Source organism: Blautia hansenii, from assembly GCF_013304445.1.
Lineage (GTDB): Bacteria > Bacillota > Clostridia > Lachnospirales > Lachnospiraceae > Blautia.
Genome location: NZ_JAAITA010000011.1, coordinates 1 through 101218, shown reverse-complemented (window position 1 = coordinate 101218; position 101218 = coordinate 1). Strand labels below are relative to the sequence as shown.

The 101218-nt window shown below is 44.2% G+C and carries 91 protein-coding genes, 1 tRNA gene, 1 riboswitch and 1 other annotated feature; of the genes, 23 read left to right on the top strand and 69 right to left on the bottom strand.

Annotated features, from left to right (window positions below; genetic code table 11):
- Positions 1 to 140: 140 nt before the first annotated feature.
- Positions 141 to 1778, top strand: coding sequence for a hydroxylamine reductase (gene hcp / locus G5A70_RS09720; RefSeq protein ID WP_173749451.1), 1638 nt, complete (start codon positions 141 to 143; stop codon positions 1776 to 1778).
- Positions 1779 to 2312: 534 nt separating this feature from the next.
- Positions 2313 to 3335, top strand: coding sequence for a virulence RhuM family protein (locus G5A70_RS09715; protein ID WP_173749450.1), 1023 nt, complete (start codon positions 2313 to 2315; stop codon positions 3333 to 3335).
- Positions 3336 to 3618: 283 nt separating this feature from the next.
- On the opposite strand, the gene G5A70_RS09710 is transcribed toward G5A70_RS09715, so the two are convergent.
- Positions 3619 to 4953 (bottom strand): MATE family efflux transporter, encoded by a 1335-nt coding sequence (locus tag G5A70_RS09710; protein WP_173749449.1) that lies wholly within the window; start codon positions 4951 to 4953, stop codon positions 3619 to 3621.
- An 86-nt stretch (positions 4954 to 5039) separates the two neighbouring features.
- Positions 5040 to 5112, bottom strand: a tRNA-Lys gene (locus G5A70_RS09705).
- 209 nt (positions 5113 to 5321) lie between these two features.
- On the opposite strand from G5A70_RS09705, the gene G5A70_RS09700 reads away from it, so the two are divergent.
- Together G5A70_RS09700 and G5A70_RS09695 are read left to right on the top strand one after the other, a co-directional pair.
- Positions 5322 to 5681: a BlaI/MecI/CopY family transcriptional regulator gene (locus G5A70_RS09700; protein ID WP_173749448.1), complete on the top strand. Its 360-nt coding sequence runs from the start codon at positions 5322 to 5324 to the stop codon at positions 5679 to 5681.
- Between the two features lie 10 nt (positions 5682 to 5691).
- On the top strand, positions 5692 to 6900 hold the full coding sequence (locus G5A70_RS09695) for a M56 family metallopeptidase (protein WP_173749447.1): 1209 nt from the start codon (positions 5692 to 5694) through the stop codon (positions 6898 to 6900).
- Between the two features lie 66 nt (positions 6901 to 6966).
- Here G5A70_RS09695 and G5A70_RS09690 read toward each other — a convergent pair whose 3' ends face one another.
- On the bottom strand, positions 6967 to 8211 hold the full coding sequence (locus tag G5A70_RS09690; RefSeq protein ID WP_173749446.1) for a galactokinase: 1245 nt from the start codon (positions 8209 to 8211) through the stop codon (positions 6967 to 6969).
- 183 nt (positions 8212 to 8394) lie between these two features.
- Here G5A70_RS09690 and G5A70_RS09685 point away from each other — a divergent pair, with 183 nt between their 5' ends.
- Positions 8395 to 9285, top strand: coding sequence for an AraC family transcriptional regulator (locus tag G5A70_RS09685; protein ID WP_173749445.1), 891 nt, complete (start codon positions 8395 to 8397; stop codon positions 9283 to 9285).
- 69 nt (positions 9286 to 9354) lie between these two features.
- On the opposite strand, the gene G5A70_RS09680 is transcribed toward G5A70_RS09685, so the two are convergent.
- Positions 9355 to 9504 carry a hypothetical protein gene (locus G5A70_RS09680; RefSeq protein ID WP_173749444.1) on the bottom strand — a complete coding sequence of 50 codons (150 nt, stop codon included), beginning with the start codon at positions 9502 to 9504 and terminating at the stop codon, positions 9355 to 9357.
- 61 nt (positions 9505 to 9565) lie between these two features.
- Complete coding sequence (trmB, locus tag G5A70_RS09675; RefSeq protein WP_173749443.1) at positions 9566 to 10219, bottom strand: tRNA (guanosine(46)-N7)-methyltransferase TrmB; 654 nt, start codon at positions 10217 to 10219, stop codon at positions 9566 to 9568.
- A 350-nt stretch (positions 10220 to 10569) separates the two neighbouring features.
- On the opposite strand from trmB, the gene G5A70_RS09670 reads away from it, so the two are divergent.
- From G5A70_RS09670 to G5A70_RS09630, 9 genes are read left to right on the top strand one after another with little or no spacing between them, the layout of a single operon-like run.
- The gene (locus G5A70_RS09670; RefSeq protein WP_173749442.1) at positions 10570 to 10881 is read left to right on the top strand and encodes a hypothetical protein; all 312 of its coding nucleotides are present in this window, start codon (positions 10570 to 10572) and stop codon (positions 10879 to 10881) included.
- Between the two features lie 4 nt (positions 10882 to 10885).
- Positions 10886 to 11926, top strand: a complete 1041-nt coding sequence (locus tag G5A70_RS09665; RefSeq protein ID WP_173749441.1) for a V0D/AC39 family V-type ATPase subunit — start codon at positions 10886 to 10888, stop codon at positions 11924 to 11926.
- Positions 11927 to 11944: 18 nt separating this feature from the next.
- Positions 11945 to 13900, top strand: coding sequence for a V-type ATP synthase subunit I (locus G5A70_RS09660; protein ID WP_173749440.1), 1956 nt, complete (start codon positions 11945 to 11947; stop codon positions 13898 to 13900).
- Positions 13901 to 13938: 38 nt separating this feature from the next.
- Entirely contained in the window at positions 13939 to 14370 is a 432-nt protein-coding gene (locus tag G5A70_RS09655) for an ATP synthase subunit C (protein ID WP_173749439.1), read from the top strand.
- Positions 14371 to 14383: 13 nt separating this feature from the next.
- Positions 14384 to 14692: a V-type ATP synthase subunit F gene (locus G5A70_RS09650; protein WP_173749438.1), complete on the top strand. Its 309-nt coding sequence runs from the start codon at positions 14384 to 14386 to the stop codon at positions 14690 to 14692.
- A gap of 16 nt (positions 14693 to 14708) precedes the next feature.
- The gene (locus G5A70_RS09645) at positions 14709 to 15296 is read left to right on the top strand and encodes a V-type ATP synthase subunit E (RefSeq protein ID WP_173749437.1); all 588 of its coding nucleotides are present in this window, start codon (positions 14709 to 14711) and stop codon (positions 15294 to 15296) included.
- On the top strand, positions 15289 to 17055 hold the full coding sequence (locus tag G5A70_RS09640) for a V-type ATP synthase subunit A (protein ID WP_173749436.1): 1767 nt from the start codon (positions 15289 to 15291) through the stop codon (positions 17053 to 17055). Before G5A70_RS09645 ends, G5A70_RS09640 begins: the two co-directional genes overlap by 8 nt.
- Before the next feature lie 14 nt (positions 17056 to 17069).
- A complete protein-coding gene (locus tag G5A70_RS09635; protein WP_173749435.1) occupies positions 17070 to 18458 on the top strand; it encodes a V-type ATP synthase subunit B in 1389 nt (462 codons plus the stop codon).
- Positions 18459 to 18462: 4 nt separating this feature from the next.
- The gene (locus tag G5A70_RS09630) at positions 18463 to 19080 is read left to right on the top strand and encodes a V-type ATP synthase subunit D (RefSeq protein ID WP_173749434.1); all 618 of its coding nucleotides are present in this window, start codon (positions 18463 to 18465) and stop codon (positions 19078 to 19080) included.
- A 52-nt stretch (positions 19081 to 19132) separates the two neighbouring features.
- Here G5A70_RS09630 and G5A70_RS09625 read toward each other — a convergent pair whose 3' ends face one another.
- The 7 genes from G5A70_RS09625 to G5A70_RS09595 are packed head-to-tail and all read right to left on the bottom strand — an operon-like array spanning position 19133 to position 25576.
- Positions 19133 to 20788 carry a sensor histidine kinase gene (locus tag G5A70_RS09625; RefSeq protein ID WP_173749433.1) on the bottom strand — a complete coding sequence of 552 codons (1656 nt, stop codon included), beginning with the start codon at positions 20786 to 20788 and terminating at the stop codon, positions 19133 to 19135.
- A complete protein-coding gene (locus tag G5A70_RS09620) occupies positions 20785 to 21462 on the bottom strand; it encodes a response regulator transcription factor (RefSeq protein ID WP_173749432.1) in 678 nt (225 codons plus the stop codon). The genes G5A70_RS09625 and G5A70_RS09620 overlap by 4 nt, the downstream gene beginning before the upstream one ends.
- Before the next feature lie 5 nt (positions 21463 to 21467).
- Complete coding sequence (phoU, locus tag G5A70_RS09615; protein WP_173749431.1) at positions 21468 to 22121, bottom strand: phosphate signaling complex protein PhoU; 654 nt, start codon at positions 22119 to 22121, stop codon at positions 21468 to 21470.
- On the bottom strand, positions 22121 to 22876 hold the full coding sequence (gene pstB, locus G5A70_RS09610; protein ID WP_111920569.1) for a phosphate ABC transporter ATP-binding protein PstB: 756 nt from the start codon (positions 22874 to 22876) through the stop codon (positions 22121 to 22123). Before pstB ends, phoU begins: the two co-directional genes overlap by 1 nt.
- Positions 22877 to 22885: 9 nt before the next feature.
- Positions 22886 to 23764, bottom strand: a complete 879-nt coding sequence (gene pstA / locus G5A70_RS09605) for a phosphate ABC transporter permease PstA (RefSeq protein ID WP_173749430.1) — start codon at positions 23762 to 23764, stop codon at positions 22886 to 22888.
- Positions 23757 to 24629 (bottom strand): phosphate ABC transporter permease subunit PstC, encoded by an 873-nt coding sequence (pstC, locus tag G5A70_RS09600; protein ID WP_173749429.1) that lies wholly within the window; start codon positions 24627 to 24629, stop codon positions 23757 to 23759. The genes pstA and pstC overlap by 8 nt, the downstream gene beginning before the upstream one ends.
- A gap of 26 nt (positions 24630 to 24655) precedes the next feature.
- The gene (locus G5A70_RS09595) at positions 24656 to 25576 is read right to left on the bottom strand and encodes a substrate-binding domain-containing protein (protein WP_173749428.1); all 921 of its coding nucleotides are present in this window, start codon (positions 25574 to 25576) and stop codon (positions 24656 to 24658) included.
- Positions 25577 to 26361: 785 nt separating this feature from the next.
- Here G5A70_RS09595 and G5A70_RS09590 point away from each other — a divergent pair.
- Both G5A70_RS09590 and G5A70_RS09585 read left to right on the top strand, forming a co-directional pair.
- A complete protein-coding gene (locus G5A70_RS09590) occupies positions 26362 to 28908 on the top strand; it encodes a YhgE/Pip domain-containing protein (RefSeq protein WP_173749427.1) in 2547 nt (848 codons plus the stop codon).
- Positions 28908 to 31085 carry a YhgE/Pip domain-containing protein gene (locus G5A70_RS09585; protein WP_173749426.1) on the top strand — a complete coding sequence of 726 codons (2178 nt, stop codon included), beginning with the start codon at positions 28908 to 28910 and terminating at the stop codon, positions 31083 to 31085. Before G5A70_RS09590 ends, G5A70_RS09585 begins: the two co-directional genes overlap by 1 nt.
- A 72-nt stretch (positions 31086 to 31157) precedes the next feature.
- Here the strand turns inward: G5A70_RS09585 and G5A70_RS09580 are convergent, their stop codons facing one another.
- On the bottom strand, positions 31158 to 32438 hold the full coding sequence (locus tag G5A70_RS09580; protein WP_173749425.1) for a galactokinase: 1281 nt from the start codon (positions 32436 to 32438) through the stop codon (positions 31158 to 31160).
- A gap of 88 nt (positions 32439 to 32526) precedes the next feature.
- A complete protein-coding gene (locus G5A70_RS09575; protein WP_173749424.1) occupies positions 32527 to 33765 on the bottom strand; it encodes a hypothetical protein in 1239 nt (412 codons plus the stop codon).
- Between the two features lie 158 nt (positions 33766 to 33923).
- On the opposite strand from G5A70_RS09575, the gene G5A70_RS09570 reads away from it, so the two are divergent.
- Positions 33924 to 35699, top strand: coding sequence for a DUF885 domain-containing protein (locus tag G5A70_RS09570; protein ID WP_226853607.1), 1776 nt, complete (start codon positions 33924 to 33926; stop codon positions 35697 to 35699).
- A gap of 49 nt (positions 35700 to 35748) precedes the next feature.
- Here the strand turns inward: G5A70_RS09570 and G5A70_RS09565 are convergent, their stop codons facing one another.
- The 21 genes from G5A70_RS09565 to kduI all read right to left on the bottom strand — a co-directional run bounded on the left by G5A70_RS09565 (position 35749) and on the right by kduI (position 52304).
- On the bottom strand, positions 35749 to 36198 hold the full coding sequence (locus tag G5A70_RS09565) for a MarR family winged helix-turn-helix transcriptional regulator (RefSeq protein WP_173749457.1): 450 nt from the start codon (positions 36196 to 36198) through the stop codon (positions 35749 to 35751).
- Between the two features lie 100 nt (positions 36199 to 36298).
- A complete protein-coding gene (locus tag G5A70_RS09560) occupies positions 36299 to 36871 on the bottom strand; it encodes a PduL/EutD family phosphate acyltransferase (protein ID WP_173749422.1) in 573 nt (190 codons plus the stop codon).
- Between the two features lie 63 nt (positions 36872 to 36934).
- Entirely contained in the window at positions 36935 to 37555 is a 621-nt protein-coding gene (locus G5A70_RS09555; RefSeq protein ID WP_173749421.1) for a hypothetical protein, read from the bottom strand.
- Positions 37556 to 37669: 114 nt separating this feature from the next.
- Positions 37670 to 37996 carry a phosphoribosyl-ATP diphosphatase gene (gene hisE / locus G5A70_RS09550; protein WP_173749420.1) on the bottom strand — a complete coding sequence of 109 codons (327 nt, stop codon included), beginning with the start codon at positions 37994 to 37996 and terminating at the stop codon, positions 37670 to 37672.
- Positions 37993 to 38325, bottom strand: coding sequence for a phosphoribosyl-AMP cyclohydrolase (hisI, locus tag G5A70_RS09545; protein ID WP_173749419.1), 333 nt, complete (start codon positions 38323 to 38325; stop codon positions 37993 to 37995). Before hisI ends, hisE begins: the two co-directional genes overlap by 4 nt.
- A complete protein-coding gene (hisF, locus tag G5A70_RS09540; RefSeq protein ID WP_173749418.1) occupies positions 38322 to 39092 on the bottom strand; it encodes an imidazole glycerol phosphate synthase subunit HisF in 771 nt (256 codons plus the stop codon). Before hisF ends, hisI begins: the two co-directional genes overlap by 4 nt.
- Positions 39092 to 39811: a 1-(5-phosphoribosyl)-5-[(5-phosphoribosylamino)methylideneamino]imidazole-4-carboxamide isomerase gene (gene hisA, locus G5A70_RS09535; protein WP_173749417.1), complete on the bottom strand. Its 720-nt coding sequence runs from the start codon at positions 39809 to 39811 to the stop codon at positions 39092 to 39094. Before hisA ends, hisF begins: the two co-directional genes overlap by 1 nt.
- Positions 39808 to 40413, bottom strand: coding sequence for an imidazole glycerol phosphate synthase subunit HisH (gene hisH, locus G5A70_RS09530; RefSeq protein ID WP_173749416.1), 606 nt, complete (start codon positions 40411 to 40413; stop codon positions 39808 to 39810). Before hisH ends, hisA begins: the two co-directional genes overlap by 4 nt.
- Positions 40413 to 40991: an imidazoleglycerol-phosphate dehydratase HisB gene (gene hisB / locus G5A70_RS09525; RefSeq protein WP_173749415.1), complete on the bottom strand. Its 579-nt coding sequence runs from the start codon at positions 40989 to 40991 to the stop codon at positions 40413 to 40415. Before hisB ends, hisH begins: the two co-directional genes overlap by 1 nt.
- Positions 40992 to 41024: 33 nt before the next feature.
- The gene (gene hisC, locus G5A70_RS09520; RefSeq protein ID WP_173749414.1) at positions 41025 to 42074 is read right to left on the bottom strand and encodes a histidinol-phosphate transaminase; all 1050 of its coding nucleotides are present in this window, start codon (positions 42072 to 42074) and stop codon (positions 41025 to 41027) included.
- A 12-nt stretch (positions 42075 to 42086) separates the two neighbouring features.
- Positions 42087 to 42725, bottom strand: a complete 639-nt coding sequence (gene hisG, locus G5A70_RS09515; RefSeq protein WP_173749413.1) for an ATP phosphoribosyltransferase — start codon at positions 42723 to 42725, stop codon at positions 42087 to 42089.
- Entirely contained in the window at positions 42712 to 43929 is a 1218-nt protein-coding gene (gene hisZ / locus G5A70_RS09510; protein WP_173749412.1) for an ATP phosphoribosyltransferase regulatory subunit, read from the bottom strand. Before hisZ ends, hisG begins: the two co-directional genes overlap by 14 nt.
- Before the next feature lie 70 nt (positions 43930 to 43999).
- On the bottom strand, positions 44000 to 44524 hold the full coding sequence (locus G5A70_RS09505; protein WP_173749411.1) for a spore maturation protein: 525 nt from the start codon (positions 44522 to 44524) through the stop codon (positions 44000 to 44002).
- A gap of 111 nt (positions 44525 to 44635) precedes the next feature.
- On the bottom strand, positions 44636 to 46483 hold the full coding sequence (gene recQ, locus G5A70_RS09500) for a DNA helicase RecQ (protein WP_173749410.1): 1848 nt from the start codon (positions 46481 to 46483) through the stop codon (positions 44636 to 44638).
- Between the two features lie 46 nt (positions 46484 to 46529).
- A complete protein-coding gene (locus tag G5A70_RS09495; RefSeq protein WP_173749409.1) occupies positions 46530 to 46961 on the bottom strand; it encodes a DUF2383 domain-containing protein in 432 nt (143 codons plus the stop codon).
- A gap of 38 nt (positions 46962 to 46999) precedes the next feature.
- A complete protein-coding gene (locus G5A70_RS09490) occupies positions 47000 to 47905 on the bottom strand; it encodes a CorA family divalent cation transporter (RefSeq protein WP_226853605.1) in 906 nt (301 codons plus the stop codon).
- A 1-nt stretch (position 47906) separates the two neighbouring features.
- A complete protein-coding gene (locus G5A70_RS09485; RefSeq protein WP_173749408.1) occupies positions 47907 to 49001 on the bottom strand; it encodes a DUF3878 family protein in 1095 nt (364 codons plus the stop codon).
- 129 nt (positions 49002 to 49130) lie between these two features.
- Complete coding sequence (locus G5A70_RS09480; RefSeq protein ID WP_173749407.1) at positions 49131 to 49913, bottom strand: DUF7402 domain-containing protein; 783 nt, start codon at positions 49911 to 49913, stop codon at positions 49131 to 49133.
- A gap of 11 nt (positions 49914 to 49924) precedes the next feature.
- A complete protein-coding gene (locus tag G5A70_RS09475) occupies positions 49925 to 50566 on the bottom strand; it encodes an RpiB/LacA/LacB family sugar-phosphate isomerase (protein WP_173749406.1) in 642 nt (213 codons plus the stop codon).
- A 40-nt stretch (positions 50567 to 50606) separates the two neighbouring features.
- Positions 50607 to 51410: a gluconate 5-dehydrogenase gene (locus tag G5A70_RS09470; RefSeq protein ID WP_173749405.1), complete on the bottom strand. Its 804-nt coding sequence runs from the start codon at positions 51408 to 51410 to the stop codon at positions 50607 to 50609.
- 30 nt (positions 51411 to 51440) lie between these two features.
- On the bottom strand, positions 51441 to 52304 hold the full coding sequence (kduI, locus tag G5A70_RS09465) for a 5-dehydro-4-deoxy-D-glucuronate isomerase (RefSeq protein ID WP_173749404.1): 864 nt from the start codon (positions 52302 to 52304) through the stop codon (positions 51441 to 51443).
- A gap of 222 nt (positions 52305 to 52526) precedes the next feature.
- On the opposite strand from kduI, the gene G5A70_RS09460 reads away from it, so the two are divergent.
- Positions 52527 to 53384, top strand: a complete 858-nt coding sequence (locus G5A70_RS09460) for a helix-turn-helix transcriptional regulator (protein WP_173749403.1) — start codon at positions 52527 to 52529, stop codon at positions 53382 to 53384.
- 14 nt (positions 53385 to 53398) lie between these two features.
- Here the strand turns inward: G5A70_RS09460 and G5A70_RS09455 are convergent, their stop codons facing one another.
- The 4 genes from G5A70_RS09455 to spoIIID form a co-directional block, all read right to left on the bottom strand.
- Positions 53399 to 54370: an alpha/beta hydrolase gene (locus G5A70_RS09455; RefSeq protein ID WP_173749402.1), complete on the bottom strand. Its 972-nt coding sequence runs from the start codon at positions 54368 to 54370 to the stop codon at positions 53399 to 53401.
- Positions 54367 to 55728, bottom strand: coding sequence for an MFS transporter (locus G5A70_RS09450; protein WP_173749401.1), 1362 nt, complete (start codon positions 55726 to 55728; stop codon positions 54367 to 54369). Before G5A70_RS09450 ends, G5A70_RS09455 begins: the two co-directional genes overlap by 4 nt.
- Positions 55725 to 56372, bottom strand: coding sequence for a TetR/AcrR family transcriptional regulator (locus tag G5A70_RS09445; protein ID WP_173749400.1), 648 nt, complete (start codon positions 56370 to 56372; stop codon positions 55725 to 55727). The genes G5A70_RS09450 and G5A70_RS09445 overlap by 4 nt, the downstream gene beginning before the upstream one ends.
- 209 nt (positions 56373 to 56581) lie before the next feature.
- Complete coding sequence (gene spoIIID / locus G5A70_RS09440) at positions 56582 to 56848, bottom strand: sporulation transcriptional regulator SpoIIID (RefSeq protein ID WP_173749399.1); 267 nt, start codon at positions 56846 to 56848, stop codon at positions 56582 to 56584.
- A 348-nt stretch (positions 56849 to 57196) separates the two neighbouring features.
- Here spoIIID and G5A70_RS09435 point away from each other — a divergent pair, with 348 nt between their 5' ends.
- Positions 57197 to 58171: a reverse transcriptase family protein gene (locus tag G5A70_RS09435; RefSeq protein WP_173749398.1), complete on the top strand. Its 975-nt coding sequence runs from the start codon at positions 57197 to 57199 to the stop codon at positions 58169 to 58171.
- A gap of 75 nt (positions 58172 to 58246) precedes the next feature.
- Here the strand turns inward: G5A70_RS09435 and G5A70_RS09430 are convergent, their stop codons facing one another.
- The 5 genes from G5A70_RS09430 to G5A70_RS09410 all read right to left on the bottom strand — a co-directional run bounded on the left by G5A70_RS09430 (position 58247) and on the right by G5A70_RS09410 (position 63942).
- Entirely contained in the window at positions 58247 to 59044 is a 798-nt protein-coding gene (locus tag G5A70_RS09430; RefSeq protein ID WP_226853603.1) for a hypothetical protein, read from the bottom strand.
- Between the two features lie 345 nt (positions 59045 to 59389).
- On the bottom strand, positions 59390 to 60793 hold the full coding sequence (locus tag G5A70_RS09425) for an alpha-glucosidase/alpha-galactosidase (RefSeq protein ID WP_173749397.1): 1404 nt from the start codon (positions 60791 to 60793) through the stop codon (positions 59390 to 59392).
- 42 nt (positions 60794 to 60835) lie between these two features.
- A complete protein-coding gene (locus G5A70_RS09420; protein ID WP_173749396.1) occupies positions 60836 to 61681 on the bottom strand; it encodes a carbohydrate ABC transporter permease in 846 nt (281 codons plus the stop codon).
- Between the two features lie 5 nt (positions 61682 to 61686).
- Entirely contained in the window at positions 61687 to 62598 is a 912-nt protein-coding gene (locus G5A70_RS09415) for a carbohydrate ABC transporter permease (protein WP_173749395.1), read from the bottom strand.
- A 21-nt stretch (positions 62599 to 62619) separates the two neighbouring features.
- Entirely contained in the window at positions 62620 to 63942 is a 1323-nt protein-coding gene (locus G5A70_RS09410) for an ABC transporter substrate-binding protein (RefSeq protein WP_173749394.1), read from the bottom strand.
- Positions 63943 to 64146: 204 nt separating this feature from the next.
- On the opposite strand from G5A70_RS09410, the gene G5A70_RS09405 reads away from it, so the two are divergent.
- Positions 64147 to 65940 (top strand): sensor histidine kinase, encoded by a 1794-nt coding sequence (locus G5A70_RS09405; protein WP_173749393.1) that lies wholly within the window; start codon positions 64147 to 64149, stop codon positions 65938 to 65940.
- The gene (locus G5A70_RS09400; protein ID WP_173749392.1) at positions 65918 to 67462 is read left to right on the top strand and encodes a response regulator; all 1545 of its coding nucleotides are present in this window, start codon (positions 65918 to 65920) and stop codon (positions 67460 to 67462) included. Before G5A70_RS09405 ends, G5A70_RS09400 begins: the two co-directional genes overlap by 23 nt.
- Before the next feature lie 128 nt (positions 67463 to 67590).
- Here the strand turns inward: G5A70_RS09400 and G5A70_RS09395 are convergent, their stop codons facing one another.
- Positions 67591 to 69900, bottom strand: a complete 2310-nt coding sequence (locus tag G5A70_RS09395) for a glycoside hydrolase family 3 protein (protein WP_173749391.1) — start codon at positions 69898 to 69900, stop codon at positions 67591 to 67593.
- 4 nt (positions 69901 to 69904) lie between these two features.
- On the bottom strand, positions 69905 to 71311 hold the full coding sequence (locus G5A70_RS09390) for an MFS transporter (protein ID WP_173749390.1): 1407 nt from the start codon (positions 71309 to 71311) through the stop codon (positions 69905 to 69907).
- Between the two features lie 180 nt (positions 71312 to 71491).
- Here G5A70_RS09390 and G5A70_RS09385 point away from each other — a divergent pair, with 180 nt between their 5' ends.
- A complete protein-coding gene (locus G5A70_RS09385; protein WP_173749389.1) occupies positions 71492 to 72628 on the top strand; it encodes an AraC family transcriptional regulator in 1137 nt (378 codons plus the stop codon).
- A gap of 106 nt (positions 72629 to 72734) precedes the next feature.
- Positions 72735 to 74999, top strand: coding sequence for a glycoside hydrolase family 2 protein (locus tag G5A70_RS09380; RefSeq protein ID WP_173749388.1), 2265 nt, complete (start codon positions 72735 to 72737; stop codon positions 74997 to 74999).
- A 51-nt stretch (positions 75000 to 75050) separates the two neighbouring features.
- Here G5A70_RS09380 and G5A70_RS09375 read toward each other — a convergent pair whose 3' ends face one another.
- The 23 genes from G5A70_RS09375 to G5A70_RS09265 form a co-directional block, all read right to left on the bottom strand.
- Positions 75051 to 75818 (bottom strand): TatD family hydrolase, encoded by a 768-nt coding sequence (locus tag G5A70_RS09375; RefSeq protein ID WP_173749387.1) that lies wholly within the window; start codon positions 75816 to 75818, stop codon positions 75051 to 75053.
- The gene (locus tag G5A70_RS09370; protein ID WP_173749386.1) at positions 75808 to 76941 is read right to left on the bottom strand and encodes an AI-2E family transporter; all 1134 of its coding nucleotides are present in this window, start codon (positions 76939 to 76941) and stop codon (positions 75808 to 75810) included. The genes G5A70_RS09375 and G5A70_RS09370 overlap by 11 nt, the downstream gene beginning before the upstream one ends.
- A 20-nt stretch (positions 76942 to 76961) precedes the next feature.
- Positions 76962 to 79571 (bottom strand): cation-translocating P-type ATPase, encoded by a 2610-nt coding sequence (locus G5A70_RS09365; protein ID WP_173749385.1) that lies wholly within the window; start codon positions 79569 to 79571, stop codon positions 76962 to 76964.
- A gap of 292 nt (positions 79572 to 79863) precedes the next feature.
- Positions 79864 to 80430, bottom strand: a complete 567-nt coding sequence (locus G5A70_RS09360; RefSeq protein WP_226853601.1) for a TIM-barrel domain-containing protein — start codon at positions 80428 to 80430, stop codon at positions 79864 to 79866.
- A gap of 126 nt (positions 80431 to 80556) precedes the next feature.
- Positions 80557 to 82524, bottom strand: coding sequence for a methionine--tRNA ligase (metG, locus tag G5A70_RS09355; protein ID WP_173749384.1), 1968 nt, complete (start codon positions 82522 to 82524; stop codon positions 80557 to 80559).
- Positions 82525 to 82616: 92 nt separating this feature from the next.
- Positions 82617 to 82866: a binding site (T-box leader), on the bottom strand.
- A gap of 61 nt (positions 82867 to 82927) precedes the next feature.
- Positions 82928 to 83155, bottom strand: coding sequence for an HPr family phosphocarrier protein (locus tag G5A70_RS09350; protein ID WP_173749383.1), 228 nt, complete (start codon positions 83153 to 83155; stop codon positions 82928 to 82930).
- 116 nt (positions 83156 to 83271) lie between these two features.
- Positions 83272 to 84615, bottom strand: coding sequence for an alanine/glycine:cation symporter family protein (locus G5A70_RS09345; protein ID WP_173749382.1), 1344 nt, complete (start codon positions 84613 to 84615; stop codon positions 83272 to 83274).
- Positions 84616 to 84802: 187 nt separating this feature from the next.
- Positions 84803 to 84900, bottom strand: a riboswitch (glycine riboswitch).
- Between the two features lie 133 nt (positions 84901 to 85033).
- A complete protein-coding gene (locus G5A70_RS09340; protein WP_173749381.1) occupies positions 85034 to 86344 on the bottom strand; it encodes an MATE family efflux transporter in 1311 nt (436 codons plus the stop codon).
- Positions 86345 to 86411: 67 nt separating this feature from the next.
- Positions 86412 to 87206, bottom strand: coding sequence for an ABC transporter ATP-binding protein (locus G5A70_RS09335; protein WP_173749453.1), 795 nt, complete (start codon positions 87204 to 87206; stop codon positions 86412 to 86414).
- Positions 87207 to 87214: 8 nt separating this feature from the next.
- Positions 87215 to 88156, bottom strand: a complete 942-nt coding sequence (locus G5A70_RS09330) for an ABC transporter permease (protein WP_173749380.1) — start codon at positions 88154 to 88156, stop codon at positions 87215 to 87217.
- Positions 88157 to 88178: 22 nt separating this feature from the next.
- Positions 88179 to 89165, bottom strand: coding sequence for an ABC transporter substrate-binding protein (locus tag G5A70_RS09325; protein ID WP_173749379.1), 987 nt, complete (start codon positions 89163 to 89165; stop codon positions 88179 to 88181).
- Between the two features lie 103 nt (positions 89166 to 89268).
- Positions 89269 to 89883 carry a nucleoside recognition domain-containing protein gene (locus tag G5A70_RS09320; protein WP_173749378.1) on the bottom strand — a complete coding sequence of 205 codons (615 nt, stop codon included), beginning with the start codon at positions 89881 to 89883 and terminating at the stop codon, positions 89269 to 89271.
- 50 nt (positions 89884 to 89933) lie between these two features.
- On the bottom strand, positions 89934 to 91166 hold the full coding sequence (locus tag G5A70_RS09315; RefSeq protein WP_173749377.1) for a CapA family protein: 1233 nt from the start codon (positions 91164 to 91166) through the stop codon (positions 89934 to 89936).
- Between the two features lie 28 nt (positions 91167 to 91194).
- A complete protein-coding gene (gene rsmI, locus G5A70_RS09310; protein WP_173749376.1) occupies positions 91195 to 92037 on the bottom strand; it encodes a 16S rRNA (cytidine(1402)-2'-O)-methyltransferase in 843 nt (280 codons plus the stop codon).
- Positions 92034 to 92786, bottom strand: coding sequence for a tRNA1(Val) (adenine(37)-N6)-methyltransferase (locus G5A70_RS09305; RefSeq protein ID WP_173749375.1), 753 nt, complete (start codon positions 92784 to 92786; stop codon positions 92034 to 92036). Before G5A70_RS09305 ends, rsmI begins: the two co-directional genes overlap by 4 nt.
- Positions 92787 to 92816: 30 nt before the next feature.
- A complete protein-coding gene (locus G5A70_RS09300) occupies positions 92817 to 93701 on the bottom strand; it encodes a PSP1 domain-containing protein (RefSeq protein ID WP_173749374.1) in 885 nt (294 codons plus the stop codon).
- Positions 93702 to 93703: 2 nt separating this feature from the next.
- The gene (gene holB / locus G5A70_RS09295) at positions 93704 to 94693 is read right to left on the bottom strand and encodes a DNA polymerase III subunit delta' (RefSeq protein WP_173749373.1); all 990 of its coding nucleotides are present in this window, start codon (positions 94691 to 94693) and stop codon (positions 93704 to 93706) included.
- Between the two features lie 78 nt (positions 94694 to 94771).
- Positions 94772 to 95359: a guanylate kinase gene (locus G5A70_RS09290; RefSeq protein ID WP_173749372.1), complete on the bottom strand. Its 588-nt coding sequence runs from the start codon at positions 95357 to 95359 to the stop codon at positions 94772 to 94774.
- Complete coding sequence (locus G5A70_RS09285) at positions 95352 to 96800, bottom strand: aminotransferase class I/II-fold pyridoxal phosphate-dependent enzyme (RefSeq protein ID WP_173749371.1); 1449 nt, start codon at positions 96798 to 96800, stop codon at positions 95352 to 95354. Before G5A70_RS09285 ends, G5A70_RS09290 begins: the two co-directional genes overlap by 8 nt.
- A 464-nt stretch (positions 96801 to 97264) precedes the next feature.
- The gene (locus tag G5A70_RS09280) at positions 97265 to 98644 is read right to left on the bottom strand and encodes a sulfatase (RefSeq protein WP_226853599.1); all 1380 of its coding nucleotides are present in this window, start codon (positions 98642 to 98644) and stop codon (positions 97265 to 97267) included.
- Positions 98645 to 98655: 11 nt separating this feature from the next.
- Positions 98656 to 99834 carry a glycoside hydrolase family 88 protein gene (locus G5A70_RS09275; protein ID WP_004220931.1) on the bottom strand — a complete coding sequence of 393 codons (1179 nt, stop codon included), beginning with the start codon at positions 99832 to 99834 and terminating at the stop codon, positions 98656 to 98658.
- A gap of 14 nt (positions 99835 to 99848) precedes the next feature.
- Positions 99849 to 100610: a carbohydrate ABC transporter permease gene (locus G5A70_RS09270; RefSeq protein ID WP_173749452.1), complete on the bottom strand. Its 762-nt coding sequence runs from the start codon at positions 100608 to 100610 to the stop codon at positions 99849 to 99851.
- 202 nt (positions 100611 to 100812) lie between these two features.
- Positions 100813 to 101218 (bottom strand): transposase (locus G5A70_RS09265; protein WP_173749369.1); only part of this gene is annotated, 406 nt, incomplete at its 5' end.

Below are 101218 nucleotides of genomic sequence, written 5' to 3'. Positions count from 1 at the left end.
CCGTTTCCACTTACACTATTCGCCCCAGCATAGCTGGGGGATTAGACTTTTCATTTATGTGGTTATAACAACATATTTTCTTCTTTTTGTATCCTATAATCAACCTCATGAAACGAAAACAACCCACAGGAGGATGAAAAATGGAACAGAATATGTTTTGCTATCAATGTCAGGAAACTGCCGGATGTTCAGGCTGCACCAGAATGGGTGTCTGTGGAAAGACGCCCCAGGTCGCTGCCATACAGGATTTACTCATCTGGGTAACCAAGGGCCTGTCCGCCGTTACCACACAGCTTCGCAAAGAAGGGCAGGATGTTGACCGAAAAATCAATCATCTGATTACCCGCAATCTTTTCACAACCATTACCAATGTGAATTTTGATAACGAATCCATTACCGCACAAATGGAAGAAACACTCCGGGTAAAAGACGGACTGCTCTCCCGGATAAAAGACCGTGAATTACTCCCAGAAGCGGCGCTCTGGACGGGAACAGCTTCTGACTTTTCTGTAAAAGCAGCTTCTGTCGGTGTTTTGTCCACAGAAAACGAAGATATCCGCTCTCTGCGTGAACTGATTACTTATGGTTTAAAGGGATTATCCGCTTACACGAAACACGCCAATGCTCTGCTGCAGGAAGATGAAGAAACAGACACTTTCCTTCAGCGGGCTCTGGCCGCCACACTGGACGATACCATGACTGCAGATGACCTGGTAAATCTCACTCTGGAAACCGGCAAATACGGAGTACAGGGCATGGCGCTTCTGGACAAAGCCAATACGCAGGCCTACGGAAATCCGGAAATTACAAAGGTCAAGATTGGCGTGGACAAAAATCCGGGAATTCTGATTTCCGGCCATGATTTGAGGGATTTGGAAATGCTGCTGGAACAGACACAGGGCACCGGCGTAGATGTGTACACTCACTCTGAAATGCTTCCTGCCCACTATTACCCTGCCTTTAAAAAATATGACAACTTCAAAGGCAATTACGGAAACGCGTGGTGGAAACAGAAAGAAGAATTTGAGGCCTTCCACGGCCCGATTCTCATGACAACGAACTGCATTGTGCCGCCTAAAGACAGCTACAAAGACCGTCTGTATACCACCGGAGCGGCAGGCTTCCCTGGCTGCAAACACATTGACGGCGAAATCGGCGAGACTAAGGATTTCTCCCCGCTGATTGCGCAGGCCAAAAACTGTCCGCCTCCTACAGAACTGGAACAGGGTGAAATCATCGGCGGCTTTGCCCACGCACAGGTACTGGCTCTGGCTGACAAGATTGTGGAAGCAGTACAATCCGGATCCATCAAAAAATTTGTCGTTATGGCAGGCTGTGACGGACGCGCCAAAAGCCGCAATTACTACACTGATTTTGCAAAAGCACTTCCAAAAGACGCTGTGATTCTCACGGCTGGCTGTGCAAAATATAAATATAACAAACTGAATCTTGGTGATATTGGAGGAATTCCCCGCGTACTGGACGCAGGTCAGTGCAACGACTCCTACTCCCTGGCTGTGATTGCGCTGAAACTGAAGGAAGTCTTTGGACTGGATGACATCAACGAACTTCCTATCGTGTACAACATTGCCTGGTATGAGCAGAAAGCCGTTATTGTCCTGCTGGCGCTGCTGCACCTGGGCGTGAAGAATATTCACCTCGGACCTACGCTTCCGGCATTTTTAAGCCCGAATGTGGCAAAGGTGCTGGTGGATAACTTTGGTATTGCGGGGATTGATACGGTGGAAAAAGATATGAAAGAATTTGGGCTTCTGTAAAAGAAAAAAAGACTGCCATATCCATGTACGTTCGGATATGGCAGTCTTCTATATCATATAATCTAAGGAGTTTTATAGTTTATCCCTTCACGCCTCCATTGGTAATGCCGCCGATAATCATCTTGGACAGCAGAATAAGCACTACCTTTGACCCGGAAGCAGTCTCAGCTGGATAATTTCTGATTGACTTTCACCGTCGCTTCAGTTATATTATTGTTAGCGATTAGATTGCAGATATTTGTAAATCCTGCAATCGGGGAGGGTGTCGAGGACCCTCTCCTTTTTCTTTATGTTAAAAGACTATTTGTGGAGAAGCACATATGAGTAAACCATTTATTACATACACCGTGCAGATTAAAGAACTTAAGAATGAAAAAATCTTATAAAATAGCTTGCCTAATATACTCACCGCTGTTGAGCCATCGCAGGCTCAACGATGGTCAAATACTGTAATAAGTTGCAGTATTTATTTAACCTATGGAAACATTTTATTAAAAATAATTCTGATGATTAAGGATTGGATGATGATATACAATGGCTGAAAATAATAAATTGCAAATCCGAAATAGCACCGTAGATTTCCTTGTTTTTACAAGAGATGCGCACGAAGATGGTATCGAAGTTCGTGTGCAGGATTCCGATGTTTGGCTGACACAAAAAGCGATTGGGCAGCTTTTTAATGTAGACAGAAGTGTCGTCACAAAACACCTTAAAAATATTTATGAAAGCAAGGAATTATCTGAGGATTCAACTTGTGCAAATTTTGCACAAGTTGCGGATAATGGCAAAACCTATCAATACAAGTTTTATTCCCTATCTGCTATTATTGCAGTTGGTTATCGCATCAACTCTGGCAGAGCAACTCAATTCCGGCAATGGGCAACAAAAGTGCTAGATACCTTTACCAAGCAGGGATATGTTTTGGATAAGAGTAGATTAATCAACGGCCAAATCTTTGACGAGGATTATTTTGATCATCTGATTTCTGAGATACAGGAAATTCGAGCCAGCGAGCGCCGTTTTTATCAGAAAATCACGGACATCTATTCCACTGCCGCTGACTATTCCCTTGATAGTCAAATTACCAAAGATTTCTTTGCAACAGTACAAAATAAGATGCACTATGCCGTTCATGGTAATACCGCAGCAGAGGTCATTGTAGCAAGAGCGGATCACACCAAAGAACATATGGGATTAACATCTTGGCATAATGCTCCCCACGGAAAAATTGTAAAGGCAGACGTTTCAATCGCAAAGAATTACCTATCCGCTGCTGAAATAAAAGAACTGAATGAAATCGTTACGATGTATCTTGACTATGCTACAAGACAAGCCAGACGGCATATCCCTATGACGATGGCAGATTGGGCCTCCAAACTGGATGCATTCTTGCAATTCAACGATGCGGAAGTCCTGCAAAACAAAGGAAAGGTCACTGCCGCAATCGCCAAAGCATTTGCAGAAAGTGAATTTGAGCAGTATCGTGTTATCCAAGATTGTTTGTATCAGAGCGATTTTGACCGCCTTGTAGCCAGAACTGAAGAAAACAAAGAATAGAGGGCGATTGTCTGTCAGTAATATCCCATCCGACAACCCCCGCGCCCGTCAGGACAAGGTTCGGAATGAGATAATCACTTTCTTGAGATAAAATATCTGAAAATATTAACACTGTATCGGAATATCTATGCCCTCCATGAACGACTGTTTTCATATCGAACTTATATGGATATTCCAGATACACTATCACATAAGAAATCAGCTATTTCAAAAAATGGTTCAAAATACAGATATAGAAAGAATGATTTCTTTAACGTTGTTATCGCATTTCGTTGTTTGCTTCCTATATCATACTTCTCTTCCAACTTCCCTTTTTATAAAATCCCACAGAAAGCAGGGTTCCAAGCGTCCAGCCCACAGGCCAGGAAAGCCAGATTCCCACAGCGCCCCAGAACTTTGCAAAAACAAATGCCAGCACTACTCGCAGCAGCAAATCTGCAAAAGTGCTGACCATGAACGCTTTCATGGCTCCGCTGCCTCTTAACACCCCGTCTGAGGTCAGCTTCAGGCAAATCAGGAAGTAAAAAGGCGTTACAATTCTACAGAATTGAATTCCCGTATTACGGGCAAGTTCCGTACTGCCCTCGTTCATAAACATATCCAGACACGGCCCGGCAAAACCGAACAGGAGGATAAAAGCCACCGCTGCAACCCCAAGAGCCAGAAGAACTCCTGTCTTAAATCCTTCTTTTACCCGCTGGGTCTTGCCTGCCCCCATATTCTGGGCCGTAAAACTGGATACACTGTTTCCAATGGTTGTGAAACAGGTAATACTAAACGTATTCAGCTTAATAGCCGCCGAGTATCCTGCAATAACCGAGGAACCATAGCTGTTAATCAGCCCCTGGATAAACATGTTTCCCACGGAAACAAAGCTCTGCTGCAAAATACTGGGAACCGCTACCACCGCAATCTTCTTCAATTCCGAAACACTAAACTTCGGATATGGTGCCTCTGTCCGGATTTCCCCTATCCGCTTTTTCAAAACAGCCAAAGACAGAAGACATGCCACACCCTGAGCCAGAAAGGTCGCCCAGGCCACACCTGCCACACCCATATGAAAATCTGCTACAAACAGCCAGTCCAGAAAAACATTGCCCAGAGAGGATGCAATAAGAAAATACAGGGGTGTCCTGCTGTCCCCCAGGCTGTTAAAAATTCCTGTTGCTACATTATAAAGAAATAAAAACACAAAACCGCCAATGTAAATCTGCAGATACAGCTTACCGTCTGCAAAAATATTTTCCGGTGTATTGACCAGCCTCATCATACCGCCGGAAGCGAAAATCCCCAATACCATCAGCAGCGCAGACAGCACAAAGCCGCTGATAATAGCTGTGGAAACTGCGGATTTCAGGTTTTCGTACCGCTTTGCCCCAAAAAGCTGGCTGACAATAATGGTACAGCCTATTTGACAGCCAATGGCAACTGCCATAAAAATCATGGTAATGGGATAGCTGGCTCCTACTGCCGCCAGAGCATCTTCCCCTGCAAATTTTCCGGCAATGACACTGTCGGCAATATTATACACCTGCTGAAAAATCACCCCGATAAACATAGGAAGCGAAAATCGCCATAGTACGGAACCGGGACGTCCTGTTGTTAAATCTTTTATCATATCGTATTCCTTTCCTGCAACACACTTCTGCCAAACAAAAAACACCGTCCCCGCAGCTCTACGTCTGCAAAAACAGTGCCTTTCAGTGCGCCTTCAGGGACTCGAACCCTGGACAAATAGATTAAGAGTCTACTGCTCTACCAACTGAGCTAAAGGCGCTTGTTTATTTATTTGTATTGCTTAATGCAAGAAGTATTATAACCGATTGATTTACAAAATGCAAGATTATTTTTAACATTTTTATGTTTTTATTTTGAAACATTTTATAATTCCTTTACAAATAATTTGTTTTGTGGGATTGACAGATTCGGACTATCGTGATAGTCTAACAGTATACTATTGCAATAGTCTAAGAGAGGTAACTAATTATGAACATCAAAATGTATGAATCTGAATTACATGTCATGGAAGTTTTATGGGAAAGAGGTGATTTGCCGGCAAAAGAAATTGCCGGAGTTCTCAATGAGAAAATCGGTTGGAACAAAAATACCACTTACACAGTGATTAAAAAGTGTATCAGCAAAGGCGCTGTCCAGCGTTACGGAACAAATTTTATGTGCAGACCGCTGATTACCCGGAAACAGGTGCAGGTTTTTGAAACCAATGAATTAATCGGCAAAGTCTTCCACGGCTCCCGGTTGGAATTTTTCAATACTTTTCTAAAAGAAGAAACCTTTACACCGGAAGAACTGGATGACCTGAAAAAGCTGATTCAGAAAATAGAATGAGGGAATTTCTATGGTTTATTTTGAAATTGGTCTATATATGCTTTTGCAGCTGCCTTTTTTGTATCTTATCCAAAAAACGGCGCTGAAAAACTGTTCCGGAAATAAGAAACTGCGGCTCTGGAAGCTTTTTATAATCCGTGCCTTTGTGCCCTGCTCGATTCCGTTTACCATTGGAATCACACACACACTTCCTCTTTCGGGCAGTACAAACACAACTTACACAGGTACAAAAGAAGGCCTTTACAATGCCGCAAAACACCGTTGGGATTTTACATCTGTCTTATTGGGTATCTGGATAGCGGTTGCTCTGACACTGCTTTTCCTCTATCTGCTGCTATATGCCAAAAGCAAACAGATTTTACTGCAGTCCGTACCTATGACAGAAGAAGAAATACAAGCGTTTCTGCCCGTATGGGCTGACTGGAAAGTCCCCCTTTCTTACTCTGACCAGTGTACTTCTCCAGTAGTCTGCGGTATCCGAAAGCCCGGAATTGTGTTTTCCCGTAATGCGAAGGGTTTATCCGTATCAGATAAACGACTTATCCTTCTTCACGAATACATGCATATCAAGGGGCATGATAATTTGTGGAAATTCCTTTCCGGTCTGGTTGTTTGTCTCTACTGGTTCAACCCTCTGGTGTGGCTGTTCTATTTCAAATTCAGTCAGGAACTGGAGTTATGCTGTGATGAACGGGTTCTGCACTTTCTGCATACTGCAGACGCACGGAAAGCCTATGCCAACAGTATTCTGCACTTTGCTGTTTTAAGAAACGGATTCCCTCTATTTGAAAGTGGATTCGCAAAGAACGAAACAAAAGAAAGGATTGTAGCCATTATGACTTATAAAAAACATAAAAAATTTTTATTCTCCGCTTCTGCGGCTCTGATATTGTGCGGTATCACTTTGTTTACTGCACCGCATATAAAAGCTCAGGAAAGCAACGATGTCAACACACCCATGACCGTGCAGAATAACGACGAGACAAGTATGCAGGCCGAACTGCCGGAGGAGGAACTATCGGAAGAATATCCGTCGGACGCTGCCGATGCCTTTGAAACAGCTGACTTGAATATCGCAGATGCAAATCTGGATGGACTTGTAGAATTGGCTGCAAATGGCTCTCTTTCAGAAGAAAAGACAACGGCTGTCATAAACGCTTTTCATGAAAGAAATCGTAGAATTTGTGCGGAGTATGAAAAAGCCCATACAACGAAATAATTGATAAAAGGCTGTTGTATCCATATAAAACAGAATACAACAGCCTCTAAATTTAATTTCATTCCTTTATTTTTCCAAATGCACAGCCCCATATTTCCGAATACGCAGCGGATAAATATTCTCCTTATTCATAAACTTGGAGAGATACTGTACATATGCCTCTACATCTTTTTCCGCAACAATACTCATAATCACTCCCGCAAATCCGCCGCCATGAACTCTGCAGCATCCGTCTTTGACTTTTTTCAGGAAAAATTCAGTCAAAGCCAGATACAGCGTAATTTTCTGCTCTTTATAGTTGGACAGAGAGCAGCAATTCTGCAGAAGTTCCCAGGAAGACCTGCCGGATTCTTCCAGAATCTTTAACAGTTTTTCACCGTCTCCTTTGGCAATGGCTTCTGTCGCCTGATTTACTCTGTCGTTTTCTGTAAAGAAATGAAAAGCTCTCAGAATTCCTCTGTCGTTTTCGCAGTCTTCCAGAATTTCCGGCAGTTTTTCCATAAGGGTTTCCATGTCGCTTTCCGCCAGTCTGGATACCCCCAGACGCTTGGCAATTTCCTTCATCTCTACCGGAACGTCACTGTACTCCTGACTTAAATCTGCATGTCCTTTCCCTGTATTTACAATCACCAGTCGGTATCCGAAATCTTCAAAGCCAAAATTCAGCTTTTCATAAGACACATCTTCAGAAAAATCCAGCAAAATCGGGCCGCCAACAGCACAGGCCATCTGGTCCATAAGTCCGGAAGCCTTGTCCCAGTAGTGGTTTTCTGCATACTGACCGATTTTCGCATAACTGGTGTAATCCAATTTTCCATCATTGAAAAAATAATTTATCATAGAACACAATAACATTTCAAAAGATGCGGAAGAGCTGACACCGGCAGAACTGATAACTTCTGTGGAAATATAAGCCCGGAAACCGGAAATCTGGAATCCAAATTCCTGCACTGCTTTTATCATTCCCGCAACCAGGGAAACCGTTCCATGGTTTTTGGGCACTTTATCCACTTGTGTCACATCAATCACTACGCGCTTTTCATAGCCTTCGCTGACAATTTCCACAATCTTGCTGTCATTGGGAAACGCGGCGCCGATGGTATCCATATTGATGCTGGCTGCTATGACTTTTCCTCCGTTATGGTCTGTATGGTTTCCCACAATCTCTGTTCTTCCCGGCGCAGAGAAAAATTCCATCTGGCTGCTCTGAAAACACTTTTCATAATTTTCCGCCAGTTTTTCAAAACGCTGGCTGCTCTTTTCCGTTTCCCCGTACACTTCTTTTAATAACATCTCATTTGGTATCTGCATATCCCATTCTCCTTCATTTTTATTGCCTGACGCTTTCTACTTCCCATTATATCCGTCCCACCAATCGCCGCCATAAAAATACTGCACAAAACCAGTAATATATTGCGAAAATATTTTAATTATAGTAACATAGAAAGAAAAAACAGAATTATATTGAGATATTCTGTCTTATGGGAGATTGTCATGCAGATTGTTACCAACCAATTTCAGAAAGAATTAAAAGAACATGGAAATTATGCTTTTCCCCTTCTGGTCAGTCAGGAAAGCCTCTCTAAATATGAATCCGGTTCCTTCCTCTGGCACTGGCATCCGGAAATTGAACTGACTTACATTACCAGGGGAGAAATGACTTACAAAGTCAACCACAACACCTATCATCTGCACCCAAAGGACGCGCTGTTCGGCAACACCGGAACCCTGCACATGGGCTGCCGGTATGAAAATCAGGACTGCGAATATACCTCCATTACCTTTGACCCCAAATTAATCTACGGATATGACAACAGCATTGTTTACCAAAAATACGTAAAACCTGTGCTGCAAAATTTCTCACTGCCTGCCATACACTTAAATGGAGCAGAGTCCTGGCACGCGGAGGCCTTGCATTGTATTGAGGAAATGATTCGGATAAATACGGAACAGTCCCGCACTTTTGAAATAGAAATGATAGTGAAATTAGAACAGTTCTGGCAGCTTTTGTTTCTGCATGCTGTCTCTGCTTCAGAAGAAATGCCTTTTGACAAGCGCAATTATGAAAGAATACGGGATATTTTATCTTACATTGAAAACAACTATGCTTCGCTTCTGACTCTGGATGATATTGCTGAGCACATACACCTGTGTAAAAGCGAGTGTTCCCGCATGTTCAAAAAATATATGAAAATGTCTCTGTTTGAATTTATTTTGCAGTATCGCATTGAAAAGAGTGTGGAATATCTTGGGAACACCAGTTATACCATAACGGAAATTGCCCAGCGGGTGGGTTTTCATGATTCCAATTATTTTACTAAGGTGTTTCGGGCGCAAAAGGGATGTACCCCGTCGAAATTTCGGAAGAATATGCAGGACTTCTGAATACCATACACAAAAAGGGCGCAATTGCAAGTATTCCAACGCTTTGCAATCGTGCCCTTTTCTTTCTTTTCACTTCTTCTTAATCCGCACCGTTCCCAGTGTCTTCTCTACTTCTTCTATGGATTTCAGCACCTCTGCCGACTTCTTCCCGGTTCTGCGGCTCTCATAAGCCCACTGGAAAAGCGCACCCTGCATGCCGCTGCCTTTTTTCCTTGCCATACGCACCTGCACAAAGTTTCTTTTCTATATCTTATGTCTTACACATTCCCTGGTGCAGGTTCTATCTGGCCGCAATCAGCTTGTGAATGGGATTTCCCATAGAGGAAAATTTCTCCTCATACTCGGTCATCACATTTCCCTCATTGAGCGCCGGGTCATGGTGCAAATCAAAGGTATGGGCCACCAAGTGCCACTTACTCTCCTGAATTTCCTCCAGAGAAAACTCAAACAACTCGCGGTTATCCGTCTTAAATTCTATCACGCCTTCTTTTGCCAGAATCCGGTCATATCTTTCCAGAAACTGCCTGGAAGTCAGTCTGCGCTTGGCATGGCGCTCTTTTGGCCAGGGATCGGAAAAATTCAGATAAATCTTTTCCACCTCTCCCTCATCAAAAACAAGGGGAAGCTCTCTTGCATCCATGCGTATAAAAAACAGATTCTTTGGCCGAGTTCCCTGCTCTTCCCTCTCTTCCATTTTCTGTAAAGCCCGCAGCAGCACACTGTCGTACATCTCGATTCCCACAAAATTCACAAGGGGATTTCTCTTGGCCATATCCATAATAAACCGGCCTTTTCCCATGCCTACCTCGATGGAGATGGGATTGTCATTGCCGAAAACTTCCCGCCATTTCCCCTTTTTCTCCTGTACGTTGTGAACAACATAGTTACTCTCTTCAATGGCGTCCTTTGCACCCGGTATATTTCTAAGCCTCATTGGGTTTTCCTGCCTTTCATGGTCATTTTCACTTTAAGAGTATAGCTGATATATACGATAATTTTCAAGAGATTTTTGAAAAATACAGATTGCATGAACGTTCCATAAACCACGAAAATCCGTATCATTCTGTGGCATAAATATTTTTCTCCTCATTTCGTCGTTTTTCTCTCTATCGTCTTTCTCTTTCTGCATTTTTTTTGCATTTAAAATAGATTCCCTCTGTTTTTCATATACTTTCTATTCATTCTACCTGAATTTTCCAAAATCGAAATACAATTTCATATGACTTTTTCTCTAAAATGGTGTATGATAAACAGTGCAGAATATATTATGAAGGAGGAGAGCCTATGGAAGACATTATCAGCAAGCTTGCAGAAATAGAAGCTGCCGCCTCCCATATTATGGACGATGTCGCAGAGCAGAAAAAACAACTCGCCCGGGAATATGAGGAATCCATTCAGAACTTTGATGATACCATAGACAGGGAAGTTCAGGAAAAGTCTGAGACTATCCGCAGAGAACTGGAAGTCCGAATGAAAGACGAACTGGCAAAGCAAAGGTCTGAAACGGAAACTGTTTTAAGCCAGATGGAAAGTTACTACGAAACTCACCACTCCCAGCTGGCAAAGCAAATCTATGATAAAATATTAAGGATGTGATACTATGGGAAGTCTGCTTTCATACAGCGGTCTGTCCACGAAAATCCGTGCCATGCAGAGTAAACTCATCCGGGAAAGCCAGTATCAGGAGATTTCCCAGATGGACTCTGTTACCCAGGTGGTTGCCTATCTGAAAAAGCAGCCGGGATTTTCGGATTTGTGGGCCGACCTTGACGAAAACAGCCTGCACAGAGGCGATATAGAAAAGCTTCTGGTTCATACCATACATCAGAATTTTGCCAAACTGTACCGCTTTGCCAACCCGCAGCAGAGAACTTTCATGGCCCTGTATTTTAAACGCTATGAACTCTCTGTCATGAAGGACTGCCTGCGGAAAGTCTTTGACAAGGGTCACGCAGATTTGGATTTGTCGCTGTTCAAAGAATTTTTCGACCGACATTCCAGACTGGACATTGAAAAGCTGGCTGCCTCGTCTACAGTTGCAGAATTTATCAGCAATCTGCAGGGTTCTGAGTATTATGCCCCGCTCATAAAACTGGGCGGCGACTCCACACCCAGTATTTTTGATTATGGTATGGCGTTGGACCAGTATTACTTTGCCAACATCTGGTCTGTAAAAGAAAAACTGTTTAAAAAACGGGATTTGCAGGAAATCACCAAAGCCTATGGCAATAAATTCGACATGCTGAATCTGCAATGGATTTACCGTTCCAAAAAATATTACCATATGGCGCCGGTGGACATCTATGCACTTCTGATTCCCGTTCATTACCGCCTCACCAAAAAAGAGATTTCTTCGCTGGTGGAGGCCGCGGATGAAGAGGAATTTCGGAGAGTTCTGGATACCACTTACTATAAGAAACGTTTCCCCGCCCTTGCCCCGGAGAAACTGGAAGATTTCTACAATCTGAATCTGAAAACGATTCTGGAAACAGAGGCAAGAAAATATCCACACTCAGTAATTATGATTTACTCATACCTCTATCACAAGGAGCATGAGGTTGACAGGCTGACAACAGCGGTCGAATGTGTCCGCTATGGACTTTCACCTGCTGAGACCATGGATTATATTGCAAAAACTTAATAACTCGGAGGTGATTACATGATTGAGAAAATGAAATTCTTAAGCATTACCGGTCCGAAATCTGACATTGATCGAGTGGTAAACCAATACCTCTCCAAATACGAGATTCATCTGGAAAATGCCATGGCCCAGCTAAGCCAGATACAGCATTTATCCCCTTATATCCAGATAAATCCATATAAAGATTTGCTCTCCAGGGTCAATGAATTCGCCGGACTGCTGAAGAATCCCAAAGATGTTCCCGTGGGGGATATTTCTCTTGAGGAAATTCAGGCTCTTGTAGACTCTCTTGGCAGCCGAATTTCCAAAATCAATGGAACATGCGAAAAACTCGCCGAGGAACGCGCTTCTCTGACAGAGGATTTGAAGTGGATGACTCCGTTTCTCACTCTGCCGGAAGATATCGACAAGCTGATTCATTACCGCTTTGTCCAGGTGCGTTTCGGAAGAATCCCGGTAGAATATTACGGCAAATTTAAAGAATACGTTTATGACAACCTGGATACCATGTTCTTCCCCTGCCATCAGGACGATTATGTATGGGGACTTTACTTCGTGCTCTGGACGAAAATGGAACAGGTGGACGCCGTGTTCTCTTCCATGCATTTTGAACGTATTTATCTGAAAAAGGACCATTATTTTGGTACACCGGAAAAAATTCATGCAGAACTGGAAGCGCGGCTGGAAAATGTAAACCGGGAATATACCCGCTGCCAGGAAGAAATGCAGGCGCTTTTAGAAGGAGATGCCAAATCCATTCTCTCCGCCCAGGCTGCTTTAAACGCGCTTTCCACCAACTTTGATGTGCGCAAAGTGGCCGCCTGTGTCAAAGAACATCAGGAAACATTCTATATATTATGCGGGTGGATGAGCGAAGGGGACTGCAAGTCCTTTATGGCAGAAATTGAACATGACCCCAACCTGTTCTGTGTGGTGGAGGACGACCAGAACCAGGTTCGCTGCAAGCCCCCTACCAAGCTGAAAAACCCGAAAATTTTCAAACCTTTTGAAATGTATATCAAGATGTACGGTCTGCCGGATTACCATGAAATCGACCCCACCATCTTCGTGGCGCTGACGTATTCCTTTATCTTCGGCATCATGTTCGGAGATGTGGGACAGGGACTTCTCCTGGCAGTCGGCGGTTTCCTGCTCTATAAGCTGAAAAAAATGGATTTAGCCGCTATTATCGGAACTGCGGGTATCTTCTCTACTTTCTTCGGTTTTATGTTCGGAAGTATTTTCGGATTTGAAGATATCATCGACGCCGTATGGCTGCGGCCTTCGGAAGCCATGACTTTAGTTCCGGGACTTGGAAATATGAATACCGTGTTTGTGGCTGCTATTGTATTTGGTATGTTTTTGATTCTCATTACCATGATTTTCCACATTATCAATGCCGTAAAGGTCAAAAATGTGGAGGGTATCTGGTTTGACCAAAACTCGGTCTGCGGTCTGGTGTTCTATGGAGCCCTTACCCTCTGTGCACTCCTGTATCTTACGGGAAATGCCCTTCCGGCAACCATTGTTCTGGCTGTGATGTTCCTTGTACCGCTGGTTATCATTATGTTAAAGGAACCCATTACCCGGCTGGCAGAAAAGAAAACACCTGCCATTGAGGGCAGCAAGCCCATGTTCTTTGTACAGAGCTTTTTTGAATTATTTGAAATTATGCTGAGTTTCCTGTCCAATACCCTTTCCTTTGTGCGTATCGGTGCATTCGCTGTCAGTCATGCCGCTATGATGGGCGTGGTTCTGATGCTGGCCGGTGCGGAAAGCGGAGGCAATATCAACTGGCTGATTATCGTGCTGGGCAATGCCTTTGTATGCGCCATGGAGGGCCTGATTGTAGGTATCCAGGTGCTTCGTCTGGAATACTACGAAATGTTCAGCCGTTTCTACAAGGGCAGCGGCAAGGAATTCCGTCCTTTCTTAAAGCATATAAACAGCAGACGGACTTCCGAAGAGGCATAAACCATACAAATTCATTTGATTTATAGGAGGATATTATTATGACAACCATGATTCAGATTCTTACAGCAGCAGCTTTGATTTTAAGCATTATCGTACCTTTCGGCGCTTTCTTTTTAGGAGAGAAAAATAAAAAACGCTATAAAAAATCCCTGGCCTGCAACTGTTTCTTCTTCTTCGGCAGTCTTTTCGTGGGAACGATTGTGATGCTCAGCGGCACTATGACTGCACATGCAGCCGCAGGCGGAGCTGATTTGGCCACCGGTATGGGTTACATCGGCGCGGCGCTGGTTACCGGACTTTCCGGCATTGGTTCCGGTATTGCGGTTGCAAGCTCTGCCAGCGCTGCTTTGGGAGCTATCAGCGAAGACGGTTCTCTTTTTGGTAAATCCATGATTTTCGTAGCTATGGCCGAAGGTATTGCTTTATACGGTCTGATTATTTCTTTCATGATTCTTGGTAGACTGGGATAACAGGTGATGTCTTATGAAAATGTTTTTAATCAGTGACAACATTGACACCTATACAGGTATGCGTCTGGCAGGTGTAGAGGGGGTTGTGGTGCATGAGCGGGAGGAACTCCGGCAGGCTTTAGAGAGCGCCATTTCAAACAAAGAAAACGGTATCATTCTTCTGACCGAAAAATTCGGCAAAGAGTTTCCCGATATTATTGACGACGTGCGTTTAAACCACCGTCTCCCCCTGCTGATTGAAATTCCTGACCGGCACGGTACAGGACGCGCCCCGGACTTTATTACTTCTTATGTAAACGAAGCTATTGGACTAAAATTATGACAAGAAGGTGATAGATATGACAACAGAGGAAAAACTGCAGCATTTCTATGATGTTTCCATGAACAGTGCACAGGAAGAGGCTCAAAAGGCCATTTCCGAATACCGCGCTTCTCTGGAGCAGGAAATGGAACAGCACAAACGGGAAAAACAGGCTGCTTCTGACAATCGGTTTAAAATAGAATCTGAAAATGCTGCCAGAGAAATCAACAAGGCACTGTCCGCAGAACACCTGCATATTAAGAGAAAACTCTCTAAAAAACAGCAGGCTTTAAAGGAAAAACTCTTTGCAGAAGTAGAAGATTTGCTGAAAACCTTTTGCCGCCAGCCGGAATATACAGACTGGATGGAAGAGAAAATCCGCGCCGCTCTTGCAGTTGCGGGAAACGACGAGGTGAAGATTTATGTAAACTCTTCCGACGCAGCGCTTTTAGAAGAACTGGAAAAACGCACAGGAATGACTCCTCTTCTGTCTGACACAGACTTTATGGGAGGTATCCGGGCGGTAATTCCCGATAAAAATATTCTGATTGACAACACATTCCTCACATGCTTTGAGAATGAAAAGGAAAGCTTTAACTTTGACGGAGGGATAAGACATGAGTAAAACCGGTATCATTTACGGCATTAACGGCCCTGTCATTTACCTGAAGGGGAATACAGGCTTTAAGATGTCTGAAATGGTTTATGTAGGACAGGAAAACCTGGTGGGCGAGGTCATTTCCCTGAAAAAAGACGCCACTACTGTACAGGTTTTCGAGGAAACCAGTGGACTGAAACCGGGGGAAACGGTAACCGCCAGCGGTGACGCTATTTCCGTCACTCTGGGTCCCGGTATTCTGGACAATATTTTTGACGGTATCCAAAGACCGCTTTCCGTCATTGCAGAGCAGTCCGGAAAATACATTTCCAGAGGTATGCAGGTATCTTCTCTGGACACAGAAAAACTCTGGGACGTGCACATGACCATTACAGAGGGCATGGAAGTATACGGAGGCACCATCATCGCAGAAGTGCCGGAAACAGCTTCTATTGTACACAAATCCATGGTGCCTCCCAACCTCCACGGTACGATAAAGTCCGTAGTATCTGACGGAAAGTACAACATTACCCAGACACTTGCTGTCCTGACTTTAGAAGACGGTACGGAATATCCGCTGAAACTGGCACAGAAATGGCCTATCCGTATTCCCCGTCCCACCAGCAAGCGTTACCCGGCTTCTAAGCCTCTGGTGACGGGACAGCGTATTCTGGATACTTTGTTCCCCATTGCAAAAGGCGGTACAGCAGCCGTTCCAGGCGGATTTGGTACGGGCAAAACCATGACCCAGCACCAGATTGCCAAGTGGTCTGACGCGGACATCATTATCTACATCGGCTGCGGCGAGCGTGGAAATGAAATGACCCAGGTTCTGGAAGATTTCTCCAAGCTTCATGACCCCAAGACAGGAAATGCTCTGATGGCTCGTACTTCCCTGATTGCCAACACTTCCAACATGCCTGTGGCTGCCCGTGAGGCTTCTATTTACACAGGTATTACCATGGCGGAATATTACCGTGACATGGGCTATGATGTAGCAATTATGGCGGACTCCACTTCCCGCTGGGCAGAAGCCCTGCGAGAACTTTCCGGACGTCTGGAGGAAATGCCTGCTGAGGAAGGTTTTCCGGCTTATCTGGCTTCCCGCCTGTCTTCCTTTTACGAAAGAGCCGGCATGATGCAGAATTTAAACGGCACAGAAGGTTCCGTGTCCATTATCGGCGCGGTTTCCCCACAGGGCGGTGACTTCTCCGAGCCCGTTACCCAGAACACCAAGCGTTTCGTCCGCTGCTTCTGGGGACTGGACAAATCCCTGGCCTATGCCAGACATTTCCCTGCCATTCACTGGCTTACCAGCTACAGCGAATATCTGGGAGATTTGTCCTACTGGTACAGCCAGCATGTGTCTCCGAAATTTGTGGATTACCGAAACCGCATCATGGCAATCTTAAACTCAGAAAGCAGTCTCATGGAGATTGTAAAACTTATCGGAAGCGACGTGCTGCCTGATGACCAGAAGCTGACTCTGGAAATCGCCCGCGTAGTACGCCTGGGCTTTTTGCAGCAGAATGCCTTCCACCCGGACGACACCTGCGTGTCTTTGGAAAAGCAGTTTAAAATGATGGAAATTATCCTGTATCTGTACAAGAAATGCAGAGCCCTAATCAATATGGGCATGCCGGTATCTGTGCTGAAACAGGAGAACATCTTTGAAAAAATTATTTCAATTAAATACGACGTGCCAAATGACCGCCTGGACATGATGGCGGATTACAAAGAGGCCGTGGACGATTTCTATAACACCGTAATGGAAAAGAACGCATAAGGAGGGACTGATTTATGGCAATAGAATATCTTGGTTTAAGTGAAATCAATGGCCCTCTGGTGGTTCTGGAGGGTGTCAAAGACGCAGCTTTCGATGAAATCGTGGAGTTCCGCGTTGAGGACGGCAGCCGCAAGCTGGGGCGTATTGTGGAAATCTATGAAGACAAGGCTGTGATTCAGGTATTTGAGGGAACGGAAAATATGTCCCTTTTGAACACACACACACGCCTCAGCGGGCATCCCATGGAAGTCGAACTTTCCCCGGACATTCTGGGACGTACCTTTAACGGTATCGGAAAGCCCATTGACCGCTTAGGGCCTGTGATTCCGGAAATGAAACTGAACATCAACGGTCTGCCCTTAAATCCGGTCACACGGGAATATCCTCGAAACTTTATTCAGACAGGTATCTCTGCGATTGACGGTCTGACCACCCTGATTCGGGGACAGAAACTGCCGATTTTCTCCGGAAACGGTCTTCCCCATGACCAGCTTGCCGCACAGATTGTGCAGCAGGCATCTTTAGGAAGCAACAGCGATGAGAAATTTGCCATTGTCTTTGCCGCAATGGGTGTGAAATACGATGTAGCGGAATTTTTCCGCCGTACCTTTGAGGAAAGCGGCGTATCCGACCATGTGGTTATGTACCTGAACCTGGCAAATGACCCGGTAGTGGAACGTCTGATTACTCCGAAGGTGGCATTGACGGCTGCAGAATATCTGGCCTTTGAAAAGGGCATGCACATTCTGGTTATCCTCACAGATATTACTTCCTTCTGTGAGGCCATGCGTGAAGTTTCCTCCTCCAAGGGGGAAATTCCTTCCAGAAAGGGTTATCCGGGCTATCTTTACAGTGAACTGGCCACGCTTTATGAACGGGCGGGCATTGTCCGGGGCGGTACGGGTTCTGTTACACAGATTCCCATTCTTACCATGCCAAACGACGACATTACTCACCCTATCCCCGACCTGACGGGCTATATTACCGAGGGACAGATTGTTCTGGACAGACAGCTGCACGGACAGTCCATTTACCCGCCGATTAACGTACTGCCTTCCCTGTCCCGTCTGATGAAGGACGGCATTGGTGAAGGATTTACAAGGGAAGACCACCAGGACGTAGCCAACCAGCTTTTCTCCTGCTACGCCAAAGTAGGAGATGCCAGAGCCCTGGCTTCCGTTATCGGTGAGGATGAGCTCTCTCCTCTGGATAAGAAATATCTGAAGTTTGGTACGGCCTTTGAAGAGGAATTTGTAGGACAGCGGGCCGACGAAAACCGAACCATTCAGGAAACACTGGATAAGGGCTGGGAACTTCTGGGCATGATTCCGAGAGAGGAACTGGACCGTATTGATACCAAGATTTTGGACAAATATTATCACCCAATAGAAGAAGAGAGGTGATTGCATGGACCCGAATACCTTTCCCACCAAGGGAAATCTCATACTGGCCAAAAATTCCCTGGTACTTTCCAGGCAGGGATTTGACTTGATGGATAAAAAGCGAAATATCCTTATCCGGGAACTGATGGACTTAATCGACCAGGCCAAGGATATTCAGTCTCAGATTGACGTGACTTTCCGCACGGCCTATGCGGCTTTGCAGAAAGCGAATATGGAAATCGGCATCAGCAATGTGCAGGAAATTTCCAGAACTGTGCCTGTAGAAAACTCCATTTCCATAAAGACCCGCAGTGTCATGGGAACGGAAATCCCTCTGGTGCGTTCCGAGCCTTCCTCAGACGCTCCCACCTACGCTTACTATGGCACCAAGGCGTCTCTGGACGAGGCAAGGGCTGCTTTTGAAAAGGTGAAAGAACTGACCATTCGCCTGTCCATGGTGGAAAATTCCGCTTATCGGCTGGCTGTGAATATTAAGAAAACCCAGAAGCGGGCCAATGCGCTGAAAAATATCACCATTCCCAAGTTTGAGGCATTGACAAAGAGCATTTCAAACGCTTTGGAAGAGAAAGAAAGGGAAGAATTCACCAGGCTGAAGGTGATTAAGAGAATGCAAAGCAAGTAAGAGAAAGACAAGGAGCTATCGGGAAATAGATAGCCCCTTGTCTTTCTCATTTTCACTCCGGTATCGTCAATATAAATCTGCTGCCTTCTCCCAGTGTGCTCTCCACCTTCACATCCGCACCTAAAAACATGCTTCCGTGCTTCACAATGGAAAGCCCCAGCCCGGTTCCGCCGATGGCTTTGGAATGGCTCTTATCCACACGGTAAAATCTTTCGAAGATGCGCATTTTATCTTCTTCTGATATACCGATTCCTGTATCCTCCACCACAATCTGCGCATTCCCTTCCACCTCGGAAATGTTCACCGTCAAACTGCCGCTCTGCTTGTTATATTTCAAACCGTTATCACAGAGATTATACAGCACCTCTTCCAGAATTACCTTCACGGTGTTCACCTTTACATGAGGGCCATAGAGATACAGATGAATATTTTTCTCTGCTGCACGCTCTTCCAGCCGTTTCAGAATTTCCCTTGCCGCTTCATACAAATCCACGTCTTCTTTTTCACAGAAAAACTTGCCTTCGTCCAGTTGGGAAATCTTAATAACATCATTTACCAGCGTAATCAGTCTTTGCGCTTCTTTAAAAATTCTGCCTGCAAATTTCTTCGTATCCTCCGGCTTCACAAATCCGTCATTGATGATTTCCGCAAATCCTGAAATGGAAGTCAGGGGTGTTTTCAGTTCATGAGACACATTTGCCGTAAATTCCCGGCGCATTTGTTCACCCTTCATGCGCTCTGTCACGTCCAGAATTACAATCACCGCACCGGTTACTTTCTTTTCCTTCCAAACCGGGTTTGCTGCTACCTGGCAGCTTCTTCCCTGAAATTCCAGATTCGTAACCATGTGTTTTCCTTCCAGCACACGCTCTATCAGATTCTGGAAGCCCTCGCTCCGATTCAGAGTCAGCACACTTCTGCGTCCGGTCTGGGCTTCTGCGCCCAACAGTCTTAAAGCACTGGAATTATAAGAAAGCACCTCTGTATGGGCATCGATGACCAGAAAACCTTCTTCCATATTTTCCGTAATAATGGAAAATTCCTCCTGCTGCCTTTTGGCCTCTGCAATTTCATGCTTCAAGGACTTCTGCTGACGGTTGATTTTTGTCAGAAGCGGCGCAATCTCATCATAAATCTGATTTTCTTCCGGATGTTCCAAATCCAGAGCGTTCACCGGATCCACAATATGGCGTGATACCCTTGAAGCAATCCATGCAGCCAGAGCCGTTACAGCCACCAGCATAATCAGCAGCGGCTGAATCATTCCCCGCAAAAGCGCCGGAAGATTGTACTGCACACTGGAAACTCTGAGAACGGTTCCATCTTTTAGTTTCATGGCATAGTACAGAGTCTTCCTGGAAAGTGTATCCGAATTCCGCACAGCCGTGCCGGAGCCCGTTTTCTGCGCTTCTTCGATTTCTTCTCTTTGGGCATGGTTCTCCATGGATTCCGAGTCTGCCACATTGTCAAAAAGCACTGTTCCGTCTTCATCAATATACGTCACACGCTCCGCCTGTGCCGGAAGGGCTTCCAACGCATCAATCCCGTCTCGCTCCACAGCAATGGCAAGGTAAGCTGCTTCTGTTTTCAATTCCTTTTGCAGCTGATTCCCGAAATAATGGTATAGAATCCCCAGCGTCACTCCCGTACATGTTGCCAGTACAATGAGAGAAACCGCAAAAATGGATTTAAAAATTCGTTTTGTCATGATGACCCTCCTATTTTATATCCCATACCACGGACAGTCTCAATATAATGCCCGGCATCTTTCAGTTTCTGACGCAGCGTCCGGATATGCACGTCCACAGTTCTGCTCTCACCGTCAAACTGATAGCCCCAGATTTTATCCAGAAGCTGTGCTCTGGTAAATACAATCCCCGGATTGGAGAGCAGAAGCAAAAGAATTTCAAACTCCTTTAACGTCAGGGTAATCTCCTCTCCATCTACCTTCACCTGATGTTTTTTCTGTGAAACATACAAATTTCCCAGGGTGTATTCCGTATCCGTACCTTCACTTTTTCCGCTCCTTCTAAGCAGGGCTTTCACTCTGGATACCAGTTCCATCATGCGGAAAGGCTTTGGAATATAGTCGTCTGCGCCGCTGTCCAGTCCTTTGACCGTATCGTATTCACTGCCTTTTGCAGTCAGCATGGCAATAGGAACCTGTTTTGTATCGCTGCGCTTTCTCAGCTTTTGCAGTATGCTCAGTCCGTCTTCTTCCGGCAGCATAATGTCCAGAAGAATCAAATCCGGCACCCTTTTCTCCAGGGTTTCCCAGAAGTCCGAAGGCATGGAAAAGCCTTCTGCTTCTATCCCCTGACTGTTCAGGGTATACACTACCAGTTCCCGGATACTTTCATCATCTTCAACTAAATAAACCATTCTCACTACTCCTGTCTGAGTTCTTGATGCGAGCCTGTAATGGAATATTCCACCCACTGGGCAATATTCTCGGCATGGTCTCCGATGCGCTCAAAATATTTGGCAATCATAATCAGGTCAATATAATACTCAGCATTTTTAGAATCCTTTTCCATCATGGCCGGCAGCTCTGTTTTTATTTTTAAGAATAAATCATCTACTACATCATCATATTTTACTACAGCTGCGGCTGCTTTTAAATCCTTTTTTACAAAGGAATTAATGCTTTCTGTTACCATTTTAATAGTGGCTTCCGCCATTTCCCCGATATGGATTTTGTGGGCAATTTCCTTTACCTGCATAAATCTGGCCATATCCGCAATATCCTGCGCCTGGTCTCCGATTCTTTCCATATCGGAAATCATTTTCAGCGCAGAAGAAATTTCACGCAAATCCTTTGCCACCGGCTGCTGCTGCAAAAGCAGCTTCATGCAAAGGGTCTCTATCTCACGTTCCTTGTGATTGACTTCCTCTTCAATCCGGTCTACATCGCTGACTCTGGTGTCCTCTGGATTTTGCAGCAGCTCTACGGCTCTTCGGATGGCTCTTTCACACAGCGACCCCATCTTAATCAATTCCACATTCAATTCTTCAAGCTGCTGGTCGAATCTCTTTCTCATTATCCAAACCTCCCCGTAATGTAATCTTCCGTTTTCTTATTCTTCGGCATGGAGAATATCTGCTCCGTCTCTCCGTATTCCACAACCTCACCCAGAAGGAAAAACGCCGTCTTGTCCGAAATACGGGCTGCCTGCTGCATATTATGGGTTACCATAATAATGGTGTAATTTTTCTTCAATTCCACAGCCAGTTCTTCAATCTTAGACGTAGAAATAGGGTCAAGGGCAGAAGTTGGCTCGTCCATGAGAAGCACCTCCGGTTCTACAGCCAGAGCTCTGGCAATACAGAGACGCTGCTGCTGACCGCCGGACATTCCCAGGGCGCTTAATTTCAAACGGTCTTTGACCTCATCCCAGATAGCCGCATTTCTAAGAGAACGCTCTACAATATCATCCAGCTTTACCTTAGAACGGATTCCGTGAGTTCTGGGACCATAGGCAATGTTATCGTAAATGCTCATAGGAAAGGGATTTGGTTTCTGAAACACCATACCCACTCTTTTTCTCAATAGATTGATATTCATGTTTCCGTAAATATCTTCCCCGTCCAGCAGCACTTTTCCTGTAATTTTACATCCCTCCACCAGGTCATTCATACGGTTTAAGGATTTCAGCAGTGTGGATTTTCCACAACCGGAAGGCCCGATAAAAGCGGTAATTTCCTTCTCCTGCAGTTCCAGATTAATGTTTTTCAGCGCATGAAACGCACCGTTATCATAATATAAATCCAAATTGGAAATCGAAAACTTACTCATAGTTTCTGTTTATCCTTTCTTAATCTTTCGCGCAATTCTTCCTGATATCCAGTTAATAATCAATACAATGAGCAGAAGCACTACGGCTGTAGCGTATGCCTGGTCCACATATAAACCTTCACTTGCCAGGGAATACATATGCACAGACAGGGTTCTTGTAGAAGACATCACACTCTTTGGAAGTTCTGCCACGGTTCCCGCCGTGTACATCAAAGCCGCCGTCTCTCCCACAATACGTCCGATAGACAAAATCACACCGGAAAAGATACCCGGAACTGCAGAAGGAAGAATGACAACGAAAATGGTTCTCAAGCGTCCTGCTCCCAGACCAAAGCTGGCCTCACGAAACGTATCCGGTACGGAAAGAAGGGCTTCTTCCGTGGTTCTCATAATCACCGGCAGTACCATAATAGCCAGTGTAAAAGCGCCTGCCAGCATAGAATAGCCCCAATGCAGGGTCGTTACGAAAAACAGCATACCGAAAAGTCCGTATACAATTGAAGGAATTCCGGTCAGGGTTTCTGCAGTCACACGAACCAGAGAAACCAGTTTATTGCCTTTTTTGGCGTACTCTACCAGATAAACAGCCGCCAGGATTCCCAACGGCCCTGCAATCAGCAGAGACAGCACAGTCATACAAATGGTATTGATAATGGCCGGAAACATGGAAACATTTTCAGAATTGTATTCCAACTGAAATAATTCCGGAGTCAGATTGGGAATTCCCTTAATGAGAATATATCCCACAATAAACACTAAAGTAAGCACAGTAAGCAGTGCGGCAAGTCCCACAAGTCCTGCCAGAATCAGAGAACCTGGATTGTGGGAATATGATTTTATTTTCTGTTTTGCGCTTTGTACATTAATTGGCTGAATTGCCTCATCCATTTGTTCCTCTCCTCTTTACCAATGAAAATAACAGATTAATCAGCAGAATAAACACGAACAGAACTACGGCTGTTGCGATTAGTGCATCTCTGTGCAGGTCTGTCGCATATCCCATTTCAATAACAATATTAGAAGTCAGAGTACGGACTCCTTTAAAGAGTCCCTTTGGCATACGGGGCTGATTTCCCGCAATCATAATCACCGCCATGGTTTCTCCAATGGCCCTTCCCACGCCCAGGATAATGCCTGCCATAATACCGGATTTGGCTGCCGGGACTACCGTAAAGAACACACTTCTTTCATGGGTAGCGCCCAGAGCCAGAGCGCCTTCATAGTAGCTGTTGGGCACAGCACGGATGGAAGACTCCCCTACGCTGATAATGGTCGGCAGAATCATAATCCCCAGCATGACCGATGCCGTAAACATGCTGGCGCCGCTTCCGCCAAATCCCAGTGTCCTTCCGAAAAAATCACGGACAAAAGGAACCAGAACCACCAAACCAAAGAAGCCGTATACAACAGAAGGAATTCCTGCCAAAAGGTCTACGGCTGGCTTCATAAACCGATACAGCTTTGGCGGACAAAATCTTGCCATAAAGATAGCGGTCAGGATTCCCACCGGCACACCAATCACAATGGCTCCAGCGGTTACATAAATACTTCCCAGAATAAACGGAAGAATCCCGTAAATATCGTTGCCCGGCTTCCATTTTTCTCCCAGCAGAAAGTCAAAAATTCCTATTTTGCCAATGGCTGGAACACCATTGGCAAACAGGAACAGACAAATCAAAACAACTGCCAGAATGGAAGCGCATGCACACAGGAGAAACACATATTTCATAACTGTTTCTTTGATGTCTTTCATCGCACTTTGCTCCTATTCCTCTGTGATTACTGTAAATCTTCCCAGTCGGTTACTTCACCTGTATAGATTTCTTTTACCTGGTCAGATGTAATATCTGTCATAGCGTTTTCGTTATTGACAATCACCGCAATACCGTCAAGGGCAATTTCCTGTCCCTTCAAACCAGCTTCTGTTTCAGAATCTTTTAACTCTCTGGAAGCCATTCCGATATCACATACACCGCTGATAGCAGATTCCATACCTGTTGTGGAATCGCTCTGCTGAATTTCGATTTCTGCATCCGGATTTACAGCTTCATATCCCTCTTTTAATTTTTCCATAACAGGCGTTACAGAAGAAGAACCTGCCACTACAATTTTTCCGGAGGGTTTGCTTCCCGCATAAGCGGCTGCGTCTGCAGCTGCTGCAATGTAACCGTTGTCTTCTACAATTTTCTGTCCTTCTGCACTTAAAATGTAATCAATGAAATCCTGTGCCGCTTCACTTACTTTATCTGTAGTAGCAATGTTGAAAGGACGGGAAATTTTATAAGTATCGTTCTTTACATTCTCTGCTGTTGCTTCTGCGCCATCTACTTTCAATGCCTTTACAGACTTATCCAGGGAACCTAAAGAGATATAGCCGATAGCCTGCGGGTCTCCTGCCACGCTGGTCATCATAACAGAAGTATTGTTGGTAACCTGCGCGTCTTCCGTTGTATTGTCAATTTTTTCTCCTGAATCATCTTTTTCTTCAATACCGAAAAGTTCAATAAATGCACCTCTTGTGCCGGAACCATCTTCTCTGGAAATTACCGAAATTTCTCCTGTAGGCGCCTCTGCGCTTGCTTCCTTATCAGAACCGGAGTCGCTGCCCGCATCAGAAGTGCTTTCTCCATTGCTTCCGCATGCTGCCATACCAAATACCATAACACCTGTGAGTACTGCTGTTAATACTTTCTTCTTCATTACCAGAATCTCCTTTTCACTGTAAATTTCGTTTTTTATTTATCCTTTAAATTTGTTTTGCTTTCCTGTTGACAACATCAACTATAAAAAAGTTTTGTAAAATCACCAATCGTAAAAAGGTTAAATATTTGTAAAATCCAAATTTTACAAAAGCAGACCCCCATTTTACATTTCACCTGTTTTTACAATATATAGTAGATACACAAACGTTCCTCACCTAAATATCTTCTACCCTTTTATAAATTATGGTAAACTGATATTATCAGACAATTATTTTAATTTTTTCGTTATTTCACCAAATTGTATTTCTTCCTGTTAAAAATTTGACTATAGAAAAATCAACTCTTTTTCTCCTTTTTTCCACAAAAAAACCCTTTTTATAACAAGTACACAAAACCTTTGTTCTTTATTTCTTTATGTAAATCACATTCATCCACACACATTTTTGTGGACAATGTGGATAACTTGGTGTATAACTGGACTTTTCCCCTGTCTTGAGAAATTTTTAATGTGTATAACTTTGAGGATAAGATGTGGGAAACTTTCCACAGTTCGACATTCTTTGTATATTTTTTACAAACGTGAATATTCTGACAATAATTGATAAAAACAGAAGTGTTTCCGCTCTTTTCTACATTCGACGGGAAGACTGTTATTTCGGTATTCTTATGTAACCCAAAATCCAACCATTTTCGGTTAAAACTTCTTTTAAATATTACCGTTGCATTTTTCCTTTTTTTGTACGATAATATTTCCGTTATAATTATAGAAAGGAAGTGTATGTTTTGAAAAAATCGTTTCAGATTTTTTTCCGCGACCTGCGGCGGCTGGCGGGGAATCCCGTGGCTCTGATTGTTCTTATCGGCATTACGATTCTCCCCTCTTTATACGCATGGGTGAATATCGCCGCCAATATGGACCCCTATGGAAATACTTCCGGCGTAAAGGTCGCTGTTGCAAACAATGACAAAGAAGCGGTGAAAAAAGACCTCTCCATCAACGCCGGCAAGGAAATTATAGATAATTTGAAGAAAAACGACCAGTTGGGCTGGGAATTTGTTTCCGAAGAAAAGGCCATAAAGGGCGTGAAATCCGGCAAATACTATGCTGCCATTGTCATTCCTGATGATTTCAGTAGTTCTCTTGTCAGCGTTTTATCCGGCAAAATCGAAATTCCGGAATTAAAATACTACATAAATGAAAAACCCAACGCCGTAGCGCCTAAAATTACAGACGCCGGGGCTACGACCATTCAGACACAGATTAACAGCACCTTTTCTTCTGTAGCCTCTGAATCGGTTTCCAAAATATTGAAAACTGCTGTGCGTGATATTTCCGGAACTGTAACCTCCGTAAATTCTGAGATTACAGATATGCTGGACAAAACCCAGCAGAATATCGCTGAATATGAAACTCTTCTGGATACCTTCCGTACCCATGCAGACAGCAGTAAATCTCTGATTTCGGACACACAGGGAACTTCTGATAATCTGAAGACAGCTGCCCAATCCTCTGCTTCTGCCTTAAAGGACGCAGATTCTTTGCTTAAAGATACCAGAACAGCGGCAGGCTCCTTTTCTTCTGTTCTCTCCAAGTCCCTTTCTGATGGGGAACTGCTTCTGAATCAGGCAAACAGCTCCGCCTCTGCAGGGCTGACGGATTTGGAATCCAAGGCAGATAAAATCAACGGGCATGTGGGAAATGCTCTGGATAACGTAAATAGCGTAGTAGACTTAAACGGTCAGATTCTGAATAAAATGCAGGAAATTAATGATGTTATTTCCCAGTACCTCCCTATTGTACCGGATGAAATCGGAACAGCCATTGAGAAACTGCAGGAACACAACCAAAGCAATAAAGAACTGGTGGACAGCCTTACAGCCAGCAATGACGGAATCAAAAATGCTATTTCCGTCACCGGCTCTACCAGAGAAGAACTGACCTCCCTTACTGAAGAGAACCTGAACCAGCTTCACACACTGCGTTCTTCTTTAAACGAAAGCGTCCTGCCTGCACTCAGTCAGTCTCTGGATACCTTTTCTGCGCTTTCCGGGGAGCTTTCCGGGATTTTAAACAATGTTCCTGCCTCCGCTGACCAGATAAAAGGAGCACTGACCCAGCTTGGAACCGGACTGGAAGATGCCCGGACTGCCCTGGACAGCACACAGACTGCCCTGGCTAAGATTCAGGAAGATTTGAACACTGTACGCACCGATGTAAATGCCATTGTAAGCTCTGATTCTTTCCAGAAGTTCCTTTCACTGGAAGGCATTGACGCAGAAACCGTTTCCTCTTTTATGGCCTCTCCGGCTGAAATTGAGACGAAAACCTTCTATTCTATGAAGAACTACGGCTCCGGCATGGCTCCTTTTTACACCAACCTGGCTATCTGGGTGGGCGGCATTGTCCTCATTGCCATTTTGAAGCTGGAAGTAGACCGGGACAAAAAGATTCCTTCTTTTCGTCCTGTCTCCGGATTTTTCGGCAGATGGCTGCTTTTTGTCTTCATAGGCGTATTCCAGGGGTTGATTGTATGTGCCGGAGATATCTGGCTGCTGAAAATCCAGTGCAAACATCCTGCTGCCATGCTGGCTGCGGGCATGCTTTGTTCTTTTGTGTATGTAACGATTATTTATGTCCTTTCCCTGACCTTTAAGCATATCGGAAAGGCTCTGGCCGTCATTCTGGTTATCCTGCAGATTCCGGGCTCCTCCGGTACGTTCCCGGTGGAAATGACCCCTGCTTTTTTCCAGAAGCTGCACCCGCTTCTGCCCTTTACCTACGGGGTAGGCGCCATGCGGGAATGTATTGCCGGCATGTATGGAAACGTCTACGCAAAAGATATGCTGCTTCTGCTCTGCTATATACCGGTTTTCCTTCTTATAGGACTTGGGCTGCGCCCTATGCTGGCAGGGCTTAATCACTTATTTGACCTGAAGCTGTCTGAAACGGAGTTTATGATTTCCGATACACCGGGCAGGGAGCCGGGTCGAAGCGCACAGCTTTCTCTCCTTTTAAAGGCTTCCCTGTCACAGGAGGAGCTGCAGCTGCAGACCACCCAAAAAGCACAGGCTTTTGAGAAAAACTACAGGAAAATGGTTCGCCTTGGTTTTCTGGCGATTCTCATAATCCCGCTGATATTCCTGATACTCATGTTCAGTCTGGAATCCAAGCTGGTCTTCCTGGTGCTCTGGATTGTCTCCATTATCGCCATCTGCCTGTGGCTGATTATTATAGAATACATTCACACAAAACTGGCCGAACAGCAGCAGTTGGCAGGCATGTCCTTTGAACAGATGCTGGAAACCTTCCGCAGAAAGGAGAACGACTGATGAGAAATATTTTTTCTATTTTCCGTAATGACATAAAGAAAATACACAACAATGTCATTGCCATGGTAGTCATTATGGGAATTCTCGTAATGCCCACTCTGTATGCATGGTTTAACATTGCGGCGAGCTGGGACCCTTATTCCAACACGCAGGGCATTAAAATTGCCGTAGCAAGTTCGGATAAGGGATACACCGGAAAACTGCTTTCCATCCATCTGAACATGGGAGATGAGGTACTTTCCACACTCCATGAAAACGAACAGATGGACTGGGTTTTTACCTCTGCCAAAAAAGCGGCTGACGGTGTAAAATCCGGAAAATATTATGCCGCCATTGTGCTGCCGGAGGATTTCACCCAGGATATGATGAGTATTTTTTCCTCTGACGTAAAGCACCCGAAAATCATTTACTACACCAATGAAAAAGAAAATGCCATTGCCCCCAAGGTAACCTCCAAAGGCGCCACAACGGTTCAGCAGCAAATAAACAGCACCTTTACAGAAACTGTATCCGAAGTGGCTTTGGAGGCTCTGGACTATGTAAATACCTCTAAGGCCGAGGCAGGCGACGATTCCATTGCCTCCAATCTCCAGGCAAACCTGACGAAAATTTCTTCTGATTTGTCTGCCGCCTCTGATACAGTGCAGGCTTTCTCTCACATGGCCGGTGCAGGAACGGAAATGCTGAAAACCACATCTGCCCTTTTGGAAGACTCCCGGACCGGAGCCAAAGATACCCTTTCCCGGCTGAAAGAATCCACCGACGGCGCAGATTCTCTGAATACTGCCGTTTCCGGCACAACACAAACCATCAGCGATGCCATGGCACAAAACGAAGCCTTCTATCAGGCTGTATCGAATGAAATCGACAACGCTTTGAACTCCTATTCCAATGATGCGGCTGCGGCTGCCGATTCCCTGTCTGAAATCAGTAAACGGGTACAGAAAATCATTGACGGATACACGACCGTGCGAGACTCTCTGACAAGTGTTTCAGACGCTTACCCTGTGGTGGAACCTGTTATTCGCCCGGCTGTAAACTTAATACAGGAAGCGATTGACCGACAGACTGCTGTAAAAGACAAACTGGATAACGCAGCCTCTGATGTCACAGGAGCGGTATCGGATGCTGCCGCATTAAAAAGCGATATGGATACCCTGATTTCCCAGAGTAAAGATTCTGTAACTGCAGTGAAAGAAGAATATGAAACTTCCGTAAAAGACAAGCTGAACAGCCTTACAGAAAACCTGAATCGTGCAGATGACTCTGTGGCCGGTCTTATGAGCGAGCTGGACAACAGTGTAAAAAATATTTCCGATATTACAGACACGGCTTCCTCCGACCTGACCCAGGCAGAAGAGACGCTGAACAATTCCGCAGCGCTCTTAAAAGAAGCCTCAGATAAGCTAAATACTGCGATTTCGGCCCTGGCTTCCCCGGACAGCGAAGGACAGCAGACCTTAAAAACCATTTTGTCCGAAAGCCCGGAAACCATCAGTTCCTTTCTGGCTTCTCCTGTAAAGCTGAAGGAAATCAAGCTTTACGGAATCGAAAACTACGGCTCTGCAGTGGCTCCCTTTTACTCCACACTGGCCATCTGGGTAGGCGGCGTCATTATGGCAGCCATGCTGAAGACAGCCGTTTCCCAAACCACTATGGATAAGCTGAAAAACCCAAAACAACGGCATCTTTATCTGGGACGCATGGTACTGTTTCTTTTGCTTGGGCTCTTTCAGAGCGGGCTTATCTGCCTGGGCGATTTGTACTTTCTGGGCATCCAGTGCAAGCACCCCCTCCTGTTTCTGCTGGCAGGCTGGTTTACCAGCATGGTATATGTAAACATCATCTACGCCCTGTCCGTTTCCTTCGGGGATATCGGAAAAGCCATCTGCGTGGTTCTGATGGTTATGCAGGTGGCTGGAAGCGGCGGTACTTTCCCCATTCAGGTGGCGCCGGAATTTTTCCAGAAGGTTTATCCTCTGCTTCCGTTTACGCACAGCATGAACGCCATGCGGGAATGTATAGCAGGATTTTATGGAAATAACTACTGGCAGGAAATGGGTATGCTGGCTCTCTTCCTGATTCCCTCCCTGCTGCTGGGACTGCTTCTGAGAAAACCAGTCATTCAACTGAACAATGCTTTCATGGAAAAACTGGAAAGCACCCATGTGATTTAAGTAAAAAGGAGACTGCTGAAAACGGCAGTCTCCTAAAAAATCCTGTATTTTTTTCTGCTCTATGGCCATTCTTTACAGCACATGGATTCCGCCATGCTGACGTACCTTCAGCACATGGCAGGCTCCTTTTCCAAACACCTTATCCATAGCTTTTCTGTATTCTTCTACAAAGCTGTTCTCTACAAAGACCTGAATGGTTCCTGCGAAGCCGCCTCCATGAACACGGCTGACACCGTGGCTGCCAAGGACGCTTTCGCTGACGCCCAAAGCAATGGACATGGCCTGTTTCTGTACGTTTCTGTTGGTATAAATATTCTGCAGATATTTAAAAGAGGAATCTCCGGATGTTTTCACCAATTTTAAGAATTCCTCAAATTCTCCGTTTCTAAGAGCATGTACCTGTGCTTCCACACGCTTCTCTTCTTCAAAGAAATGCAGCGCACGCAGTACCGGACGGTCACCCAGAACACTTCTCAGTCCTGATATCTGCTGGAAAAATTCCTTCTCGTCCACTTCACGAAGCACTTTTTTCTTGAAGAATGCAGCCACTTTTTTCATTTCTGCAGGAATTTCTGCATAATCTTCGGTTAAATCATCATGGGATTCTTTTGTATCTACAATGCACAGGCTGTATTTATATGCCTCAAAATCAGACGGTACTTTTTCTACCACCGGTTCTTCCGGATTCTTGAAATCAATGTGAATCAGGCCGCCTACAGAACAAGCCATCTGATCCATCAGACCGCTTGGCTTTCCAAAATAAACATTTTCTGCAAACTGTCCTGCCTGGGCAATCAAAACCGGGCTGATACTCATATCATTAAACAGACCGGAAAGTATGGTTCCGATAATGACTTCAAAAGCTGCAGAGGAAGACAGACCTGCGCCAATAAGCACATCACTGGTAATATAGGCTTCAAATCCACCCAGCTTATATCCTCTTTCTTTCAGATTTGCCGCCACACCTCTGATTAAGGCAATCGTGGTTCCTTCTTCATAAGCCTTTTCTTCTAAATCTTCAATATCCACTTCCACCATGTCGTATCCTTCTGATACCACACGAATAAGATTTCCTTCTGTTCTGCTGACAACTGCGATAGCGTCCAGGTTAATAGAAGTAGCAAGCACCATGCCCAGCTGATGGTCTGTATGGTTTCCGCCTACCTCGCTTCTTCCCGGAGCGCTGTAGATTTCCACTTCCTTTTCCCCAAATAATTCTTCAAATTTTGCTACTGCCTCTGCATACCTTCTGTTCTGATATTCCAGAAGACTTTCATCCAGGTAAATATCCTGAAATAATGCACTGTGTTTCCCCTGACGTAATTCTTCCTTTAAAACTGCGGAATTTTTCATGTCAATTCCTCCTCCTTGTTCCTGTAAGTTTTTAGAATTTTTTGTCTATAAAGAGCATATCATACCCGGCAGCTTTTCGCCACTGGATTTATTCCTCTGCGGGCACTTTATTTTCGTCGGGAAGGACTGTCGAATTCGGTTCTTCCCCGGAAACTTCCTCTTCCTTCCCGTCCGAAAGACTTTCCGGGCTGTTGGATACCTGAATTTCCCGTACAAGACCCAGGTCTTTGTCTATGAAAATCCGGACAAAATTTTTCTTCGTCTCATCTGAATACAAATAATAAGAAGTTCCCTTTTCCTCCTCTTGGCTTTCAAAGGCATTTCCTCCCAAAAGAATTTTCATATTTTCCTCTGACATCCCCAGTGTAATGTTGTTCCCCACAGCAACCGGCACTTTTGTCACATCAAAATCTCCCGACAGACTGGTGAGGAATGCATACTTCACAGCAATGGTCTGCTCTCCGTAATTTCTCACCACTGCATACAGCGTATGGCCATCTTTTTCCAGCGTTACATATCCGTGGCGTCCGGGTTTTACATAGGTATCCGAACCCTCTTCCTGTATTTTCCATCCATGTTTTACAAACTCAGACACCGGTGCGGGAATACGGTACAGTTGATTATCATAAGAAACCACATAATCTCTGGGATTTTCCGAAAATTGCTCCGGTCTCTCATATTCCTTTACGGCCTGAGGCTCCTCTTTACTCACCTCTTCATCTGCCCCCTGGGATGCGCGGTAGTTCTGCAGAGAAACCCGATAAAGGGTTTCATCCTCTATATGAAATACAAACTCTGCCTTCTTGTAAAGACCAAATTCATAGGTAACATAGACATCCTCTTTTTCTTCATACTCGTCCGTAGGTGGACCGTACTGCTCTGTCACCTGGTTCAAAGTTGCCCTTCCCAGACAGAGTTTCCCCGGAAGCTGGTACACGGTGCCCCCTTCCCGGTATTCCAAAGTCACACCGCCTATCATACTGTCTTCCAGAGTCCGACTTTCCCCCTCTTGATTGACAAATGCTGCTGTCAGAGTGTCTTCTCCTCTTTTCAGACTTTCCCCTTCTATAAAAGATTCCGCTTCCAGATGTTCTTTTCCCCTGTCAGAGGGGATTTCCCATCCCCGCTCCTTCCAGACTTCCATGCTTTCCGGAAGGGTGTAAACTTCCTCGTTCATGGCAAATTGAAAATCTGAAAGTTTATCTGACAAATTCACTTCGTATTCCCGAAATGCTTCCTCGTTCTGTACCACAGTCTCATCCTTTCCCTGACATCCTCCCAGCGCCAACAGCAAAGCTGCTGTCAGAAGTATCCATTTCTTTTTCAAAAAAATCTCTCCTTCCATGACGGATTTCCTGCTATCACTAAGTTTTCCCTATATAAGAAATCTTAACACAAAGGTATGGCCTTTTCCATGAAAAATACACATACCCTGCCGTTTTTTTCATACACTGTAAAGAGTATTTTATGCAAAGAGGCCCTCCTTTGAAAAAGTTTTCTTTCAGATTCTCCCGCAAAATCACTGCTGCTGTTTTTCTTCTGCTTCTTGGCATTTTTTCGCTTTTCTGTCTGAAAACCCGTCCTTTTTCCTCCTGGGATACACGCTTTGAAGCCTTTACCCGGCAGCTTTTTTGCCAGGAACTTTCATCCAATACGCTGAATCTCCATTATACTCTGGCTTATCCTGAAAAATACAATATAGAGAATTACAGCATTAGCCTTGGCAGTATGAAACCCCAGAATCTGCAGGAAAATTTCGACTCCATAAAGGCTTTGAAAAAGCAGCTTGAGCGTTTTCCTGCCTCCAAACTTTCCACAGAAAATCAAATGGTTTATGATATCCTGCGGCTGCAGTTTGCCACAGAACTCTCCTCTGAAAACTGCTATCTGCTTCAGGAACCCCTTAGTCCCAATCTTGGAATACAGGCTCAGCTTCCTGCCCTTCTGGCAGAGTATACTTTCCGAACCCCGGCAGATGTCAAAGACTATCTCTCCCTGCTCACTTCTCTCCCGGATTATTTTAAGGAAATCCAGCAGTTTGAGCAGGAAAAATCCCGCCAGGGACTCTTCATGAGCGACGACAGCGCAGAACGGACCGTACAGCAGTGTAAAGAATTTTGTGAAGACCTAAACTCCCACTATCTCTCCGAGACTTTTAAAGACCGGGTTCAGAAGCTGACGGAACTCAAGGTCATAAGCAAAAAACAGAGGGATTCTTACATAAAAACACACGAAAAAATCTTAAAAAACTGTGTCTTTCCCGCCTATAAGTCCCTTGCACAAAGTCTGGAAAAATTGAAGGGAAGCGGGAAAAACCAAGGGGGACTCTGTCACCTTCCAGAGGGCAAAAAATACTATGCTTATCTGATAAAAAGCAGTACCGGAGACTATCGTTCTGTCCGGGAAATTCAGAAACATCTGTATCAGCAGCTCTTCCTGGATTTTGAAGAAATTCAGAATCTGGTGCAGAAAGACCCTGACATTTTTACAAAAGCAGCACAACTTCCCCAGACTGCTTCCTCCTCTCCGGAACAAATGCTGGATTATTTAAGCCGGGTTATGACAGACGATTTTCCCAAACTGACGGTCAAAGACTATGAAGTAAAATACGTTCCGGATTCCATGGAAGAATTCTCCAGTCCTGCCTTTTATCTCACGCCGCCTGTGGATACTCTGACACCCAATACCATTTACATTAACCAAAGCACTACCGTCTCAGATGTCCAGCGTTTCACCACCCTGGCCCACGAAGGTTTTCCCGGCCATCTGTACCAGACCGTCTATTTCGGAAAGCAGGATTGTCCCCCCATCCGGCATCTTCTCGGCTGCAGCGGTTATGTGGAAGGTTGGGCCACTTATGTGGAAAATATGGCTTATGAATACAGCTGCTGCTTCCTGCAGACAGACCCGGAGGTTATGGAATTTCTCCGCCTGAACCGCTCCGTCACCCTCTGCCTGTACTCCATTCTGGATATCGGTATCCACGATACCGGCTGGAATCTGCAAACCGTTCAGGAACTTTTGAAAAGTTTCGGCATTACAGACGAAAATGCCTGCCGGGAAATCTTTCAATACATCGTAGAAAATCCTGCCAACTACCTGAAATATTATCTGGGATTTTTAAATTTTACAGCGCTCAAAAGCAATGTCCAGGAAATCCAGGGAACGGATTTCAACCTAAAACTCTTTCATCAAAACCTTTTGGAAATCGGGCCCGCGCCCTTCCCCATTGTGAAAAAATATTTGCTTATGCGGTACTGAAGCAAAAAGAGCCGACACCCCCTGCTATTTAAAGGTGTATCGGCTCTTTTTATTGTTCTTTTTTCTGATAAGAATTGAAGAATTCTCTCAGGTTCAACAGGGATTTCACCAGAACTTCCTGCTGGCTTTCATCCAAATCCTTCAGTACTGCCTGTATCATTCCCTCATGAAATTTCTTATGATGTGCATTGGCTTTGCGTCCCTTATCCGTAAGCGAAATCAGCACCACTCGTCTGTCTTCTTCGCTTCTTTCCCGGTGTGCATAACCCTTTTTCACCAAACCGTTCACAGCAATGGTCAGGGTTCCCACGGTCACAGACAAGGTTCTGGCAACCGAAGACATATTTCTGGGGCTTTCCTCTCCAATGGCTTCTATAATATGCATATCATTAACAGAAATATCTTTAAATTCAGGAGTAATCAGTGCCTTCCCTTCAATATCCATGATTTCCTGAAAGAGATTCACCAGAATATCATGAAAAACCTCATAATGCTTCACTTTATCACTGCCTTTTCTGCTTTTACTGTATTTTTTTGTTCCTATTGCTTTCATTATAGCTGATTCAGGCAGCAAACACAATGAGATTTTTATAATCCGATTATTTTACAATCATTTCTCCGTAGCATTCTTTTCCAGGAGCTAACGCATTTGCTTCATCTGTATCAATGTGCGCTGCTGTTGCGTAGGATGCGCTTACACGAACCACTACATCACCGAAAGTCAGGCTTCTTCCATTTGGAGATTCGATAGCCAGTTCTACGATCTGTTTGTCAACCACGCCTGCTTTTTCAGCGTCTTCCGGTGTCATGTGTACATGACGTTTTGCAGCGATAACGCCCTCTGTCAGTTCTACTTCACCTGCCGGTCCTACTAACTTACAGACACCGGATTCTTTGATGTCACCTGATTCACGAATCGGAGCAACTACGCCAAGACTTCTTGCGTCTGTTAAAGAAACTTCTACCTGTGTGTCTTTTCTAACCGGTCCTAAAACAGACATTTTCAGGCTGCCTTTTGTTCCGATTACTTCAACTTTTTCTTCACAAGCAAACTGACCCGGCTGGCTCAACATTTTTTTCACTGTTAATTCATGTCCTTTTCCGAACAGAGCTTCCAGATGTTCCTGTGATAAATGCACATGTCTTGCAGATGTTTCTACTAATACTTTCATGTTTAAATCCTCCAATTTTTGAAATATTCACTATCTTTTATTATAGCTTTTTCGTGGGGCTTGTCAACTTCTATTCTTGTTTTCTTCCAGAAACCTGTCTTTCAGATAATGATATTCCTTTACAATACTTCTGGTAATCTCATCCTCACCAAAATCATTCACCGGATGGTAAATCCGAAGCAGCGCCCCATATCTTCTTTTCAATTCTTCCAGATTCTTAATTCCCTTAAAATAGTGTATGTGCACTTCCGAATCATTGCTTTCTCCGCCCCTATAGCTCTCATCAAAAGCGGACCATTTGTAATCAGGACGCTTGTAAAAAGCCTTCAGGCTGTCCGAATTTCCCATGTAAAACTTCCATATCCAGCTGCACACCGCCTCCAAAACCACCATAACCATGCCTACGCCTGCCACCGGTACATAAGCCAGACCTCCGGCAAGGGCCATTGTCAGAAAAACAGGTGCGATTCCCGGTCCTTTTCCCTGTATCTGCAAAATAATTTCTATCAGCACTCCAAGGGAAACCACCACGGATGACAAAATACAGACAAACGAAACAACCGGTCCGCACAGCTTTAAGAAAAACTGTACGCACCGTATCAGAATAAATATAACTGTCAGCGGTACTGCCAACAGGATTTTCAGCAATATCTTGAACGCAATCCTCTTCTTTTCTTCCTTCATAGTTTTACCCGCATTTCCATAAACTGTCTTTTTTCTTACCCACAGTTTATCATATCCGGCAGGATTTTCACAGAATAAATTATGAACAAATCGGCAGAAATTTTATCCTCTGTTTCAGGTATTGTGGTCACTGACATGAAACGTTTTCAAATTTCCTATTTTTTGCCGTCTCTCCTCCAGAATCCCTTCTACTTCCTCTACAGAAATCCCGGCTTGTACCATCATGACAATAAGATGATACAGCAAATCACAGATTTCATTGGCCGTATCCTCATTGTTTCCGTTCTTGGCTGCAATAATCACTTCACTGCATTCCTCTCCGCATTTTTTCAGGATTTTATCCAGCCCCTGCTCAAAAAGATAACAGGTATAGGAGCCTTCCTGCTTTGTCTCTTTTCTCTGCTTTGCAACTTCATATAAACCTTTCACGACATCCATCATAGCATTTCTTCCTTTCCGATTTCTCTGAAAAAACAACTGTGGGCACCTGTATGGCAGGCCCCTCCCGTCTGAACCACGGTGATTAAAACCGTATCCTTATCGCAGTCTCCCTTAATATCCACTACCTTCTGTACATGGCCGGAGGTCGCTCCCTTGTTCCACAATTCCTGCCGGGAACGGCTGTAAAACCAGGTGTATCCCGTCTCAAGGGTTTTCTGAAAGCTTTCCCGGTTCATGTAAGCCAGCATCAGCACTTCTCCTGTTTCCGCCTCCTGTACAATAGCAGGAAGCAGGTCTGCTTTTGTAAAATATTCCTCTATCTCTTTCATCCTTTATTCTGTCTCCTTACCGGTATTTTATGTTCTTCCAAATGAGCTTTCACCTCATCTACCGTCAATTCTTTATAATGAAACAAAGAAGCTGCCAACGCTGCATCCGCCCCTGTCTCTTCAAATACCTGAGAGAAATGCTCTGTCTTTCCGCAGCCTCCGCTGGCAATGACAGGAATGGAAACTGCTCCACAAACAGCCCTTAAAAGTTCCAAATCAAACCCCTCTTTTGCGCCGTCCGCATCCATAGAAGTCAGTAAAATTTCTCCGGCTCCCAGCCTTTCACACTCTTTTGCCCACCAGACAGCGTCCAGTCCTGTATCCTTTCTTCCGCCGTGAACCACCACATGAAATGCGCCTGTTTCATCTCTTTTTGCATCAATAGCCGCAACCACACACTGACTTCCGAATACCTCTGCCGCCTGGCGGATAAGGTGAGGATGATCCACCGCAGCCGAATTTACCGCTACCTTATCTGCACCTGCCCGGAGGATTTCCCGGAAATCCTCCACACTGCGGATTCCTCCTCCCACAGTCAAAGGAACAAAGACATTTTCCGCCGTTTTTCTTACCACATCAACCATGGTTTTCCTTCCCTCATGGGTGGCTGTAATGTCCAGAAAACAGAGTTCATCCGCCCCTTGTCTGTCATATGCAACAGCACATTCTACCGGGTCGCCAACCTCCCGGATACCTACAAAATGAATCCCCTTGACTACCTTGCCATCCCTGACATCCAGACAGGGAATAATTCTTTTTGCCAGCATTACTGCTCACCTGCCTTTTCTATCGCTTCCCGCAAATCCAGGCTGCCTGTATATACGGCTTTTCCACAGATACAGCCATAAAGCCCCAGCTTTTTGCACGCTTCAATATCTTCTATGGAGCGGACACCTCCGCTGGCAATAATATTACAGGACACCGTTTCGTTTAATTTTGCAAGCTGCTCCAGATTCACGCCCTGCAAGGTTCCGTCTTTGGATATGTCTGTATAAATAATGGTTTTTACACCTGCCTGTTCCATCTTTTTTGCCAGTTCCAGATAGGAAAGACTGCTCCTTTCCAACCAGCCTTCTGCTGCGGGTGCACCGTCCCTGGCGTCAATTCCCACTGCAATCTGACTGCCGAAAATCCGGACTGCTTCCTCTACAAGCACAGGATTTTTGATTGCTGCAGACCCCAGAATCACCCTGGAAATTCCCCTGGTCAAATACCACTCTATGGTTTCCATACTGCGGATTCCGCCTCCTACTTCTGTGTGCAGTCCGGATTCTTTTGCCACCTTCAGAAAGATTTCCTCATTGACCGGGCAGGCTGCTTTTGCACCGTCCAGATCTACCATATGTATCCATTTTGCCCCTTGCAGCGCAAAGTTTTCTGCTGTTTTTAAGGGGTCTTCCGCTACCTTATGCGCGGTGCTGTAATCCCCCTGTACCAGGCGTACACAGGTTTTATCTTTTACATCTATTGCAGGTAATATAATCATTTTTCCACCAGCCTCGCAAAATTTTTTAACATATTCAATCCCACACTTCCGCTTTTTTCCGGATGAAACTGTGCACCGTAAACCATATCTTTCTGCACCAGTGCGGGAATCTCTTCCCCATAAAAAGTGGTACAGGAAAGGTATTCAGGCTCTGTATCCGCTCTGTAGGAATGAACAAAATACACATAGCTGTTTTCCTCCATTCCTTCCGTCATACTGCAGGGTTTTAATACCTCCAGATGATTCCAACCCATATGGGGAATTTTTTCCCCTTTTCCATCTATTTTGATGACTTTGCCCGGTATCAGGCCCAATCCTTTTGTCTTCTTAAATTCCCAGCTTTCTTCAAACAAAAGCTGCATTCCCAGACAGATTCCCAGAAGGGGTTTCCTTGCCGCCTCTTCCTGAATTACGGACACCAGCTGCTTCCTTTCCAGCCTTTCCATGGCATCCGGAAAAGCTCCCACCCCGGGAAGAATCAGCCCGTCCGCCCGGCGTATTATCTCTGCTTTTTCTGTCACACAATTCTCTATCTGCAGGTAATCCAGGGCATTTTTCACACTGAAAAGATTCCCCGCACCGTAATCAATAATTGCTATCATCACAACACTCCTTTTGAAGAAAGAACACCGCCTCCGGTTTCTGTTACAGCGTCTTTCAATGCATGAGCAAATGCTTTGAAAAGGGCTTCTGCCTTATGGTGGTCATTCTCACCATAGAGGATTTTCATGTGCAGCGTAATCCCTGCCTGAAAGGCCAGCGCACGAAAGAATTCTTTTATCATACAGCAGTCCAGGGCGCCAATACTTTGGTTTTCATATTCTGCTTCATACACCAGAAAAGCCCTGCCGCTGATGTCCAAAGAACAGAATCCTAATGTCTCATCCATGGGAATATATGCCGTACCATAACGACGAATGCCGCCTTTTTCTTCTAATGCTTTTGCAAGAGCCATCCCCAGAACAATGCCCAAATCTTCCGTGCTGTGGTGACAGTCCACTTCCAAATCTCCCTTCATGGACAGTTGAATATCAAACTTTCCATGCACGCACAGAGCCTGCAGCATATGGTCCAGAAAGCCGATACCGCAAGTGCCTTCATAAATTCCCTGCCCGTCTGTGTTCCAAATCAGCGCAATCTGCGTTTCCTTTGTATTTCTCTCTATTTTTGCTGTTCTCACTGGTCTCTCCCCTTTCTTTTTGCAGCGGTTTTCCTATTGCAGCAAGTTCTCAAGGCTCTGTAAAATTTCCTGGTTTTCTCTTTGAGAACCGGCGCAGATACGCAGATATCCTTTCATAAAACGCACGGAAATCCCCGCCTTTTTCAGCCCTTCAAATACAGTTTCCCCAGCTTTTATATCGACGTAAACAAAGTTTGTACTGGTAGGATACAGTTTACGGATTTGCTGCTTTTTTTCCTTTAGCGCCTTTAACCCAGCATATAATTCTCCCACAGATTCTTTAATTTTCTCCGTACATTCCTGCAGATATTCCCTGTGTTTTAAGACAGCACAGCCCGCCGCCTGAGTGAGGGAATTCACATTATACGGAGATTTTGCCGCCTTTAAAATCCGGGTAATTTCTTCATTGGCTGCTGCAAATCCCAAGCGGATAGCCGCCATTCCAAAGGCCTTGGAACAGGTTTTCAATACAATTAAATTTCCGTAATTCTCGATTTCGTCCAATACAGAACCTTCTGAAAAATCCATATAAGCCTCATCTACAACCACCAGTGCATCTGTCTGTGCCACAATCTGAAGAATATCCTGCCGCTCCAGCTTCAGAGCCGTGGGATTGCAGGGGTTGGAAAAGATAATCAATTCTGCTCCGGTTTCTCTTGCTTTTTGAATCATATCCTCTGCACAAAGCACCATATCCTGCTTATCCAGAATTTCAACTTTGGCTCCTGCAGCCTGCGCATAAAATCCATACATGGAAAAATCCGGACTTACGGTAAGCATAGTCTGTCCAGGTTCCAGAAAGTTCTGCACAATCAGGGAAATCAATTCATCCGAACCATTTCCTGCAGTAAGAAGCCTGGAATCCACCTGAAAAAATTCACCAAAACACTGACAAAGTTCCTTTGCTTCCGGGTCCGGATAACGGTTAAATTCCACCTGACTGATAGCTTCCAGAACCTCTTTTCTAATCTCATCCGGCAGGTCTATAAAGCTTTCATTGGCATCCAGGCGCACTTTGTAAACTTCTGTAACCGGCTCATAAGCCTGGAGTTTTTTCAATTTTTCCGGTATCTGATATGCCATAAGTGCACCTCCCTATTCTCTGCTTTTTACATCTTGCTCTATCTTCTCAATGAGTTTTTCTATCTCATTTTTTCGCAGCTTCATGCTGGCGATATTGACAATCAGACGAGCGCTGATATCACAGATGTTCTCTTTGACTTCCAGTCCGTTTTCCCTTAATGTAGTGCCTGTTTCTACAATATCCACAATGGCATCCGCCAGTCCAAGCACCGGGGCAAGTTCTACAGAACCTTCTATTTTCACCAGATTAATGTCCATATTTTTGCTTTCAAAAAAGGCTTTTGCTACATTCATATACTTGCTGGCAATCGTTCTGGTTTTATATCCGCGATACACATCTGCCCCCTTTAAAGCTGCCAGGGCAAATCGGCATTTTCCGAATCCCAGGTCTGCAATTTCATAGAAAGTTCCACCTTTTTCCATAATGGTGTCTTTCCCTACCACACCCATATCACAGACTCCGGTTTCCACATAAGTAACCACGTCCGCCGCCTTGGCCAACACAATCTCAATACTGCCGTCCCCTATGGGCATAATCAGCTTCCTTCCCTTTTCTCTCACACTGGTACAGTCATATCCCAGCCGCTCCAGCATTTCTATGGTTTTATCTTCCAGACGCCCTTTGGTCAGTGCCATTCTAATTGGTTTCATCCTCTTTCCTTCCTTTCCCTGTCTGATATTCCGTGATTTCTTCACCAACCAAATGGACTGTTAAAATCCCTTTCTTACGGGCATATGCAAGAGTTTCCTCTAAGGTATCAAAGACACTGTTTTCTGCTGTTTTTCCCTGCTCTTCCAGTGTTTTTCTATAGCGCACACTATCCGGAACTGCACTGATATCCCTGGCAAAAATCAGAATTTCCGGTATTTTTTCCGGCTCCGGATGAACCATCTGACTTGCCAAATCCACATTGATTCCAAAGCCAATGGAACCGTGATTTTCTCCAAACTGACCCAGAAGCGTATCGTACCGCCCCCCGGAGAGTACCTGCTCTCCCACGCCGTCAAAGTAACCGCGAAAGATAATTCCCGTATAGTATTCCGCCAGATTTACAAGTCCCAAATCAATAATAACCTTATCTCCCAGGCCCAGTCTGCAGAGGTATTCATAAATGCCTTTCAGGTAATCCAGGCTTTCCTTTGCCCCATTTTCATCAAACAAGTCATAGGCTTTTTCAAAGACCTCTTCCCCACCGAACAGTCTCGGCAGTTTTCGCAGCGCTCTGGCCGCTTTATTCTCCTTGGCCTTGCCTAAAATATCTGTCAGGCTGGCATAATTTTTCTGTTCAATCAAAAGACGAATCTCTTCTTTCGTATCCTCATCTGCATCCAGACTTCCCATAATTGCCTTGAAATATCCGATGTGGCAAAGTTCCAGCCGGTACTTTCCACTGCCGATTTTGTCCAGACTTCTTGCGGCCAGTTCCACAACTTCCAAGTCACTGCGCAGAGAGGAGCCGCCTATTAATTCGATTCCTACCTGGTTGATTTCCACACTTTTACTCTTTCTCTCAGGAAAACCCCGGTAAATATTATGGTTATAATACAGTCTGAGAGGCAGCGGCATTCCTTTCAGTCTGGTTGCCGTCAGCCTTGCCACAGGAACTGTACAATCCGGACGCAGCACCATGAGTCTTCCTTTGGAATCTGTCAGCTTATACATGGTTTCCTTTGGCAGATATTTCGCTGCTTCTCCGAAAACATCGTAAAACTCCAGTGCCGGTGTCATCACCCTGCGGTATCCCTGGGAGACAAATAAATCCTTTAAAGTCTTCGTCACCTGAGAACGCTGGTCGCACTCGGCAAAGAGCAAATCCCTGGTTCCGTCCGGTGTTATTTTATCGTAGTATCTCATCTTTATCCCCCTTTGCTTTAGCGTGTTACCATATTAGCATTATGATGTATTTTTGTCAACAACTTTTCTATTACATCATTCCCGCCAATACCACACTGGCTGCAATTCCCGCAAAAGAAGCCAGCAGCGCCCCCCACACCGTATACCTGGTTTTGTTCACTTTTGCAGCAATAAAATATACAGAAATCGTGTAAAAAATCGTTTCTGTGCAGGACATCATAATAGACGCAATAAGTCCTACACGGGAATCTGTGCCGAATTCCCGGAAAATATCCAGTACCAGGCCTGTAGCGGCGCTGGAAGAAAACATCCGTACAATCGTTAAGGGAACCAGCTCCGCGGGAAAACCCACATGTGCAGTAAACTTTCCCAGCAGTTCTCCCAGCATATCCAGAAATCCCGAAGCCCGCAGAACCCCTACAGCTACCATGAGGCCAATAAGTGTGGGCAGAATTCCCACCACAGTTTTCAGTCCATCCTTTGCACCCTTTACAAACTCTTCATATACATGGCACTTCATCAGAATACCAAAGCCTACTATGTAAAACAGGATAAGAGGAATACTAACCTCTGAAAGAAAAATCAGAAATTTCATGTGTGTCTCCTTACTGTCTTTTGTTCAGTTTACGCAGGAAAAGGCAAAAAAAGAAGAGACTGCGAATTACAGTCTCTTCTGTATGCTATTTTTCTGATTCTTCACCCCTTTTCACTTCTCAATCCCGTTTTCCTTTATAAAATTTCGGATTTCCTCTGCAAATGCCTCTCCGTATTTCTCATACTTACTGTTTCCCACCCCATTTATGGAAAGCATTTCTTCCTTCGTAACCGGAAGATAGGTGCTCATCTGACGCAGTGTTTTATCGGAAAAAATAATGTAAGGCGGCACCTTGGCCTCCTGGGCCATTTTGTACCGTTTCTGCCGCAGACGTTCAAAGAGAAGGGGATATTTCACCTCATCTGTGACTTTCTGTTTGCCGGATTTCGCACTGCTTTGCATCTTAGGCTGCTCTTTTGGCAGTTTCAAAAGCACTTGTTCCTCTGCCCCGTCAAGCATTGCTTTTCCTCTTTCCCCCAGCCTTAAAACAGGATAATCTCCCGCTGTCAGAACCAGATAATCCTTTACCAGCAGGTCATTTAAAATCTGTCGTATCCGCACAATGGTTCGGTCTTTCAAGACTCCGTAATATGTATTTTCGTTTAAATGAAACTGCCGTACTTTGGCGCTGTCCGAGCCATGAACAGCGTCTGTAACAGCCTGTATTCCATATCTCTGTCCACTGGTTTTTACCAGTTTCAAAATACTTTCCGCCTCTTTCGTCACATCTGTATCCTGAAATTCCGTGAGACAGTTTTTGCAGTTTCCGCAGTAATTTCCTCCGTATTCACCGAAATACCGCAGAATATATTCCCGCAGGCATTCGTTGGTAAAACAATAGAATGTCATTTTCCGCAGCCGTTCAAAGTTTCTTCCCCGAATCAGTTCCATGTCTTCCCTGTCAAATTCCTCGTTTTCCATCTGCTGGTTAATAAGAAATTCATTCGTCTTCACATCCTGTCCGGCATAGTACAGCACACACTCTCCCGGCTCACCATCCCGCCCGGCGCGGCCTGCCTCCTGATAATAGCTTTCAATATCTTTTGGCATATTAAAATGCAGAACAAAGCGCACATTAGACTTGTCAATACCCATCCCAAACGCATTGGTTGCCACCATAACAGGCATCCGGTCATAGATAAAATCTTCCTGATTCTGCTTCTTTTCTTCATCAGACAGCCCGGCATGATACCGCACAGCAGGATATCCCTCCTGTATCAGACGACGGTGGATTTCTTCCACATTTTTCCGGGTATTGCAATAAATAATACCGCTTTTTTCCCGGTTTTTATCCAGATAATCTAACAGCGCCTGTATCTTATCCTTTGGCTTTTCCACTGCAAAACAGAGATTTTTCCGGTCATATCCTGTTACAGCCACAAAGGGATTTTGAAGTCCCAGAATACACAAAATATCCTCTTTTACTGCCCTTGTAGCTGTTGCCGTGTAAGCGGCAATCACAGGGCGTTTCGGCAAAACCTGAATAAATTCTGCAATTTTCAGGTAACTTGGACGGAAATCCTGTCCCCACTGGGAAATACAATGGGCTTCGTCTACAGCCACCATAGAAATTTCCACCTGATTGACAAGCGCCAGAAAGGAATCTGTCATCAGTCTTTCCGGTGCTGCATAAATAATTTTATACCGCCCCCGGGCGGCAAATTCCATGGCCTTCCTATACTGTCCTTCTGTCAGCGAACTGTTGATGAAAGCCGCATGTACGCCTGCTGCATTTAAAGCAGCCACCTGGTCCTTCATAAGCGAAATCAGAGGCGACACCACAATGGTTATCCCCTGAAAAAGCAGGGCAGGCACCTGAAAGCAGATGGATTTCCCCGCCCCTGTAGGCATAATGCCAAGCACATCACGTCCTGCCAGGGTACTGTCTATAAGCCCCTCCTGGCCTTCTCGAAATGTATCGTATCCAAAAACATCCTTTAAAACCTTGTATTTATCCATAAACCCTTCCTTTGCCCTCTGTATCTCTGCCAATTTTTCCTGCAGATTATAAAAATTCCTGCACTTCCTTCATCAGTTTTTCTTCTGTTTTTATGATATTTTCCGCCAGCGCAAGGCTTTGTCTGGAGGCATTCTTATACTGATTCACAAATCCCCCAAGGGTCTGAATCCCCATGTTGCAGCCATCCATAATCATCTTTGCAATCTGGCTGCTGTCATCTTTCATAAGCAGTTTCACATCCGTAGAAAGTCGGGAAAAGACAGAAGCCATAACGCCCGGCTCTTTCTCTTCGCTTCCTCCCTCCTTCAGCATTTTTCCAGCCTGTTCTTCGTATTCCTTATGTTTTTTATCATAGGTATTCATAAGTTCTTTCAGCTTTTCATCTTCCACATAATCCCGCATCTGATTGAAGCTGTTGATTGCCATTTTACATCCTGTACTGCATTCCCGCAGCAGGTTTCTGGTCTGTGATTCCATCTGAAATGCCCTCTTTTCTTTTTTATTAGTATTGGCATTTAAGATTTCTTTTTATTCTTCAGAAGACCTTTTTTCCTGAAATAACGAAGCTCCAGTCCAATGATAACAAGGGTCAGAAGCACCACGGTGAGATATCCGTACTTCCAGTTTAAAAGGGGAATGTTTCCGAAGTTCATACCGTACCAGCCTGCCAGCAGCGACAGAGGCAGGAAAATAGTTGTGACTACGGTAAGCATAGTCATAATTTCGTTCTGCTGAATGTCTATCTGTGCCTGATATAATTCGTGAAGCTGCAGCAGATTCTCTCTGATATTTTCTGTGTAATCATGAAGACGGGACACTCTGTTTGAAAACACGCACCAGGCATTTTCCTCTTCCTTCACCAGAATTTCTCCTGCCGCTCCCTGCAGTTCCTCCGCCATATCCAGAAGCTGTACATAGAATGTATGAAGCCTCATCATTGCTTTTCTAAGTCCCATCAAAACCCTTGGAAAATCCCTTGGTGTCTCCTCCAGAAGAATATTTTCCAGTTCTGTTATCTTTTCTTCCACCTTCTGCAGATAAGGAACTTCCTCATCAATCAATCCGTTAAACACAGCCAAAAGAAGCTGTCCCTCCAAAGCATTTCCACCAAATTCCATATCCTTTATTTTCTCTAAAATCCGGCTAATCTGCCCTCCGTCATCCAGAAAAATCAGTTTATTTTTCATAAAATACCAGGCGGCAATCCAGGGCTTTTTCTCTAAATTTTTCTTATCGGGAATCTTCAGCACTCCGAACAGACACTGGGCGTACACTTCCGCTTTGCAGGAAACTGCCTGCTCCATGCTGTGAATCAGTTCTCTCTTATGAGGATAATTTCCCTTTAATGCAGAAAATTCCTGCAGATTCATCAGGCTTACTGATATGGTATGGGGGTTCTTTCCCAGCAGATATTCTGTCATTTTACTCTTCCTCTCCCTTTGACTGTTTTCCTTCGAGAAAATCCAGATTTTTCTCTATCCATCCGCGGTTTTGCCTTCCTTTAAAAAAGCCGCCATTGTACCTCTCACTATCCTTTTTGCTGACAGAAACCATAAACTGAATCCGAAAAGAAAAGTCCTCTGCCTCCAACAGCGTAAAAGGATGTTCCTCCATGGCCAGTATCTGCATACTGCCTTTTCGGAAAAAAGGATACGCTCCCGTAAAACCTTTTTCCTGTAATTTCCGGGATACTGCCCGCCTTTTCTCCTCTGTTTCCTCATTGCTTTTTCTTCCGTAATCACGGATGGGATAGACCTTGGACGCAGCTTCTGTTTTCCTGTACAGAACCTCATAAAGAGGAATTCCCGCTCTGCTCTCCATATGCCTCTGTATCCGTTTTTCTGCCCAGGGAAAAGGAAATCTTCGGTAAACTTTCAGCAGGTTTGCCAATCTCCAATCCCCGGCTTCCAATGCCAGCTTTTTCATGCATTCCACTCCTTCCAGAGTGTCCGGATATTCCTCATCCAGGGATTCCTTCACCGGCGAAAAAGCACGAAAAGGCGCCAGTTCCATAAGAGGAAGCAGTTCTTTTTCCGCCTGTGTACACACAGTATCCCCCATATAAGAATATTTATCGTAAAGGGTTCCCACTATATATACCAGCCGCCGCCACTGTTCCTGTCCTTTTACCCAGAAATGTCCGATACGGTGATACTGATAACAGGTCATTTCTTCCCGAATAGACGAAAACCAAATGGTAAATACATTGTCGTCTCCCTGCCTGACTACCAAAAGATAAACTTCCCCGTCTTTTGCCATATGTGCTTGTGTTATTCCCTTAAAATCCACGAGATACCTGCCTGTCATGCGGCATTGCTCCAGAATCAGCAAACACTCCAGTGCATCGTTCATCATATAAGGAATATAATACTTTTCTTCCCCGGCCGGCAATGTTCTAATATGCAGTTCAAAGGCCTGTGCCCGGAACAATTCTGCCAGTTTTATGCAGGAATCCGGCATATCCGGAGAAAGTCCGGGGAGAAACTGCTGCAACTCTTCATAATATGTCTGCGCCATGATAAGCCCGTCCTGTCTTCAAATCTGTGATATTCTTATCTTATCACATGGGTGCGTATTTTAAAAGAAAGAGATTCACAACAAAAACAGGCATACAGGAATGCTTCTGCTCCTGTATGCCCGTTTTTTTTACAAATCTGTTCCGTACACTTCTATCTGCGCAAGAGCCGGAAATGGTGACGGTTCCGGGGAAGGAATCAGCTTGGACAGCTTCACCCAGGTCACTTTTTTCTTTTCAAAGGTGAATTCCTGTCCACAGCCTGTTTTCTTTAAAGAAAACTCTTTTTCTTCTCCGTCTGAGAAGGTTACAGTCACCTTTTTCCACCAGTTATCGTGTGGAAAATCTGCCCGGATATAGAGAATGATACGGTCGATTTCCACTTCCCGTCCGAAATCCACAGTCATTTCTGCGTCCGGATTCCGGTTGATTCCCCAGGAATCATAGGGCCATTCGCCGTGACATTCATTGGCTGTCACTCCGTCAATGGCATTCTTTGCCGCAAAAACAGACTCGCCTCTTGTCTCCACATTGGCAAAGGCATGGGGAAAACAGGTGGTATTTTCATGCGTATCGTTGACATTTAAAGCTAAATTACGATAGCTTTTCACCTCAAAATCTCTGGCTTTCCGCACACTGATTAAGTGCTTGTTTCCGGAAAATGCCTTTGGTGAAAGATTGATTCTCTTCTCGCCAAAAGGAATTTGATACTGCGCATTGCCGGTAAGATAAACCAGATTTCTGCCCAGGGCATCGTCAAACTGTACCCATGCATATTCTCCTTCTTTGGAGATTTCCAGAACAATTCTATCTCCTTCTTCGTAGGTTCTTGCCACCATGAGATTGACTTCTTCTTCCCCTCTGGCCCACGCCACCGTTCGTTCATTTTTATCAATTACTTTTAAACTAAACATGCTTTTCTCCTCTAGCAGCCCAGGATTTCTCTTACACAGGCAGCAATTTTTTCACACTTGCAGTTTGCGAAAAACAGTTCCTGGAAGTGCTCTCCTGCCAGTGCGCCTTTCACCAGTTCTCTGTCCATTTCCATTAAAATATCTGTGAATTCTCTGTAAGTAACCTTCTTTACTTCGTCCAGAATCTTCTTATTTCTCTGTTCCGGTACGGCTCTTTCTCTCGGATATCCCTGTCCGCTTTCTTCACAGAACAGCTTTTCAAAAATGTATTCCAGGTTCAAATCGCCGCCCCAGCCAAATCCTTTTGCAAAGGGCAGAGAAATAGCATTTCCGTCATTAATCTGTGCAAAAGTATATGCGTCCAAAGCGTCTTCTACATGTCCGCAGATAACGCCCGGGAAAGAATTACAAGCCAGCATAGCGCCTTCTCCTGTGCCGCATCCGGTAATTACATAGTCCGCTGCGCCGGAATTTAAGAGCACTGCTGCCAGGATTCCCACCTGTACATAAGTGAGCTGTGCCTCGTCTTCTGCTGTATACATGCCGTAATTATCCACAGTAAATCCCATGGGTTCTACAACTTTTCTAAGAGATTTTTCAATCATCGGGTTCTTTGCACCCTGGCTGTTTTCATTCATTAATGCAATTCTCATTCTTGTTTTCCTCCGCTTATCTTTCATTCCTTATCTCAAATTATTTCGGCTGTTTTCCAATGTAAGCTAAAATACCGCCGTCTACATACAAAATCTGTCCGTTTACAAAGTCAGAAGCCTCGGAAGCCAGAAATACGGCCGGTCCCATTAAGTCTTCCGGATTTCCCCAGCGTGCAGCCGGTGTCTTGCTGATGATGAACTGGTCAAATGGATGTCTGGAACCGTCCGGCTGGATTTCTCTTAAAGGCGCTGTCTGCGGTGTGGCAATGTAGCCAGGTCCGATACCGTTGCACTGGATATTGAACTCCCCGTATTCAGAAGCAATATTCTTTGTCAGCATTTTCAGTCCGCCTTTCGCTGCTGCATAAGCAGACACGGTTTCTCTGCCCAGTTCACTCATCATGGAACAAATGTTAATAATCTTTCCGTGCCCCTTTTTCAGCATGCCGGGAATGACTGCTTTGGACACGATAAACGGGGCATTTAAGTCTACGTCAATGACCTGACGGAATTCTTCTGCACTCATGTCTGTCATAGGAATACGTTTGATAATTCCTGCATTATTTACCAGAATATCAATGGTTCCCACCGTTTTTTCAATATCCTGAATCATATCTGCTACCTGTGCTTCGTCTGTTACGTCACAGAGATATCCTTTTGCGTCAATGCCTTTTTCTTCGTATGCTTTCATAGCAATATCCATGTGTTCCTGGCCTCTGCAGTTAAACACAATTTTTGCGCCTGCTTTTGCGTAAGCTTCTGCAATGGCAAACCCGATTCCATATGCTGCACCTGTCACCAGGGCTACTTTTCCTTCCAGTGAAAAACTCTTCATAACGTCCATGTCTGTTCTCCTTTTCTACTTAGTTTCCTGTTATTTTAATTCCTGATTTGCAATGTGGTCCATATCGTCAAAGTCCTGATTTTCCCCTGCCATACCCCAGATAAAGGTGTACGCCTGAGAACCGGAACCAGAGTGGATAGACCAGCTTGGTGAAATCACGGCCTCTTCATTTCTCATCACAATGTGGCGTGTTTCTGTAGGTTCTCCCATGTAATGCATAACAAACGCATCTTCTGGAATATCAAAATACAGATAAACTTCCATTCTTCTGTCATGGGTGTGGCATGGCATAGTGTTCCATACACTGCCCGGCTCCAGTTTTGTCATGCCCATTTCCAGCTGGCAGCTTTCTACCTGTCCCGGCAGAATGTATTTACAGATTGTTCTGTGATTGGATTGTTCCAGTGTTCCCAGCTCTACCTTATTTTCATCTTTTACAATCACAACGCCCTCTTCCGGTGTTCCTTCCGGCTTAATCAACACCGTAGGATATGTATGGTGCGCCGGTGTGCTGTTAAAATAGAATTTCGCCGGTACTGTGCTTTCTTTGCTGGCAAAAGTGATTTCTTTTACACCCATGCCAATGTACATGCCTTCTTTGTGTCCAACTTCATATTCTTTGCCGTCTGCCACAATGACACCTGCACCGCCGATGTTGATAATTCCCATTTCACGTCTCTGCAGGAAATACTCTGCTCTTAATTCTGCCCCCGCAGTAAGCACCAGCGTTTCTCCTGCCGGTACTGCTGCACCTGTGATAATGCGGTCAATATGGCTGTACACCATTTTTATTTCCCCCGGCACAAACAGGTTCTGAATCAGAAATTCCTCTCTTAAACGGTCTGTTGTATAATGTTTTACGTCTCTTGGTGATGACGCGGTTCTTACTTCCATGTTGGTTCCCCTTTCTGTTTCCTGTACGGTAATCTTTCATATGACTTTATTATAGCAGGCCGCTCTTTGGGGAAGGTTTCTTTTCCTGTTTAAAACCTTGCAAATCTTGAACTTTCTTCATTGCTTTTTAGAATATTCTCTTATATACTGGATATAACGACATGGGAATTTTATTTCAGATATTTTACGAATTTACAGAAAACAGAAAAGGAGGCACGGGATATGAAACTGCTCAATTCCTGCAAACAGTCCATCACCGACTGCCTGCAGAATAAAACTTTTTCCATCGCACATTTATACAGCGACGAGAAGCCTATGGACATGCATATTCACGACAGTTACGAAATTTACTATTCCATTTCCGGCGGCAAACAGTTTCTCATCGATAACTGCTTTTATAACATTTTCCCGGGTGATATTTTCTTCATTAATCAGTACGAAAGCCACCATCTGACTCAGATTGACAGCCAGATTCATGAACGGATTATCTTGTCCATTTACCCGGATTATGTGAAATCCCTCAGCACGTCAAACACGGATTTAGATGCGTGTTTTCAGAATCGTTCCCTGCGTTCCAACCATAAGGTCTCCCTTACCCTGGAGGAACAGAAAAATTTCCTGTACTACATACACAAGCTCACACACACAGCAGGATACGGAACCGACATTCTGGAGCAGGCGGCTTTTCTGGAATTGATGGTGTTCCTGAACAAACGGTTTCAGAAGAATCACATTGCAGATACGGAAACTCAGATTAATTCCAATGCACAGGTGGACAGTATTCTTTCCTATATTAATCAGCACATTGAAGAACCTTTGAGCCTGGAACAGCTTTCCGCACATTTTTTCATCAGTTCTTCTTATCTGTGCAGGCTTTTCAAGTCTGCCACCGGAACCACCATTAATAAATACATTACGGCGAAGAGGATTTCCCATGCCAAAGAATTGCTTGCCGAGGGGTATACGGTGACTGAGGCCAGCGCCAAGTGCGGATTTAATGACTACAGCAATTTTTTCAAGGCCTTTACAAGGGCCACCAGCGTGTCGCCGAAGAAATATGCACAGTTTCTGACGCAGTAAAAAACTGCAGAAGCTTACGACTGTAAGAATCTGAAAACAGTATCCCAATATTGCTGTACCGTCCAGTCATCTGCATGATAAATCTCATGTTTTGTTCCCGGTACCAAAATCAGATGTATCAGACTGTCTGTATTTTTATGTACTCTTTTTACAAAACGGTTTTGCTCCTTATTAGAAACATAAAAGTCTTTCTCTGCCTGAAATACCAGAACCGGCATGTGCATTTTGCGATACGCTTTCCTCATGAGCACATGGTACAATCCCGCCATTTCCTTCAGCCAGCCATAAGAAGCCCCTCCCAGCTGGTAATCCGGTTCTGCAGCTTTCTTTTTCTGATAGTAAGAAAACCGTTCTTCTGATAAGGCTCCGCTCTGTGCAAAAGATTCCTCCCCTTCGTAATCATGCTGCCCCGGCATATAGTTCTTTCCCTTCCCCAGACAGCACATTATGTACGCAATACATACTGCAGCTCTCCATGGAACGCCAGGCGTCAGAGGACGAATCATGGGGGATGACAGTATGACCTTCTGAAAGAGTTCCGGCTTTTTCCCTGCCGCTGCGGCCCCGATTCCACCGCCCATAGAATGACCATAAAGATAAAGAGGCAAATCCGGTTCTCTTTTTTTCGCCCAGAAAGCCGCATAGAGCAAATCGCAAACATAACGTTCCCAGAAATCCACATACACCGGCGAATTTTTCTTCAGCAATCCATAACTCCTTCCGTGTCCGCAATGTTCGGGTATATACACGCTGTAATTCTGCTGCAGGAAATAATAAATGTTTTCTTTATACTTTTCTGCTGTCTCTGTAAACCCATGAGAAATAATTACAATTCCCCTGGCATTGTCTGCCCGATAATACACGCAATGAATTTTTCTTCCGGTTTCCCGTTCCAGCCAGAAATCCTCACGCCGTTGTTTCAAAAAAGGTTCTGCCACATCCTGCATTTTCTTTTCATACTCTTTCTGACTGATGAAACCTCTCATTTTTCTTCCTCCCGTATGAGTTTATTAATCTTCCCCTCATCATAAAGCAGGAACAGAATTCCTCCTGCCACACAAAATGCCGCTGCGCAAAATGCTGTCATCCGATATCCAGTCCCAACAGACTGTCCAATGGTAGAAACAGCCGTAAACAGCAGCATGGACAGACTTTGTCCCAACTTAAAGGCAAAGGTTCTGGCTGCATAAAACATTCCCTCCCGATTCTGGCCTGACACCAGGGCATCGCTCTGAGCAATGTCTGCTACCACGGCCTGGGGAAGAATTCCAAATATTGCCATAGGCAATGCCGCCCCTGCAGTAAGAATCCCGCCCTGCACTACAGGAGAAATCCTGGAGAATGTCCCCAGAAAACCCGTATAAAAGTAAGCACAGGCAAATATTGCGAAAGCAAACACCAGCAGTCTCTTCTTACCAAACCGCAAAACCAGCTTATGAACCGGAACATAAAATACCACAGAAAGTGCCGTCATTCCCACAAAATAAATGGTAGTCATGGATTCCGGAAGCTTTAAAAGACTGGTTACAAAAAATGGCAATCCTGTCTGAAACATGGTAAGCCCAATCCAGTAAAAAATATCAGAGCCCGCAAATTTTCTGAATTCTCCGTTTTTAAACGTAGATGCCAGAGAACGAAATGCGGTGTCATTGGTCGGCACTGTGTTGACATACTCCTTCTCTTTTATAGAAAATACAGGAACCAGCATACACCAGAATGCCAAAAATGCCATTCCGGTAAAAGTAAGCCGAATGGCCTGCACCCGCCCCAATGAAGGAATCAGCATCCCCCAAATAGCCGGCGCCAGATAAGCTACCGCTGTTCCTGCAATAAACGTAAAGGAAATTACCGTAGAAATATTCAACCGTTCTTCCTGCGTATGGCCCAATTCCGGTATCAGGGCATTATAAGGGGTACAGTAAGCTGTAATAGAAAGATAATAAATCATCACCATAAAAAACAGAAATACTCCGTTTATCCAGCTTGTCTTTTCTACCGGTGACCAGAAAACCAGAACTGTGGACACGGCCAAGGGCAGGGAAGCCCATTTCAAAAATGGAATTCTTCTTCCGTTTTTTGACTGGCAGCGGTCAGACCAGGAAGCAATTAAGGGGTCTGTCACAGCATCAAAAATCCTCCCAAATGCAGTAATTCCTCCAATCACCGTTATAATTCCAAAGATAACCATCCCCTGAGGGATAAAAATGTTCTGTCCCTGAGCCACTGCTGTCTTATCCGGCTGATAAAAATAAACCAGCCAGTTGGATATAATCCCCGACAACAGGGACCACCCGAACTGTCCCACAGCAAACAGCCATATTTTACTCGTCGTCAATCTTTTCATGCCTGTAACCCCCTTATCATAATTTCCGAAACAATCTTTATCTGAGTAATCAGTTCCACTCTCTCGTCAGAAGAAAGCATGCTCCCATTGGAAGCCAGCTTCTGCATCAGGCTGAGCATGGCATGAGTCACAGAAAAATAAACTTTCTCCACCGGCTGCGTCAGATACAGACTGCCATCCTTAATTCCCTTCTCTAAAGCGTCTGTCACATACGGTTTCAGATTCAGAATTTCCTGCTCATACTCCTTTAAACGTTCCTGGGAAATTTGATATTTTCTTACAAACACATCGAACTCTTGAAGAAATTTCAGGAAATCAAACTCCTGTTCAAATATCCACACAAAAATATCCATAATCTTTCTAATCTGGTCCCTGCCGTTGCTTTCCAGATACTTCTGTTTTGATAAGTGAACCAAGTACTTCTCAGAAACCTCCCTCCAATACAAAATCCCACCCTGAATGGCAACTTCTGCTTTTGTTTCAAAGTAGCGGTACACCGTAGCCGGCCCCACCTCTGCTTTCCCGGCTATATCCTCAATCGAAGTTTCCTCAATTCCTTTTTCGCAGAAAAGTGTAAGCGCTGCCGACAAAATTCTTTTGTATCTCTGCTGATACTGATGCTTTCTTACTCCTGAACTTCCCATTGCACATTCCTACTTTTGATAGTTATACTATCACTTTTGGGCAATATGTGCAATCTACTCTTAAAAATCAAATGTTCCTATACATTTTGACATTTTTTCATGAATACATGAAAAAAGGACTTTTACAGGAATGGTTTAAAAAATTTTACCGCTTCTTTAAACATAATACCTGTGTCAGTCCTTCTTATTTTCCTATTGCTATTTTATCCCTACTCCTCTATATGATTCCCCATATGCAGATATTTTTCTCTGGTAGCCAGTCCACCGCGGATATGGCGCTCGGACTTGTTCAAATCCAGGATCTTCCGCGCCTCCGCCGCCAGAGCCGGATTTATCTGAAGAAGTCGTTCTGTGCAGTCTTTATGTACCGTAGACTTCGATACCCCAAACTTCTTTGCTGTCTGCCTTACTGTTGCCTTTTCTTCAATAATATAATTTGCTATTTCAACCGCCCGTTCCTCAATATAATCTTTCAAGGAAAAATCCCCCGAAAACATTGTTTTTACAATGTATGCTGGGGATTTAGTATTTAGGACTTAGGAACTCTTTACTTTCCCTCTTTCCTATGCTACAGTAATTTTAATCACAGCAGACAGAGGAGACAGTTTTCTGTCAGAGAAGCGAGTCGCTTTTCTATTTTTTATTCCGAAAGGTATGGCTGCGCCAGCCCTCCTTCGGCTCCGAGGTACATCTGCACACTGCATGTGCTTTCTCGCCTGCGGCGCCGTACCTCTTCGCCGAATCCGGTATCACCATTTAGTGTCTGCTGTGTTTTTAAAAATACATTTTCATGAATAGCAATACAGGAAACACGGAGGTATCATATGGCTCCCTCTCTCTGGAAATATTATACAAAAGAACAGACACAGGATTTCCTTCTTTCTCTGCATCTGACAGAAAATCTCACCCACACACCGACCGCTGAAATGGCTCTTTTATACGCTCTTGCCAATCACGCAGACGAACACTACGAAAAAATCTCCATCCCTAAAAGAAACGGCACTAAAAGAATTCTTCATGCGCCGGACAGTGTATTAAAGTATGTCCAAACACAAATTTTGCGGCAGGTTCTAAGGGAATTTCCGGTATCCGGCTATGCCTGCGCCTATCAAAAAGGAATCTCTCTTCGCAGCAACGCTTTCCCTCACCAGGCACAAAAACTGGTGTTGAAACTGGATATACAGGATTTTTTTGACAGTATTTCTTATATCAGCGTCTATCAGCATGGATTTCCCTGTGAGAGAATACCGGATTCTGTACGCACACTTTTGGCTCATCTGTGCTGTTATAAAGACAGACTGCCTCAAGGCGCGCCAACTTCCCCCTATCTTTCTAATCTTGTCATGAAACCTTTTGACGAATACATGGGAAACTGGTGCCGGGTACGAGAAATTGCTTATACCAGATATTGTGACGATATGACCTTTTCCGGTGACTTTCATCCAAAAGAAGTACTAAAAAAAGCAGAGGGCTTTTTAAACCGTCTGGGCTTTGAGTTGAACCATAAGAAAACCCGTATCTGCTCCCAGAAAAACCGGCAGGAGATTACAGGCATTGTAGCGAACGAAAAACTTCAGGTTCCGAAGAATTACCGCCGTCGTCTGCGTCAGGAGTGTTATTATATCCGAAAATTCGGCTTAGAAAACCATTTATCTCATATTGAGTATACGGGTGATAAACAGAAATATCTCCAAAGACTCCTTGGCAAAATTCAATATGTTCTGCAGATAAATCCGGAAGACGGGGAATTTTGTGAATGGAAGAGGTGGATAACAAACTCTTTTTTTATTCATGATTAAGAAACAGGCAGGTTCCACCAATAGTGGAATCCTGCCCTCCCAAAATGTCCTTACAGTATTGGTGAAGCATGAATTTTATAGTTTCTCCAAAATACCGATGATAACCTCTTCCGGTTCTTCCAGTTCTTTGGCAATCTCGGCTGTATTCTTTCCTTTGTTCAGCTTTTTCTGTATGAGTTTACAGAGCATATCATATTTTCCCTGTTCTTTTCCCTGTGCCAACCCTTTCTCTAATCCCTGAAGAATTCCAGCCTCTACTCCAACCTTTCTTCCCTCTTCCCAGGCTTCTTCCCGCTCCTGCCTGAGGTGCTTTTCCTGGTCATATTCAAATATGCTCATATTCCTTGCCTCCGCTTTATTCTTTTCCAGAAATTCTTTCAAAATCCCTTCCCGGATGCACTCTTCTATAGCCTTTTCTACCGCTTCCAGCTCCAGATTGCACTCTCCTTTTACCGTATAAAGGTCTGAAAGTTTCAGTATTTTTCTGTCTGGCTGTTCCTGTAAACCATTATAGAATACCACAAACTGGGGTGTCGGAAGTTCTATGGGCTTTGTTCCATACAGATTCAGCTCCTTTGTCATAGACGAAAAAAGACTGGAAATATACAACAGAAACCGAAGCGGAAGATTGGGACTGTATGTGGACTGATGCTCATATAACGACAATCTGGCATCTATGAGAAAAGAAATATCATTTTTCACAGCCATATAAATGGCATTTTCCAAAGTGTTAATTTCCAACATATCCGGGTCCGTATAATGTTTTCCGCTAATGGCATTATAAAGTTCCAGCAAACGCTTTTTGTCCTCAAAAAGCATGGCAAACACCGTAGCCTTATACATTCTGTTTGGAACGGTTTTCATTGTTTCCATAATGTAAATACCTCCTCTTTTCTTTGCAGGAGGTGGAAACACTCTGCCAAACATTTTCCATTTTGGCAACAGATAACCCTTCTTTATCTGTTATCCTCCAACATGTCTCCTAAAACCTCTCTGCATTTTCTGTTTCTTGTGAATAAAAGCATTGAGATTTTCCTTGATATGCTGTCAGAGTTTCAGACACGGCAGATGCCGCAACAGATTTTTTAGATAGTGGAAATATAATGCTTTCATATATATTGTAACACAGACACCGGCAGGTTTCCACTACATTTTAAGGAACAGGCAGGTTCCACCAATAGTAGAATCCTGCCCAAAAAAATGAAAGGTTTCACAAATTTAATTTTTCCAGCCTTCTGGCAGATATTTCAAGGTTCCCTGAAGCATATCATCTACCAGTTCTCTAACCTGTTCTTCTGTACACTTTTTACCCTTTACAAGCGGGTCATTCAAAAAGGCCTGTACTACCAGTTCTTTGTCACAAGTTAAGGCTGCTTTCAAAGTTGTCTCATGATTTTCCACATGGGGCATAATCAATGTTCTCACATTCTCCGGTATTTTTCCTGCTGCAACTGGACGAATGGCATCTCTTTCAAATACTGCATTTGTTTCTACAACTGCAGATGCAGGAAGATTCGGTATCTGCAAAGCTGTATTCGGAATATTTACATTGCTCACTACTCTTTCCAAACCACAAAGCGCCTTGATTAAAAGAATTCCTTCTTCTCCTGTCGGTTTCAACTCGACTTCTTCTTCGCCGTGTAACAGTCTGTCACTCTTTTCCAGACGTTCTTTTAAATCCTTCTTTCTCCAGTCTACCGTTGTCAGACCGAATTTCCAACTTTTCACTGTTTCTGGGTCATTTAAATATTCATCACCCGGCATAAATTCTGCCAGATGGCGATCTCCTGCTGCTGCAATGAAACCATAGCGTTTAAATAAATCAAATTTTACTCTATGGGCACAGTTGAAGGCGCTGTTTGCCCAGTTTTTATCCGGCTCATTGTATCCCTCTTCATAGTGTTCTTCAATATATTCTCTATAAACAGGGAACAAATCAACACCCTTATATGCTGCATAATCAAACCATGTAAAGTGGTTGATACCCAATACATTAACATGAATGTCTCTTCTATCCACGTTTTCCAAATGCAGCTTTTCTTCTGCAATGGCTTTTAAAACTTTCTGTGTGCCAAAAACTTCGTGGCAGCAACCAAATGCCTTAATTTCCGGGAAAGTATGATACAGCGTTTTCACACATAAACTCATAGGATTGGTATAGTTGATAACCCAGGCAGACGGAGCATACTTTTTAATATCCTCTGCAATTTTTACAAACATGGGAATGGTGCGAAGTGCACGCATAATACCTCCCGGTCCCGCAGTATCTCCTACAGATTGATAAATTCCCAAACGCTCCGGCATATGTACATCAACAGCCATCTCCTCAAAAGTTCCCGGAAGAATGGAAATTACAATGAAATCCACCCCAGTTAACGCCTGTTCTGCATCTGTATAAGTTTCATATTTCCACTTACCAACTGCTTCTTCTCTTTCTGTAACATGATTTCCGATTGTTTCATTCGCCTTTGCTGCGTTTTCATTCAAATCATACAGACGAATAGTTCCGCTCATATTAGGTTCCAATGCCAAATCAGTCATGAAAGTCCAAGCCCAACCTCTGGAACCTCCCCCTATGTAAGCAATTTGTACATCAGACACTTTTCCTTCTTTGTAAATCATAAGACATTCTCCTTTTCATCAAATTTCATATTCACGTCATACTTAACCTTTTAAGCCGGAGGTACTGATTCCTTCTACAATATATTTTTGCAGGAAAATAAATATCAGCATAATCGGCAGTACAGACAGTGTAGCCATAGCAAACATAGCGCCGTAATCGGAAGAAGAACCAGGGTCACTAAATAATTTCAAAGCAAGACTCACCGGATATTTTGTTGAATCATTAATGTAAAGCAGGGCAGACAGGAAATCGTCCCATCTCCACATAAAGGAAAAAATACCAGATGTAATCAATACCGGAAGCATCAGCGGAAAAATAATTCTTCCGAAAATCCCGTAATACGAGCAGCCGTCAATCTTTGCCGCTTCGTCCAGTTCTCTGGGAATTCCCTGAATGAAATTCATCATCAAATAGGTAAAGAAACCCTGAATGGCAAAACAATATGGTACAATCAAAGGCATATAGGAATTTACCCACCCCAGTTTCTGATACCAGAGATACTGAGGAATCATCAACACCTGTGCCGGCAGCATCATGGACAGCAGCATGGCAACTACCAGAATTCTTTTACCTTTAAACTTACATCTCGCAAGTCCATAAGCTACTATGGAAGATGAAAATACAGTTCCCACAGTCGCTACTACGGAAATAAACAAAGAGTTTTTGAAGAAGGTTCCAAAACTTACTCCTGCAAATCCTTTCCATCCATTGATGTAGTTATCCAATGTAAATTTTTCAGGAATCAACTGTCCCGCTGTAGTGAAAATAGTATTTGTATCTTTAAAGGAGCTCATAATCATCCAGACCAGCGGATAAATCATAATCAGGCCAAATATGGTAACTATGACATGATAGATAATTTTTCTATGTATTCTTGCTTTCTTCATATCCGTTAATTCCCTTCATCATAAACCCAAAATTTCTTTGTTGCAAATAATACCAGTGTAATCAGCCCAATAAGAAGCAGCATAATCCATGCCAGGGCTGCGCCGTATCCGGTATTGTAAAACTTAAAGGACTGGAAATAGGTGTACACGGTATAAAATAATGTAGAATCCATGGGTTTTCCCTGAGTAATGATAAAGCACTGGGTAAAGGCCAGGAATCCGTTTATCATCTGCATGACCAGATTAAAGAAAATAGTGGGGGTCAAAAGGGGCAGGGTAATTTTGAAAAATTTATTGCATTTATTAGCCCCGTCCACATCTGCCGCCTCGTACAATTCTGTGGGAATTTGCTTCAATGCTGAAAGGAAAATCAACATAGAAGAACCAAACTGCCAAACTGCCAGAATAATCAGCGTCCAGATAGCGGTCTTCGTATTTCCCAGCCATGCAAAATCCGCTGGAAATCCAAACACAGACAAAATTTTATTCACTACACCGTCTGCTGCAAACATTCTTTTCCACAGAATCGCCACTGCAACAGAGCCTCCAATAATGGAAGGCAGATAATATACGGCTCTGTAAAAAGCAGATGCCTTACTGCTCTTTACCAGAATCATTGCTACAATCAAGGCAAAAATCAGTCGCAGGGGCACGGAAACCAACGCAAAATAAAAGGTTACTGCAATAGATTTCCAGAATTTTGGGTCATCTGTAAACATCTTAATGTAGTTATCCAGACCGCACCACTTGGGTGCGGAAAGGATATCATAATTGCAGAAAGAGTAGTACAGGGAAATTCCCATAGGGACTATCATAAACAACAGGAATCCAATAATAAAAGGCATGGTGCAGATAATACCTGCTGCACTTTCGGTATTCAGCTTTTTGCGTATGGACATTTGCTTTGTCTTTTTCATACTTTCCTCGACTCCTTTTCTTTATTGAGCGCCTGCCTCCATGAAGGCATTTCCCTCTTCAAATAATTGTTTCGCTGCGTCTTCTGCGGTAATCTGACCGTATAGTACCTGTTCCTCTAAATTTTTGAGCAAATCGTAAACTTCATTTGCCCCATTAGGCGCTGCAGGATTTATGGTACTACAGGTTGGAGTGACCACTTGGTTAATGTAACCCACTATCTTTTGATTGGTTTCATCTAACTGGGGAGTGATGGCCTCTGATACTTTCTGAGAAATCGGCACACCTCTTTCTCCCAGTAATACTTCGTTACATTCCACAGAATTTGTAATATAATCCAACACTTTTACGGCTTCTTCTGGATTTTTACAATCCGCCGTTACTGCAAAAAACTGGCTGGGCTTTAGATAATTAGATTTTTCCAGGTCATCTGAAGGCCAGGTAGTAATTCCGATTTCTACCCCTTCCGGTGCAGCCTGCTGAATTGAAGATAACTGATTGGAGTAAGCAAAAGTACACCAAGACATGCTGTCTTCATTGCTTCCGTAAACCATAGGGTCCTGCTCGGCAGAGCCTACCGTAATCTCTGTAAATACACTGGGGTCTACATGCCAGCCCTCTTTCACCGCCTGTTCTTCCAGGTCAAAAATAGTACTGATATCATCTGCACTTTTTGCCCCCAGCTTTCCTTCTTCAAAAAACACCTGGCCTTTTGCTCTAAGCCAGTACTCTGGCAGAGTTTCATGATTATATCCAATATTGGTGCGCAATCCCGTTTTTTCCTTTACTTCTTTAGACAGTTCTACAAATTCATCAATGGTCATCCCATCTTTCACTTGAATTCCCACTTTATCCAAAGCGGTTTTATTGTACAGCAGTGCAGGTGCGTTCACGCCATTGCAGACTGCATAAGTCTTTCCGTCTACTTTTGCAGAATCCAGAATGCTCTCATCTACATCTGACAAGTTCAGTTTTCCCTCCTCTATATATGGTGTCAGGTCCAGAAGCAATCCATTCTTTACATACTGGTCATAGTACTGTAAATCCATCTGCACAATATCCGGCATCGTATGTCCTGCTGACGCTGTTGCCAGTTTATTCCAGTAATCATTCCACTCTGAAAACTGTCCGTCAAAGGTTACGCCAGGATTTTCTTCCGAATACATTTCCAGAATTTTACTGGTACGCTCATTTCGTACCTGGTTACCCCACCAGGCAAAGGTCAGTTTTCCGGAATCTTCCTTTGTGCTCTCACTGTTTTCCTTTTCTCCGCTGCTTCCGCCGCAGGCTGCCATACTGCAAACCATAGTCATACCAAGAATCACTGCTAACACTCTTCTTTTCATAGTCTCTTCAACCTCTTTTCCTTTACATTTTTTCACGACCGTCGTTTGTGATGTTTATTATATGCCATGTTTCAGACAGAAGAAAGAAACAAAACCTAGTTCTTCTTAGACGAAACCTTGCATTTTTTCCTCTTTCATTGGTTTTTTCTTTTCTAACTGTTATAATATCATTACTGAAAATTAAAGAAAATGGAGGTAGACTTCATGTTTCATAAAATAAGAAAAAAAGTACAAAATGCCCCGCTTGCCCAAAAGTTTCTTATACTTTTGCTTCCGGGAATCTTCTTATTTGCGTTATTTATCCTTGCTGGCTTCCTGTTGATTATACGTTCCAGCAATCGTATGCTGTATCAGACTTCCGGGGAATTGCTGACTTATTCCTCCAAAGATATTTCCCGGAATCTGCACACGGTACAGGGCATGGCTAATTTTATTTTAGAAGATAATTCCATACAGACAGCCCTTTCGGAAAGCAAGGACGGCAATGGCAGCAACACGCCCTCTAATTCTTATGCCCGGGTACATGCCGCGCTAAACAACTACTATCAAAAGTACAAATCTTACTATGTAGATTATGTACAGGTAGTTACTGACAAGTTTTCTGTTCTGTCTTCCGGCATTGATTCCCATGTTCTTCCCTCTGAACTTCAATCAGAAATCTTGGAAACAGCCCGGACTCAGGACGGACGGCTCTGCTGGATTACCGATTACTGTGATACTTACGGGATTTTTCTGGTACGAAGCCTTCGCCGGATTGAACACCTGAAACTGGACGACCTGGGAGTGCTGATTATAAATATTAATATCCGGCAGATGATGGAAGACATCTCCGCCCCAAACCAAAGTCAGGATTCTGTGTCCTACATTCTGTGCAACGGCAGCCAGACCCTTTATGCACCGGCTTCGCTGAAAAATTACGAAAGATTTGCACTGGAAAAAGTGAATTTAGGCGAATATTCCATTCAAAAAATCTGCCAAGACCGTTACTTTACTATACGGGGACGCATTACAGATACCGGTTGGGATTATTTCTGTCTCTCGCCTTATGAGGATATGTACAAGAATATTCAATTTTTCCAGCAACTTTTTATCTTCATCCTGTTTTCCAGCCTTCTTCTTTGTATTTTGCTTACCAAAGTGCTTATGAAACCCCTGGTAACACATTTTGACGCGCTGATGACCAAAATAAAGGCCTTTGGAAATGAAAAATTTGAAATTATTCATTGCCCTTATTCATACGAAAACCGTTATGACGAAATCGGTCTTCTCCATCAGCAATTTGATTCCATGTCCGCAAAAATACTGACTCTGATAAAAGAAAACTATGAACACAAACTGCTTGCCAAGGAGTCACAATTAAAAGCGCTGGAAATGCAGATAAATCCCCATTTTTTGTACAATACCCTACAGTCCATTAACTGGAGGGCAAAGCTGTTGAAAGACGTACCTATCTCCTTGATGACAGAATCCCTGGGAAAGCTGCTGCGGATTACACTGAGCCGGAAAAACAAAGATTCGTCTCTGTCCCAGGAACTGGAATTGGTTAAATACTATATGAATATTCAGGAAATCCGCTTTGAAGACAGTCTGCGCTGTGAAACGGAGATACCGCCCGAACTTGTGGATACTTACCTTCCTAAATTCACACTGCAGCCCCTGGTTGAAAATGCAATTCACTATACCCTGGAGGAGGACAGCGATGAATGTTTGATTTATATAAAAGCACACCGGGAAACGGAATGCATTGTGATTACCGTGTCCAATACGGAGTCCCGGTTCGAAGAAAACCTTCTGGAAAAACTGATTTCTAAGGAAATCCTTCCAAACGGCTTCGGCATTGGAATTCTGAATGTTTACAAGCGACTGGAGCTGGCCTTCGGAGATTCCTGCAGCCTGGAATTTATCAACGAAGAAATGTTTGCCACCGTAAAAATAACAGTCCCTGACAGGACTGACGCAAAAAGGAGAGACCGATATGCTTCGATTGCTGATTGCTGATGATGAAAAAATAATCCGTGAAACTATGTGCAGTATTATAGACTGGAAAAGCCTTGATATTGAAATTGTAGGGGTATGTAAGAACGGTCTTGAGGCTTACGATGCTATTTTAGATGAATATCCCGACATTGTCCTGACAGACATTCGCATGCCTAAATTGTCAGGCTTGGAATTAATTCAGAAAATCACCCAGAATCATGATAATATCCAGTTTATTATCCTTTCCGGATATCATGATTTTTCCTATGCCAGGGAAGCCATGAAATACGGCATCAAACACTATATCTTAAAGCCCTGCAGCGAACAGGAAATCATAGAGGCCGTAAAGGACTCTATAAAGGAGCATTACAAAAAGCTGCCCTCACAGGCTGCAGGGCAAAGTCTGCCCTCTTTGGGCGGGCATCTGCAGAAAAATTTGATGTATGATATTTTGCTGCAGCTTCTGTCTTCAGACCTGCCTGCTAAAAAGCTGCCGCCCCTTTATGAAACCTACCTTGATTTCTATCATACCCCCTACCATTTATGCTATGTATTTTTTCTGGAAGAATCCTTTGTCAGTTCCTGTATTTCCCTGATACAGTATTTTTTCAAAAGCCATGGCCTTGATTCTTCCTTTGCCTGCGTTTATGTGAAAAATTCTCTGTTATTTTTCTTTCCCCACCCGGCAAAGGGATTTTCTGACCTGTCCGGCCTTTCCGGATTTCTTTCAGAGAGTCTGACACAAAGTCCATGTACTTTTCAGGAAGAAATTTATGATGCCCTCATGCCGCTTCTGGAAACTGTGTGCCGGAAAGTAAAACGCTACGAAACCATTTACCTGTACTCCGGCACCCATCCCATTACCATCTGCAATTACAACTATGTATTTCAGAAAACATTGGAGATTTCCGACCTGTTGGCAAAGGAAACGGATGAAACCCTGCACCAAAATCTTCTGGCGGAATTAAAGCAGCTTATAACTTCTATTAAAGACTTGAACTTTCTCCGTTCCCTGGTCAACAGCCTTTTATTAAGGGCCATGCAGAATTTTACTTCCCTTCCTGCTGCGGAACTGACCAATTTTATGATGTTTACCGCTTCTGTAGCTTCCAATCAGGAAATCTGCGATTTTCTTTTTGAGAAACTGGAAATTCTGTATCCCGCACCGGTTATCAGCAATGGAAAACTGAAACCTTTTATACAGGAAATTTTAGATTACACCAATGAACATATCGGGGATTGCAATTTAACCTTGAAATGGATTGTAGAAAATCAGCTTTTTATGAATGTAGACTATGTAAGCCGCCAGTTTGTTCTGCAAACCGGGATAAAATTCTCCGCTTATCTGAATGAACTGCGCATTAAGAAAGCCAAGCAGCTTTTAATTAATTGTGACGCTGAAAAAATCTACTCTATCGCGGAACAAGTAGGGTGCGGCAATAATCCGCAGTATTTCAGCCACTTATTTAAAAAATATACGAAAATGACACCCAAAGAATATATTCAGAAAATGAGAGCGGACAAAGAATCTAAAAATTTGTAAAAAAGCATTTCGAGGAGAATTGATTTCGCTTTCTGACTGAACAATATAACAAGGACAGAAAGTCTCTTTCTCAACTTTCTGCCCTTGTCCAAACGCTTCAGAAAACTGTCAGCTTCTCAAAACAGCTCTTAGCTTTCTGTTTCCATATCTTTTTTATTGATATTTTTCTCCGGATGATGAGCATATTTTCTGACACGTTCATCATAGATAACGCCTTTCCAGTTTAATCCATATCCGAAATCATAGGTATGTCCCTCACTGTCCACATGACATATCATATCAAAAGGAACATCCTCATACTGCTCTTCCACGGTATCCATATTTTCCGGAATCTGCAGAGGAAGCAAACCTGACGGTTCTTTCCTTCCGCTGATAATTTCCATTAAAGCCTGGGGAAGATTTCCAAAGGTGGTGAGAATTGCGTCCGCTGCCTCTTCAAATTCTGCCATCACCATAGGCCCCGTCATGCTCACGCAGGCAATCACAGGCTTATCTCCCATCTGTCTGCGGGTATCCAGAAGCATATCCAGGTCGCATTCATTGTCTACTTCTGTGGTCTTTCCTTTATATCCTCTGTTGATAAAATCTTCCTGCGGATCACCCCCTGCAATGCTGTGTTCCCTTGCTTTTTCTGCCGTATACGGGCGGTACTGAAGGCTCACCGGAAGGTATCCGTTCCCTCCGTTTTCCCTGTCTTTTGCATCATATCCTCCTAAAAGGCTGAACCCGGCGCCATCCGGCTGTCTCAAAAAGCAGATTGCAGCCTCTGCCTCCTGTGGTGTATCCACCAGTGTAAAGTATTTGTTCAGCAGCCCAGGATTCATTGGTAATTCCCAATGCTCTTTCACCTGATTTTCCATCCAGTCCGTATAGGCGGGTATATACTGCTTAGGAACATATACCTTAGTCTTTTCCTTAAGAGGCAGCACCTGATTCCTGTTTTTCAGCATAACCACAGACTTCAGCTGGGCTTCAAACCCTTCCTGCATATATTCCGGACATCCCACAAGCCTTGCGGATTCTTCCGGAACCAGATACGGATTTTCAAACAATCCGGTACGGAAAATATTTTTCAGAAGTCTGCGGGCAGAATCCTGAAATCTTTGCTTCATAAAGGCTTCTCCGTGTTCCTTTACCCCAATTTCATATGCCTTCAGAACATTTTCCTTCTCGTTTAAACCGCCGAACTGGTCTACGCCTGCCATAATAACCTTATAACATCTCTCCGGTTCACTCAAATGCTCTACGCCCCAGCATTTTCCGCTGTACATACTGTCAAGAGGGCCTTCATCCGCTGTAATACTCCAGTCTGTGCAGACAACACCGTCGTAATTGCAGGTTCCCCGCAGCAAATCCTGAACCAGATATTTGCTGTAACTGCACCCTACATTCTCGCCTCCGGGCTGTCCGTAAATAATGGTATAATAAGGCATAACTGCGCTGGCCATTTTGGTCTTTCCCTTTAACTTAAAAGCACCTTCCGTAAATGGAATTAAATGCTCTTCGAAATTATTTCCCGGATAAACAGAATATTTTCCGCATGGGAAATGGGCATCACGTCCGCCTTCTACGGCGCCTCCGCCCGGCCAGTGCTTCACCATGGCATTTACACTGTCATACCCCCAGCCGTCCTCAATCTCCTTCTCACCTTCCGAAGTCTGGAATCCGTCACAATAAGCTTCCGCCAGTTCTGCGCTCAAGCCGGAATGTTCTCCGAAGCTTCCTCCGAAACGGCTCCAGCGGGGCTCTGTGCTTAAATCTATCTGAGGAGACAAGGCAGTATTAATTCCCAGCGCCCGATACTCCTGTGAAGCAATTTTCCCGAACTTTCTCACCAATTCCGGGTCAAATGCCGCTGTCATTCCCAAAGATTCAGGCCAATGGGAAATGTCTCCGCCTGCACCGGCGTCAAACTCAAAAGATACCGTCGTACCGTGTCTTGGGTCAGAGCTGACGGAAACCGGTATGCCCCATTCCAATCCTTCTGTCAGCGCCTGCAGACGATTATTCCACTTCGCAGATGACTCTGCGGAAGAAACAGCCACCACAAGAACATGCCGTAAAAAATCTTCTGTGAGAAAGGTTTTCTGCTGGTCTGACAAAGCATGTACAGGAACCTGAGCCTCCTGTAAAGAAGTTCCGCTATAGGTCACCTTCCCGAAATAGTCGGAAGAAAGTCCAGGTACAAACTGATGCTTACTGTAAAGCATCAGTCCTGCAATTTGCTCTATGGACAGCCTGGAGGCCAAATCTTCTGCCCTTTCCTGTGCGGACAGTCTCCAGTCTTCATAGGGATAAAAATTCCCGTCTTTTGCCAAGTCTTTAAAATATAAACCGTCTTTTTCCAGCAATTTCACTCCGGAATCTGCAGACCACTTCAGGAGCGGACCTTTCGGATTCTTTTTACTTAATATTTTTGGTTCAGTTTCCTGTATCATTTCCTTATTCTCCTTTCACACCGTCCTGTCTTCTCTCTTTCAAAAGCAGAATGTTCTCTTCTACTTTTTTCTTACTTAAAGGATAAAGAAACAGCAGGCAAAGTCCAACGCCAATATATAAGATTCCCGGCAGCATGGTTGCCACACCGTAAATTTTATCTGCTACCTCCTGGGTCTGCACCTGTACGGAAGAGTTGTAGCCTGCCAGTCCTAAAGCCCAGGCGCCCATACCACCGGCCAAAGCCTGTCCGATTTTTCTTGCAAAGGAATACACCGCATAAACCGTACCGTCTTCGCGTTTTCCGGTTCTGACTTCCTGGTCATCGATAACATCTGTAATCAGGGCCCAGATAATCATATTAAAGAATCCAAATCCAATATATCCTACTACAGAAACGGCGATATACAATCCCATAGACTTAGTATGCATAAAGAATAAAAGAACGGAGGATAAACCACCCACAATACATCCGGCTGCACCAAGCTCTCTTTTACCAAATTTTCTGCTCAGCGGAACAATGAACGGCGCCAGTAAAAATGACGGAATAATCGCACATAAACTTAAAAGTGACAGACCCGTTTTATTTTTAAAATAGTCAATAAACACATACTGGTTTACAGACTGTGCCATCAAGGAAGCCAAAAGAAGCAGAATTGCCGCTGCAATAATTCCGATTAAAGCCCTGCTGGTCAGGGCAGATTTTAAGGATTTTACAACGCTTGTTTTTTCTTCTGTTCCCGCCGCTCTCTTCACACGCTCTGTCGTCATAAAATAGCAGAGCAGATAACAAATCACTGCGCTTACGGAAAATATACCCGCAATCAGGGTAAAGCGGCTTCCTTCTACAATCTGATTTCCCGCTTCGTCTGTAGTGTAAACCATCATAGGTCCTGCAACGCAGACTATGAGGCTGGCCAGGGACGCTCCCACACTTCTGAAAGTAGAAAGAGAGGAACGGTCATCACTTTCACTGCTGAGTACTGAAGCCATAGAACCATACGGTATGTTAATCGAAGTATAGAACACGCTTCCCCACAGAATATACGTTACAAACATATAAACCACTTTAATCGTCATAGACGCATCGGCCAGAGCGGACTGATACATCAGAAAGCTAGCCAGAGCCACCGGACCGCACATACGGCGTATCCATGGGCGGAAACGTCCGTCCTTCTGTTCTTTTGCTCTGTCTACAATCTGCCCCATGGTAACATCTGTAAACGCATCAATACAACGGGCTACCAGAAACAGGGTCCCTACCATTCCCATTCCGATTCCCAGAACCTTTGTGTAAAAAATCATAAGAAAGGTGCTGGCAAAAAGGAATGTAAAATCATTTCCGAAGTCTCCAAACATATAGCCGACTTTATCCCTTATTCCAAAAGGACGCATAGCTTTTTCATTCTTCATTTCATTTTCTCCTCCTGTATTTGTTCTGTCCTTGAATATTACCCCACTCTCTGCCATTTATGTGAGTAATTTTTTGTGAACTTCCCGTATTTTTTTATGTTACGCTTGAATAACTCAAAAAATTATACGATAATTAACAATATATATACTATTGTCCCTGTCACCTGTAAGGAGGATATTATGCACTGGAAAAAAGAATTTCTTTTCTTTTCTAATATACTAAAAAACATGAACCTGACCGTCTCCTGTCTGCAGTCCCCAGAAGATTTAAAGCCATTCTCCAACTGCCTGACTTCTGATTCAACCAACACTATTTATCGGATCCGGACTTCAGGATTCTATTTCCTTTTCTTTCGCCTTCCTGATACGCAGCCTGCTTCCTATATTTCCATAGGACCTTATGTAGTTTCTTCTGTTTTTGCTGAAAAAGAAACCGCGCCTCAGACTTTTTCTCCCGGGATTCCCGTACTCACAGACGAAAGCGCCCTCTTCACCATTGTAAATACCTTTGGAGAATTGCTTTGGGGAACCCTAGACAATTTTTCTTTTCAGAATATCGAAACCCCTGCCGCTCCCGAACTGAATCCCACTACGGAAAGTCAGGACATGGAGCTCCCAAGAGAAACTCTGCTGAGCATACAGCTCATGGAAGAATATTACGACTGCGAGAACGAACTGCTGAAGCTGGTCAGCCAGGGGCAATGGAATGCCACAGAAATCTTTCTGAACCGTTTCTTTGCCCTCAAGAAAAACTATTCTGTTTTCCCCTGGGAAAACACTCTGGAATGGAAGAAAGCCCAGAGCATTATGTTAAACACTTTACTGCGCAAAGCTGCAGAATCTGCCGACGTACCTCCGATTCATATTGGACACCTTTCCTCCCATACGCTGGAAAGAATTGTGAAGCTGTCCCGTCCCACTGATTCTCTGGCTCTGCAAAAAGATATTATCCGCAAATACTGCCATCTGGTTCAAAGCCATTCCCTGAAGGGTTACTCCCCTATTATACAAAAGGTTATGACGCAGATTACCACAAACCTGACGGGGAATTTGGGTCTGGACGCCCAGGCCAAGCGCCTGAATGTCAATCCCAGCTACCTGTCCGCACTTTTTAAGAAGGAAACCGGACTCACCCTGACAGAATATGTAAAACGCAAAAGAATCAACCATGCGGTCTTTCTTCTGAACACATCCAATCTCCAGATTCAGACCATTGCACAGCACTGCGGAATTGCCGATGTAAACTATTTCACAAAGATGTTTAAGAAAATTGTTGGAAAGACACCCAAAGACTACCGAAGTGAAATTCTTTCCTAAAAGTATAAATTTTACGGTAATTCCCAAGAATCCTACTCACCTCCCGGTTCTGTATATGCTAGAATACAGCCAGATATTATTCTAATACCGGGAGGAAACACAACTTATGAGACAAATAATAACACTGAAAGACGACTGGTTTTTTGCTAAAAACAAACAGGAACAGATTCCCCAGATACTTCCTGAAAACTGGGAGCGGGTCTCACTGCCCCATACCTGGAACTGCCTGGACGGCCAAGACGGCGGCAGTGATTACTACCGCGGGGCATGCTGGTATGTCAGAGAACTGCAGATTTCAGAACTGCCCTCTGATACCTGCATCTATATAGAATTTCTGGCTGCAGCTTCTTTATGTAAGGTTTATGTAAATGGCACACAGGTAACAGAACATGAAGGCGGGTACAGCAGTTTCCGTGTGGACATTACTGCATTTCTCCATAAGGGCTTGAATCTTCTCTCTGTCATGACAGACAATCAGCACTATGACCATATTTATCCACAGGTTGCTGACTTTACCTTTTATGGCGGACTGTACCGCGATGTGAGAGTCCTTACCGTTCCCAAGACCCATTTCTGTCTGGATTATTATGGTTCCGAAGGCATAACGGCCTGCTCAGAAATAAAAAACGGAAATCAGGTCCAGCTTTCCCTCCACGCCTATGTTTCCAATGCAAAGGAAACTGACCAGGTGCTTTTCAGCATTTATGACCAGGAGGGTTCTCTGATTGCACAGACAGCACAGCCGGCTGCAGCTGATACTTATACAGAATTTTTCCTGTCTGATGTTCATCTGTGGCAGGGTGTTCAGTCACCTTATCTCTACAGCATAAAAGCAGAGCTGTACCGCCACAATGAAGTTCTTGATCAGGTAACTGTCCGTCATGGTTTCCGAGAGTTCCACGTAGACCCGGAAAAAGGGTTCTATCTCAATGGAATACTGACACCACTGCGTGGTGTTTCCCGTCATCAGGATTTTCTTGGACTTGGCAATGCCCTGACTCTGGCACACCACGAAATGGACGCACGCCTTATAAAAGAAGTGGGCGCCAACACCATTCGTCTTGCCCATTACCAGCACAGTCAGGATTTCTACAATCTCTGCGATGAAATGGGATTTATTGTTTGGGCTGAAATTCCTTTTATCAGCCGCATGAGTGACACGCCCGACGCCCACCAAAACTGTATTCTGCAGATGAAAGAACTCATTTACCAGAACTACAATCATTCTTCCATCTGTTTCTGGGGGATTTCCAATGAGATTACCATTGGAGCCAATACACCGCAGCTTCTGGCAAACCTGAAAGACTTAAATGCTTTGGCAAAGACTTTAGATTCTTCCCGTCTGACCACAATGGCGCAGCTTTCCTCTCTCCCTATGGAGGATGAACAGAACTGTATTACCGATATTCTCAGCTATAATCATTATTTTGGCTGGTATACCGGTGTTTTGGAAGATAACGAAAAATGGCTTGATACTTTCCATCAATCCTACCCCCAGCGTGCATTGGGAATTTCAGAATATGGCTGCGAGGGTATTATTTCCTATCACAGCGATACACCTAAAGCAGGAGACTACAGCGAAGAATATCAGGCTCTTTACCATGAACACATGGCAAAAATCATTGAAGAACGCCCCTGGCTGTGGGCTACGCATATCTGGAATATGTTTGATTTCGGCTGTGATGCCAGAAAAGAAGGCGGTGTAGCGGGACGCAACAATAAGGGACTGGTAACCATAGACCGGCAGATAAAAAAAGATTCCTTCTATTTGTATAAAGCATACTGGAATCCCGAACCCATGGTTCATATCTGCAGCAAACGCTATGGAAAACGGACGGATTCTGCCATAGATATAAAGGTATACAGCAATGCACCGGAAATTTCTTTATATGTCAACGGCGCTTTCTTTAAGAAAGAACAGGGACAACGGGTATTCCTCTTCCGCAACATTCCTTTAAAGGAAGGCTTTACAACCATCACAGCCAAAAGTGCCTTCTGCTGTGATACCGCTGTGTTTGAGAAAGTTTCCGAACCTTTCTCTGCTTATCAGTTTGTGGAAGACGCTTCCGAAACCGGAGTGACTAACTGGTTTGAACATGTAGACCTGAATAAAGAACGGGAACTCACTTTCCGCGAGGGATATTATTCTATCCATGATACAGCCAGAGAAATTTTAGAAAATAAAGAAGCTTCTGACATTCTCGTAAATGCCCTCAGCAGTCTGATAGGCTACAATCTGAAAAAGTCCATGCTGGCTGTTATGGGGGATAATCGTCTGTGCGATACCGCTTCTGCTCTCCCTGCCGAGGAAGCACAGACTGAAAAAGCCATGGCTTACATAAATGAAAAACTGCAGGAAATTCCTAAGTAAAAAGAACTGCTGTATAAAGTGCCCGCCGGCACTCTATACAGCAGCTTCTTTTTATCCTATTCCAAATAACCTCCGGGCATTCTCCCGTGTCACTTCTATTACCTCTTCTCTGGAAATTCTTTTGATTTCCGCAATGGTTTCCGCCACATATTCCAAATAAAGGGAGCAGTTTCGCTCTCCTCTATGGGGCTCCGGCGCCATATACGGGGCGTCTGTCTCCAAAAGCAGGTAATCCAGCGGCGCATATTCCACCACTTCTTTCAGCTTTTTTCCATTTTTGAAGGTCACCACTCCGCCGATTCCAAGATAATATCCCATGTTCATATACTCTTTGGCCTGTTCTTTTGAGTAAGAATAGCAGTGAATCACACCTTTCAGGTTATCGGCCCGCTCCGCTTTCATAATGTCCATCGTGTCCTTTGCCGCATCCCGGCTGTGCACAATAATGGGCAAACCCGTCTCCTTTGCAAGGTCCATCTGCCGCACGAACCATTTTTTCTGTATGTCATGACCTTCCTTATCCCAGTAATAGTCCAGACCGATTTCTCCCACAGCCACAATTTTTTCCAAATCACAGAATCTGCGCAGAATTCTTATTTTCTCTTCGCTCAGGTCTCCCACCTCGTCCGGATGGATTCCCACAGCGCCATAGACGAAGGGATACTGCTCTGTGAGTTTTACCGTATCCAATACGCCCTGAAAAGAGGCCCCTACATTTACAATGGTTTCCACGCCTTTAAAAGGCATGGACTTTAACAGTGCGTCCCTGTCTTTATCAAACGCTTTATCATCATAATGTGCGTGTGTTTCAAATATCATGAATGCCTCTCTCCTTCAGCCTCTTATATACCACTTCCCGAAACAGTGCATAAACTACAGAGGACAGCGGAATAAATATCAGCATTCCCACAACCCCCATCAGGCTGCCGCCCACAGTGACGGCTACCAGCACCCAGATAGACGGAAGACCCACAGAACCGCCCACCACATGAGGATAAATCAGATTTCCTTCTATCTGCTGCAATACCAGGAACAAAATCACAAAGGCTACAGCCTGCATGGGATTGGACACCAGCATCAAAAATGTGCCAATCACACAGCCGATAAAAGCGCCAAAGATAGGAATCAGTGCAGTAAAGGCAATGACCACGCCTACCAGCAAAGCATATGGGAATCTTAGAATACTCATAACAATAAAAAACATGGTTCCCAGAATCACAGCCTCCAGACATTGTCCTGTGACAAAACTGGAAAAGGTTTTATAGCTTAAAGACGCCACCTCTAAAGTCTTGTCCACTGCCTTCAAAGGAAGGAATGCGTAGAGCACTTTTTTGATTTGCACAGACAGCTTTTCCTTCTGAAGCAATATATAACAGGCAAACACAAAGGCTACGAAAAAGTTCATCAGAGAATTAATCACTGTTTTTGCCACCGTAAAGGTGGAGTTCAGCACATTTCCCGCACCGTTTTTCAGAAAATTAATAGCTGTCTGGATAATTTTATCCCAATTAAACTCAATACTCTGAATCCAGGAAGTTACTTGCTTGCTGTCAGGGAACGTATCTATTGCCCATCTCTGCAGTTTTGGAAGAAAGGCTTCTATATTCTTGCTGATACTGGAAAAAGTTGTTGCCACCTCCGGCAATACAACCACCAGCACAACCTGAATCACAGCCACCACAAAGAGAATGGAACATACCAGACAGACCGGTCTTACAAACTTCTTTTTCTTTACTTTGTGAAACAGCTTCTCCTCCAGAAAACTCATGGGTATATTCAAAATAAACGCCAGTGCGCCGCCCAGAATAAAAGGAAAGACCACTCTGCACACAAAGAGAATACCTGCTGCCAGATTCTCGATTCTCTGCACTCCCACATAAAACAACACTGCAAAGACAATCAGAAGAATCAGATTCTTCATGTTTTTCTTATTCAACTCCATAGATACCCTCCCTGATTCTCTTATTTACCGATTTTTTTACGAATCCATTTAATAAACTGAATAATCGGAAGATTGGCAAGAGACAAACCATACATAATCAACAGCTGTGTCAGGCTTAATGTCTGAACCTGGAAGATACCGTTCAGCCACGGAATCATCATAACTGCAGTAATCAGCAGCACGCCTAAACCAAAGGCTCCTGCCAGATAAATGTTGTTAAAGAATCTCTTTGTAAACAATACAGGCGCATCTGATTTACAGTTAAACCCATGTACCAGACGGGACATACACAACGTACCAAAGGCCAATGTAGACGCCAAAAGCGCGCTTTCCTGATAGCCAATGTAGAAGCCAATCATTGTCATAATACCAATTACCAGACCCTCGATTCCGATTTTGGAAAGGAAATTCTTTGTCAGAATAGATTCGTTCATCGGTCTTGGTTTTTCATTCATCACGGACTCGCTGTGCGGCTCCAGTCCAAGAGCAATAGCCGGAAGACTGTCTGTCAAAAGATTGATAAATAACAGATGTACCGGTGCAAACGGTACCGGAAGTCCTGCAATGGAAGCATATAAAACGGCCAGGATTCCCGCAAAGTTTCCGGATAACAGAAACTGAATCGCACTCTTAATATTCTTGTAGACATTACGTCCGTTCTCTACAGCTTTAACAATAGTCGCAAAATTGTCATCTGTCAATATCATAGATGCCGCATCTTTGGAAACTTCTGTTCCTGTGATACCCATAGCCACACCGATATCCGCCTGTTTCAGCGCCGGAGCGTCGTTGACCCCGTCACCTGTCATAGATACAATGTTGCCCTTTTCCTGCCATGCTCTGACGATTCTGATTTTGTGCTCCGGTGAAACACGGGCATATACAGAAATTCCTTCTACGAAATCCTGTAACTCTTCGTCTGTCATGTTTTCAATTACAGCGCCTTCACAGGCCTCAGATTCATCTTTCAGAATACCGATACGTTTGGCAATGGCTGCTGCCGTTACCTTGTGGTCACCGGTAATCATAATCGGTTTGATTCCGGCTTTGATACATTCTGCTACCGCGTCTTTGGACTCTTCTCTCGGCGGGTCCATCATGGCAATCAGACCAAGGAAGGTCATATCGTTTTCATCCTCTACTGTAATCGTTGTGCCTTCCGGTACACTCTTATAAGCAAAGGCCAGCACACGCAGACCGTTTCTGGAGAACTTCTGGTTCTGTTCTTCGATTTCCTGAATATCTGCCTGGGAAATCGGTTCTGCTTTTCCATTTTTCTGAATTGTGGTCACCCGGCCCAGCAAAACGTCTACCGCGCCTTTGGTTACCATAGTAGAACCTGTTTTCAATGTGTGCAGCGTGGACATCAGCTTTCTGTCACTGTCAAAAGGAACTTCGCTGAATCTTGGGTATTTCTCCCTTACCGTTTCTGCCGGAACACCCAGTTCATCTCCCTGATTAATCAAAGCTGTCTCTGTAGGGTCACCGATTTCTTCTCCGTTTTTGTTTGTAGAGTCATTACACAAAATACTGTGACGCAAAAGCTGTTTCTGTGCTTCCTCTTCCAAATCAATGTCTGCTGCGGGAACTTCTTTACCTTCTACATAGTAGTATTCCACGGTCATTTTGTTCTGAGTCAGCGTTCCTGTCTTATCTGAACAGATAATAGAGACACTTCCCAGACCTTCCACTGCCTGCAATTTACGGACAATGGCATGTTCTTTCGCCATTTTCTGTGTACCGAAGGACAACACAATGGTAACAATAGAACTTAAAGCTTCAGGAATTGCCGCTACAGCCAGCGCAACAGCAAAGAGGAACGCGTCTCCGATGGATTCGCCTCTGAACACGCTGATTCCAAATAAAATCGCACAAAATACCAGAATCAGTATAGACAGCTTCTGTCCGAAGTTATCCAGGTTCATCTGCAGCGGTGTTTTCTTTTCGGATGTACTTTTCAGAAGTTTTGCAATTTTTCCAACTTCTGTTTCCATACCAATGGCAGTTACCAGGAAAGAACCTCTGCCGTAGGAAACAAAGCTTCCGGAATACACCATATTGGTTCTGTCTCCCAGAGGGACATCCTGACCGCTGATTTCTTCTTCTGTTTTATCCACTCCAAGGCTTTCTCCCGTAAGAGCACTTTCGTCTACCTTCAGACTGGCATTTTCCAGAATACGTCCGTCCGCCGGAACATAATCACCGGCTTCCAGCATAACAATATCACCAATAGTAACTTCTGATGACGGCACTTTTATCACATCACCATTGCGAAATACTTTTGCTTCCGGCCCGGACATGGCTTTCAGGCTGTCTAAGGACTGTTCGGCTTTTACTGTCTGAACTGTTCCTAAAATGGCATTCATGGTAATAACAACTAAAATTACAATGGCGCTTTCTGTCTCTCCCAGCAAACCGGATACAATGGCTGCCACAATCAGGATGATAACCAGAAAGTCTTTGTACTGCTCCAGAAATATCTGGAGTATGGATTTTTTCTTCTCCTCCACGAGGGCATTGGGACCGTATTTCTGCTGATTTTTCTTAATCTGGTCCTCGCTTAAAGGGTGGGTGCTGCCATTCACAGATTTCTGCGCTTCTGTTCGTGACATCTGATAATACTCTTTCATGCTTTTTCCTCCGTTTGTTTTGAGCTTTGGTTTACAGGCTCTACTATAGTGTGCTTCGTAAAGGTCTTTCTATGTCGCAGGTAACAAAAAAACAGCAAGACCTTTACTGCACAGTCTGCTATGCAATAAAAGTCTCGCTGTTTCATCACGACACGGACGAGAATACTCCCGTCGAGATTGACGACGCCGTAAACACCTTGCAGTGCCAGCTACTCCCTTTCATTAAAAAGAATAATAAACGATAAGGGAAGGGTTGTCAATGGGGAAAATTATTTTTTATTTTCTTACGGAATTATTCCACTGCGACTTCCAGTTCTTCATTTCCCATAATCTTATAAGTCACATGTTTTGTTCGGCCCTCTGCGCATACGGTTACGGTTTTTCCATTTCTTCTGGCTTTTACTGTCAGCACCGTATTTCCCTGTAAATCTGTCACAGCAGTTTCCGTCGCTTTTCCGTCTTCCATGTTTACAAGATACAAGGTTATTCCTTCTGCATAATCGTAGTCCGGTCTTTCACTGTTGTTTCCTACTGCCAGAATCGTGTTGGGTCTTGCCAGCAGCGGCATATGGAAATAATCATATGTTTCCTTCTGCCATTTTCCGCCTTCTACTGTTTCTCCTGTCAAAATATTCTGCCATTTTCCCTCCGGCACATAATATTCCACTTCTCCTGATTCCTTAAAGATTGGCGCCACTAACAGAGAATCTCCCAGCATGTACTGCTTGTCCAGGGTTTCACAGGCTCTGTCTTCCGGAAATTCCACAAACATAGGCCGCATCATCGGTGTTCCCTCTTCAAAAGGGACAGGGGCTGCCGAAACAGCCCCTGCCTTTTCCATAACCGGATACGAGCTCAAGAATTCCCGCCTGTGACAACTTAGCAATCAGCTTAGAGGCACCGGGATCTTGAAATGTTTTAAGTCCATCTACAGCCTGCAATCCAATGGCCGTACGCCAGGCATATACTTTCCTGATACAGTAGACTAGCAGATTTCCGCCCCTGCCGGCATTTCCTTATCCGGTGTCATCAGTGCCAGTTCTCCGTCCAGTCCTTCTGCACAGAGAATCATGCCCTCTGACAGAATACCAGCCAGCTTAGCAGGTTTCAAGTTCACCAGAACCATAACCTTCTTTCCAACCATATCCTCCGGCTTATAATGTGCCTTAATACCGGATACAATCTGTTTCACCTGGCTTCCGATTTTCACCTGAGAGCACAGCAGCTTTTTAGACTTCTGCACCTCTTCGCATGCAATGATTTCTCCTACCTGGAACTGCATTTTCATAAAGTCATCAAAAGTAACCTCTTCTTTTGCCTCAATGTCAATGACCGGCGCTTCGTCTTTGGCTTCCTCTGGTGCGTCTTTGGCAGCTTCTTTGGCTCTCATCTCTTCCACTTTTTCCAGAACTTCTTTCACGTCCAGACGTGCAAACAGGATTTCCGGCTTTTCTGTTACCTTATTTCCTGACGGATACAATCCAAATGTATCCAGCTCTTCGTAAGTTCTCTTCTGGGCATTTAACTGTGCCAGAATCTTCTCTGTGGTTTCCGGCATAAAGGATTCCAAAAGGGAAGCGCCGATACAGATACCCTCTACCAGATTATACAGTACGGTAGCCAGACGGTCTTTCTTTTCTTCGTCCTTAGCCAGCGCCCATGGCATGGTTTCATCAATATATTTGTTGCAGCGCTTGAACAGAGTAAAGATTTCCGTAATAGCGTCTGCCACACGAAGTTCTTCCATTTTTGCCGCTACTTTCGCTTTTGTTTCCAGTACAACGGCTTTCAGCTCTTCGTCTACCGGTTCGCAGACCTTGGTGTTGCGTACTTCCCCGCCAAAATATTTGTTGGACATGGAAATCGTTCTGTTTACCAGATTTCCCAGGGTATTAGCCAGTTCAGAGTTCAGACGTTCTACCATTAATTCCCAGGTAATTACCCCGTCGTTTTCAAAGGGCATTTCGTGAAGTACAAAGTAGCGAACTGCGTCCACGCCGAAGAAATCTACCAGCTGGTCTGCGTAAATCACATTTCCCTTGGATTTGCTCATTTTTCCGTCACCCTGTAAAAGCCACGGATGTCCGAATACCTGTTTTGGCAGCGGCAAATCCAGGGCCATAAGGAAAATCGGCCAGTAAATGGTATGGAAACGGATGATGTCTTTTCCGATTAAGTGCAGGTCTGCCGGCCAGTCTTTCTTAAACTGCTCCGTGCTTTCTCCGTCACAGTCATAGCCAATTCCTGTAATATAGTTAGTCAGAGCGTCCAGCCACACATAAACCACATGTTTCGGGTCGAAATCTACCGGAATTCCCCACTTAAAGGAAGTTCTGGATACACACAAATCCTGCAGTCCCGGCAGAAGGAAATTGTTCATCATTTCATTTTTTCTGGATACCGGCTGAATGAATTCCGGATGGGTGTTGATGTGGTCAATCAAACGCTGTGCATATTTACTCATTCTGAAGAAGTAAGCCTCTTCTTTTGCAGGTGTCACCGGACGTCCGCAGTCCGGACATTTGCCGTCTACCAGCTGGGATTCCGTAAAGAAAGACTCGCATGGTGTACAATACATACCTTCATAGTATCCTTTGTAAATATCACCCTGGTCATACAGTTTTTTGAAAATCTTCTGTACCTGTTTTTCGTGGTCTTCATCTGTAGTACGGATAAACTTGTCATAGGAAGTGTTCATCAAGTCCCAAATGCTCTTGATTTCCCCTGCCACATTGTCCACAAATTCTTTGCAGGTCACGCCGGCTTCTGCTGCCTTTAATTCGATTTTCTGTCCGTGTTCATCTGTTCCTGTCTGGAAAAATACATCATACCCCTGCTGTCTTTTAAATCTGGCAATACTGTCCGCCAAAACCGCCTCATAAGTATTTCCGATATGAGGTTTGCCTGAAGTATAGGCAATGGCTGTTGTAATATAATATTTCTTTTTATCCACTTTTTCTTCCTCCTGTTCTAAGGGTTCGGCTCATAATTGGCGCAGTATAAAGCTTCTGTCCGAAAGCAAAAAAACCCGTCTTCTCTGTTTCCAAAGAAGACGAGTCCTATTTACCCGTGTTACCACTTCTGTTCGTCTCTGCCTCGCGGCACAGACCTCACCAGGTACATTCATACCTTACCGCTATAACAGGCGGAACCTGTCGCAGCCTTGGTATGCTCTCATACTTCGGTGCGCCTCTCAAAAGCCATCTTCCACATATCCTCATTCGCTTTCTCTCAGCATACGAAAGCCTCTCTGTAAAACGAGACATACATGTACTCTCTTTGTCACTGTGTTTACATATATGTTTCATGCTATCACATCTTGCACACTTTGTAAACACCCTGTCCGGGAATTTTCTCTATGCGATTGCAAATTTACCCAGAACATTTTCAAATTCTGAATCCTGCTGTTCATATCTGACGCACAGTTCTTTATTGTATTCCAGGCTTAACACACCTAAAATGGACTTTGCGTCAATAGTCAGACGGTCATTGATAATATCAATATCAAAATCACAGCGGCACGCTGCATTTACAAATTCCTTTATTTCGTCTATGTGCTGAAAGCACACGGTTTTTTCACACATCTTTTGTTTCCTCCCTGAGCCTTCTATAAATATGGTGTCTGTTTTTGCGACAGATTATAGAATAAAGCAAATCGGGAAATTTTTCAACTGTTTCCAGCACATATTTTCAAAACTTTTTACAAATTTTCGTGCTCTTTACTCAGGCGCTTAACTACCTTAATAGAGGCCAAAATTGCAATCAAGTTCGGAATCACCATAAGTCCGTTAAACATATCAGACATATTCCATACCAAATCTACTTTCAGTCCGGAACCAACCAGTACACAGACAACCACCAGGAGAGCATAGACCTTTACGGCTTTTTTGCCAAGCAGGTGACGCACATTCACCTCTCCGAAATAGTACCAGCCGATAATGGTCGTAAAGGCAAAGAACAGCATACAAATCGCTATGAAAACTTCTCCGAAAGAACCAAACGCAGAATCAAAAGCTACCTGTGCCAGCGCAGCTGCCGTCTCTCCGCTTGCAAGAGCGCCTGTGGACAGAATTACCAGCGCTGTCAGCGTCAAAATAACAAAAGTATCAATAAACACACCCATCATGGCAATAATTCCCTGGTCACCCGGGTGCTTTACATCTGCAGTTGCATGGGCGTGAGGCGTGGAACCCATACCAGCTTCATTGGAAAACAGACCTCTTGCCACACCGAAACGCATGGCTTTCTGTACGGTAACACCAGCCGCACCTCCAAGAACTGCTTTGGGGTCAAAGGCTGCCACAAAAATGTCATGAAAAGCTCTGCCTGTGCCTTCCAGATTCATAAAGAGAATAATCAGACAGCCCACAATATAAATCAGAGCCATTAACGGAACCACTTTTTCCGTCACTCTTGCAATTCGATTAATTCCGCCGATAAAAATAAACGCTGCTACCAGGGCAATCACAACACCTACAACCATGGGTTTTACACCAAAAGCATTATAAAAAGAACTTCCAATGGAGTTGGACTGTACCATATTTCCCATGAATCCCAGTGCCAGAATGATGGCTACTGAGAAAAAGCCTGCCAGGAATTTGCCGAATTTTCCTTTAAAAATATATTTTATGTAGTACACCGGACCGCCTACAATGACGCCGTTTTCTTTTACTCTGGTGTGCTGCGCCATAACGGCCTCCGCATAAATGGTGGCCATACCAAAGAATGCGCTGACCCACATCCAGAAAATTGCACCCGGTCCTCCGGAAGCAATGGCCGTGGCTGCGCCGGCAATGTTTCCCGTACCTACCTGCGCTGCAATGGCTGTCGCCAGAGCCTGAAAGGAACTGAGACCGTTTTCACTGCTTTTCCCATGAAGAGAAAAGCCGCCGAACATTTTCTTCATTCCCGCGCCGAACTTCCGTATCTGAATAAATTTCAGACTGAAGGAATAAATAATTCCGGTTCCAAGAAGCAGGATTAAAAGCGCATAATCCCACAAAAATTTGTTCACCACTTCTACAACAGATGCTACCATTTCCATTTTTCTATCTCCCTTTGTTTAGATTGAGAGCATATTGTTGGAAAAAAAACAGGGCTGTCACAATCTGCATCTTAGAAATACCAAATGGTATTTTTAAGTCCTGCGTCCTGTGACAGCCTCTTTTCAAGTTCAGTTTAAGCGCAAATGCGTTTGTGCACAGCCGTTTTTGAAGCACAAAAACAACTGTAAAAACTTCACTGTCCTTTTGCCTGAGAGATTCACAGCCGGATTTCCGTCTGCTTACACCTTCGGCACCCATAAATGGGATTCTCCAGAGAGCCATCCAGATACAGTCTCGTCTTGTAAAAGACCCCTGAGAGTATTACTCCTTCGGTGGGCATTTCGCCGCTTTCCTGCACCCTTCCATTGGCACAATATGCAAATAACGTAATTTATTATAGCACCTGTTTTCGTTTTGTCAATCCTTTTTCATCATTCTGCTTCCCACAAACATGGTAAGTAGTTCCGCCGCCGGGAAAGCCAGCCAGATACCAGACACATCCAGAAACACCGGCAGCAAATACACGAAGAGAATGACGAGAATACATCCTCTCAGCAAACAGATAATCAGGGAATACATATTTTTCACCACGGACTGGAAATAGGAAATATACACCATATTCACAGCCAGGAAAATAAATCCTACAAAGTATATTCTTACCGCCTCTGCGGAAAGTGACAGAATGTCTTTATCCGGGTTGAGGAAAATGTATGTATAAAAATTAGGTACAATCAATCCCACAAGCACCGGCACAGCACAGATAAGCAGAGAATTCCTCATAGCCAGTCCCCGGACCTCCTGTGTCCTTTCTCTCTTACCGGCCCCATGATTCATGGAAATAATCGGCTGGGCCGCCTGGTTCACACCTTTGCACAGACCCATAATCACAATAGAAACATTACAGATAATGCCGAACACGGTGACTCCTATATTTCCCACATAGTTCAAAAGCTGCAGATTGAAAATGAAAATCGTAATTCCCGCAGAAACTTCAATCAAAAAGCTGGCAAATCCATTCACCACAATTTCTTTTATAAATGCGGGACGGATTCCTTTGAAATTAAACTTCAGCTGATTCTTCTTCGTAAAGAAGTGCACAAACAAAATCGCCACGGTAAGCCAGGAGCCAATGACGGTTGCTATGGCTGCTCCTGCCATTCCCATCTGCATAGGGAATACAAAAACATAATCTAAAATAATATTCGTCACACCACCTGCGATTACTGCATTCATGGCCAGCTTCGGCGCACCGTCATTTCGGATAACCGTCTGCAAAAAGGCAGAAAGAAAGTATCCGCCCATACCCCAGATAATGTACGGAATGTAATCCATAATGTAAGGCATGGTTTCCTCTGTTCCGCCCAGCATCCAGGCCAAATCCTCCATAAAAACCGTGCACAGCACAAGACAGACCAGCCACACCAGAATATTCATAAAAAAGGCGGCTGTATAGTAGGCATCTGCCTCTTTCTTCAGGTTCCTTCCCCGGTACACTGACATCAGCACAGAACCACCCACGCCAAAGAGCAGACCAATGCCAAAGAAAATATTGTAAATAGGCAAAGCGATATTCAGCGCAGCCATAGCCACACTTCCCAGCCCTTTTCCTATGATAATAGTGTCCGCCAGAACATAAATAGACGTTACCATAGTTCCAATAATAGAAGGAACCAGATAACGATAAAATAAGCCCTTCACGGGCTTCTCCAGAAATTCATTTGTTTCCATAAAAACTCCCTTCCTTTGGTTCATTCTGATACAACAGTATACCCAAAGAAAGGGAGTTTTTCAAGTCTTATGCCAACATCATTCTGTCATTGGCAAATTCTCCTCCGCTGGCTTCCTCAAATTTTGCCAGAAGGTCGGAAACATGAAGTTTTTTCTTTTCTTCTCCTGACACATCATAAATGACCCGTCCTTCGTGCATCATAATCAGACGGTTTCCGTGCGCAATGGCGTCTTTCATATTATGTGTAACCATCATAGCCGTCAGTTGATTTTCCTCGATAATTTTATCGGAAATCTCCAGTACCTTTGCCGCGGTTTTGGGATCAAGGGCAGCTGTATGTTCATCTAAAAGCAGTAGTTTCGGCTTTTTCATAGCCGCCATCAGAAGTGTAATGGCCTGTCTCTGACCGCCGGAAAGCAGTCCCACTTTGCTGCTCAGTCTCTCTTCCAGTCCCAGATTCAGCTCTTTTAACTGCTCTTTATACTGCTCACGCTCTTTTTTTGAAATTCCCCACCGAAATCCCCGGTGTTCCCCCCTTCTGGCTGCAATGGCCATGTTTTCTTCAATAGACATGGTAGCCGCTGTGCCAATCATAGGGTCCTGAAAGACTCTTCCCAGATGTACGGCTCTCTTGTGTTCGGAAAGTCTTGTCAAATCCACCCCGTCTACAATGATATTTCCCTCATCAATAGGCCAGACACCTGCAATGGCATTCAGTGTCGTGGATTTTCCGGCTCCGTTTCCGCCGATAATGGTTACAAAATCGCCTGGATTCAGATTTAAATTTACACCGTTTAAAGCGATTTTCTCGTTAATGGTTCCCAGATTAAAAGTTTTATGTACATTTTGAATTTCCAGCATGTATCCCATTATTTTGTCCTCCTCTTCTTCCCTGCATATTTCCCTTTCAGATAAGGAATCGCCAGGAAAACAGCCACTACAAAAGCGGAAAACAGCTTCATATAATCCGATTTTACACCCAGCCATAATACCAGTGTATAAGCGACAAAATAGAGTATCGCGCCTACAAACACAGCCGCCAGCGTATAGGCAAATGCAATTTTCTTACCGGCACACAGTTTTGCAAAAATAACTTCACTGATAATCACGGCTGCAAGACCGATAACGATAGCGCCACGGCCTGCATTGACGTCTGCAGAACCCTGATACTGCGCATAGATGCCGCCGCACAGACCCACCAGTCCATTGGAAATCATCAGTGCAATCACCTTTGTGAAGTTTGTATTAATGCCCTGTGCCCTTGCCATCTGCGGATTACAGCCCGTAGCTCTGATAGAAGAGCCCAGTTCCGTACCGAAAAGCCAGTACACAACTGCTACCAGAATCAGACATCCTGCCACCAGTTTCACAAAAAAGAAAACACTGTCATCTGCTGTCACATATCTGGAAGAAGCCACCAGATTTCTCTGGGTCAGTCCAATACTCTGGTTTGCCTTTCCCATAATCCCCAAATTCACAGAATACAGGGAAATTTGTGTGAGAATACTTGCCAGAATTCCGGGGATTCCCAGCGCCGTATGCAGAAACCCTGTGACAAATCCCGCCGCCATGCCTGCCAGGAATGCAAACACCAGAGAAACAGCCGGGTGCATGCCGCTCTGAATCAACATAACCGCCACCGCACCTCCCGTTGCCAGCGAACCATCTACAGTTAAATCCGCAAAGTCCAAAATTCGGAAAGTGATATATACTCCCAATGCCATAATTCCCCATATCAGCCCCTGCGCCACGTTTCCCGGAAGCGCCCGCAGCAAAGCCATCGGATCTAATGCCAAATAACCTGTTATCATATCTCCTGTATCCTTTCTTCTCTTATTCCGCGATTGCTTCGTATCCTTCCGGCACTTTGATTCCTAATGCCTCACAAATAGCCGGATTATACATTTTCGTTACTTCCGGTGCGGTTTCAATTTCCATTGTGGTAATATCCGCTCCTTCAGCCAGAATCTCATACGCCATTTCCCCTGCCTTGTAGCCGATATCATAATAGCTGATGGATAAGGTAGCTATGCCGCATCCTGCACAGATTCCCTGTTCGCCTGCAATGACCGGAACTTTTGCCGGAAGGCAGACATTATTGATAATTTCTGTGTTATTCGCCATGGTGTTGTCTGTCGGAACGTAAAGCACATCGCACTCGCTCACCGCATTGGTGACAACGGACTGGATTTCATTAGAATCGGCCGCCGTATATTCTTTATAGGAAATGCCGTCTTTTTTCAGTTCTTCTGCAAACATCTTCGCCTGATATTCAGAATTTACTTCTGCTGAACAGTACAAAATACCCACTTGTTTCACATCCGGTACCAGTTCCAGAAGCATATCTTCCTGCTTGTCAATAGGTGCTAAATCACTGGTTCCTGAAATATTTACGCCGGTAGCACCTGTCCAGTCCTCCGGGTCGACGCCCAGAGCAGACGCATAATCGGTAATGGAAGTTCCCAGAATCGGGATATCTGCGGTAGCCTGTGCTGCAGTCTGCAAAGGCAGAGTCGCATTGGCAAGAATCAAATCCACATCCGAAGAGACAAAATTATTGATAATGGTGCTGCACATAGCCTGCTCGCCCTGGGCATTCTGCTTGTCAAATTCTACCTTGTCCTCACCAAATTTTTCTTTGCAGGCATCCTCAAACCCCTGGGTTGCCTGGTCTAAAGCATCATGCTCAAGCTGTTGGCAGATTCCGATTTTATAGACGTCTCCGCTGCTTTCTGCGGAATCTGATTCTCCTCCGCAGGCTGCCATGGACATTCCCATTGCTGCTGTCATTGTAAGGGCTAATAACTTCTTTCGTTTCATTTTTTTTCCTCCTTGTCGCCTCGATACTTTATCAAATAAAACCGTTACACTTCAACGTAGCAAAGCTGTAATGGAGTCATTATACACCCTGTCTTGCCATACGTCAATGCTTTCTTCTTTCCATTCCCTTACAAAACACCACTGCCACCGCCGTACTCACCAAGGTCGCTACAATGGCCGGCCCCACGATGGCTGTAGGATTCACACTCCCATACTGACTTCTGTAGGCAATAATATTCACAGGAATCAGCTGCAAAGATGATATGTTCAATATCAAAAACGTACACATCTCATTGCTGGCCATACCGCTTTCTCTGACCGTTCCCAAGGCCTTTCCCTGTCTTCTTTCTTCCTCCAGTTTCCCCAGTTCTTCCATGGCTTTCAGCCCAAAAGGTGTTGCCGCCCACCCAAGTCCCAGAAAATTGGCTATCATATTGGCAGAAATAAATTCCATGGCTCTGTGTTCCCCGGGTATCCGCGGAAACAAAAAAGCCAGAAGCGGCTGCATGCCTTTTGTCATTTTATCCACCAGTCCCGAAGTTCTGGCAATCTGCATAACACCTACCCACATAGCCACAATTCCTGCCATAGTAATACAAAGGGACACTGCCTCTTTCGCAGAGGAAAGAGCAGCGTCCGTCACTTGGTTCATATTTCCGGTAAGCGCACCGTACAAAATTCCTGTAAGAAGCATTACAGCCCAGAGTATATCCAGCATAAAACCTCCAGGAAATTCTTTTGTATCAGCTTATGAAAATATTCTGTATTCTATTCGTCTTTTGAAGAAGTATCTTCTTTCATTCCCATTCCGGTCACATCAAGTTCTGTTCCCACAGCCTGGCTGTACTCCTGTATCCTTGTGAAAATTGCTTCCTTCACTTCTCCCTCTACAGGCAGCGGCTGATAGTTGTTATATCCTTCTGTGTAAGCAGATGAAATCTTACACGGAATAATATTCTTCACATTGTCTTCCTGCAGTTCTCCGTCTACAAAGGTAAAAGTCTGCTGGAAAATCATGGTATCCATATCCGCGGGTCCTGAATTCCCGCCAAAGCAGAAGTTTCCCAGGCTGTACACAATATTTTTCCCTTTGTATTCTTCAATTCCCTGCAGTACATGAGGGTGATGTCCCAGCACTAAATCCGCTCCATTGTCAATGGCAGAATGAGCCAGGGCTACCTGGGTTTCGTTGGGAATATTCTCCCGCTCTTCCCCCCAGTGGAACGTTGCAATAATCAACTGCGCCCCCTGTTCCTTCAGATTGGCAATATTGTCTTTCATCTCCTGCTCACAGCCCATGTGGTCCCGCAGTTCGTAAGTTCCCAGAAGTCCTACCTTAATCCCCTGAATTTCTATGATAGCAGTCCTGTCATTTCCAAAGGAAATAATTCCCTCTGCGTCCAGAGCTGCTATGGTATCCGTATAACTTTTTTCCCCGTAATCGTAGGTGTGATTGTTTGCAAGATTTACGGTTTCCACATCACCCTCTGTAAGAATTTTCGCATATTCCGGAGAGGCTTTAAAAGCATACAGCTTATCTGCACGGGTTTCCTCCTCAGTCAGCGTTCCCTCCATGTTTACAATAGTTAAATCATCCGCTTCAAAAATAGATTTTACCTCTTTGAAGAAATAGGACGGGTCCTGTACCGCATCATATTTTCCCGTAAAGCCTGTTTCATAGTCGAAATTTTCGTCCGTACCAAGAGTACAGTCCCCTGCTGCACTGATTGTAAACACCGCATCCTGGGCTTTCTTGGCCTCTTCCGCTTTTTTCGCCTTTTCTTCTGCCTTTTGAACAGCTTCTGCTTTCTTCTGCTGTTCCTTTGCAGCCTTAGAATCTTTCTTTGCTCCTGACACCGCCGCTGTGACCAGAATCACCGCCAGAAGCCCTCCCACGGTTCCCAGAAGAATTCTCTGTTTTAAAACTTCTTTGCGCCGCTGCTGGCGTCTTCGCTCTCTTTCTCTTAATCGTTTTTCGTATTCTTTATCTCTTTCATTCATATGCTTTTCCCACTTCAAAATACAGATTTCAGTCTTTTAAAAGCGCCTGATAAACGTCTCGCTTACGGATTCCCCTGTCTTTTGCAACCTTTTTCATCGCTTCTTTTTTCTCAGTTCCCTGGTTCAGATAGAGATCCATATGCTCTTCCAGTGTCATGTCCTCCCATCTGCGCCGTTCTTCTTCTTCCAGTTCTTCTTTTTTGCGTCCCTCCAGCACCAGCACACATTCTCCTTTTGGAGCATGCTCACCATACCAGCTGACGGCCTCTGAAAGAGTTCCCCGAAAGACACTTTCGTGCTTCTTCGTCAACTCCCTGCATACGGAAATTCTCCGCTCTCCCAGTGCTTCGTAAAGTTCCTCCAGGGTCTTTATTAATCTGTGAGGTGCCTCATAAAGAATCAGGGTTCTGGTTTCCGCTTTCAGGGATTCCAAAATAAAACTTCTCTCCTTCTTATCAGAAGGCAGAAAAGCTTCAAAGGAAAACCTTCTGGTAGGCAGCCCGGAAAGGGTCAGCGCCGTAATGCAGGCCGCCGCGCCGGGAAGAGAAGTCACCTCAAGACCTGCTTCATAGCACATGGCCACCAGCTCTTCTCCCGGGTCTGAAATTCCCGGTGTTCCGGCATCTGTAATCAGGGCAATGTTTTTGCCTTCCTCCATCAGCTGAATCAAATACCGCCCCTTATCAAACTTATTGTACTCATGATAGCTGGTCATAGGGGTTTTAATCTCAAAATGATTCAGAAGCTTAATGCTGTTTCTGGTGTCTTCTGCGGCAATCAAATCCACCTCTTTCAGCGTCCGCAGCACCCGGTAAGTAATGTCCTCCAGGTTGCCGATGGGGGTTGCACACAGGTATAATTTTCCGCTCATTTTTTCGTCTCCTGTCCGTAAATATCCAATACCTCACGGGTATAAACGCCTGGTTTCTCATATACAATCAAGGGCTTTTCCACTGTAATTCTGGACTTGCCGCCCCGCATACCTTCCACCAGCACCAGGTTGGGCTCTTTGTCCACATAGGGGTGTACCAGCCGCATGCGCTTAGGCTCAATGCCATACTGCACCATTACGGAAAATATTTCCGCCAGCCGGAAGGGACGATGCACCATATAAAATCTGCCCCTTGGTTTTAATACTTTTGCCGCCTGGCTGACAATGTCTTCCAGGTTACACAAAGTTTCATGCCGGGCAATGACTTTGGCCTGATTTTCTCCAGTCAGCCCATGACTGCCCACCATATAAGGCGGATTGGTTGTTACCACATCAAAAAAAGCCCCCCCGTAAATCGACGCGGCCTCTTTAATGTCTCCTGTTGTAATCGTAATGTCTTTTTCCAGGTGATTGTACTGTACACTTCTTCTGGCTACGTCTGCGCTTTCTTCCTGTATTTCCAGACCGGTAAAATGCCCCTGGGGATACCTTGCCTTTAATAAAACGGGGACGATTCCAGTGCCCGTCCCCATATCCAGCACTTCCTCTCCCGGTTTCACGCAGGCAAACCAGGAGAGCAGCACGGCATCTATCCCAAAGCAGAACTGCTTCGGATTTTGTATCAGCATGTATCCGTTTTGCAGGTCGTCCAGTCTTTCATGTTCCAGAAGCAAACTCTTCTCTTCCATGAAATTTCCTCTCTGTCTCTTTTCTTTCTCTTATTTATCTCTTTCCAGCTCTTTGAGCGCCTTCATCTCTTCGTCTGACAGGCGGATTTTTTCCCGTTTCTGTCTGGCTTTGAATTTCAGTTCAGAAGCCGGATATTCCCGGATTTCTTTCTCATCTTCCACGTCTACGATAACTTTTACCAGCTGTCTTAACACATTGACACTCTGTACCTCACCTTTTAATCCGTCAGAGGTGGTTACCCGGTCGCCTGTATTCGGCAGCTTTTTGTTCAGTTCCTCGTAAGTTTCTTCCTCATTTTTCAGACAGCACATCAGACGTCCGCAGACACCGGAAATTTTCGTCGGATTTAAGGAAAGATTCTGCTCCTTTGCCATTTTAATGGACACGGGGACAAATTCTGACAGGTAAGTATGGCAGCAAAGAGGACGTCCGCAAATTCCGATTCCTCCCAGAATTTTCGTCTCATCCCGAACACCAATCTGACGAAGTTCGATTCGGGTCTTAAAAATAGACGCCAAATCCTTTACCAGCTCACGGAAGTCAATTCTTCCGTCTGCCGTGAAATAAAACAGAATTTTGTTGTTATCAAAGGTGTATTCCACATCTATCAGTTTCATATTCAGGCTGTGTTCTCTGATTTTTTTCAGACAGATACGAAAAGCTTCCTTTTCCTTTTTCCGATTGGTTTCTTCCTTTTTGTCATCCTGGGTATTGGCAATGCGGATAACCTCTTTTAAAGGCTGCACCACCTTTTCATCTTCTACATCCCGAGGTGCCAGCACCACACTGCCGTATTCCACACCTCTTGCCGTTTCCACAATTACATGGTCTCCGGATTTGATTTCCAGATTTTTAGGGGAAAAATAATAGATTTTACCCACATTGCGGAATCTTACTCCAATTACTCTTGTCATGATTAGTTCTCCCTGATTGTAAGGAACAGAAGTTCCATGGTTAAGTCAAAATTCACGTTGGCCTGCAGACGCTGTTTGGCAGTCTCAATGGCCTTGATAATGGTTTCCAGCCCTTCATAGGAGCTGACATCTGCGCGGCTTTTAATATCATTGTATTCCTGCCTGAAAACCAGTCCGTCTATCTGATTGGTTGCTTTAAACATCAGCACATCCCGGAACCACACCAGGAACAAATCCAGGTATTCATAAACTGTGTGCTTCTGTTCCGACAGCAGCTTTATGGCATCTACCATTTCATAGACTTCCATATCTTTTCCTTTTTTCAGGATTCGAAAAGCTGCTTCCATCATTTCCGCAAAGTCCTCTGCCGTTGCAATCTGCTTTGCTCTTCCCACATTTCCCTGGGCGAAAGCCACACTGACTTCTGCCTGATAATCCGGCACATGAAGCTCTTCCATAAGGTATTTCTTAATCACCTCATCCCGGACGGGCTTAAAATTCAATGTTACACATCTGGAGGCAATGGTCGGAAGCAACGTTGCGCCATTATTGACCAGAAGCATAATGACTGCATATGCCGGCGGCTCTTCAATGGTTTTCAAAAGGGCATTCTGCGCCTGTACCGTCAATTTTTCCGCCTCATCTACGATGTAAACCTTATAAGGCCCTGTATAAGGCTTAATGTCCACATCTGCAATGAGCTGTTCCCGGATATCCTCAATTCCAATGGAGTTGGGTTTTTCATGGCTTACATAAATAATATCCGGGTGGTTCCGGTTCATCGCTTTCTTACAGGAACTGCACTGCAGACATGGTTCCTTCCCATGTTTTTCACACTGCAATGTCATAGCAAATAATTTTGCCAGCAGCTTTTTGCCGCTTCCCTTCTCTCCTGCAAAAATATAGGAATGGGAAACTTTATCCATAGCCGCTGCATTCTGCAAATGTTTAATTACTTCTTCGTGTCCCAATACTTTTTCTATTTCCTGCATTGCAATTCACCTCAATTCCCGTAATCCCGAAGGATTTCTTATCTTTGTTTATAGCACATTATAGCATATATTTTCCGTCTACTGCAACTTTTGTATACTGTTTTTAATTTCTTTTATACAATTCTCCAATTCTATATTCAGGAATCTTTTTGAGATTCCCGCCTGCTGCAGTTTTTCCTCGCTGAAATCCTCCGCATCAGCCAGAAAACGCCGGCACATCTCTTCATATTTAGGTATTTTCTGCAATTCTTCCCTGCGAATGGCCCGGCGCAGGCGTTCTCCGTCCTCCACCTCCACATACACAGGCACTACGCTTTCTTCTCCGTAATATTTCTTCATCCCCTCATAGGATTCCAGCGTGCCGATGCCCAGATAACTGTTTTCTGCAAGTTCCAGCGTTCCGTCATCTGCTGTAAAGTACGTCCAGGGTCCATATACGGTCTGATAGGTGCGGGATTCAATGACTTTTTCCTGTTCCTGCAATTTCTCAAAACAGGCCTCATCCGTAAAATGGTACTCCCGGCCTTCCTGTTCCCCCTCCCGCATGGGTCTGGTGGTATATAAAACAATTCTGGAAAGCCCCAGCTGACTATCCTCCAAAAGCCGGCTGTAAATCGTATCTTTTCCAGAGGAACTTTTTCCCATAATATAAAAAATTTTACCCATTATTTTTCCTTTCTTCCACAATGTAAATCGAATTCTGGCTGTAATCTTTCATTCCCTGCAAAGTCAATCCCTGTAGCTTTAATTCTTCCATATGTCTGAAAAATTCCGGACTGATTCGCTCTCCCGGCACCAAAAGCGGGATTCCCGGCGGATAGAGATAGACATATTCCGCAGAAATTTTCCCTATGCTTTCCTCTAAAGGAACTTTTCGGCAAGGGCTTTCCATGGCTTTCCAGACAGGATACACCCGCTCGTTGTGCACCTGCTGACAGCTCTCTATAAAGCAAAAGCCCTCCGGTGCATGTTTCTCTGCCAGCTCCCTGTCAATTTCCAGAAGAGCCTTTGTGAGTCTTTGAAAGCCTTCCCGGCTGTCTGCCACGCTGGTGAGCGCCAGGATATACTGTTCTGCCTCCATTTCCATTTCCAGGTGATACCGCTTACGCAGAAGTTCATGGAGTCCCGGACCGTCTATGTCTGCCCCTGCTGTAGAAATGACAATTTTAGAACAATCAAAATCAAAAATATCTTTCTGTTCTGTCAATTCTTTTCCTATCAATCGCAGTACCCGTAATTTGCCCAGTGCTTTGCGGCATTCCTGCAGATACTCCCAAAATTGTCCAAACTGTTCCTGCCCCTGTTCTTTCACATAGCGCAGACAGTAGGAAATTCCTCCCATAAGTATATAAGATGGACTGCTGGTTTCGTAGATGTCCAGAAATTCTTCCAGTTTTTCCTCTGACACCCGTCCTCCCTTTTTGTGAAGAAGTGCAGTCTGCGTCATGGCGGGCAATGTTTTATGTAAACTATGAATCACCACATCGGCCCCCAGTTCCAGCGCAGATACAGGAAATGCAGGGTGAAAGGCAAAGTGCGCGCCATGAGCTTCATCTACAAGCAGCGGGATTCCATGTCTGTGGACAATTTCTGCAATTTTTTCAATATCAGATACCACACCGTCGTAAGTAGGTGAAGTAATCATAACCGCTTCTGTGTCTGGATTTTCTTCCAATGCTTTTTCCACATCTGCAGGGCTGATTCCGCCGTTTAATCCACAAAATGGTTCATAAGATGGGTATAAATACACGGTTTCCAGTCCCCGCAGATAGGCGGCATGGTACACAGCTTTGTGACAGTTGCGCGCCATCAGAAGCTTCCCGTTCCGGGAAGTACAGGCCGAAACAGCCGCCAGAATCCCAGCCGTACTGCCATTGATTAAAAACCAGGATTTCTCTGCGTGATATAACTCTGCCGCCAAATCCTGATTTTCTTTTATAATGCCCTCGGCATGGTGCAGATTGTCAAAGTCTGTAATTTCCGTGATGTCCACAGCGTAGGGATTGCGCAGGGATTCATTTTGTACCTGGCGCTTGTGCCCCGGCATGTGGAAAGGGTAGAAGTCTGTACGGCTGTATTCGTACAGGGATTTATCAAGATAGTTCATGTGCGTGACTCCGTTTTTCGTAAATGTATTCTTTTTCTATCATAACATGAGAGGACGCACAAATTCCATATTCTTTTCTATAAATAGGGCAGCGTTTTCCACGCTTAATGCTTTTTCCAATATTGTTTTTGCAAGTTCAGCATTTATGTAATCTGAGTTAGCAGTCGCAACTACACTTCGGTCATACAGGTCAATAATAGAGTAATTATAGCGCATTTTCCCGTTTGCCAGCCAGATACATGTAAAATCTGTACACCATATAAAAGTTGCTCCTGCAGCATATCTAAATATTCCCTCAGACTCCTTTCACAGCCTGCTGCAAGCTCCTCGTCCAACTCTGTAATCATCACCGGATTTTGCTGATAAGAATCTTCTTTATTCTTGTATCTTTTTTCTTCTTTTTCTTAATCTTCGTCATGATACTAAAAACGGAGGTCATTGCCTAAGCAACAACCTCCTGATTTTTATATAAGAAACGGGTCCCGCTGCATGTCTAAGTATTCCCTCAGACTCCTTTCATATCCCGCTGCAAGCTCCTCGTTCAGCTCCGTAATCATAATGGGATTTTGCTGATAAGGATCTTCTTCATTGTTATACAACATTTTCACCTGTTTTTCTCCCGGTTTATATCCATTATTTATTACAAAAGTATGTGTATGTGTCCGAATACCCCTCCAGCCATAGCACTTACTGTTCAACCCCTGTTTTTCAAAGGCTGCCACCATTTCCGGCATTCCCGGATAAGAGCATAAAAACGCATCCTTTGGCGCATCATTTTCCTGTCCCAGTATTCCCGGCGCATGATTAAAGCCCTGACAGGTATCCGGCACAGGAATATCCAGAAGTCCTAAAAGTGTAGGCATGTGGTCGGGACTTGCTACCAGTTCCTTATATTTTGCAGGAGCAAGACGCCCTTTCTGGCGGATATACAATGGAATGTGGATAGACTCCTCATACCACACATTTTTGCTCATACGTCCATGAGAACCTAACATTTCGCCATGGTCGGCTGAAAGTACCACAATGGTATCTTCCTCCATGTGGTTTTCCTTCAGGAAATCTAAAAGTCTTCCAAACTGTTCATCTACACCGGAAACTGCTGCAAAATACTGTCTGGTAATGGTCTCCATCTCCGGAGTCCTCTTTTCCTTGGGCACGTTTTCCCTGAAATGTACCGGCATATCTTTGTACTTTTCATAATATTTATCAGGCACAAGCTCATAGGGAAGGTGGGGAGGATTGTAAGAAACAAACAGAGCAAAGGGTTCTTCCTGCTGTTTCTTTCCTTCCATATATTCCAGCGCCTTATCCGTCTCAAATTCCGGTGACCAGCAGTTCGGTCTGATTTGCTTTGGTGTATCTGCCCAGTAATGAGGAGTTAAATGCTCATCACATGCGCCGTAGGAGAGCCAGTAATCAAATCCCTGTCTTCTCTCTCCCGGGGGAGTGTAAGCATCCCAATCCTTTGCTCCTGAAACAGGATTTTTCTCAAAATTCTGCTCAGAGGCATCCAAATGCCATTTTCCGATATATCCGGTGTGGTATCCTGTATCCTTTAACACGTTTCCGATACAGGTTTCCTGTGGCTTTAACATTAAAATTTCGCTTAATCCGATTTTGCGGTTTGTCCACATTCCTACACTAAAAGGATATTTTCCCGTCAGCAAGGATGCACGGTGTGGAGAACAAAGGGGGAAGGTGCTCACTGCTTCTGTGCAGTCTAGGCTTTCCCTTGCAAAGCTGTCCATGTGGGGAGTACACACTTCATCTTCCTTTGCATAGCCCATTGCCTGATATCTCCACTGATCCAGAAAAACATATAATAAATTTGGTCTTTTCTTCATGATTTCCCTCCTTACCAGTAAGGGTTCCATGTTCCGCATCTTCTTCGGAGGGCTTCTAAATAGAAGTAATCGCCCCATGTGTTACACTCGTCCACACCTCTGTCCTTGCAGGTGTTTTCTTCGGAGCTTCTGGCATAAGTGCCGTGCAGCAGAAGACCGTTAGACTGTTCCTTAGATTTTACCGCACATTTTTCAATTAAAGCACACAGCATTTTATCTGCTGCCATGCCATATTTCTCTGCTTCCTCTTTTTCCAGATACGGAAGCATTTCGTAAATACCGCAGATAACAATGGCGGAGGAAGAGGAGTCTCTTGGCTCTGTGCTTCCTGTGTCAAAGTCAAAATCCCAATATGGAATTAAGTCTTCCGGTAAGTGTTCGATAAAGTAATCGGTTACATCACGGAACATCTGAATGTACTCCGGATTTTGCTGATAGCGATAGCTTAACGCAACACCGTATACGCCCCATGCCTGTCCTCTTGCCCATGCAGAACCGTTTCGATTTCCCTGATGGGTTACGCCATAGGAAGGTTTTCCTGTTTCCGGATTAATATAATAGGTATGATAAGTGGAATGGTCTTCCCTTAACACACACTGCATTGCCGTATGAATATGCTTGCAGGCTTTTTCAGCATATTCCGGATTTCCTGTAACTTCTGTTGCCCAGTATAATAAGGGAAGATTTAACAGACAGTCAATGATAAGACGATAATCCTTTGGATCTCCTACATTTCCCCATGCCTGAATAAACTCTCCGTTTTCTCTGTATCTGGTGAGCAGGTGGTCGGCTGCCAAAATAGCAGCCTCCTTTCCTTTTTCACTTCCACACAGCTTATATGCCGCAACACAGGAAAGACTGTAAAGAAATCCCATGTCATGATAATTCACATCAATTTTTTTCTGAATACGATTTAAAAAGCTGTCTACGTGAACTTCTCCTGTTTTCTTAAATTCTTCGTCCTTTGTAAGCTCATAAGCCAGCCATACCACACCGGTCCAAAAACCTGTGGTCCATTCTACATTTTCTGTCTGCCAATAAAATCCATTTTCTGTATTGGGAGACTGGAAAAAGTCTGTAAAATCCTTTAAATTACCTTTTACAATAGCAGTTGCCTGATGAACTGCCTGTTCTATCATTTCCTGACTGCACCCCTGATATTTCTCAAGGTTTTCAAATGTCTGTGCCATATTTTTCTCCTTTTTTAGCCCTTGATACCACTTGCTGCAACACCTTCTACGAAGAATTTCTGACAGGCAATAAAGATAATTACTACCGGTATCAGAGCACATACAGATGCTGCCATAATCAGAGCATAATCAGCGGCATACTGAGAAATAAACATACGAATACCAAGCTGAATAGTCTTTAACTCTGTACTGTTTAAGTAAATCAATGGGCCCATGAAATCGTTCCATACGTTTACAAAAGTAAAAATAGTTAAGGTTGCAATACCGGGTTTCGCTAAAGGTAATACCACACGGGCAAAAATGCCGTATTCGCCAAGTCCGTCAATACGTGCCGCTTCCGACAGCTCTTTTGGAATACTGAGGAAGAACTGCCTCATAAGGAATACGCCAAAGGCGCTGAAGGCATGAAGCATAATCAATCCGATATGTGTATTGTTTAAACCGAATTTGGACATCATAGTAAACTGAGGAACCATGTATACCTGCCATGGAACAGCGATTGTCGTTACATAAGCAAGGAAAAGGAAATCTCTTCCCTTAAACTCCAGCTTTGCAAATCCATAAGCTGCAAAGCAGCTTGTTGCCAACTGGATAATGGTTGTAATTACTGTCAGTTTTGTACTGTTTTTAAAGAATGTTAAAAGTGGGATTTTTTCCCATATTTCCTGATAGTTTTCAAAGTGAAAACTTCTCGGTATCCATTCCATTGGAATACTGAATACGTCTTTATTCAGCTTTACAGAAGAAATCAACATCCAGTAAAAAGGAATAATCATCAATACTGCCAGAAATGTCAAACCTATATAAATCAACCTGAATTATTCACGGAACAGTATCTGAAGCGATAACTGTGCCATAAATCTAAAAATTGATCCATGCAGCCATAACATCACTCAATTAACCCGTCAAAAGGGTATAAAATCCCTGTGGCAGATTTCAGAGTGCAATTGTTAAGCTATCAAGGTTCGTTAATAGTTGCTATTCCAGCTGTACATTCAGCTTACCGATATTTGAAAGTGTCTCATAGAATTCATTCTTATAAGGGCAGCTACTGAACAGCTTGAATGTGATATATCTTGCTGAACGAATTATTTTTGCAGCACTCTTCAGCAGTTTTAAACGGACGGTATCTATGCGTTGTTTTCGCATGTTTGCTGATAACGCCAATCGTCTAAACCAATTAAATATGTTATACGCAAGAGCGTGCACCTGAAGTCTGTTGGCATTTACGATTCTAGCATGGCTACTTACAGAAGCGAAATCAAAACCAGATTTGCTTTCTTTGATGAAGTTTTCCATCCGTCCTCTTTTGCAGTAAAATTTTATGAGATACTTTGGTGAGGAATCCATGTTTGTGACAACAAATGTGTACATGTAAACCATC

Coding starts and splice junctions, on each gene's coding strand:
- hisI (WP_173749419.1), bottom strand. CDS start 38,325: ATGAAAGAGATAGAGGAATATTTTACAAAAGCAGACCTGCTTCCTGCT.
- G5A70_RS09490 (WP_226853605.1), bottom strand. CDS start 47,905: ATGACAGAATATCTGCTGGGAAAGAACCCCCATACCATATCAGTAAGC.
- G5A70_RS09580 (WP_173749425.1), bottom strand. CDS start 32,438: ATGAAAAATTCCGCAGTTTTAAAGGAAGAATTACGTCAGGGGAAACAC.
- G5A70_RS09340 (WP_173749381.1), bottom strand. CDS start 86,344: ATGGAAACAAATGAATTTCTGGAGAAGCCCGTGAAGGGCTTATTTTAT.
- hisZ (WP_173749412.1), bottom strand. CDS start 43,929: ATGAGATACTACGATAAAATAACACCGGACGGAACCAGGGATTTGCTC.
- hisF (WP_173749418.1), bottom strand. CDS start 39,092: ATGCTGGCAAAAAGAATTATTCCCTGTCTGGATGTCAGGGATGGCAAG.
- G5A70_RS09660 (WP_173749440.1), top strand. CDS start 11,945: ATGATTGAGAAAATGAAATTCTTAAGCATTACCGGTCCGAAATCTGAC.
- G5A70_RS09415 (WP_173749395.1), bottom strand. CDS start 62,598: ATGAAAAAGACAAAGCAAATGTCCATACGCAAAAAGCTGAATACCGAA.
- G5A70_RS09345 (WP_173749382.1), bottom strand. CDS start 84,615: ATGGAAATGGTAGCATCTGTTGTAGAAGTGGTGAACAAATTTTTGTGG.
- G5A70_RS09450 (WP_173749401.1), bottom strand. CDS start 55,728: ATGAAAAGATTGACGACGAGTAAAATATGGCTGTTTGCTGTGGGACAG.
- G5A70_RS09485 (WP_173749408.1), bottom strand. CDS start 49,001: ATGGCGCAGACATATTATGAAGAGTTGCAGCAGTTTCTCCCCGGACTT.
- G5A70_RS09690 (WP_173749446.1), bottom strand. CDS start 8,211: ATGCAGATACCAAATGAGATGTTATTAAAAGAAGTGTACGGGGAAACG.
- G5A70_RS09585 (WP_173749426.1), top strand. CDS start 28,908: ATGAGAAATATTTTTTCTATTTTCCGTAATGACATAAAGAAAATACAC.
- G5A70_RS09420 (WP_173749396.1), bottom strand. CDS start 61,681: ATGAAGAAAGCAAGAATACATAGAAAAATTATCTATCATGTCATAGTT.
- G5A70_RS09390 (WP_173749390.1), bottom strand. CDS start 71,311: ATGAAGAATGAAAAAGCTATGCGTCCTTTTGGAATAAGGGATAAAGTC.
- G5A70_RS09460 (WP_173749403.1), top strand. CDS start 52,527: ATGAAACTGCTCAATTCCTGCAAACAGTCCATCACCGACTGCCTGCAG.
- G5A70_RS09560 (WP_173749422.1), bottom strand. CDS start 36,871: ATGAAAGTATTAGTAGAAACATCTGCAAGACATGTGCATTTATCACAG.
- G5A70_RS09670 (WP_173749442.1), top strand. CDS start 10,570: ATGGAAGACATTATCAGCAAGCTTGCAGAAATAGAAGCTGCCGCCTCC.
- G5A70_RS09455 (WP_173749402.1), bottom strand. CDS start 54,370: ATGAGAGGTTTCATCAGTCAGAAAGAGTATGAAAAGAAAATGCAGGAT.
- G5A70_RS09505 (WP_173749411.1), bottom strand. CDS start 44,524: ATGAAATTTCTGATTTTTCTTTCAGAGGTTAGTATTCCTCTTATCCTG.
- G5A70_RS09665 (WP_173749441.1), top strand. CDS start 10,886: ATGGGAAGTCTGCTTTCATACAGCGGTCTGTCCACGAAAATCCGTGCC.
- G5A70_RS09650 (WP_173749438.1), top strand. CDS start 14,384: ATGAAAATGTTTTTAATCAGTGACAACATTGACACCTATACAGGTATG.
- G5A70_RS09290 (WP_173749372.1), bottom strand. CDS start 95,359: ATGGGTAAAATTTTTTATATTATGGGAAAAAGTTCCTCTGGAAAAGAT.
- G5A70_RS09285 (WP_173749371.1), bottom strand. CDS start 96,800: ATGAACTATCTTGATAAATCCCTGTACGAATACAGCCGTACAGACTTC.
- hisH (WP_173749416.1), bottom strand. CDS start 40,413: ATGATAGCAATTATTGATTACGGTGCGGGGAATCTTTTCAGTGTGAAA.
- G5A70_RS09410 (WP_173749394.1), bottom strand. CDS start 63,942: ATGAAAAGAAGAGTGTTAGCAGTGATTCTTGGTATGACTATGGTTTGC.
- G5A70_RS09595 (WP_173749428.1), bottom strand. CDS start 25,576: ATGAAGAAGAAAGTATTAACAGCAGTACTCACAGGTGTTATGGTATTT.
- G5A70_RS09365 (WP_173749385.1), bottom strand. CDS start 79,571: ATGAAAGAGTATTATCAGATGTCACGAACAGAAGCGCAGAAATCTGTG.
- G5A70_RS09630 (WP_173749434.1), top strand. CDS start 18,463: ATGGACCCGAATACCTTTCCCACCAAGGGAAATCTCATACTGGCCAAA.
- G5A70_RS09680 (WP_173749444.1), bottom strand. CDS start 9,504: ATGGCAAGGAAAAAAGGCAGCGGCATGCAGGGTGCGCTTTTCCAGTGG.
- hisA (WP_173749417.1), bottom strand. CDS start 39,811: ATGATTATATTACCTGCAATAGATGTAAAAGATAAAACCTGTGTACGC.
- G5A70_RS09480 (WP_173749407.1), bottom strand. CDS start 49,913: ATGTTTAGTTTAAAAGTAATTGATAAAAATGAACGAACGGTGGCGTGG.
- hisE (WP_173749420.1), bottom strand. CDS start 37,996: ATGATGGATGTCGTGAAAGGTTTATATGAAGTTGCAAAGCAGAGAAAA.
- G5A70_RS09395 (WP_173749391.1), bottom strand. CDS start 69,900: ATGATACAGGAAACTGAACCAAAAATATTAAGTAAAAAGAATCCGAAA.
- G5A70_RS09425 (WP_173749397.1), bottom strand. CDS start 60,793: ATGATTTACAAAGAAGGAAAAGTGTCTGATGTACAAATTGCTTACATA.
- pstC (WP_173749429.1), bottom strand. CDS start 24,629: ATGAAAGACATCAAAGAAACAGTTATGAAATATGTGTTTCTCCTGTGT.
- holB (WP_173749373.1), bottom strand. CDS start 94,693: ATGCAGGAAATAGAAAAAGTATTGGGACACGAAGAAGTAATTAAACAT.
- G5A70_RS09405 (WP_173749393.1), top strand. CDS start 64,147: ATGTTTCATAAAATAAGAAAAAAAGTACAAAATGCCCCGCTTGCCCAA.
- pstA (WP_173749430.1), bottom strand. CDS start 23,764: ATGGATGAGGCAATTCAGCCAATTAATGTACAAAGCGCAAAACAGAAA.
- G5A70_RS09645 (WP_173749437.1), top strand. CDS start 14,709: ATGACAACAGAGGAAAAACTGCAGCATTTCTATGATGTTTCCATGAAC.
- rsmI (WP_173749376.1), bottom strand. CDS start 92,037: ATGAGCGGAAAATTATACCTGTGTGCAACCCCCATCGGCAACCTGGAG.
- trmB (WP_173749443.1), bottom strand. CDS start 10,219: ATGAGGCTTAGAAATATACCGGGTGCAAAGGACGCCATTGAAGAGAGT.
- G5A70_RS09305 (WP_173749375.1), bottom strand. CDS start 92,786: ATGGAAGAGAAGAGTTTGCTTCTGGAACATGAAAGACTGGACGACCTG.
- G5A70_RS09625 (WP_173749433.1), bottom strand. CDS start 20,788: ATGACAAAACGAATTTTTAAATCCATTTTTGCGGTTTCTCTCATTGTA.
- G5A70_RS09715 (WP_173749450.1), top strand. CDS start 2,313: ATGGCTGAAAATAATAAATTGCAAATCCGAAATAGCACCGTAGATTTC.
- G5A70_RS09400 (WP_173749392.1), top strand. CDS start 65,918: ATGCTTCGATTGCTGATTGCTGATGATGAAAAAATAATCCGTGAAACT.
- G5A70_RS09475 (WP_173749406.1), bottom strand. CDS start 50,566: ATGAGAATTGCATTAATGAATGAAAACAGCCAGGGTGCAAAGAACCCG.
- G5A70_RS09350 (WP_173749383.1), bottom strand. CDS start 83,155: ATGTGTGAAAAAACCGTGTGCTTTCAGCACATAGACGAAATAAAGGAA.
- G5A70_RS09330 (WP_173749380.1), bottom strand. CDS start 88,156: ATGATAACAGGTTATTTGGCATTAGATCCGATGGCTTTGCTGCGGGCG.
- G5A70_RS09325 (WP_173749379.1), bottom strand. CDS start 89,165: ATGAAACGAAAGAAGTTATTAGCCCTTACAATGACAGCAGCAATGGGA.
- kduI (WP_173749404.1), bottom strand. CDS start 52,304: ATGGAAGTAAGAACCGCGTCATCACCAAGAGACGTAAAACATTATACA.
- G5A70_RS09695 (WP_173749447.1), top strand. CDS start 5,692: ATGGTTTATTTTGAAATTGGTCTATATATGCTTTTGCAGCTGCCTTTT.
- G5A70_RS09275 (WP_004220931.1), bottom strand. CDS start 99,834: ATGGCACAGACATTTGAAAACCTTGAGAAATATCAGGGGTGCAGTCAG.
- G5A70_RS09640 (WP_173749436.1), top strand. CDS start 15,289: ATGAGTAAAACCGGTATCATTTACGGCATTAACGGCCCTGTCATTTAC.
- G5A70_RS09655 (WP_173749439.1), top strand. CDS start 13,939: ATGACAACCATGATTCAGATTCTTACAGCAGCAGCTTTGATTTTAAGC.
- G5A70_RS09315 (WP_173749377.1), bottom strand. CDS start 91,166: ATGAATGAAAGAGATAAAGAATACGAAAAACGATTAAGAGAAAGAGAG.
- G5A70_RS09435 (WP_173749398.1), top strand. CDS start 57,197: ATGGCTCCCTCTCTCTGGAAATATTATACAAAAGAACAGACACAGGAT.
- G5A70_RS09430 (WP_226853603.1), bottom strand. CDS start 59,044: ATGGAAACAATGAAAACCGTTCCAAACAGAATGTATAAGGCTACGGTG.
- G5A70_RS09270 (WP_173749452.1), bottom strand. CDS start 100,610: ATGATTATTCCTTTTTACTGGATGTTGATTTCTTCTGTAAAGCTGAAT.
- G5A70_RS09370 (WP_173749386.1), bottom strand. CDS start 76,941: ATGGAGTTGAATAAGAAAAACATGAAGAATCTGATTCTTCTGATTGTC.
- G5A70_RS09385 (WP_173749389.1), top strand. CDS start 71,492: ATGCACTGGAAAAAAGAATTTCTTTTCTTTTCTAATATACTAAAAAAC.
- G5A70_RS09495 (WP_173749409.1), bottom strand. CDS start 46,961: ATGGAATCACAGACCAGAAACCTGCTGCGGGAATGCAGTACAGGATGT.
- hcp (WP_173749451.1), top strand. CDS start 141: ATGGAACAGAATATGTTTTGCTATCAATGTCAGGAAACTGCCGGATGT.
- phoU (WP_173749431.1), bottom strand. CDS start 22,121: ATGAGAAAGAGATTCGACCAGCAGCTTGAAGAATTGAATGTGGAATTG.
- G5A70_RS09700 (WP_173749448.1), top strand. CDS start 5,322: ATGAACATCAAAATGTATGAATCTGAATTACATGTCATGGAAGTTTTA.
- G5A70_RS09375 (WP_173749387.1), bottom strand. CDS start 75,818: ATGATATTTGAAACACACGCACATTATGATGATAAAGCGTTTGATAAA.
- pstB (WP_111920569.1), bottom strand. CDS start 22,876: ATGAGTAAGTTTTCGATTTCCAATTTGGATTTATATTATGATAACGGT.
- G5A70_RS09685 (WP_173749445.1), top strand. CDS start 8,395: ATGCAGATTGTTACCAACCAATTTCAGAAAGAATTAAAAGAACATGGA.
- G5A70_RS09280 (WP_226853599.1), bottom strand. CDS start 98,644: ATGAAGAAAAGACCAAATTTATTATATGTTTTTCTGGATCAGTGGAGA.
- recQ (WP_173749410.1), bottom strand. CDS start 46,483: ATGGATAAATACAAGGTTTTAAAGGATGTTTTTGGATACGATACATTT.
- G5A70_RS09620 (WP_173749432.1), bottom strand. CDS start 21,462: ATGGTTTATTTAGTTGAAGATGATGAAAGTATCCGGGAACTGGTAGTG.
- hisC (WP_173749414.1), bottom strand. CDS start 42,074: ATGGCATATCAGATACCGGAAAAATTGAAAAAACTCCAGGCTTATGAG.
- G5A70_RS09320 (WP_173749378.1), bottom strand. CDS start 89,883: ATGCTGGATATACTCTGGGCTGTAATGCTTCTTACAGGAATTTTGTAC.
- hisG (WP_173749413.1), bottom strand. CDS start 42,725: ATGAAACCAATTAGAATGGCACTGACCAAAGGGCGTCTGGAAGATAAA.
- G5A70_RS09470 (WP_173749405.1), bottom strand. CDS start 51,410: ATGGACGTTATGAAGAGTTTTTCACTGGAAGGAAAAGTAGCCCTGGTG.
- G5A70_RS09555 (WP_173749421.1), bottom strand. CDS start 37,555: ATGAAGGAAGAAAAGAAGAGGATTGCGTTCAAGATATTGCTGAAAATC.
- G5A70_RS09445 (WP_173749400.1), bottom strand. CDS start 56,372: ATGGGAAGTTCAGGAGTAAGAAAGCATCAGTATCAGCAGAGATACAAA.
- G5A70_RS09710 (WP_173749449.1), bottom strand. CDS start 4,953: ATGATAAAAGATTTAACAACAGGACGTCCCGGTTCCGTACTATGGCGA.
- G5A70_RS09380 (WP_173749388.1), top strand. CDS start 72,735: ATGAGACAAATAATAACACTGAAAGACGACTGGTTTTTTGCTAAAAAC.
- G5A70_RS09635 (WP_173749435.1), top strand. CDS start 17,070: ATGGCAATAGAATATCTTGGTTTAAGTGAAATCAATGGCCCTCTGGTG.
- G5A70_RS09300 (WP_173749374.1), bottom strand. CDS start 93,701: ATGACAAGAGTAATTGGAGTAAGATTCCGCAATGTGGGTAAAATCTAT.
- G5A70_RS09335 (WP_173749453.1), bottom strand. CDS start 87,206: ATGCTGGAAATTCAAAATGTACATAAAACTTTTAATCTGGGAACCATT.